Source organism: Paenibacillus sp. ATY16, assembly GCF_003399985.2.
Taxonomy (GTDB): Bacteria; Bacillota; Bacilli; order Paenibacillales; family Paenibacillaceae; genus Pristimantibacillus; species Pristimantibacillus glycanilyticus.
Map to the genome: position 1 here is coordinate 1 of NZ_NMOK02000046.1, position 115,343 is coordinate 115,343.

The 115,343-nt window shown below is 49.9% G+C and carries 98 protein-coding genes and 4 pseudogenes (1 of these 102 running past the window's edge); 76 read left to right on the forward strand and 26 right to left on the reverse strand.

From position 1 onward, the window contains the following. Positions 1–46 precede the first annotated feature (46 nt). Complete coding sequence (locus CFI03_RS24305) at positions 47–6,130, reverse strand: S-layer homology domain-containing protein (RefSeq protein WP_116394278.1); 6,084 nt, start codon at positions 6,128–6,130, stop codon at positions 47–49. Between the two features lie 451 nt (positions 6,131–6,581). On the opposite strand from CFI03_RS24305, the gene CFI03_RS24310 reads away from it, so the two are divergent. The 4 genes from CFI03_RS24310 (at position 6,582) to CFI03_RS24325 (ending at position 15,102) form a co-directional block, all read left to right on the forward strand. Further along, positions 6,582–7,217, forward strand: a complete 636-nt coding sequence (locus tag CFI03_RS24310) for a glycoside hydrolase family 11 protein (RefSeq protein WP_116394279.1) — start codon at positions 6,582–6,584, stop codon at positions 7,215–7,217. Positions 7,218–7,335: 118 nt separating this feature from the next. Then, positions 7,336–8,244: a formylglycine-generating enzyme family protein gene (locus CFI03_RS24315; protein ID WP_116394280.1), complete on the forward strand. Its 909-nt coding sequence runs from the start codon at positions 7,336–7,338 to the stop codon at positions 8,242–8,244. Between the two features lie 133 nt (positions 8,245–8,377). Further along, entirely contained in the window at positions 8,378–9,034 is a 657-nt protein-coding gene (locus CFI03_RS24320; RefSeq protein WP_116394281.1) for a M48 family metallopeptidase, read from the forward strand. A 191-nt stretch (positions 9,035–9,225) separates the two neighbouring features. Then, the gene (locus CFI03_RS24325) at positions 9,226–15,102 is read left to right on the forward strand and encodes a DUF3320 domain-containing protein (RefSeq protein WP_162862782.1); all 5,877 of its coding nucleotides are present in this window, start codon (positions 9,226–9,228) and stop codon (positions 15,100–15,102) included. 483 nt (positions 15,103–15,585) lie between these two features. Here the strand turns inward: CFI03_RS24325 and CFI03_RS24330 are convergent, their stop codons facing one another. Further along, complete coding sequence (locus tag CFI03_RS24330; RefSeq protein ID WP_116394283.1) at positions 15,586–16,227, reverse strand: hypothetical protein; 642 nt, start codon at positions 16,225–16,227, stop codon at positions 15,586–15,588. A gap of 174 nt (positions 16,228–16,401) precedes the next feature. On the opposite strand from CFI03_RS24330, the gene CFI03_RS24335 reads away from it, so the two are divergent. The 3 genes from CFI03_RS24335 to CFI03_RS31375 all read left to right on the forward strand — a co-directional run bounded on the left by CFI03_RS24335 (position 16,402) and on the right by CFI03_RS31375 (position 19,824). Next, a complete protein-coding gene (locus CFI03_RS24335; RefSeq protein WP_116394284.1) occupies positions 16,402–17,172 on the forward strand; it encodes an NUDIX domain-containing protein in 771 nt (256 codons plus the stop codon). Between the two features lie 86 nt (positions 17,173–17,258). Then, positions 17,259–17,933 (forward strand): nicotinamide riboside transporter PnuC, encoded by a 675-nt coding sequence (gene pnuC, locus CFI03_RS24340; protein ID WP_116394285.1) that lies wholly within the window; start codon positions 17,259–17,261, stop codon positions 17,931–17,933. Further along, positions 17,923–19,824, forward strand: a complete 1,902-nt coding sequence (locus CFI03_RS31375; protein WP_116394286.1) for an ADP-ribosylglycohydrolase family protein — start codon at positions 17,923–17,925, stop codon at positions 19,822–19,824. The genes pnuC and CFI03_RS31375 overlap by 11 nt, the downstream gene beginning before the upstream one ends. An 814-nt stretch (positions 19,825–20,638) precedes the next feature. Here CFI03_RS31375 and CFI03_RS24355 read toward each other — a convergent pair. Beyond that, a complete protein-coding gene (locus CFI03_RS24355; protein WP_116394287.1) occupies positions 20,639–21,364 on the reverse strand; it encodes a TylF/MycF family methyltransferase in 726 nt (241 codons plus the stop codon). Positions 21,365–21,552: 188 nt separating this feature from the next. Here CFI03_RS24355 and CFI03_RS24360 point away from each other — a divergent pair, with 188 nt between their 5' ends. The 15 genes from CFI03_RS24360 to CFI03_RS24430 all read left to right on the forward strand — a co-directional run bounded on the left by CFI03_RS24360 (position 21,553) and on the right by CFI03_RS24430 (position 44,456). Next, entirely contained in the window at positions 21,553–23,592 is a 2,040-nt protein-coding gene (locus CFI03_RS24360) for a glutaminase family protein (protein WP_116394288.1), read from the forward strand. 162 nt (positions 23,593–23,754) lie between these two features. Continuing rightward, a complete protein-coding gene (locus CFI03_RS24365) occupies positions 23,755–24,888 on the forward strand; it encodes a substrate-binding domain-containing protein (protein ID WP_116394289.1) in 1,134 nt (377 codons plus the stop codon). Between the two features lie 166 nt (positions 24,889–25,054). Next, the gene (locus CFI03_RS24370; RefSeq protein ID WP_116394290.1) at positions 25,055–26,053 is read left to right on the forward strand and encodes a carbohydrate ABC transporter permease; all 999 of its coding nucleotides are present in this window, start codon (positions 25,055–25,057) and stop codon (positions 26,051–26,053) included. Further along, entirely contained in the window at positions 26,050–26,973 is a 924-nt protein-coding gene (locus CFI03_RS24375) for a carbohydrate ABC transporter permease (protein ID WP_116394291.1), read from the forward strand. Before CFI03_RS24370 ends, CFI03_RS24375 begins: the two co-directional genes overlap by 4 nt. Before the next feature lie 93 nt (positions 26,974–27,066). After that, positions 27,067–28,530, forward strand: coding sequence for an extracellular solute-binding protein (locus CFI03_RS24380; RefSeq protein WP_116394292.1), 1,464 nt, complete (start codon positions 27,067–27,069; stop codon positions 28,528–28,530). Positions 28,531–28,795: 265 nt separating this feature from the next. Further along, complete coding sequence (locus CFI03_RS24385; protein WP_116394293.1) at positions 28,796–31,795, forward strand: alpha-mannosidase; 3,000 nt, start codon at positions 28,796–28,798, stop codon at positions 31,793–31,795. Between the two features lie 94 nt (positions 31,796–31,889). Next, positions 31,890–34,070, forward strand: coding sequence for a hypothetical protein (locus tag CFI03_RS24390; protein WP_205411934.1), 2,181 nt, complete (start codon positions 31,890–31,892; stop codon positions 34,068–34,070). Positions 34,071–34,100: 30 nt separating this feature from the next. After that, the gene (locus CFI03_RS24395) at positions 34,101–36,110 is read left to right on the forward strand and encodes a GxGYxYP domain-containing protein (protein WP_116394294.1); all 2,010 of its coding nucleotides are present in this window, start codon (positions 34,101–34,103) and stop codon (positions 36,108–36,110) included. A gap of 177 nt (positions 36,111–36,287) precedes the next feature. Further along, complete coding sequence (locus CFI03_RS24400; RefSeq protein ID WP_116394295.1) at positions 36,288–37,994, forward strand: sensor histidine kinase; 1,707 nt, start codon at positions 36,288–36,290, stop codon at positions 37,992–37,994. Between the two features lie 2 nt (positions 37,995–37,996). Beyond that, positions 37,997–39,601 carry a response regulator transcription factor gene (locus CFI03_RS24405; RefSeq protein WP_116394296.1) on the forward strand — a complete coding sequence of 535 codons (1,605 nt, stop codon included), beginning with the start codon at positions 37,997–37,999 and terminating at the stop codon, positions 39,599–39,601. A gap of 101 nt (positions 39,602–39,702) precedes the next feature. Next, on the forward strand, positions 39,703–40,683 hold the full coding sequence (locus tag CFI03_RS24410) for an ABC transporter permease (protein WP_116394297.1): 981 nt from the start codon (positions 39,703–39,705) through the stop codon (positions 40,681–40,683). Between the two features lie 11 nt (positions 40,684–40,694). Continuing rightward, complete coding sequence (locus tag CFI03_RS24415) at positions 40,695–41,630, forward strand: carbohydrate ABC transporter permease (RefSeq protein WP_116394298.1); 936 nt, start codon at positions 40,695–40,697, stop codon at positions 41,628–41,630. Between the two features lie 333 nt (positions 41,631–41,963). Then, positions 41,964–43,280: an ABC transporter substrate-binding protein gene (locus tag CFI03_RS24420; protein ID WP_248760568.1), complete on the forward strand. Its 1,317-nt coding sequence runs from the start codon at positions 41,964–41,966 to the stop codon at positions 43,278–43,280. A 183-nt stretch (positions 43,281–43,463) separates the two neighbouring features. After that, a complete protein-coding gene (locus CFI03_RS24425) occupies positions 43,464–44,012 on the forward strand; it encodes a TetR/AcrR family transcriptional regulator (RefSeq protein WP_116394424.1) in 549 nt (182 codons plus the stop codon). A gap of 18 nt (positions 44,013–44,030) precedes the next feature. Beyond that, entirely contained in the window at positions 44,031–44,456 is a 426-nt protein-coding gene (locus CFI03_RS24430; protein WP_116394300.1) for an SRPBCC domain-containing protein, read from the forward strand. A 43-nt stretch (positions 44,457–44,499) separates the two neighbouring features. On the opposite strand, the gene CFI03_RS24435 is transcribed toward CFI03_RS24430, so the two are convergent. Further along, positions 44,500–45,417, reverse strand: coding sequence for an AraC family transcriptional regulator (locus CFI03_RS24435; protein WP_116394301.1), 918 nt, complete (start codon positions 45,415–45,417; stop codon positions 44,500–44,502). A gap of 210 nt (positions 45,418–45,627) precedes the next feature. Here CFI03_RS24435 and CFI03_RS24440 point away from each other — a divergent pair, with 210 nt between their 5' ends. Next, the gene (locus CFI03_RS24440) at positions 45,628–46,365 is read left to right on the forward strand and encodes an SDR family oxidoreductase (RefSeq protein ID WP_116394302.1); all 738 of its coding nucleotides are present in this window, start codon (positions 45,628–45,630) and stop codon (positions 46,363–46,365) included. Positions 46,366–46,411: 46 nt separating this feature from the next. Here CFI03_RS24440 and CFI03_RS24445 read toward each other — a convergent pair whose 3' ends face one another. After that, entirely contained in the window at positions 46,412–47,164 is a 753-nt protein-coding gene (locus tag CFI03_RS24445; protein ID WP_116394303.1) for a DeoR/GlpR family DNA-binding transcription regulator, read from the reverse strand. A gap of 181 nt (positions 47,165–47,345) precedes the next feature. Here CFI03_RS24445 and CFI03_RS24450 point away from each other — a divergent pair, with 181 nt between their 5' ends. Next, on the forward strand, positions 47,346–48,974 hold the full coding sequence (locus tag CFI03_RS24450) for a hypothetical protein (RefSeq protein ID WP_116394304.1): 1,629 nt from the start codon (positions 47,346–47,348) through the stop codon (positions 48,972–48,974). A 51-nt stretch (positions 48,975–49,025) separates the two neighbouring features. On the opposite strand, the gene CFI03_RS24455 is transcribed toward CFI03_RS24450, so the two are convergent. Both CFI03_RS24455 and CFI03_RS24460 read right to left on the reverse strand, forming a co-directional pair. Further along, complete coding sequence (locus tag CFI03_RS24455; RefSeq protein ID WP_116394305.1) at positions 49,026–49,937, reverse strand: sugar phosphate isomerase/epimerase; 912 nt, start codon at positions 49,935–49,937, stop codon at positions 49,026–49,028. Positions 49,938–50,128: 191 nt separating this feature from the next. Beyond that, the gene (locus CFI03_RS24460; protein WP_116394307.1) at positions 50,129–50,866 is read right to left on the reverse strand and encodes an MBL fold metallo-hydrolase; all 738 of its coding nucleotides are present in this window, start codon (positions 50,864–50,866) and stop codon (positions 50,129–50,131) included. 635 nt (positions 50,867–51,501) lie between these two features. Between CFI03_RS24460 and CFI03_RS24465 the strand changes: the two genes are divergently transcribed. Both CFI03_RS24465 and CFI03_RS24470 read left to right on the forward strand, forming a co-directional pair. Beyond that, the gene (locus tag CFI03_RS24465; RefSeq protein WP_116394308.1) at positions 51,502–51,936 is read left to right on the forward strand and encodes an Rrf2 family transcriptional regulator; all 435 of its coding nucleotides are present in this window, start codon (positions 51,502–51,504) and stop codon (positions 51,934–51,936) included. Between the two features lie 27 nt (positions 51,937–51,963). After that, positions 51,964–52,599 carry an NAD(P)-dependent oxidoreductase gene (locus CFI03_RS24470; protein ID WP_116394309.1) on the forward strand — a complete coding sequence of 212 codons (636 nt, stop codon included), beginning with the start codon at positions 51,964–51,966 and terminating at the stop codon, positions 52,597–52,599. Between the two features lie 92 nt (positions 52,600–52,691). Here the strand turns inward: CFI03_RS24470 and CFI03_RS24475 are convergent, their stop codons facing one another. Beyond that, on the reverse strand, positions 52,692–53,957 hold the full coding sequence (locus CFI03_RS24475) for an MFS transporter (RefSeq protein WP_116394310.1): 1,266 nt from the start codon (positions 53,955–53,957) through the stop codon (positions 52,692–52,694). A gap of 188 nt (positions 53,958–54,145) precedes the next feature. On the opposite strand from CFI03_RS24475, the gene CFI03_RS24480 reads away from it, so the two are divergent. From CFI03_RS24480 to CFI03_RS24490, 3 genes are all read left to right on the forward strand, one after another. Next, complete coding sequence (locus CFI03_RS24480) at positions 54,146–55,315, forward strand: exonuclease SbcCD subunit D C-terminal domain-containing protein (RefSeq protein WP_116394311.1); 1,170 nt, start codon at positions 54,146–54,148, stop codon at positions 55,313–55,315. Then, positions 55,312–58,404, forward strand: a complete 3,093-nt coding sequence (locus CFI03_RS24485; protein WP_116394312.1) for an AAA family ATPase — start codon at positions 55,312–55,314, stop codon at positions 58,402–58,404. The genes CFI03_RS24480 and CFI03_RS24485 overlap by 4 nt, the downstream gene beginning before the upstream one ends. 198 nt (positions 58,405–58,602) lie before the next feature. After that, complete coding sequence (locus tag CFI03_RS24490) at positions 58,603–59,418, forward strand: hypothetical protein (RefSeq protein ID WP_116394313.1); 816 nt, start codon at positions 58,603–58,605, stop codon at positions 59,416–59,418. 68 nt (positions 59,419–59,486) lie between these two features. On the opposite strand, the gene CFI03_RS24495 is transcribed toward CFI03_RS24490, so the two are convergent. After that, on the reverse strand, positions 59,487–60,005 hold the full coding sequence (locus CFI03_RS24495) for a hypothetical protein (protein ID WP_116394314.1): 519 nt from the start codon (positions 60,003–60,005) through the stop codon (positions 59,487–59,489). A 74-nt stretch (positions 60,006–60,079) separates the two neighbouring features. On the opposite strand from CFI03_RS24495, the gene CFI03_RS24500 reads away from it, so the two are divergent. After that, on the forward strand, positions 60,080–60,463 hold the full coding sequence (locus CFI03_RS24500; protein WP_116394315.1) for a DUF423 domain-containing protein: 384 nt from the start codon (positions 60,080–60,082) through the stop codon (positions 60,461–60,463). A 310-nt stretch (positions 60,464–60,773) separates the two neighbouring features. Then, positions 60,774–62,675, forward strand: a complete 1,902-nt coding sequence (locus CFI03_RS24505) for an EAL domain-containing protein (protein ID WP_116394316.1) — start codon at positions 60,774–60,776, stop codon at positions 62,673–62,675. Positions 62,676–62,736: 61 nt separating this feature from the next. On the opposite strand, the gene CFI03_RS24510 is transcribed toward CFI03_RS24505, so the two are convergent. Further along, positions 62,737–63,249 (reverse strand): hypothetical protein, encoded by a 513-nt coding sequence (locus tag CFI03_RS24510; RefSeq protein ID WP_116394317.1) that lies wholly within the window; start codon positions 63,247–63,249, stop codon positions 62,737–62,739. 171 nt (positions 63,250–63,420) lie between these two features. Here CFI03_RS24510 and CFI03_RS24515 point away from each other — a divergent pair, with 171 nt between their 5' ends. Beyond that, on the forward strand, positions 63,421–63,726 hold the full coding sequence (locus CFI03_RS24515; protein WP_116394318.1) for a YunC family protein: 306 nt from the start codon (positions 63,421–63,423) through the stop codon (positions 63,724–63,726). Between the two features lie 59 nt (positions 63,727–63,785). Here CFI03_RS24515 and mtnA read toward each other — a convergent pair whose 3' ends face one another. Both mtnA and mtnK read right to left on the reverse strand, forming a co-directional pair. After that, positions 63,786–64,844: an S-methyl-5-thioribose-1-phosphate isomerase gene (gene mtnA / locus CFI03_RS24520; RefSeq protein ID WP_116394319.1), complete on the reverse strand. Its 1,059-nt coding sequence runs from the start codon at positions 64,842–64,844 to the stop codon at positions 63,786–63,788. Between the two features lie 32 nt (positions 64,845–64,876). Next, complete coding sequence (mtnK, locus tag CFI03_RS24525) at positions 64,877–66,091, reverse strand: S-methyl-5-thioribose kinase (protein ID WP_116394320.1); 1,215 nt, start codon at positions 66,089–66,091, stop codon at positions 64,877–64,879. A 197-nt stretch (positions 66,092–66,288) separates the two neighbouring features. On the opposite strand from mtnK, the gene CFI03_RS24530 reads away from it, so the two are divergent. The 6 genes from CFI03_RS24530 (at position 66,289) to sufB (ending at position 72,229) form a co-directional block, all read left to right on the forward strand. Next, a complete protein-coding gene (locus tag CFI03_RS24530) occupies positions 66,289–66,891 on the forward strand; it encodes a DUF1802 family protein (protein ID WP_116394321.1) in 603 nt (200 codons plus the stop codon). A gap of 159 nt (positions 66,892–67,050) precedes the next feature. Beyond that, positions 67,051–67,830, forward strand: coding sequence for a Fe-S cluster assembly ATPase SufC (gene sufC / locus CFI03_RS24535; RefSeq protein ID WP_116394322.1), 780 nt, complete (start codon positions 67,051–67,053; stop codon positions 67,828–67,830). A gap of 25 nt (positions 67,831–67,855) precedes the next feature. Continuing rightward, entirely contained in the window at positions 67,856–69,163 is a 1,308-nt protein-coding gene (sufD, locus tag CFI03_RS24540; RefSeq protein WP_116394323.1) for a Fe-S cluster assembly protein SufD, read from the forward strand. Further along, positions 69,160–70,386 (forward strand): cysteine desulfurase, encoded by a 1,227-nt coding sequence (locus tag CFI03_RS24545; protein WP_116394324.1) that lies wholly within the window; start codon positions 69,160–69,162, stop codon positions 70,384–70,386. The genes sufD and CFI03_RS24545 overlap by 4 nt, the downstream gene beginning before the upstream one ends. Continuing rightward, positions 70,373–70,798 (forward strand): Fe-S cluster assembly sulfur transfer protein SufU, encoded by a 426-nt coding sequence (sufU, locus tag CFI03_RS24550; protein ID WP_116394325.1) that lies wholly within the window; start codon positions 70,373–70,375, stop codon positions 70,796–70,798. The genes CFI03_RS24545 and sufU overlap by 14 nt, the downstream gene beginning before the upstream one ends. Positions 70,799–70,831: 33 nt before the next feature. Next, a complete protein-coding gene (gene sufB, locus CFI03_RS24555; protein WP_116394326.1) occupies positions 70,832–72,229 on the forward strand; it encodes a Fe-S cluster assembly protein SufB in 1,398 nt (465 codons plus the stop codon). Positions 72,230–72,379: 150 nt separating this feature from the next. On the opposite strand, the gene CFI03_RS24560 is transcribed toward sufB, so the two are convergent. Both CFI03_RS24560 and CFI03_RS24565 read right to left on the reverse strand, forming a co-directional pair. Beyond that, complete coding sequence (locus tag CFI03_RS24560; protein WP_116394327.1) at positions 72,380–73,444, reverse strand: HD-GYP domain-containing protein; 1,065 nt, start codon at positions 73,442–73,444, stop codon at positions 72,380–72,382. Between the two features lie 138 nt (positions 73,445–73,582). Next, on the reverse strand, positions 73,583–74,332 hold the full coding sequence (locus CFI03_RS24565) for a molybdenum cofactor biosynthesis protein (RefSeq protein ID WP_116394328.1): 750 nt from the start codon (positions 74,330–74,332) through the stop codon (positions 73,583–73,585). Between the two features lie 99 nt (positions 74,333–74,431). Between CFI03_RS24565 and moaA the strand changes: the two genes are divergently transcribed. From moaA to ytvI, 5 genes are all read left to right on the forward strand, one after another. Next, positions 74,432–75,433, forward strand: coding sequence for a GTP 3',8-cyclase MoaA (gene moaA, locus CFI03_RS24570; protein WP_116394329.1), 1,002 nt, complete (start codon positions 74,432–74,434; stop codon positions 75,431–75,433). A gap of 19 nt (positions 75,434–75,452) precedes the next feature. Beyond that, positions 75,453–76,892, forward strand: a complete 1,440-nt coding sequence (locus CFI03_RS24575; protein WP_116394330.1) for a bifunctional metallophosphatase/5'-nucleotidase — start codon at positions 75,453–75,455, stop codon at positions 76,890–76,892. Positions 76,893–77,022: 130 nt separating this feature from the next. After that, positions 77,023–78,141 (forward strand): HD-GYP domain-containing protein, encoded by a 1,119-nt coding sequence (locus tag CFI03_RS24580; RefSeq protein ID WP_116394331.1) that lies wholly within the window; start codon positions 77,023–77,025, stop codon positions 78,139–78,141. Positions 78,142–78,273: 132 nt separating this feature from the next. Beyond that, entirely contained in the window at positions 78,274–79,410 is a 1,137-nt protein-coding gene (gene yfkAB / locus CFI03_RS24585; protein WP_116394332.1) for a radical SAM/CxCxxxxC motif protein YfkAB, read from the forward strand. A gap of 136 nt (positions 79,411–79,546) precedes the next feature. Beyond that, positions 79,547–80,578, forward strand: a complete 1,032-nt coding sequence (gene ytvI, locus CFI03_RS24590) for a sporulation integral membrane protein YtvI (RefSeq protein WP_116394333.1) — start codon at positions 79,547–79,549, stop codon at positions 80,576–80,578. 39 nt (positions 80,579–80,617) lie between these two features. Here the strand turns inward: ytvI and CFI03_RS24595 are convergent, their stop codons facing one another. Continuing rightward, a complete protein-coding gene (locus CFI03_RS24595; RefSeq protein WP_116394334.1) occupies positions 80,618–81,493 on the reverse strand; it encodes a helix-turn-helix transcriptional regulator in 876 nt (291 codons plus the stop codon). A 143-nt stretch (positions 81,494–81,636) separates the two neighbouring features. Between CFI03_RS24595 and CFI03_RS24600 the strand changes: the two genes are divergently transcribed. From CFI03_RS24600 to CFI03_RS24615, 4 genes are all read left to right on the forward strand, one after another. Further along, entirely contained in the window at positions 81,637–82,632 is a 996-nt protein-coding gene (locus CFI03_RS24600; protein ID WP_116394335.1) for an alpha-L-fucosidase, read from the forward strand. 442 nt (positions 82,633–83,074) lie between these two features. Further along, entirely contained in the window at positions 83,075–83,224 is a 150-nt protein-coding gene (locus CFI03_RS24605; RefSeq protein ID WP_248760604.1) for a spore coat associated protein CotJA, read from the forward strand. 132 nt (positions 83,225–83,356) lie between these two features. Continuing rightward, positions 83,357–83,620, forward strand: coding sequence for a spore coat protein CotJB (locus tag CFI03_RS24610; RefSeq protein ID WP_116394336.1), 264 nt, complete (start codon positions 83,357–83,359; stop codon positions 83,618–83,620). A 51-nt stretch (positions 83,621–83,671) separates the two neighbouring features. Then, positions 83,672–84,247, forward strand: a complete 576-nt coding sequence (locus tag CFI03_RS24615) for a manganese catalase family protein (protein WP_116394337.1) — start codon at positions 83,672–83,674, stop codon at positions 84,245–84,247. A 134-nt stretch (positions 84,248–84,381) separates the two neighbouring features. On the opposite strand, the gene CFI03_RS31460 is transcribed toward CFI03_RS24615, so the two are convergent. Both CFI03_RS31460 and CFI03_RS31465 read right to left on the reverse strand, forming a co-directional pair. Further along, entirely contained in the window at positions 84,382–84,738 is a 357-nt protein-coding gene (locus tag CFI03_RS31460) for a Ger(x)C family spore germination C-terminal domain-containing protein (protein ID WP_116394338.1), read from the reverse strand. After that, positions 84,717–84,962, reverse strand: coding sequence for a spore germination protein (locus tag CFI03_RS31465; RefSeq protein ID WP_481857711.1), 246 nt, complete (start codon positions 84,960–84,962; stop codon positions 84,717–84,719). Before CFI03_RS31465 ends, CFI03_RS31460 begins: the two co-directional genes overlap by 22 nt. Between CFI03_RS31465 and CFI03_RS24620 the strand changes: the two genes are divergently transcribed. Both CFI03_RS24620 and CFI03_RS24625 read left to right on the forward strand, forming a co-directional pair. Continuing rightward, complete coding sequence (locus CFI03_RS24620; protein WP_162862784.1) at positions 84,951–85,337, forward strand: dimerization/docking domain-containing protein; 387 nt, start codon at positions 84,951–84,953, stop codon at positions 85,335–85,337. The two genes, CFI03_RS31465 and CFI03_RS24620, sit on opposite strands and share 12 nt — an antisense overlap. Positions 85,338–85,569: 232 nt before the next feature. Then, positions 85,570–86,043 (forward strand): GNAT family N-acetyltransferase, encoded by a 474-nt coding sequence (locus CFI03_RS24625; RefSeq protein WP_116394341.1) that lies wholly within the window; start codon positions 85,570–85,572, stop codon positions 86,041–86,043. A 339-nt stretch (positions 86,044–86,382) separates the two neighbouring features. Here CFI03_RS24625 and CFI03_RS24630 read toward each other — a convergent pair whose 3' ends face one another. After that, positions 86,383–87,318, reverse strand: a complete 936-nt coding sequence (locus CFI03_RS24630) for a ketopantoate reductase family protein (protein ID WP_116394342.1) — start codon at positions 87,316–87,318, stop codon at positions 86,383–86,385. Positions 87,319–87,508: 190 nt separating this feature from the next. Here CFI03_RS24630 and CFI03_RS24635 point away from each other — a divergent pair, with 190 nt between their 5' ends. The 3 genes from CFI03_RS24635 (at position 87,509) to CFI03_RS31470 (ending at position 89,844) form a co-directional block, all read left to right on the forward strand. Beyond that, positions 87,509–88,081, forward strand: a complete 573-nt coding sequence (locus CFI03_RS24635; RefSeq protein ID WP_116394343.1) for a TetR/AcrR family transcriptional regulator — start codon at positions 87,509–87,511, stop codon at positions 88,079–88,081. A 598-nt stretch (positions 88,082–88,679) separates the two neighbouring features. After that, positions 88,680–89,525, forward strand: a complete 846-nt coding sequence (gene mle, locus CFI03_RS24640) for an alpha/beta fold macrolide esterase (RefSeq protein ID WP_116394344.1) — start codon at positions 88,680–88,682, stop codon at positions 89,523–89,525. A gap of 139 nt (positions 89,526–89,664) precedes the next feature. Continuing rightward, entirely contained in the window at positions 89,665–89,844 is a 180-nt protein-coding gene (locus CFI03_RS31470) for a DUF3231 family protein (RefSeq protein WP_116394345.1), read from the forward strand. A 142-nt stretch (positions 89,845–89,986) separates the two neighbouring features. On the opposite strand, the pseudogene CFI03_RS24645 reads toward CFI03_RS31470, so the two are convergent. Beyond that, positions 89,987–90,115, reverse strand: a pseudogene (locus tag CFI03_RS24645) (IS110 family RNA-guided transposase); the annotation flags it as partial. A gap of 392 nt (positions 90,116–90,507) precedes the next feature. Between CFI03_RS24645 and CFI03_RS24650 the strand changes: the two are divergent. Together CFI03_RS24650 and CFI03_RS24655 are read left to right on the forward strand one after the other, a co-directional pair. Further along, entirely contained in the window at positions 90,508–91,038 is a 531-nt protein-coding gene (locus CFI03_RS24650) for a GNAT family N-acetyltransferase (RefSeq protein ID WP_116394346.1), read from the forward strand. A gap of 239 nt (positions 91,039–91,277) precedes the next feature. After that, positions 91,278–91,691: a hypothetical protein gene (locus CFI03_RS24655; RefSeq protein ID WP_248760571.1), complete on the forward strand. Its 414-nt coding sequence runs from the start codon at positions 91,278–91,280 to the stop codon at positions 91,689–91,691. A 435-nt stretch (positions 91,692–92,126) separates the two neighbouring features. On the opposite strand, the gene CFI03_RS24660 is transcribed toward CFI03_RS24655, so the two are convergent. Then, positions 92,127–92,987, reverse strand: coding sequence for a LysR family transcriptional regulator (locus CFI03_RS24660; protein ID WP_162862786.1), 861 nt, complete (start codon positions 92,985–92,987; stop codon positions 92,127–92,129). Between the two features lie 123 nt (positions 92,988–93,110). Here CFI03_RS24660 and CFI03_RS24665 point away from each other — a divergent pair, with 123 nt between their 5' ends. Together CFI03_RS24665 and CFI03_RS24670 are read left to right on the forward strand one after the other, a co-directional pair. Beyond that, the gene (locus CFI03_RS24665) at positions 93,111–93,761 is read left to right on the forward strand and encodes an NADPH-dependent F420 reductase (RefSeq protein WP_205411935.1); all 651 of its coding nucleotides are present in this window, start codon (positions 93,111–93,113) and stop codon (positions 93,759–93,761) included. Between the two features lie 76 nt (positions 93,762–93,837). Then, complete coding sequence (locus CFI03_RS24670; RefSeq protein ID WP_116394349.1) at positions 93,838–94,143, forward strand: DUF1330 domain-containing protein; 306 nt, start codon at positions 93,838–93,840, stop codon at positions 94,141–94,143. Between the two features lie 313 nt (positions 94,144–94,456). Here CFI03_RS24670 and CFI03_RS24675 read toward each other — a convergent pair whose 3' ends face one another. Beyond that, the gene (locus CFI03_RS24675; RefSeq protein ID WP_116394350.1) at positions 94,457–94,990 is read right to left on the reverse strand and encodes a TetR/AcrR family transcriptional regulator; all 534 of its coding nucleotides are present in this window, start codon (positions 94,988–94,990) and stop codon (positions 94,457–94,459) included. A gap of 115 nt (positions 94,991–95,105) precedes the next feature. On the opposite strand from CFI03_RS24675, the gene CFI03_RS24680 reads away from it, so the two are divergent. Continuing rightward, positions 95,106–96,152 carry an SDR family oxidoreductase gene (locus CFI03_RS24680; RefSeq protein ID WP_116394351.1) on the forward strand — a complete coding sequence of 349 codons (1,047 nt, stop codon included), beginning with the start codon at positions 95,106–95,108 and terminating at the stop codon, positions 96,150–96,152. Positions 96,153–96,259: 107 nt separating this feature from the next. On the opposite strand, the gene CFI03_RS24685 is transcribed toward CFI03_RS24680, so the two are convergent. Further along, a complete protein-coding gene (locus CFI03_RS24685; RefSeq protein WP_116394352.1) occupies positions 96,260–97,354 on the reverse strand; it encodes a Gfo/Idh/MocA family protein in 1,095 nt (364 codons plus the stop codon). A gap of 138 nt (positions 97,355–97,492) precedes the next feature. Here CFI03_RS24685 and CFI03_RS24690 point away from each other — a divergent pair, with 138 nt between their 5' ends. Next, positions 97,493–98,338, forward strand: coding sequence for a LysR family transcriptional regulator (locus tag CFI03_RS24690; RefSeq protein ID WP_116394353.1), 846 nt, complete (start codon positions 97,493–97,495; stop codon positions 98,336–98,338). A gap of 73 nt (positions 98,339–98,411) precedes the next feature. Here CFI03_RS24690 and CFI03_RS24695 read toward each other — a convergent pair whose 3' ends face one another. Further along, positions 98,412–98,945, reverse strand: coding sequence for a PadR family transcriptional regulator (locus tag CFI03_RS24695; RefSeq protein ID WP_116394354.1), 534 nt, complete (start codon positions 98,943–98,945; stop codon positions 98,412–98,414). Further along, a complete protein-coding gene (locus CFI03_RS24700) occupies positions 98,942–99,784 on the reverse strand; it encodes a sialate O-acetylesterase (protein WP_116394355.1) in 843 nt (280 codons plus the stop codon). The genes CFI03_RS24695 and CFI03_RS24700 overlap by 4 nt, the downstream gene beginning before the upstream one ends. Positions 99,785–100,020: 236 nt before the next feature. On the opposite strand from CFI03_RS24700, the gene CFI03_RS24705 reads away from it, so the two are divergent. The 14 genes and pseudogenes from CFI03_RS24705 (at position 100,021) to CFI03_RS24770 (ending at position 110,421) form a co-directional block, all read left to right on the forward strand. After that, positions 100,021–101,013, forward strand: coding sequence for a DUF3231 family protein (locus CFI03_RS24705; protein WP_349292496.1), 993 nt, complete (start codon positions 100,021–100,023; stop codon positions 101,011–101,013). Positions 101,014–101,016: 3 nt separating this feature from the next. After that, a complete protein-coding gene (locus CFI03_RS24710; RefSeq protein ID WP_116394357.1) occupies positions 101,017–101,463 on the forward strand; it encodes a hypothetical protein in 447 nt (148 codons plus the stop codon). A 255-nt stretch (positions 101,464–101,718) separates the two neighbouring features. Continuing rightward, on the forward strand, positions 101,719–102,384 hold the full coding sequence (locus CFI03_RS24715; RefSeq protein WP_116394358.1) for a TetR/AcrR family transcriptional regulator: 666 nt from the start codon (positions 101,719–101,721) through the stop codon (positions 102,382–102,384). Between the two features lie 137 nt (positions 102,385–102,521). Then, positions 102,522–103,163 (forward strand): annotated as a pseudogene (locus tag CFI03_RS24720) (pentapeptide repeat-containing protein); the annotation flags it as partial. A 68-nt stretch (positions 103,164–103,231) separates the two neighbouring features. Beyond that, positions 103,232–104,386 (forward strand): serine hydrolase domain-containing protein, encoded by a 1,155-nt coding sequence (locus CFI03_RS24725; protein WP_116394360.1) that lies wholly within the window; start codon positions 103,232–103,234, stop codon positions 104,384–104,386. A gap of 168 nt (positions 104,387–104,554) precedes the next feature. Then, positions 104,555–105,337, forward strand: coding sequence for a hypothetical protein (locus CFI03_RS24730; protein ID WP_116394361.1), 783 nt, complete (start codon positions 104,555–104,557; stop codon positions 105,335–105,337). A 2-nt stretch (positions 105,338–105,339) separates the two neighbouring features. Then, positions 105,340–105,795, forward strand: a complete 456-nt coding sequence (locus CFI03_RS24735; protein WP_116394362.1) for a hypothetical protein — start codon at positions 105,340–105,342, stop codon at positions 105,793–105,795. 78 nt (positions 105,796–105,873) lie between these two features. Further along, positions 105,874–106,014 (forward strand): hypothetical protein, encoded by a 141-nt coding sequence (locus tag CFI03_RS24740; RefSeq protein ID WP_248760582.1) that lies wholly within the window; start codon positions 105,874–105,876, stop codon positions 106,012–106,014. Positions 106,015–106,409: 395 nt separating this feature from the next. Then, positions 106,410–106,583, forward strand: a pseudogene (locus CFI03_RS24745) (cation transporter); the annotation flags it as partial. After that, a pseudogene (locus tag CFI03_RS24750) lies at positions 106,581–106,967 on the forward strand (YdhK family protein); the annotation flags it as partial. The pseudogenes CFI03_RS24745 and CFI03_RS24750, both read left to right, overlap by 3 nt. Before the next feature lie 249 nt (positions 106,968–107,216). Beyond that, a complete protein-coding gene (locus CFI03_RS24755; RefSeq protein WP_116394363.1) occupies positions 107,217–108,062 on the forward strand; it encodes an ornithine carbamoyltransferase in 846 nt (281 codons plus the stop codon). A gap of 152 nt (positions 108,063–108,214) precedes the next feature. Continuing rightward, positions 108,215–109,189, forward strand: coding sequence for a hypothetical protein (locus CFI03_RS24760; RefSeq protein ID WP_116394364.1), 975 nt, complete (start codon positions 108,215–108,217; stop codon positions 109,187–109,189). Between the two features lie 62 nt (positions 109,190–109,251). Continuing rightward, complete coding sequence (locus tag CFI03_RS24765; protein WP_116394365.1) at positions 109,252–110,007, forward strand: hypothetical protein; 756 nt, start codon at positions 109,252–109,254, stop codon at positions 110,005–110,007. Positions 110,008–110,163: 156 nt separating this feature from the next. After that, positions 110,164–110,421, forward strand: a complete 258-nt coding sequence (locus CFI03_RS24770; RefSeq protein WP_116394366.1) for a hypothetical protein — start codon at positions 110,164–110,166, stop codon at positions 110,419–110,421. Between the two features lie 457 nt (positions 110,422–110,878). Here the strand turns inward: CFI03_RS24770 and CFI03_RS24775 are convergent, their stop codons facing one another. Next, positions 110,879–111,463: a TetR/AcrR family transcriptional regulator gene (locus tag CFI03_RS24775; RefSeq protein WP_116394367.1), complete on the reverse strand. Its 585-nt coding sequence runs from the start codon at positions 111,461–111,463 to the stop codon at positions 110,879–110,881. 257 nt (positions 111,464–111,720) lie between these two features. On the opposite strand from CFI03_RS24775, the gene CFI03_RS24780 reads away from it, so the two are divergent. The 3 genes from CFI03_RS24780 to CFI03_RS24790 all read left to right on the forward strand — a co-directional run bounded on the left by CFI03_RS24780 (position 111,721) and on the right by CFI03_RS24790 (position 114,311). Further along, positions 111,721–112,479, forward strand: coding sequence for an SDR family oxidoreductase (locus CFI03_RS24780; RefSeq protein ID WP_116394368.1), 759 nt, complete (start codon positions 111,721–111,723; stop codon positions 112,477–112,479). A 64-nt stretch (positions 112,480–112,543) separates the two neighbouring features. Then, positions 112,544–113,443: an oxidoreductase gene (locus tag CFI03_RS24785; RefSeq protein ID WP_116394369.1), complete on the forward strand. Its 900-nt coding sequence runs from the start codon at positions 112,544–112,546 to the stop codon at positions 113,441–113,443. Positions 113,444–113,954: 511 nt separating this feature from the next. Beyond that, complete coding sequence (locus CFI03_RS24790) at positions 113,955–114,311, forward strand: hypothetical protein (protein ID WP_116394370.1); 357 nt, start codon at positions 113,955–113,957, stop codon at positions 114,309–114,311. A gap of 147 nt (positions 114,312–114,458) precedes the next feature. Here CFI03_RS24790 and CFI03_RS24795 read toward each other — a convergent pair whose 3' ends face one another. Beyond that, a complete protein-coding gene (locus CFI03_RS24795) occupies positions 114,459–114,881 on the reverse strand; it encodes a DUF4275 family protein (RefSeq protein WP_116394371.1) in 423 nt (140 codons plus the stop codon). A 354-nt stretch (positions 114,882–115,235) separates the two neighbouring features. Between CFI03_RS24795 and CFI03_RS24800 the strand changes: the two genes are divergently transcribed. Further along, positions 115,236–115,343: the 5' end (the start) of a helix-turn-helix domain-containing protein gene (locus CFI03_RS24800; protein ID WP_116394372.1), read on the forward strand. 711 nt of this gene lie beyond the right edge of the window; the window shows 108 of its 819 coding nt (coding positions 1–108); the start codon lies at positions 115,236–115,238; its stop codon lies off the right edge, out of view.

The window sequence follows — 115,343 nt, forward strand, 5'->3', positions numbered from 1 at the left end:
TACATTGAGCGATCACCTTTTGAGACGGCCCCATCTTGTTTTAGTTTTATAAATGATTAATCAAATTCCCCATAACCTGCACACCTTCAGCGCGGGTCATAAGCGCTAACGGAGCAAACAAATTATTGTCTCGGCCCTTAATCAGACTGAGTTTCTGCGCGAGCCCAACAGCATCTTGTGCCCAAGCACTGATGTTGTGGCTATCTGTGAATGAAGCAGCATCTTTCAGAGCATCCGCCGCCCCCCCATTCACATACTCATAAGCCCGAACGGCCATGACGGCCATTTCTTCGCGGGTAATGGCATCGTTAGGTGCAAACGTAGTGGAGCTTCGACCCATTACGATCCCCGCCTTGCTTACCGCTCCAATGTAACCAGCGTGCCAGGCGTCAGCTTTCACATCGAGGAAAGTTGCCGATCCATCAACAGCTTCAAGACCTAATGCCCGAGCAATCATAGCGGCAAATTCGGCACGAGTGACATTGCCTTCCGGATTAAATAAGGTGTCGCTGATCCCGGTGACAATGTGCTTGGCAGCCATTTGTTGAATAACATCATGTGCCCAGAAGGCTGGGCTAACATCGGTGAACGACTTGCCGTAATCAAGCACGGCATATTGCGAGAAATGCTTAACATAAGCTGTCATCACACCGTCTGCTAACGTTCCGCCAACATATTGTAAAGCTCCGTCTGCAGCGATGTAGTACACGCCAAGCAGATCCGGATTCGCGTTAGGATCAACGTTGAACGTCAGCTTCAATGGCTCATCAAAAGTTGAGACTGGTACAGCCGTGCCATCTGCTCCGATAACCGACAAGCTGAAGTCATAGACAGTACTTGCTGTTGTCAGATTCACAGTACCATTAACAGCCTGATTGTTAATCAGACTATTCACCTCACTGTTCGGCACCTTAACAGCAGTGAAGCTGATTTTTGCCCCAGAAGCTTGAGCACCTGTTACAGCTCCCATGATCCCAGCTAGATCATCCTTCGTAAACGATACGGTCATGCCATCCATAACAAGCTTCAGGGTGTTGTCTCCCACAAGCTGTACTACATTGCTAGGGAACTGAACTGTATTCTTACCGTTAGCTACAGTGACGGTAATCGTTCCGGATACCGCATTATGCAGGTCTGCAATCGTCAGAACCTGTGTAGTTGCAGGAACTGTTGGTTCAGATGGCGTTGGATTCGTTACGACTGGCGGCTGTACCCGCTCCGCTACAACAACTGTTCTTGTTACTTCATCTGCAGCGTTACCAGCGGCATCAGATACGTTGTAGTGGAAGGTGTACGTGCCAGCGACGGAAGTATCCAGCGTTGTTCCGTTATTGACGTTATTAGTAATGGTCCTCACAATTTGGCCGGTAATATCTCCATCCCGGTCATCAGATGCGGTAGCCCCAGCATCGGTGTAGCTTACTCCATTCGCCAGATTAACTGTGGCATCGCCAAGTAAAGTGATGACCGGCTTCACCGTATCTGGATCTTCGCTCACAACAACGTATCTAGTCACTTCATCCGCTGCATTGCCTGCAGCATCACTCACATTGTAGTGGAAGATGTAAGTGCCGGCTACGGAAGTATCCAGCGTGGTTCCGTCAATCAAGTTGTTCGTAATCGTCGTAACGATACTTCCAGTAAGATCGCCGTCCCAATCATCCAGCGCGGTAGCGCCCGCATCGGTATATTCGGCGCCGATTGGCAGGTTAACGATTGCATCCCCGTTCAAGGAGATGACTGGTTTAACGGTATCTTTTGCTGCAATAACTCCCTCAGAAGCTGCCGTCTCCTTCGCAAGCCCTTTCGATAATTGAACGGTAAAGCTGAAGCTGCCGTTGATATCTTCTCTTGCAGCCTGGAAGGCATCCAGCGTAATGCTATCAACGGAAGCGCCAGTTGAGCTTAACCCATCCAAGCCTTGGATCGCATCCTCCGCAAGCCATGCCTTCACTTCATCCTCCGAGTTTGCCATCACTTTCTTGACTGTATAATTACCCGCTTCAATAATGCTCTTAGCAGTCTCAAGAGCCTGCACATCCGCAGGGTCCGCAACCCGCTTCGCAACACCAAGATAACTGATTAGCGCCGCCTGGTTGCCGGTATACGTGTTGTTGATGGAATATGTGACCGTGCTGTCGATAGGCAGGGTAAAATCATAGGTCACCGTTGTGCCGTCAGGTCCAGCGATAAGACCAGTACGTACAGGCAGCGTGACGACATTGTTGTCGGCATCCTTGTAGCTCAGGGTAATATCCATTGTCCGGTTCGTGTTGTTCCACCAGTCGCGATGGAAGGAAGTAATGGTATAGTCGCCCGCGGTTAATGGAAGGACGTAGCCGATCGGGTTGTTCAAGGTGTCGGAGCCGTAGACCCCGGTCTGGCTTTTATCCGTTGCAACAACTGCACCCGTAAGGACTTTATACTTGTAGTTCGCATCGGTTGGCGTATGGCCCCAGACAGTATCGCCGGTGGAAGGCTGGTCGGCTGCATTATTAAGCAGGGCATCGCCTACTAAAGCTTTGACCGCATTATAAGGTGGCGTTGTTGTGCTGTCCGATACTCCTGGATCAAGGAAATAGACCAGGTTGTCAGGAACAACTTCGACCTGCACGTTAATGGATAGATTGTTGCCGCCGACAATTTCGCCGGTCACTTGTACGCTGGAGTATGGCGTGCCGAAGCGCTCCGGCGTGTTGTTCAGCCAACGAACCGCTGCGTCCGCATCCGTTGTTCCGTCCGCAAGCGTGACTTTTACGGTGTCCGGAAGTCCCGTAACGGCTTGGCCGGATCGGGTTGCGATAATGGTTGGATACGTTCCCGTGACGGCAACCGGTTGTGTTCGCAGCTTGAGGGCACTGGATGCATCCTTCAAATTGTTCAAGGCAAGGTCTACTTTATATTGCGTAGCCGCTTCGTCGGCCAGAACCGCTTGCGCAGCTTCCAATGCCGCCTTGAAAGCTCCCCATTCCGTTGGCATGTAATCCGCTTCCGCGTATCCGCTAACCTCGGTAATGAAGTCGGCGAGAGCAGCCTTGGATACCGTTCCGTACACCTCTCCCAAAATATCGATCGCATCGATGGAGAAGCTGCCGTCCTTCACGGCGACCTTCAGCCTATGAGGACCGTAGCTTAAGCCTTCATAGGAATAAGAATCCGTCCGGTTGACCGTAGCGGCAGGAATAGCAACGTTCGTTCCTACAAGCTTGTCGTCTACCGCAACATCTATGGTTGCCGCTCCTGTATCGCCTACGAGACGGAAGCCGCTGCCCGTAAACGGCAGTTCAAATGATGTCGGATCCGTTGCATCGGCGGTTACGACTGCTTTCTCGATGGAAAGGTAGTTGCCGCTGCCGGATGCCGCGGCGGTTTTGACGATTTTGACATTATGCACGCCTGGCGCAAGTCCGCTGATCTGGTAGATAAGCTGGCTGCTGCTGTTGTTGGCGTAGGCTTTGCTTGTAACGACTCGCTTGGAAGCGTCATGATTATAGCCCGTTCCAAAATCGTCCAAGTACACGTCCATCCGGACAACCGCGTTGGTGCCTTGTCCTTGGCCGTATACGGAAACGCCGGTTCCGTTAAAGGTGAGGGAGGCATAGCTGCCCGTCTCGCCTGCCCATGCATTGGTGCTGTTCGAGCTCCAGGCTGCGGTATTGCCTTCGTTCTTCACCATGTACCAACGGTTCAACGTACCTTCGGTCTTGGAGGCGCTGCTGAACATAATGCTTGTTCCGCTGGTAGATATCGTTCGGTTCAACCGGCCTGCGCCGCCGGATAAGCTATGCGACCACGGGAAGCTGCCTTCATGGTAGGTAACGCGGGAATCCAGATCATCGACCCGCTCCGTTGCGTAAGGTACATAACCGTTAACGGCTTCCACCTTCAGGTTGTCGAAAACGGATTGCTGCAGGCTCGTTTGAATCATCACCTGACCGGAGAGCGGAGCCCCGCTGGCCGTGTCGTTGTAGGTTGTTACAACATTGCCGTCAAGGGATGCGGTAATGAATTGGCTGGCTCCCTTAATGGAGATACGATGCCATTTGGAAGCATCGAACCCTGTTAAAGTGCCGCTTGCAACCGTTGCGGTCAAGCGGATCAGACGCCATGTGCCATCCGCATAAACCCGGAATTTATAGCCGGATTCCGAATCGGAGGTGGTACCGTTCAGCTTGTGTCGCATGCCGATCGCGACATAGTTATCTCCGGTATGCGTAGGGTCCTGATCCATCTTGAAATCGATGGAGGTCTCATAGTTCGCCCAGCGTTCATCGCCAAGCACCGTATACGAGAATGGCGTCGTTGCCCAAGTACCCGGTTTGTTGCCGGAGTAAATCATCTGCTTCATGCCATTAGAACCGTTCTGGCCGATGCCCGGATACACCTCGAAGGCACCGCCTTGGTCGGCCGTATAGCGAGGCGTGCCTCCGCGACGCTCGATATAGCTGAGGCCATTGCTGTCTGCCGGATAATTTGCATATTCGAAATCGTCCTCGTACAGGACGGCCGGATTGCTTCCGTCAACATCCAACACGGACTGCTCCGGAATATCGTTATTGCGCGTGTATGGCGTGCGCGGATTGCCTGTATTCGGGTTTACCGTCGTGCTGGTCACGCTGACCATGGAATGCGGTTTGACCGTGAGGGTATACGAATACACGTCTCCATTGTCGGTCGAGGCAAGGTTATCAAGCTGCTTGTACCAGTTGGCGTCATAAGCCTGCCCGGCGTCGGCTCCGCGTGTTTCCCAAACCTGAAGCGGGTTGCCGGCGTTTGCGATATTTTTCTTCACGTCGAATTGGTACTCGGCCACCCGGTCGCTGTCATTCACCATGACGACGGAGAAGTCCTTCTTATCCGGGCTGACAAAAGCAAGGCGGTTATATTCCGCTCCGGCCGCGTTGCCGTCCATCTCGCTGTTGCCGCGGCTGCCGATTACGCCAAGGCTTGCGTCAGGAATGTACATCCAGTCATTGGCGGCGAATTGCGTAAATTGCATGACCGTCTGAATACCCACGTCTGGCACGTAGTAGCCGGACCATGGATCTCTGGCGCCGATCAGCTCCTTGCTGCTGTACGGAGCGCCGCTGTAGAACGCGCCAATCGCGGGCTGGAACATGTAATGCGTCCGTTTGCCTTGCGTGTACATGCCGATGAAGCGGCCGGCCACGTCCAGCGCGCTGGCGACGCCGCCGAATTTTTCATCCGAGTTGGCACGGTACTTGGCGAATGTCTGAGGTGCAACGCCTTCGCTGTACCAGACTTCCTTCTGATTCTGCTCGTTGACCTTCAGGTAGTCGGCGCTGGTCGCCATGTTATAGTGATAAGCCATCACGTCCACGGCATTCATCAGATCCGGATCTGCGAGCATCCGGGTCGGAATGTTGAGGGAAGTATTTTCGTCGGAAGCGATAATCTTGATCTTGTCGTGGTTAGGGAATTCCGCGTCGCTGCGCATGCGGTTTGCGAACCACTTGATGAAGTTGACGTTGGGAGTGCCGGTCTCGTTGCGGTCCGGGTTAATGTAGTCGAGGTCGTAGCCGTAGGTGTCATGAATGGCAATGGCGGTATCTTTGTACCATTTATACATTCTTTCATAGGCGGCTAATGTAGCGGGCTGGGAAGGGTCGGTATTGCCGTCGCTCCAGGGCTGTACCCAGCCTGGCTGCGTCCAGCGGAGGATGCTGACTTTGATGTCGGGATTAATCGTCTTGGCATCGGCTGCGAATAGATAGCCGGCACCGCGGCGGACATTGGCTTCTTCGTCAGCCGACCGCTTGGTAGCGGGCTCGGTGCCGGAGGAGGTATTGGAGTCGTTGCCCATCTCGATCTTAATATCGTTGATGCCAGCGCCGGAGTCTTGATTGAATAACAGATTCATCATTTCCCAGTACTGCTCGGGATGCTCTTCCTTATAATCCAGCAGCAGGCGGGATGTATTATTGGCGGACACAAGGCCGTAGCCTTTGAACGTATTGGCAGGGTTCGTATCGGCGGCGTCGCCGTCGATGGTAACCACGGTTGGCGCCGATTCGGCGGCAGCAGCCGGGGCAGGGGAGATCAGTGGTATAGCAAGAACAAGCGCTAGAACAAATGAAAGGCTTTTTTGAAGCGGATTGCTTATCTTCATTACCTGCTCACTCCTTAATGGACGATGGTCATGCTGCAAGGTGTCTCGTCTAAGATGTGATGGTGAATGCGTCTGCCAAGCAATGGCTCGCGGATGTTCCCCCTTTCCGTATTCAATTACGCCGCTTTATTATAAAAAACTTTGGAAGCGTATTCATTCAATTAATTTTACATGTAATGGAACTATCTTTACCTTTTGCAAAGATGCTCCAAAAATAAAAATACTTGCATACAAGTTAAATTCAAGGGGGATAACCCTTTAATTTGATCCTTATTATGAAAGCGTTTTCCTTCTATAATTTTCTTCAGAAGGAGGTGGCTGCCAAGCTTAGCAGAGAGGGTCAGACACAATAACAATCTACTTCATAGAGAATCAGCGCGCAGAGATGATTCACGTTAAGTCGTAGGTACAATGTTGTGACAAGCCATATCAAAATCCCAGGAGGTAGATTATGTTTAAGTTGAAAAAGAAGGTTATGACAGCAGTACTGGCAGCATCCATGAGTATCGGTTTATTCGCGGCAACGGCAAATGCGGCAACAGACTACTGGCAGAACTGGACGGATGGCGGCGGAACGGTGAACGCGGTTAACGGCTCCGGCGGCAACTATAGCGTGAATTGGTCGAATACCGGCAACTTCGTTGTAGGTAAAGGCTGGACTACCGGCTCTGCTTCCCGTGTTATTAACTACAACGCGGGCGTATGGGCGCCAAGCGGCAATGGCTATCTGACTCTTTACGGCTGGACAAGAAACTCCCTGATCGAATATTACGTGGTAGACAGCTGGGGTACATACCGGCCTACCGGTACTTATAAAGGGACGGTGAGCAGCGACGGCGGCACTTACGACATCTACACGGCTCAACGCGTCAACGCGCCATCCATCGATGGAACGGCTACCTTCACGCAGTATTGGAGCGTCCGTCAATCGAAGAGAGCAACCGGCAGCAACGTTGCCATTACGTTTGCCAACCATGTTAACGCTTGGAAAAGCAAAGGCATGAACCTGGGCAGCAGCTGGTCCTACCAGGTCCTCGCGACAGAAGGCTATCAAAGTAGCGGCAGCTCGAACGTAACGGTGTGGTAATCTGCTAAGTTACTAAGAGTGCCTGATTGCTTCTTACCATAGGAAAAAAAGAGCCAAGGCCGGCCGGTCTCCCTGACGGCGGCCTTCTCTATTTCGAATGCTCAAAGGAGAATAACCGATGAGAAAGCTTTTAACCTGCTCTCTATTAGCGGCATTAGTTATGGTCAGCGCTTGCTCGGAGGAGCCGCAGACGGACAAGAAAGCACAGAATCAGCCTGCTCAATCGGACGCCGTCGTTCAGTCCGCCAAGGCGGAGAACAACAAGGATGACGGCTTTGTGCTGGTGAAAGGCGGAATTTTCGCGAATAAGAAGTCGAGCTATTACGGGAAAGACACAAAGCTCCCGGACTTCTATATCGGCAAATACGAGGTTACGCAGGAAGAGTGGGTTAACGTCATGGGCAGCAACCCATCCCAGTTCAGCGGAGCCAAGCTGCCAGTCGAGATGGTCAGCTGGTACGACGTGATTGAATATTGCAATGCAAGAAGCGTGAAGGAAGGGCTTAAGCCCTATTACAGCATCGATAAGAACACGAAGGACCCGAATAACAAGAGCGAGCATGACCAGCTCAAATGGACGGTTACGATTAACGAAGGCGCTAACGGGTACCGGCTGCCGACGGAGGCGGAATGGGAATATGCCGCAAGCGGAGGGCAGAAGAGCGAAAGCTTCACCTACAGCGGAAGCAATAACGTGAACGAAGTCGCTTGGTATTGGAGAAACGCGGGGGACAAGTATTTAGAAGGAGACTGGACCTGGCCTGCGATAGAGAACAACCACGATGCGACCAAAACGATCGGCATCAAGAAGCCTAACGAGTTAGGCTTATACGATATGACGGGGAATGTACGGGAATGGTGCTGGGATTGGTACGTGGGGCAGGATGTACCGCAAGGCGCGATGCGGGTCGTCAAAGGCGGCGGCTGGATTGGAGATATCGGCAGCGCCGAATCGGCCTTCCGGGGCAAGTTCGAGCCTAACGGCTTTGGGCCGGATCAAGGCTTCCGACTGGTTCGCGGGGAGTAGACGGTGGCCACGCACACAGGCATTATTGTAAAAAGCACACCCTATCGGGAGCGAAGTTCGGGAAGAACAAGCGGCTGATAGGGTGTCTTTGTGTTATTGTATACCTATACAATGACTAGGAACGATGGTGACTATGAAGGTTCAGTTAGAAAATCACACAATAGACGTGAACGTCCTCTATGGCGTCAGGAAGAAGCTGTATCTCCAGATGGATTCCATGGGGCACATTACGGTGAAGGCTCCTAACGATACAAGCGATGAAGTGATTCAGCAGGCCGTAAAGCAGCATGAAAAAGAAATCGTAAGCCGGCTGCAGGCCATTGCGAAGGCGCAAGCTGCAGTGCCGAAGACCAGGGAGTATGAGGACGAAGGAAGATTCCTCCATCTCGGCAAATACTATTCTCTCCATGAATTGATCGAGACGGAAGGCTTAACGGAGGAGGAGCTGAGGCTGAATCTCCGGAAGTTTTATTTTGCTAGCTGCAAGAAGGTTGTAGCGGAGCGGATTAAGCCGTACCAAGAGAAGCTAAAGGTAAAGCCCAAGTCGATTGACATTGTCGAATCGGCGACCAAGTGGGGGAGCTGCAGCTCCAGCAAAAAGCTGACCTTCAACTATCGCCTCGCGATGGCGCCGGTTGAAGTGATCGATTATGTCATTATCCATGAGCTCTGCCATCTTACGCACATGAACCATGACCGTTCCTTCTGGCGTCTGGTCGGAAGCATCATGCCCGATTACAAGGACAAGGAAGCGTATCTGGCCCGTTACGGGCAGGCGATGACGCTGTAGTTGCCAGTTTTTATCTATAGACATGAATGTAGGGATGTAACAGTATAATAGTGGAGCGATCTGTTTAAAAAAGAGAGAGAGGAATCTCTCTCTTTTTTCATGTCGAAATTAGCAGAAATAATAATCCTTTAGTGCTATAGTAAAACTATTGACATCATTTGAGAGAAATGGAGCAAGGAGGTTTAAAACTTTTGGATAATAAACGTATATCCTGCGACTGGTCCTTCAGCGAGATTGTCAATTACGGCATCCAGCAAAATCACGTGCCGGTCGTAAGAAGTATAGAGCTACATAATCATACGGAAGAAGATCTTTCTAACTTTACGGTCCGAATTACATCCGAGCCCGATTTCGCTTATGAGTGGAGTAAAAACTTCACTCTCCTACCAGCCGGCCAATCGCTTAATCTCGGAACGGTTAACCTGCAGATGTCGGCATCTTTTCTGGCGAATCTGTCGGAACGGTTGACCGGGACGCTTACTTTGCAAGTGCTCCAAGGGGATTCTGAAGTCTACCGCGAACGCGGGACGATTGCCGTATTAGCCTTCGATGAGTGGAGCGGGCTTGCCGTGTTGCCGGAGCTGACGGCGGCTTTTGTGATGCCGAATCATCATCATATTGCGCAGGTCGTCCGGGAAGCCGCGGATATTTTGGCCAAATGGACCGGAAGCTCTTCGTTCACTGCTTATCAGAGCAAGGACCCGAACAAGGTGCGCACGCAAGCGGCAGCAATCTATGCGGCTTTGCAGAACCGGAAAATCGCTTATAACGTGGCACCCCCAAGCTTTGAGGTTATTGGGCAGCGCGTACGTCTGCCGGAGACGATCTTTACGCATCGCATGGGCAATTGTCTGGACCTGTCTCTTCTCTACACGGCTTGTCTGGAGGCGGTTGGGCTGCATCCGCTGCTCGTCTTCACGAAAGGGCATGCGTTCTCCGGCTTATGGCTGGAGGAGGAGACCTTTGCGGAAAGCGTGCAGGATGATATCTCCGTCCTAACGAAGCGGATCGCTTCGGGAATGAACCAGATTTGCGTGGTGGAAGCGACGGCTTTCGTGGAAGGCGAGACGGCAAGCTTTGATCAAGCGGTTGGATTAGCCGAAAAACACCTCCAGGATCCCGACCAATTCGACTGCGTGCTGGATATTCGAAGAGCCCGCGCTGCGGCGGTACGCCCGCTGCCGATTCGTACGGCTACGCCGGAAGGCTGGATTGTAGAGCCTCAAGCGGTGACACCCGGCGAGACGGATGCGGCGGCGCCTGGGCTGGTTGATGTTTTTGAAAAACCGCTGGAAGTGGATGCTTTGTCGCAATCCCCACGCCAGAAGTTATGGGAACGCAGGCTGCTCGATCTGACGCTTAGGAACTCGCTTCTTAACTTCCGTTTGTCCAAGTCGAGTATTCCGGTCATTACGGCTCAGTTAGGAGATTTGGAGGACGCGCTGGCAGACGGCGAGGAATTCCAACTGCTTGCGAAGCCTAATGACTGGCAGAATAACGGCCGGAATGCGGATTTGTACCAAAGCATTAATAACGACCACCCGCTCGCTCAGCTTCTGAGAGAGGAGTTCAACCGGAAGCGTCTGCGCGTCGATCTGGATGCGGTGGAGCTGGAGAGAAGAATGGTGCATCTGTACCGTTCAGCCCGAGTTTCCCTTGAGGAAAATGGGGCCAACACCCTGTATCTGGCGCTGGGCCTTCTGAAATGGTATGAGACTCCGGTCAGCGAGCTGCCTCGTTATGCTCCAATTGCTTTGATTCCGGTTGATATTATCCGGAAGTCCTCGCGGCAAGGTTATGTCCTCCGGGCAAGAGACGAAGAGCCGCAGATGAACATTACGCTGCTGGAGATGCTGAAGCAGGATTACGGCATCGGCATTGACGGGCTAGACCCTTTGCCTAGAGACGAGAAGGGGATTGCCCTGAAGCAGGTATTCCATGTGTTCCGCCATGCGCTGATTCAGGTGCCAAGGTGGGATGTGGAGGAGACCGCCTACCTGGGCCTGTTCTCCTTCGGCCAATTCGTCATGTGGAATGATATCCGCACGCATGCGGATAAGCTTGCCCGCAACAAAATCGTAGCCAGCCTGATGGAGGGCCAGTTGAAAGGGGAGGAGCAGCCGGAGGAGACAACTCCGCTGGATCTCGATCACCCAACCCGGTTATCCATCCCGATCAGCGCGGATTCGTCGCAGTTAGCGGCGGTTCGCGCGGCGGCAGGCGGCCAAAGCTTTGTGCTTCACGGTCCTCCGGGCACGGGCAAATCGCAGACGATTACGAACATGATTGCCAATGCGCTGGCGCAAGGGAAGCGGGTCTTGTTCGTTGCGGAGAAAATGGCGGCCTTATCCGTCGTGCAGCGCCGGTTGGAGCAGATTGGGCTTGGTCCATTTTGCCTGGAATTGCATTCGAATAAAAGCACGAAAAAATCCGTTCTGGATCAATTAGCTGCCGCTATTGAGGCGAAAAAGATTCCGGCACCCGATTCCTGGAGCAGCCAGGCGGACCGTCTGTTCCAGCTCAGGAATGAGCTGAACGGTTATGTATCGGCTCTTCACCATAAGTATCCCTTCGGCCTGACTTTATTCGAAGCGATAGCCGGGTACGAGCAGGCGGGAGAAGCTCCTGCCGTCGTCTATTTTGACGATGCGTCCATTGATGCCTTAACGCCGGAAAAGCTGATCTTCTGGAAGGATCTCGCGGCACGTCTGCAAATTGCGGGAGCGGATTGCGGAGAGCCGCATCTTCATCCTTTGAGCGACGCCGAGCTAACTACGTATTCGCAAGCGATCAAATCGGAAGCGGATCAGGTGCTGAAGCGATATATCCCGATGCTGGCCGAGCTACGTGAAACCGTAAGCCAGGCTGCGGGACGCCTGAAGCTGAATGGGGATGCGGAAAATCTCAACTATCAGCGTCTTCAGGTGCTGGTGCAGCTCTGCGAGCTGGCGAGCCGAGTTCCCGAGATCAAGCCGGCCTTCCATCAGGCTGCCGATGTCGAAGAGGCAGTGGCACAAGTGAGGGCAACGGCCGAGCAAGGCAAGCGCAGAGATCAGCTCCGGGCGAAGGTTTTCGCTAGATTCACCACGGAAGTCACCACGCTGGACTCAAAGTCGGTACTGGCGGAATGGGATCGGACGGAGCTGCAATGGTTCCTGCCGAAGTGGTCGGGGCAAAAGCGTATTTTTAAACGACTAAAAGGTCTGGCAGTTAACGCCTCTTCCTTCTCTAAAGATCAGGTCAAGCCCGCTCTCGTGGAACTAACCGCCTGGCAGGAAGAAGAGTTGAAGCTGAAGACGATGAAAACAGCTGCTGCGCCTTATCTTGGTCAGGCATGGGCGGATGCGGAGGATGGCAAATGGGAGGAGCTTGCTGCAGCCTGCGATTGGGTAGAAAAGCTGCAAGCAACGCTTGTTCAATGGTCCGGCAGCCGGACTGCTGCGAATTCCTTGAGACAGCAAATAACGGATGTCCTTCTAGATGGCCGTTATGACCAGGCTCAGATTACCCTCCTGCAAGGAGCAGGAAGTCTTGAACAACGGATTAAGGCGGATGAGTTAGAGCTAGCCAGACTGCTCAGCATTCCATTCGAGAAGCTGCGGACATCGGAGCATGCAGGGGAGTGGCTTGTATATATCGCAGACAAAGCGAAGCAATGGTCCACGCATATCGAGCGACTGCGCGAATGGACGACTTGGCGCAGGGTCCGCACGGAAGCGGTAGAAGCAGGTTTGATGTCTCTGATTGCCCCGTATGAAGAAGGCCAGGTCGCTAATGCCCAACTGATTGCCGCCTATGAGAGAGGGCTGTACAAATCCATTGCCAACTATATGATTGCAAGGGATCAAAGCCTGCAGGCCTTCTCGGGCAAATTATTCGAGGATACGATCGAGCGGTTCAGAGCCGCGGACCAGCAGTATTTGAGCTTAACCCAGCAGGAGATTGCGGCACGTTTATCGGCCAAAATCCCGCAAATGACGGTGGAAGCCGCGCAAAGCTCCGAGGCGGGTATTTTGCAGAGAGGAATTCGCAGCGGCGGACGGAATCTCTCCATTCGCAAGCTATTCGAACAGATCCCGAATCTTCTTCCAAGGCTGACGCCATGCATGCTGATGAGTCCGATTTCGGTCGCGCAGTATTTGGATCCGAATGGCGCCAAGTTTGATCTGGTTATTTTTGACGAAGCGTCTCAGGTCCCTACGGCTCAGGCGGTTGGAGCGCTCGCGAGGGGGCATCAAGCCGTTATCGTAGGCGATCCGAAGCAGCTGCCGCCAACTAGCTTCTTCTCGAAAAATTCGAGCGAGACGGACGAAGAAGAAGCGCTGCAGGACATGGAAAGCATCCTGGATGACTGTCTGGCGCTTGGCATGCCGGAGCGGCATCTCACCTGGCATTACCGAAGTCGGCATGAAAGCCTGATTGCCTTCAGCAACGCTCATTATTACGAGAACAAGCTGATGACCTTCCCGTCCCCGGATGAACCGGTTTCCAGCGTGACTCTTATACCAGTCGAAGGCTATTATGACCGCGGACGTTCGAAGCAGAACCGGGCGGAGGGCGAAGCGGTTGTGGCGGAAATGATCCGCAGAGTGAAGGATCCGGTATTGCGTCAGCGCAGTATTGGGGTGGTAACGTTCAGCTCCGTGCAGCAGACCTTGATCGAGGATCTGCTCGAGGAAACGATGAAGTTGGATCAGGAGCTGGATCTTTTATTTGCGAAGCTTCCGGAGCCCATCTTTGTGAAAAACCTGGAGAACGTGCAGGGCGATGAGCGGGATGTGATCCTGTTCTCCGTAGGTTACGGACCGGATGCAGCCGGCAAGGTGAATCTGAACTTCGGTCCGCTGAACCGGCAGGGCGGCTGGCGCCGTCTGAACGTTGCCGTATCCCGTGCGAGATACGAGATGCTGGTTTACTCGACGTTAATGTCGCATCATTTGAACGCGAGCCGGATCAGCTCGCCAGGCGTTTTGGGCCTCAAAGCCTTCCTGGATTACGCGGAAAAAGGCCAGCGCGCGCTGCCGGCGAGTTCAGCTTCCGAGCAAATTGCGCTTGTATCCAATCTTCACCGCAGCTTGGCTGACGAGCTGAAGTCTCTTGGTTATGAAACGGAGCAGCATGTAGGCGCGTCGGGCTACCGCATTGATCTCGGGGTACTTGATCCGGTGAATAAAGGGCAATACGTGCTTGGGATATTGCTTGACGGACCGATGTACCGGGATGCGGAAGCTGCCCGCGACAGGGATATTTTACGCGAGCAGGTGCTGGAGCAGCTTGGCTGGAAGCTTGTGCGTGTATGGAGTCCGGAATGGTGGGAGAACAAGGACAATGTGATTCGGCAGGTGGTCGAGGCGATTGAGCAAGCCAAGGAAAAGCCGCCTGTCGCAGAGCCGGCTGCTCCTCCTGAACCGGTTGTAACGATTCATTCGGTGACCGCTCCTTCTACTGCTGCGGATGTTGTGGAAGCTACGGAAGAACCTGCAGTGGTTGACTCGACGGGTAAGCAGGATACGTTAAATGCGTATAAACCTTGTCAGCTTGAACCGGTCTCGCTGGGAACAGACCTCTTCTATTCTCCCTCATCGACGGAGCTGATCCTTGGACAAATCAGGCAGGTCATCCGCGAGGAAGGTCCAATCAGCCGCAGTCTGCTGGCGAAGCGGGTGTTACAGGCATGGGGAATTACCCGTCTTGGGGCTAAGCTTGACCAACGTCTCACCGACCTGATTGTACGGCTTAAGCCTGTAGAGACGGTTTCGGATGGAGTTGTATTCTACTGGCCGGAGGGCAGCGAACCGTCAGGTTACGACCGGTACAGGGTTGCAACCGAAGAAGCAAGGCGGGCGGCTGAGGAGCTGCCTGCGGAGGAGGTTGCGGCAGCGGTGAAGGCTGTGCTTGCTGCGCAGATCAGCCTGCCGCAAGAGGATTTAATCAAGCAGATTGTAAAATTGCTCGGCTATGCACGATCAGGCAATGCGCTTGACCGGGTTATCCGTAATGGCATTCAGAAAGCCATTGAGCTGGATTACGTGCAATCCGATGAGCAGGAACGGATTGTTTTGAAATAAGGAAAAAGGGAATGACCGCCCAGATTCAGCAGCCCCCGCGCAGCCTCAAGCCCTAGCAGGCCGCCGCCGATGACGGCTGCTTACTGAAGTGCACCTCTTAGAATAGACATTGGAAAAACCCCTTAGGTTTATTCGATGAAATTCTAGGAGGTGTCTTTTTTATGGCTAAAAAAGGTCAACATCCTAAGAAAAATCGATATAGTTCGTTTGTTTGCATATAGAGGAAGAATAGAATTACAAAATGCTCTTTTTAATACCCTTAATAGAGTTTCAGAATTAAGAGCTTGTTCAAAGATAAGTAGGAGTGGCTACTACGCCTTCTGAACGATATGCCAACGAGCCCTACAGGAACTAACCGGGCTCAACGTAAATAATTTAAGCTGACGGTAGAATGCCGAAACCAGCTCGTAACCAAGTTTTTATGATGTCCTCTAGAAGAGGATTAACATGTCGTGAAGGGGACATGTTTTTAAATTTTTTTATTTATAGAGTCGAGTTGCTGTTATTTTCTTTAATCATGGAGTTATCAATATTAAGAATCTTTTTAGCGTTATCTACAAGATTATTTAGAAATCCAATAACAATTTCGGTGCTAAATCCTCCAGCGAACATTACGCTAAACGTAGAGATTTCTAATATTTTATCTTCATTGTATAGAAATAAACTTACGAATACAGTTGGGAAGATAATTGACATAATTAATCTGGATAAAATGTCCTCATCCCCACCTACACCTTTTGAATACTGCCTGGCCAAGAAGCCTAGTATCGAAATTAAAATAAATCTTGTGTAGGTGATAATATCGTGACTTACAAAGTCTAAATTCCATTGAAGAAGTGATTTTGAAAATATTGATAGAAAACCATATAGTAGTACAGTGAATCCTGCATAATAAAGGTGAGCAGTCTTCTTATCGTTAGCTGTATTATTAATCCTTTTGTTCAAACGGATTATTTGATACTTAATTTCAATTAACTTGTTATGGTTAAAATCTTTTTTAGATAGACTTGTCTCTATTTTTTTACATGATCTAACGCATTTCGTTAGGTAAGTATCATGACTTTCAATTAATTTTCTTAGTGCTGCTATTTCTTTAACTAATTCTTCTTTAGTAATGTTCGACAAATATCACACCTACCATTTCTGTTTATCTTTACATAATTTTAATCGGATATACTGTTTGGAATCATGAGGTAATTTAAATTAACTTTTATTGAAATGCTTATTGACTCCAGATATCCATTATGTCATATTGATATTATCAAAGTGATAATATGATTTACGGGGGAGGCCAGTACCTTGAACCTGAACGAAAACGAAACGACTTATTCCGCCAGTAACTACCGGACTCCCGATGGTGCGCCTACGGATATTGTTATTTTTACGATTACCTCCCAGGAGAAGGAGTCGGCAAAGAAAGCTCTTCCGAACAGGGAGCTTCAGGTGCTGCTGATTCGGCGGAAAGTATGGCCTTTTGCACGTCAATGGGCTTTGCCTGGCGGGTTTACCCGGGAGACGGAGACGGTGGAGGAATGCGCAATCCGGGAGTTGAAGGAGGAAGCCGGTGTCCAGCGGGTGCACATGGAGTTTCTGAAGGTGTACAGCAAGCCGGGACGCGACCCGCGGGGCTGGATGATCAGCCATGCGTTCTGCGCGCTGGTGAACGAGCGATACCTACGAGACAGGCGGGCATCGGACGATGCGGAAGACGTGCAGCTTTTTCCGCTAAGCGAAGCGCTCGAGATGGAGCTGGCTTTTGACCATCATGACATTATCCGTGACGCTTACCGGCGGATTCAGCAGCAGATGGTGACTGAGCCAATTGCCAAGGAGTTTTTACCGGAGGAATTTACGATTGGGGAGCTGTATCAAATCATTCAGACGGTTGTGCCGGCGTTTGAGGAGAAGAACTTTATCCGCAAAGTGACCTCCACGCAAAGCCGCAAAGGACTAATTGAAGAAGTCCGCCACGCGGACGGAAGCTTGAAGCAATCCAATCAGTATTCGCAGCGTGCGGCGCAGCTGTACCGTTTTACAGGCTTTGTGCCGGAGCTTTCGATTTATAGTTAATGAGCGAATGCTTACGAGGTATGAATCATCACTATAGGCCAGAAAACGGCCATTTCGGTGATCATTCATTTTAGGAGGAGATTCTAATGAAACAAAATCTATCGATGCTGGGACTGCTTGCGGCGATCCTGGCGGTCGCTTATTTTACATCGTCGAGCGCCATCGAGATTGCGGCTACAACAACCGGGCTGGCGGCCGTATGGCTGACCGCGAAGGAGAAAATGTGGACCTGGCCGATTAGCTTGGTCAACGTAGCCTGCTTTTTCTATATGTTTCTGGAAGTAAAGCTGTATGCGGATATGACGCTGCAGGTATTCTTTTTCGTGCTTAGCATCTATGGCTGGGCTGTATGGATGACCAAACGAGAAGGTGCGGCTGTTCGGCCAACAAGAACCTGGACTCCGCGAATGGCTGCGCTGCTACTTGCGTTCCTGGTTGTTTTCACAGTGGCGTGGGGTTACATTCTTGAGCGTTATACCGATGCGTCTATTCCTTATCTGGATGCTTTTATCGCTACACTAAGCCTGGTCGCCCAGTTCCTGCTCTCGTACAAAATCCTGCAAAGCTGGTATTTCTGGATCGTTGTGGACGTTCTTTCGATTGGGATGTATGACTACAAGGAGCTTTACGCGACTTCGTTCTTATATGTTATTTTTCTCGGAATTGCGGTTATGGGGCTTGTGGAGTGGAAGCGGGAATATGCGCGAAGAGCTTCAGTTATGCAGGCGCAGCAGGATGAGGTGAACACGTATGCCGGTTAAAAAAGTAGGAATGACGCTGGGCAAATTTGCTCCGTTTCATCGCGGACACCAACATGTGGTGGAGACGGCGCTGCGCGAGGTTGACCATCTGATTGTCGTTATTTACGACAGTCCGGAGGTGACTCCTGTGCCGTTATCGGTTCGGGCTCGCTGGATTCGCAAGCTGTATCCAACTGTGGAAGTGCTGGAAGCTTGGGATGGTCCGTCGGACAGCGGGGATACGCCAGAGATCAAGCGTGTACAGGAGAATTATATCCTGGGTTTGCTTGGAGGTAGGCAGATTACTCATTTCTACTCTAGCGAATTCTACGGCGAGCATATGAGCGAAGCACTTGGGGCGGTTAATCGTCAGGTCGATCCGCTTCGAGAGACGTTTCCCGTATCCGGCACGAAGGTGAGAGAGGGTTTGTTTGAAAATAAAAGCTTGGTGGATCCGGTCGTTTACCGGGATCTTATTACGAATGCCGTATTCCTCGGAGCTCCTTCTACCGGCAAAACAACGCTTGCCGCCCGTATGGCCGAAGAGCTGCAGACGGTCTGGATGCCGGAGTATGGCCGGGAATATTGGGAGGTTCATCAGAGCGAACGCCGCTTGACGCTGGAGCAGCTGGTCGAGATTGCGGAGGGCCATCTGGAGCGGGAGGAGCGTTTGCTGCTTGAAGCAAGAAATGTGCTGTTTGTCGATACGAATGCGATTACGACTTATATGTTTTCGCTCTACTATCATGGTGAAGCTCATCCCAAGCTAGAGGAGCTGGCGGTCCGCTGCGCTTCGCGATATGACCTCGTCTTCTTATGCGAGGACGATATTCCGTACGATGATACGCCGGACCGCTCGGGTGAGGTCAACCGATCTATTTTCCAGAAACAGATTGTGGCGGATCTGATTGAGCGCAAGATTCCTTTTATTCCGCTTCGCGGCAGCCTAGAGGAGAGGGTGCAGCAGGTCAAAGCCGTTCTCGGGAGATACAAAAAATACAGAAATCCATATGAATGCGGTGTTACGTTGATGAGAAACCGAATTCTTGGAGGCTTGTTTGGGGTTGCGGTTGGCGATGCGCTGGGCGGAACAACGGAGTTTATGAGCGAAGCGGAAATCTGGCGCAAGCACGGCTGGCTGGAGGAGATCGTTGGCGGAGGCGTCTGGCAGCTTGAAGCCGGAGAGATTACGGATGATACGGCGATGACAATAGCGGTAGCAAGGGGGATTTTGCGCAATCCGCAGGATCCGATCGAGGCGATCGGTGAGTATTTTATGGCGTGGAAGGCTACCCATCCGAAGGATATCGGCAACATCATCCGGACGGTAATTGGCCTCTATGACGGAAGCTGGACGGGTGCGGCGAGAAAGGCTGGTATGTTGCTCGGCGGAAAAACAGCGGGGAACGGAACGTTGATGCGTTGTTTGCCAGTTGCTCTTGCTTATGGGGATGCGGCTTTGATGGAAGAGGTAACGAAACGTCAATCGGAGATGACGCATGAGGATCCGCTGGCGGCGGAAGCTTGCCTCATCTATAACCGGATTGCCGCTCGACTGCTGGAAGGGGAACAGCTGGCTGCTGCTATCCGAGCCGAAATAACCGGAACCCGTTATGAACAGCTGCTGAACGGTGCCGCGCCGGCATCTCCGCCGGATGGCTTTGTTGTTCACACGATGGAATGGGTTGTCCATCATCTGCTTGCGGCTGAGAGCTTCGGGGATGTGGTGCAGCGAGCCGCAAACAAAGGCGGTGACTCGGATACGATAGGCGCAATTGCTGGCGGACTGGCCGGTATTTACTGGGGATACGGCGGGATTCCATCCAAGTATACGGATAAAATCCTGCTCAGACAGGAGCTTGTTGAGCTGGGAGACGCACTTCTCTCATTGCGAGAAAGTGAGAGGCTGTAGACGATAGATAGCGATAGGATAAAGGGGCTGCCCGAAGTCATCCTGGATGACCTTGGGAGCCTCTTTTTATTTGAAAAGGTCAGCTGTTTGCAGCAGGTAGTAAGGGGGACTCTCGATAGATTGGATATCCTCCAGTAAATTTACTCTTTTTTGTTGCTGCGTCTCTCTACGTTGGATTCGGTCCACTAAATTTATGCTTTGGAGGTTAGTAAGGTGGATTTCAGCCCGTTTTTGCTGTACGCAATCCAACGTAGGAATGCGAACCCGGGTAGAATGTACCTTCACGCTGGAGTGAATCCAACGTGAGCGGTAATCACTCTTCGGCAAGCGCGAAATCGGCGAACTCTGCTGGCCTTAACGATGTGCGACATCGTCAAGCCGGCGTCTTGAGCCCAAATCAGAGATCTTAACGATACGCCGTATCGTTAAGGAATCCCGCTGAGCGTGAAAAGCGCGAAATCGGCCAAATTCGCCAACCTTAACGATGTGGGACATCGTCAAGCCGGCGTCTTGAGCCCAAACCAGAGATCTTAACGATATGCCATATCGTTAAGGAGTCTCGCTGAGCATAAAAAAGCGCGAAATCGGCCAATTCCGTTGGTCTTAACGATGTGCGACATCGTTAAGCCACCGTCAACGGCCCGATTCCAGCAGCTTAACGATACGGCGTATCGTTAAGGAATCCCGCTATGGGGGAAGCTGGGGGAGTTCAGCCAGATCCGGCCAGTTGGCTGCCAAATCAGGCCAGATCTGGCAGCCAACTGGCCGCAGCGAAAAGGAGCAACCACCGGTTGCTCCTTCTACCCCCTCAAGCTTACTTCGTCTTTTTCCAATACACGCCGGTAATATCGATTGTTACGAGCGGGTCCGTGATGTTATGGGCAGCGCGGAAATCATGCACGGCTGCGGCGCAGTAGCCGATGGAGTAGTCGTCAATGATGACATAGCCGCCGACGGATACTTTCGGATAGAGGTTGTTCAGCGCGTCCATGGTGGAGGAGTACATGTCGCCGTCGAGGCGGGCAATGGCGATTCTCTCCGTTGGCGCCGTAGGCAGCGTATCCTTGAACCAGCCCTTCAGGAAGACAACGCTGTCGTCCAACAAGTCATATTTCTTAAAGTTGCTCTGAACCTCGGGCAAGGAAACGCGCAAAAAGTCCTGCTCGTGGAATTTGGAGGTTGCGTCGATCGGATATTGCGGGTCAGGCTTTGGCAGTCCTTCGAAGGAATCGGCCACAAGCACCTTGCGGTTCCTTACGCCATGCGCTTTTAAATAACCCGCCATAAAGATGCATGCTCCGCCGCGCCATACGCCGGTTTCAATAAAGTCTCCCTGAACGTTGTTGGCGATGACGTCATTCATCAGCATATGGAGGTTGTTCATCCGGATCCGACCGATCATGCTATGCGCAATAATGGGCCAATCGAGGCCTTGAAGGCGGTTCTCCTTCGTGGCGCCGGGCTCATGCTCCAGCCAGATTTCAAATAGAATCGTTTTTTTCAATAATTCCAAATACATCTCTGCTGCTAGATTGGGCATAATCACAGTCCTTTTCATTCTTAGTGTTAAGGTATGAATATGAACCAAGCTTGGAATTGGATTGTGTGTAAGACTACTAGGGAGAAAAACCTGTACATCGCCCGTTTTTGCTCATTGACATAAAATTTAATATAGCATTATAATATATCCATTATAACAAATGTTAATATGATAAAGGAGTTGTTTTCATGAGCGCAATTCGTCCTCCTGCAGTCCCTCTCGTAACGGTAGATCCCTATTTCAGTGTATGGTCCCAAGCGGACCGTCTTACGGATGACTTTACCCGCCATTGGACGGGACAACGGCATGCCATGACCGGCCTGATCCGAATTGACGGAATGGTCGAGCGGTTTGCGGGGCTGGTAGAGCCTAACGCGGAGCGCTATTACACGGAACCGCAGGCGATGGAGCAGAAGAGCGTATCCGTATCTCCGCTCAGCACGGTTTATACGTTCCAATCGGCAGGAATCGAATTGACGGTCCGCTTTACGTCTCCACTGCTTCTGAATGACCTGGACGTGCTGTCGAGACCGGCTTCTTACGTAGCCTTCGAAGTACGCTCGACCGACGGCGAGGAGCATGAGGTACAGATCTACTTCGACGTTACCGGCGAATGGTGCGTGGATCAATCCAAGCAAGCCGTTATCAGTAAGAAGCAGGAAACGGATGGACTGATCTCTCTGCAGATCGCTCATGAGACGCAAGAGCCCGTGAACGGTTCCGGCGACGACCACCGCATTGACTGGGGTTACTTCTACCTGAACGCGGAGAAATCCGATCAAGTGAGCAGCTACATAGCGCCTGCGCATATCCGCAAAAACTTTGTTCGCAACGAGAAATTGGCCGAATCTCCGGCACAGACGGAAGCTCAGGTTGTTTCGGACGTACAGCCGGTAATGGCGCTTGTCTACAACATCGGCAGCGTAGGCTCCGTAACGGAAAAACGCTTGGCCGTGCTCGCTTACGACGATGTGATCGCGATTGAATATTTCGGCGAGAAGCTGCAAGCTTATTGGAAACGAAACGGACAAAGCACGCAGGAAATGATTGCGGCCGCATTCTCGGAATATGAGAGCCTGCTCGAGCGCTGCGCTGCTTTCGATAAACAAATCATTGCCGAAGGCGAACAATCCGGCGGAAGCCGTTATGCGGATCTTCTCGCGTTATCCTACCGTCAGGCCATCGCCGCGCATAAGCTCGTATTGGATACGGAAGGCGAGATTCTGTTCCTGTCCAAGGAATGCTACAGCAACGGCTGTATGGCTACGGTTGACGTCAGCTATCCATCCGTGCCGATGTTCCTGCTGTACGCACCGGAGCTGGTGGAAGGGATGATTCGTCCGATTCTGAAATACGCGGAGAGCGATGCTTGGACCTTCGAATTCGCGCCGCATGATATCGGCCAATACCCGATCGGCAACGGCCAGGTATACAGCGAGAACCAGCGCGAGGGACAAATGCCGGTTGAGGAATGCGGCAACATGCTTTGCATGGCGGCTTCCGTCGCTCTTGCCGGCGGCAACCGCGACTACCTGTTCAGCCATATCGATATTTTGGGCGAGTGGGCGGACTACTTGACCGAGTTCGGCCTGGATCCTGAAAACCAGCTGTGCACGGATGACTTTGCCGGCCATCTTGCGCGCAACGCGAACCTGTCCGTGAAGGCGGTTATGGGCGTAGCGAGCTATTCGATCCTGAAGAAGCTGCAAGGCGATGAAGAAACGGCAAGCCGTTACATGGCCAAGGCGAAGGAAATGGCCGTGCAATGGGAGCAGCTTGCGGCGGATGGCGACCATACGAAGCTGGCTTTTGGCTCGGAAGGCACGTGGAGCCTCAAGTACAACCTGATCTGGGATGTGCTGTTCGGCACGGAGCTGTTCTCCAAAGAGATGATTGACAATGAGATCAGCTGGTATAAAAAAATGAGCAACGATTACGGCACGCCGCTCGACAACCGCGCCAACTATACGAAGAACGACTGGCTTGTCTGGTCGGCCGCGCTGTCGGATAACCGGAACGACTTCGAAGAGCTGGTCAGCCCGATCTGGGATATGCTGAACGAGACGGAAGACCGCGTACAGTTCTCCGACTGGACGGATACGGTTACCGCGCGTCAAATCGGCTTCCAGCACCGGACGGTCGTTGGCGGCATCTTTATGAAGGTGCTGAAGGACAAAGGCGTTATGAAGGCATTCCAAGCGGTTTCTTCCGTCAACGGAGGAAAGTAAATCTAAGATCCTGTGACGGACAGGGGCGCATGTGAAGTGCGCCCTTGTTTTTGCTCTACAAAAGAAAATAGACAATTGTTTAAATAACTATTTTGTTAATAAACCCGAATATGGTATATTTGTTATAACCTATGAATTGCGGTCCGGATAGGAGGATTACGCGTGAGTCAAGATAGAGAGCCTCTGTATATTAAAATACAGAATCATTTCAAAGATCTGATCATCTCCAGGGAGCTCGTAGAAGACGATAAAATCCCGACGGAAAAAGATCTGATGGACGAATTCGACGTCAGTCGGATTACGGTTGTGAATGCACTTGCCGAACTAGCGAAGGATGGTTGGATCTACAGGATTCCGGGAAGAGGCAGCTTCGTCAAAGGCATTCCGGAAAAGCAGATGGCAGTCAGCCCGGTCAGCGAAGCGCGCGGAGAGCAGTCGGAACCTAAAGTGAAAATTGGTCTCGTGTTCCCGGTGCTTGCCGACTATTTTGCCATTCGCTTAATAGCGGGGATAACGGACGGCCTTAAAGCCAAAGGTTATTCGCTTGTTATTATGCTGACCAACAACTCCAAGGAGAAAGAGAAGGAAGTTATCCGGGAGATGAAGAACACCGTTGACGGGCTTATTATTTTCCCTGTCGACGCCGAGGTCTATAACGAAGAGATTATCGCGCTCAAAATGCAGAATTACCCGTTTGTCCTGATTGACCGGTACCTGCCGGGCGTGGAGACAAACGTTGTTGCTTCGGACAGCGCGCTGGCCACGATGCTGGCGGTTGATCATTTGTGGGAGCTGGGACACCGCAATATTGCGATCTGCTCCGACTCGCCGCTTATGACGGTATCCGTAGACGAACGGATCCAAGGCTACCAGGAAGCCATGAAACAGAAGGAAGCACTCATTAACCCGTCGCTCATTCTGAATGATATTCATATTAATGGCGGCGGCATGAGTCCCGAGCATCCGTTCTACCGCTTCGTGAAAAATCAGATGGCGACCGCTTATATCGCGCTTAACTGCTCGCTTGGCGTTCAGATCTTATCGATTGCCAAGGAGGTTGGCCTTCGCGTTCCGGAGGATATCTCCATCGTGACGTTTGATAACCCGACACCGCTGCTCGAGGAGTTCAGCCTGCTGACGCATATCGACCAGTCGGAATATCAAATGGGGGCCGAAGCGGTACAGCTGCTGCTTCAAGTCATCGAGAATAAAGGCAAGCAGCCGATCAAATTCGAGAAGAAAATCTTGAAGCCAACCCTGATTGAACGCAAAACTACGGCAAAAGCGAAAGCATAAGCCGTTGTACATGCAAAACATACGAGAAAACCCGTTTCCCTTGCACTTCAAGGGGGGCGGGTTTTCTTTTTTTTATTTGACTAATTTGATATAACAAATATAATTAATTGTATAGGGGTTTTATAGCATTTGAGTAAGTCTAAAACAAGCAAGGAGGAAGATGATTATGAACGACAGGAAAGTTGTAGAAACCGCATCTTTGCATCTGCCAGTCCAAAACGCATCAACAAAGTCCTCTCTCAAAAAGTTTGCGGTCAGACACAAAGATGCTTTAATCGCGACGGCTATCTTGAGTCCAATGATTCTGTGGTGGCTTGTCTTGTCGGGGTTCCCGACGCTATTTGGCTTTTTCCTTGGATTTTTCGACTGGATCGGCATTGCGGCCAATCCGAAGTTTGTCTGGTTTGACAACTACGTTCGATTTTTCCACGATCCGCTTTACTACGAAGCCTTATGGAGATCGATCTGGCTTGGGGGACTTGTTACCGCGATTACCCTGATTGCCGGCTTTGGAGCAGCCTTGCTGATGAATATGCCGCTGTTCGGCAAAGGGATCTACCGGTCCATCTGGTACATTCCGGCGGTTACGTCAACGGTTGCGACTACGCAGATTTTCAATCTCCTCCTCGATACCAACAATGGCGTTATTAATAACTTTCTAAAATCAATCGGCAAGGAACCCATCGTATGGCAATATTCCGTTTTCTGGGGCGTGTTCTGGATCGTCGTCTACTCCGTATGGAAGGGCGTAGGGGGCGCGGCGCTGATCTGGCTTGCGGGTCTGCAGTCCGTTGACGTCTCCTTGTACGAAGCGGCGGAGATCGACGGAGCGGGACGCTGGGGCAAGCTTTGGAACGTGACGCTGCCGGGTTTGAAGCCGATTGCAACTTACATTGTCATTACAAGCTTGATTGGCGCGATTCAGATATATGAGCAGGTGCTGTTCATGACGGGCGGCGGTCCTTACGGTAAAACGGAAGTGCTTGTATTCCGCATCTACCGCGACGCGTTCTGGGACTTCAACCTTGGCATGGCGGGGGCCTCCTCGCTTATTATGGCGGTTATCGTCTTCTTGGTTACCATCGCTTATTACCGCTGGTCGACGAATTCGGACAGAAGCACAACGATCAAGATTAAAGGTGTTAAAGGAGGTCCTAAAGCATGAGAGAATCCATATCCAAAAAACTGGCGTTTCAATTGAAGCCGGGCAATCTGTTTGCCCATCTGGTTCTGCTTGGTATCGGACTTGTCCTATTATACCCTTTGGTCTTTATGATTCTGGCCGGCTTCTTCACGAAAGATGAGTTCACAAGCTCCATCATCGGACTGTTCCCGATTGCGAAAGCACCAACCCTTCAGAACTTTTTAGTTCTGTTCTACGGCTCTGCCGACGCAGGCATACAGAAATATTTCATTAACTCCGGCTACCGCACGATTTACAACACCTTCTGGGCGCTTCTGACTTCTTTGCTGGCCGGGTATGTGTTCGCAAGGCTGCGTTTCAAAGGGAAGGATCAGCTGTTCCTTGTCCTGCTGGGGACGCAAATGATTCCGGGAACGATCGCCCTCATTCCGACTTATCTGGAATTTGCGCGCTTTCCGTTTGCCGGGGGCAACCATATTTTCACCGGGGGCTCCGGGATTCTCGACACGTGGTGGGTATACTTCATCGGCGGACCAAGCTTGAATATCATGGGGGCATTCCTCGTTAAGCAGTCCATTGAGAAAATTCCGTTCGAGCTCGATGAAGCTGCTAAGGTGGACGGTGCGGGGACCATGCGCATAATCTTTCAAATCATGCTGCCGCTGCAGCTGCCGATTATGGCGTTTATTGCGATCACAACGGCGCTTGGGACATGGAATGACTTTGCAACGCCGTTCTTCTATACCTCTTCGGATAAGCTTCAGACGCTGCCTGCCGCGATAACAAGGCTGTCCTCGGCTGCCGTAAGTCCGGGGGCGATTCCGAACTGGCCGCTTATTATTACGCTTGGTCTCGGCATGACGGTTCCCGCGCTGCTTATTTTCTTCTTCTTCCAGAAGTACATTGTGCAGGGTCTCGCCAATACAGGCATAAAAGGTTAAGGGAAAATATTTGTTATAACATATTGAATATAACAAATAGTCATGATATATTAATGCCAAGAAGTCAGTTATCCTAATCTGGAGGGGTTCCATGTGAAAAGGACAAAGATCACATCCTTGCTTGTAACTGCACTATTAACGGTTTCATTATCAGCTTGCGGCGGCAACAATAACGGCAATAATTCGGCAGCTACCAATTCGCCGCAAAACTCGGCGACACCGGCTGAATCCGCTTCAGCCTCACCGTCTCCGTCGGAGAGCACGGACACGGGAGCGGGCAATCCGGTAACGATTACGGTTCTGAACGAAGGAGCTGTTGGAATCGGGGTTGGCAAGCTGGACGATCTGTTCGCGCCAAAAGAGAAGGAATTGAAAGGCAAAGGCATTGACGTTACTTATACGCCGGGCAACCCGGTAGCGGCATTCCCGCTTCATTACCAGAAAATTATCGCAGGCAAACTGCATGAGAAAAATATTAGCGTGAAAACCGAAGACTGGGGCTGGGGAGAGCCGCTGATCCAGAAAGAAACGGCAGGCTTCCTCGCTAAAAACGTTCCAGATATTATCGTAGGCGAAACGCAAATGCCAGGCTTTGCGCAGCAAGGGCTGCTTGAGCCGTTCCCGGACGATATGGCTGCGGAAATCCGTGAGAATGTATCGCCTGCGGCATGGAAGCCAATGGAATACGACGGCAAAATTTACGGTCTTGCTTCGCAGCCTGGCGTAAGCAGCCTGTATTGGAATAAGAAGCTGGTGAAAGAAGCCGGCATCGACCCGGAGAAGCCGATTACTTCCTGGCAAGAGCTGGCTGACAATGCGAAGAAAGTAACGGAAGCGGGCAAAGGCAAGTTCTATGGCGGCGGCGTTTACGCCGGTCCTAACTTCGGCGGATACCTGCGCTACGGCGCACTGATCGGAATTAACGGCGGTTCTTATGCCGATGCGAACGGTCAGCCGACCTTCAACTCCGATGCAAACGTAGAGACGGTTAATTTGCTCCGCGAGCTGAATGCGGATCATCCGGCCGGTCTGATGGTCAACAATACGGAAGGCACGTATTTCGATGCATGGAACAAAGGCCAGATTGCTTATCTGATCGACGGTCCTTGGCAAGTACAGCAGTGTAAAGACAATAAGCTGGAGTGCGGCATGTCGCCGATTCCTCTGTCGCCTAACGGAGCGGCTGCCAACGTAACGATTGGCGCGGCTTTCCACTCGGTACCGAAGGACGCGAAGAACAAAGACGCGGCTTTCGAGTATATCAAAGCGATGTACAGCAAGGAAATTCAGCAGCTGATTGCGGACTCCAACGTTCGTTCCCCGATTCTGAAGGAAATCGCTGAGGCGCATGATTACCAGCAAAAGCATCCGGAAATGTACCTGCATTACCAAGCGATGAACGGCAATGTCCAAGGTCTTCCTACCTTTGCGAAAGACAACTCCAAGGTATGGCAAGTATGGGGCGACGCGGTGGTGAAATCGCTGATGACCAAAGGCGACGTAAAAGCTATTCTCGACGACGCCCAAAAGAAAGCGGAACAAATTACCAAACAATAAAAATCAAAAAAGAGGACTTTCTTAACGCGTCCTGCACGGCCAGAAAGAATTATCGTTGAGCAGAAAAGGAGTAGTGGTATCTCTTTTAAGAGCGGAGCGCCCGCCTTTGCCTGAGGGAAATTTCCACTTAATAATCTAATCAGAATTTCCAGAGGGCAACAGCGGCGTAAAGAGATACCACTCTCCCGAAAATGCTCAATAACGCTAATTGTTTTCCGGCCACAGGACTGTTAATCAGTCCTCTTTTTTTCACAGGAGTGACTTTATGCCATACGAAACGACACGAATTAAGCTGCAGAAAGCGAAGGATCTCCTTCCGCGCATACGCGAAGCGATCTACCAACCCGTCTCCTCGCTGAAAGTAACCGCCTGGGTAACGAAGGAGCCGGTGCCATACGCGGAGCGGACCTCCGGAGAGCTTGTCGAGCTTACGCCCGGCGCGAAATGGGGCAACCTGTGGGATTGCGCCTGGTTCCGGTTTGAAGGGATTGTACCTGAAGTCGTTAGCGGGAAAAAAGCCGTCATGCTGATTGACGTCAACGGTGAGTTGTGCCTCGTCGATAAAGAAGGCTCGCCGATGCAGGGTCTTACCAATATCAACTCCGAATTTGATTTCAGCCTTGGCCTGCCTGGCAAACGCGTCGTTGATCTTGGTTATGAAGCCGCAGGCCAGCAGATTGATCTGTGGGCGGATGCCGGCTGTAACGACCTGTTCGGCAGATACCGCAGCGGCACCTTGAAGGAAGCCGATATCGCGATCTGTTACGAGGAAATCCGGCAGCTGTATTACGATTACGAGGTGCTTATCGAGCTTGCCGAGCATACGCCGGAGAACGGTGCGAGAAGAGAACGCTTGATTCAAAGCCTCTATGACGCGGCTCATAAGCTGCAAGTGATTGATGAAGAGACTGCTCGGCAGGCGAGAGAAATTCTGGCCAAGGAGCTTGCCAAAAAAGGCGGCGATCCCGTTGTGACGGTCAGCGCAATCGGCCATGCGCATATCGACCTTGCGTGGCTGTGGCCCATCCGCGAGACGATCCGGAAAGGCGCACGAACTTTCTCTACCGTGCTTACGAACATGGAGAAATATCCGGATTACGTATTTGGCGCAAGCCAGCCGCAGCTCTATCAATGGATGAAAGAGTATTATCCGAAGCTGTACGACCGGATTAAGGAGCGTATTCAGGAAGGGCGCTGGGAAGTACAAGGCGCGATGTGGGTGGAGCCGGATACGAATATTTCCGGCGGCGAAGCATTGGTTCGCCAGATCCTGTACGGCAAACGGTTCTTCCAGCAGGAATTCGGCCAGGAGATGAAGGTGCTGTGGCTGCCGGACGTATTTGGCTATGCGGCCAGCTTGCCTCAGCTGCTCAGAAAGTCGGGCGTCGATTATATGATGACCCAGAAACTGTCGTGGAACGTGTACAACACGCATCCGCATCACAGCTTTGAATGGGAGGGTATTGACGGAAGCAAGGTGCTGGCGCATCTTCCGCCGGAGGATACGTACAACAGCCCGGGCGCGCCAAGATCGCTCGCCAAGATTGAGAACAGCTATCTCGACCGCAACGTATCCGAGCATGCCTTGATGCTGTTCGGGATCGGCGACGGCGGCGGGGGACCGGGCGAGGAGCATCTGGAACGGCTGTCGCGCGAACATAATCTTCTTGGACTGCCGCCGGTTGTTCAAGAGTCTTCCTTGTCTTTCTTCCATAAGCTTGAGGAAGAGAGAGCGCGCTTCCAGACGTACCGCGGAGAGCTGTACCTGGAGAAGCATCAAGGTACGCTGACCTCGCAGGCCCGGAACAAATGGTATAACCGCAAGATGGAGAAATCGCTCCGCGAGCTTGAATTTGCGGCCTCCCTATTGCTTGCCATGGGAGAGAATGCGTACCCGTCCGAGGAGCTTGAAGGGATCTGGAAGGAAACGCTGCTCTATCAGTTCCATGATATTTTGCCGGGCTCTTCGATTACTCGCGTCTTTGAAGAATCGCTGGAGCGTTATGCCGCAATGCATGGCCGCACGCGGGAGCTGATTGCGCAAACCTATTCAAAAGTCGCGGAGCTCGCCGGAGCACGTGAAGGTCAGGCGCTTGTCTTTAACTCTTTGCCGTGGGAACGCGAGGAGGTTGTCGAGCATAAGGGCAGCCGTTATGCCGTGAAAGTGCCGGCAATGGGCTTTGCGTCTCTTGCGGAGGCGGAGCTTCGCCGGGAGCGGACGGAACAATCCGGGCTTCTCGCAGGCGAGCAGCTTCTTGAGAACAAGAATCTGCGCATTCGCTTTGGACAGGACGGAAGTATCGAGTCGTTGTACGACAAAGCCGCAGGCCGGGAAGCGATTATGCCTGGCCAGAAAGCCAACGTGCTGACCGTCTATCACGACAAAGGCGATGCCTGGGATTTCCCTCGGGATTACCGGGAGACGGTGGCTGGCCGCATGAAGCTTGAAGAAAGCTCCTTCTCGGTTGAGCAAGGCAAGGCGGTGCTAGAGCAGCATTACCGGTTCGGCGAATCCACGCTGGTACAGCGGATTGTGCTGGATGAAGAAGCAACAACCGTAAGGTTTGAATCCAAGGCGGATTGGAAGGAATCGGAGAAGATGCTGCGTGTCTCCTTCCCTGTTCAGGTCATGTCCGACCATGTGAACTGCGAGATTCAATTTGGTTATTTGAAGCGTCCGACAACTAGGAACACGATGATCGAATTTGTCCGCGATGAAATATGCGCGCATCAATATATCGACCTGTCGCAGCCGGACTACGGCGTTGCTCTGCTCAGCGACAGCAAATACGGCTACAGCGCGGAACGGAACGTGCTGGACATCAATCTGCTCCGCAGTCCAGGCTATCCGGATCCGGTTGCCGACCGCGCGGAACATCAATTCGTCTATGTGGTTTATCCGCATCGCGGAGACTTCATCCAAGCGGAGGTATACCGCAAAGGGTATGAGCTGAATACGCCGCTGACGGTGGCCGAGCCTTCTCGGGCGTCTTCGGCCGCAGGACGCACGGCTTCCTTTGCCTCTCTTGTTCAAGTGAATCATCCGCATGTCATGATTGAAGCGGTGAAAAAAGCCGAGGATTCGGATGATCTCATTATCCGTCTGTACGAGGTGTCCGGAACGTTTGCCGAAACATCGGTTAGTTTCGGGATTCCGGTCTCGCTCGTCGAGGAAGTGGATCTTATGGAAAATACGATCGGAGAGGCTGGGACGAAGCTGTCGTTCCAACCGTTCGAGATCAAGTCGCTTCGCGTGAAGCTCTAGTCACGGTTAGGTCAATCAGGAGGGAAGGCGTAACGGCTCCCTCCTGTTTTATTTTCGGCTAATAGGCGAATGGATAGAGGAGGATGTTGCAGTCATGATCAGAAAGAATCGGCAGGAAGAGTTAACGGGCTTTCAGGAGGGTGGACCCTACCATCCGTCCTATGATTTGCAGACAGACTTCGTTATGGTCTATGGCATCCACGGCGATTTTCAGGAACGGATCCGGACATGGAAGGAAAAGGGCTATGTGGTTCATCTTATGACGGGCGTGTCCTGGGGCGGTTATCAGGACTATCTGAACGGTAAGGTCGACGGCCGGCAACATTGGGATGAAGCGCAGAAAAACCGAAAATACGAAAATATCATTCACGGCACCTCCGTGGATATTCCTTATATGGTTCCTACGATCGCTTACGCCGATTTTCTGACCGAACGGATCCGCATCGCCGTAGACGCCGGCGTAGAAGCCATTCACTTGGAGGAGCCGGAATTCTGGGTGGAGGGCGGTTATTCGGATACGTTCAAGCGCGAATGGGAGATCTATTACCGCGAGCCTTGGCAGGCTCCGCATGCTTCGGTAGACGCGCAGTACCGCGCTTCGAAGCTGAAGGCTTACCTGTATACCCGCACGCTTGACCGGATTTGCAGTACCCTCAAGGAATATGCGATGCAGAAGTACGGCCGCCGGATCCGCTTTTACGTGCCGACGCATAGCCTTATCAACTATACGCAATGGCGGATCGTCAGCCCGGAATCGAAGCTGCTTGAGCTGCCGGGGGTAGACGGCTATATCGCGCAGGTATGGACGGGAACGGCGCAAACGCCAAATGTGTACAACGGCGTCCGCAAGGAGCGTACCTTTGAGACGGCCTATCTGGAATACGGCATTATGCAGGAGCTTGTCCGCGGCACCGACCGCAGAATGTGGTTCCTGCATGACCCGATTGCCGACGATCCGAAGCATACGTGGAAGGACTACCGCAGCAATTATATCCGCACGCTGGTCGCATCCCTGTTGCATCCGCATGTAAGCCGTTACGAAGTATGCCCTTGGCCAAGAAGGATCTATCAGGGACAGTACCCAAGAGAAGGCGGGAATGGCAAAGAGAGAATTCCGGCCGCATACGCAACGGAGCTGCAAACGGTATTAAACGTGCTTGGCACCATGGATGGGCTCGATGCGGAATGGCTGACGGACAGCTTACAGGTAGGTCTGCTGCTCGCCGATTCGGCGATGTATCAGCGTAACCATCCGGATTGGAGCGAAGAAGCTACTTCCTTCAAATACGATGGCACGGAGGTTGCGTCGGCGCTTGGCAGCGAGTTTATGGAGCTGCTAGACTGGTCGCCGTTTTACGGCCTTGCGCTGCCGCTCCTCAAGCATGGCGCAGCCGTCCGTCCGGTTCAGCTCGACAATGCGGGAAGATTCCCGGGGTATCTGGACGATTACCGCGTCCTGGTGCTCAGCTATGAATATATGAAGCCGGAATCGTCCGGTCTGCATAATGTTCTGGCGGAATGGGTGAAGGAAGGCGGCACGCTGATCTACGTCGGAGACGGCAGCGACGACTTCCATACCGTTCGCGAATGGTGGAATCAGGGCAGCAAGAAATTTGCTTCGCCAATGGAGCATTTATTCGCAAGTCTTGGTCTGGAGACGTCGCTGGCTCCGGGAGAATATGCCGTGGGCAAAGGCTGTCTGGCTTACCTGCCTCTGCATCCGTCGCAATGCGCAGTCCTGCCGGAAGCTGGCGAGCAGCTGAGACACACGGTAGCCTCCGCTATTACAAAAGTAGAGAACTCTCTTCGCTGGGAGAAAAAGAACGGCATGGCGTTGCGCAGAGGCCCTTACATTATTGCTGCCGTGCTGGATGAGTCCGTGAGCGAAGAGCCTTATAAAATTTACGGCAAGCTGGTCGATTTGCTGAATGCCAACCTCCCCGTTGTGGATGAGGTTACGGTTAACGAAGGCGAGCAAGCGCTGCTCTATGACCTGAGCAAAGCGGGGTGCGGCGTACAGCTGATCGCTGCTGCTTCCCGTATCGATCGTGTGGAAGAGAATGATGACGGCTTTAGCTTTAAGGCTTACGGTCCTGAAGGCATTCAGGCAGCCGCCAGATTCCAATGCCCGCGCAAGCCCAGAACCGTGGCTTTTAGCGCAGCAGCGACCTCCATTCGGATGCCGCTGGAGTTCAAGTGGGACGAAGGCAGCTCGACGGTGCTTTTCCGTTACGAGAATGACCCGGCCGGCGTGTCGGTAAAGGTGATTTGGTAACGGACTATTATCAAGGGGGAGGAAGACCGAGTGAAGGGCAAAGGTAAAATCATTAGCATTTCTCTGGCCGTTATCCTCGTTGCTGCCGTATCCTCGTATCTGGCATGGCCGGAGAAGAAGGAAGGGGTCAGCTGGCCAAGCAAGCAGGCTTTGCCGACGTTTCAAGCCCCGGCCGAAACACTTGATCTCATTTATACGACAGATAGCTATTACTATCAGGCCGAGAACGAAGCGTTTGGGCATGACACGGGCAAAGCGGACGGAGACGGCTGGTTGGCGGAAGCGGGAAGCGATGCTGCCGGCAAGGCAATTTTGGACGTAACGGGGCGCAAGGAAATACCGGCGGGAGAAATAAAAGCCGCGTTTAATATGCAGGTCGATAACTTTGCGGATGAGGACGGCGTTGTCGCCACGCTCGAGGTGCGGGACCAGACGGCGGATGCCGTTCTTGCTTCGATGGAAGTCCGCAACTGGGATTTCCGGCTGCCGAATGCGTCGCAAAGCTTTGAGCTTTCGTTTAACGCGCCGGGAGAAGGGCATGAGTTGGAATTCAAGGTGTTATGGACCGGCAAATCCACGATGAAGCTGTTTGATGCTGGCGTATTCTGGCCGCTCCGCAAAGACGAGAACTTATTGTTCACCTCTTTGAAAGGCGTCGTGAATCAGACGAAACCGCGCATTTATTCGTATACGGACAATGTCCGGGGCTCTACCGGTACCGCCCTGCTGGATGACTTGGGGCTGAAATATGCCGAGGTGAAGGATAACTGGCAGCTGCTGAACAAATACCGGTCCGAGCTGAAGGGGCTCATCGTCTACGATGATCAGCAGCCGGATACGATTAATCTGGCAACTACGATTGCGGGATTAAAAAACGCCATTGTCGCTCCGCCATCCCTCGTGGATAAGCTGACAAGCGCGCCGTATAATTTGCCAATCCTGGAGGACCTGCGCGGCAAATTCGGCTCCAAGCTGGAGGTATACGGTTATCTGTACGACCGCTATTGGAAGCAGACAACGCATAAAGCGATTGTTGGCCTTGACCCGGGCATCCAATCCTATCTTCGCGATTATGCAATGGGAATGGACGCCGCGGTGGTCTGGCTGAATCCGGCGGATGAGGGTGAGTCGGCGCTGCTGGATAAGTTCCTGCAGGATATGCCTTACGGGACGGGACTCTATCTCGGCTGGTGGCCGGATGAAGGGATGGGCGTCAAGAAGACGTCGGATTACGGGCTTGCGACGGTTGCCAGCGACTTCTCCTCGAACCTTAGCGTGCTCAGCGGCACCTCGAGGTCGATTGCGAAGCCGAAGGCGCCGGAGAAACCGAAGCTCGAGAATAAAGTGTATGTCTCGTTTATTTTGAGTGACGGCGACAACCTGCAGTACATGGAGCATGCCTTCTGGAACGTATGGAATACGCCGAACCGCGGAGAGGTGCCGCTTGGCTGGACGATCTCGCCGCTGATGGTCGATACGATGCCGGGCCTGCTGAATTATTTGTACAAAAACGCTACGCCTAACGATGCTTTTGTTTCCGGTCCGTCCGGCGTGGGTTACACGTACCCGAACTTCTGGGAGAAGGAAGACGGACTTGACCGCTTTATCGAGCGTACGAACGATTATATGAAGCAGGCGGGTCTAAACGTACTGACGGTGTGGAATTACGTGAAGGGCGAGATTAAGCCGGAGGTAGCCGAAAAGCTTGCCAAGCATGCCCCGTCGCTGCTCGGTTTCACTTCGCAGTTCGGTACCGGTTCCATCGGAGTCTACGGCAACTCGATGCCGGGGCAGGAGCTGAACGTCGCGTACGGCAGCGCGGAGAGTGACCTGACAAACGGCATTGCCGACGGTCTCGAGAGATGGGACGGCAAGTCGCCATCTTTTGTCTCCATACAGGCCAACCCTTGGCAGGTCAGCTATCAGAACTTTATCAACGCTATGAATCTATACAAAGATAACGCTGACGTTGTATTTGTCCGTCCGGATGTCTACTTCCAGCTGATGAGGGAGAGCAAGGGCCTTCCGGTGACGCCTTGAAAAAATCCATAGAGACAGCCATGCATCTGTTGAATGCATGGCTGTTTTTTTAGGTCTAATGCTACCCTTGCTGAAAACGCTTTCGCTTGATAGACTGAACATATCTTTCCGGGCAGGAGGAGAGGCTTACTGAAGCTATCGATTAAGACCCAGCTGATCATCAGCTTTTTCGTCGTTATGATCCCCGGCGTGCTGTTCTTCATCGGCAATAACCTATACGCCAAAAACGTCGTCCGGGACAAGGTAACCGAGACCTACCGGAATACGCTGGATATCTTCGCCGACCATACGGACCGGACGCTGAACGACATTACGAACTATTTAAACAAGCTTGGCGTCTACGATACCGACGTCGGCGTGCTCAATTCCTTCCCTCCGGGCAGCGACAACTACGTCCTGACCAAGGTTCGCATCCAGCTTAAAATCAACCGCGACATTGGCTTATACAATGTGATCGACACCATTTTTCTCTTTAACTCCAACGAACTCATCCTGAGCACCAGCTCCCAGAATCAGTACGGCATCCTCAAGAACGTCTTAAATGATAACGTCCGGCGCATCGTGGACGAGAGCACGCCGGGCCGCTGGCTGCTGTGGTACGACCGGAGAATCGAGGGCGGCAATTTTCTCGTGCAGGTAAGCGAGGTCCCTGATACCGGACTGTACGTCGGCGCGATTATCCGCATGTCGGAGATTGCCAATCAGCTGTCGATTAAATGGTCGCACGGCGATATCGGAGAAGCCGCCATCTACCGCTCGGACGGCACCCGTCTAGGCGTGCAGGGAACGGACAGCCATGTGCAATTGAATCGGACAGACCTGATCCGCGAAAACGCGCCGTACCGGTTCGTGAAAGACGGGGAGACCGGCAAACGGTACCTCATGATGAACCGGCCCAGCGAGGTGGCCGATATGACGACCAGCATCCTTATTCCCGAGAGTTATATTTTGCAAGGCCTTCCCTATTTCCAATTGCTGACGTATGCGATGGCGGTTGGAGTCATCTTCATCTTCTCCCTCTACCTCTTCTTCATAAGGCGTACGCTGTTCAAGCCGCTGCAGCAGCTGATCAGCGGCATGAAGAAAATTTCGCTCGGTATGCTCAACGTTCGGCTTCAGACGAACAACACGCTGGAGTTCGTCTTCCTCGCGAACACCTTCAACAATATGGCGGAGCAGATCAAGAGCCTTCGAATCGGGGTGTACGAGGAGCAGCTAAAGGCTCAGAAGATCGAGCTGAAGCAGCTGCAGGCGCAGATCAACCCTCATTTCTATATGAACAGCCTGAACATCATCTATAACTTCGCGGCATTGAAGGATACCGATTCGGTGAAAAAGATGGCGCTCCATCTGGGCGATTATTTCCGCTTTATCATGCGGGCCAACCGGGAGCTGATCACTCTTGAGGAGGAGCTGAAGCATATCGCGAACTATCTCGAGATCCAGAAGTTCCGTTTCCCGCACAAGCTTGGCAGCGTATTCGACATTCCGGGCCGCATGAAGGGCAGTCTGATGCCTGCCCTGTCGATCCAGCCGTTCGTGGAAAATGCGATCATCCACGGCTTCGTCAATCATCGCAAGCCTTTTGAGATCAGGATCCGCGGCGAGCTGCTCGAGGAGGAGGGGGCGTTTATGCAGATTACCGTGGAGGATAACGGCGACGGCTTTCCCGAGGAGGTGCTGCGGCGGCTGAACGAGGGACAGGGTCTCCCTTCCGCGGATTCGAGCAGGCTCGGCATTGCCAACGTCATCCAGCGGCTCAAGCTGCGGTACGACGGTGCCGCGCGTGTCGATTTCCGAAATACGGACGATGGCGGAGCGGCCGTCACGATCAGGCTGCCGGTATCGACAGAACCCGAGCTTCCGGAACCGAAAGGAGAATGACGATGTACAACCTGCTTGTAGTGGACGACGAGGATATAGCCATCCGCGGTATTGTCGAGGGGATCGATTGGTCATCCCTCCCGTTGGCGAATATTTTTACCGCATACGATGCCGAGGAGGCGCGGCAGGTGTTCAGGGCGCACCCCATTCACGTCCTGATCTCCGACATCGACATCCCGCAGGAGAACGGCATCACTCTGCTCGCCTGGGTCAACGAGACTTCGCCTCAAACGGAAACCATTTTCCTGACCGGCCACGCCAATTTCAATTTCGCTCAGCAGGCCGTCCAGCTCGGCAGCTTCGACTATCTGCTCAAGCCGGTCGATCATGACGTGCTGAAGAGCTGCGTGGAGAAAGCCGTCGAAGCGGTTCGCAGGCGCGAGCAGGAGGAGGCGTATCTCAAGACGTATGCCTACTATTTCGACCAATGGAACCGCCAGCTTCCGCTGCTCGTCGAGCGCCTGTGGCAGGACGTTCTGGGACTGCGCATCCCAGCCTCGGCGGACAAGCTAGAGCCGCTGTTCGAGCTGTACGGCATTCCGCTTGACATCGGCAAGCGCGTACAGCCGCTCCTGATCAGCGTGGAGCAGTGGACGCAGGATTGGAACGCGCGCGACGAAGAAATTATGACCTACGCGCTGAAGAACGCCGCGGCGGACATTATACTGAGAGACCGCTCCGGCCACGTTATTCAAGACGCAGGCGGCATCCTCTTCGCCCTCCTCTACGAGCCGTCGGGGGAAGACGAGAGTACACTTGAGGAGCGGTGCGCGGAATATATCCGCAAATGCTCGGAATACCTGTACGCCGTCGTCTCCTGCTACATTGGCGAGGCAGCTCCCGTCGCCTCGCTGCGGTTCGGGGCTCAGAGCCTCGGCGAGCTGGAACGCTCCAACGTCTGCCAGACCGGCCGGGTATTCCGTCTATCCGACTATAAGCGGGAGAAGAAATCCATTACCGCCCAGCCGAATTTTCAGGAATGGTCGGCGCTCATCGAGCAGGGCAAGACATGCGAGCTGAAGCGCCACATTGAGGATTTGTTCGACCGACTCCAGTTCGGTCAGGTCGACCATGCCTATATGGTCAGCTACTATTTCGGGCTTGTCCACACCGTCTTTCAGGTGCTGCAGCGGCGCTCCGTACCCGTTGAAACGGTGTATGCGGAAGAGGAATGGCACAGCGGCGAGCATGCGATGAAGTCGCTCGGAGCGATGAAGGCATGGACGATCCAGTTTGCCGCCAAAGCATCGGACTGCCTGGTTAAACAGGGAAAGGACGTGTCCAATACGATCGCCAAGGTACAGACGTACATCGAGGAGAACCTGCAGCATGACCTGAACCGGGAGGAGATCGCGAGGCATGTCTATTTGAACCCCGCCTATCTGTCGCGGCTTTTCCGCAAGGAGACGGGAAAGTCGCTTACCGACTACATGGTTGATCGGCGCATGCTAAGATCCATATCCGAGCTCAAGCTGACGAACCATAAAATCAGCGATATCGCGATATCCGTCGGATATGCGAGCTTCTCCCACTTCTCCAAGCAGTTCAAACGTTCAACGGGAATGACGCCGCAAGATTACCGCAAGAAATACCAGGATTTTCGGTAAAAATGTCACCGGAGCAATAAGGTGGTAACGACGCCGCTAGAGTGCGGTGTCTTTTTTTGTGTACGATTATAGCTATAGTCGATAGACAAGGAGGACCTAACATGGCCAATGCGGAAGCGGCCCCGCTGCAAGCGACGGGAGCCAAGACGCGGAAAGGGACGCGGAAAAGGACGCTCACCTACCTGATCCGAAACTATTGGATGTTCTATTTGATGCTGCTTCCCGGGGTGCTGCTGCTCATTTTCAACAATTATATCCCTATGCTCGGTATTGTAATCGCATTCAAGTCGGTCCGGTTCGATATCGGTATTCTGAACAGCCCCTGGGCGGGCCTTACCAACTTCAAATTTCTGTTTCAATCCAGCGATTCGTACATCATCATCCGCAACACGCTGCTGTACAATTCAGCGTTCATCGTGCTTAATCTGATTTTCCCGCTGGCTTTCGCCCTTATGTTGAACGAGATGAAGAACCGTTTCCTGTCCAAGCTGCATCAGACAATCATGTTCCTTCCGTACTTCCTCTCGATGACGGTTATCGCTTACCTGGTATACGGCTTCATGAGCGATGAGCACGGCTATCTGAACGGCACGCTTCTGCCCGCACTCGGTCTCGACTCGGTCCGCTGGTACTTCACGAAGGAGGTATGGCCGTTCGTCCTGCCGCTCATCAATACATGGAAGAGCATGGGCTACTATACGGTCGTTTACATGGCGGCGATTATCGGCATCGACGACGAATATTACGAGGCGGCGACGATCGACGGAGCAAGCAAATGGCAGCAGATGACGAGTATCACGATCCCTCTCATTATGCCGGTTATCACCATCATGACCCTGCTGCAAATCGGCCGGATATTCAACGCCGACTTCGGACTGTTCTTCCAGGTTCCGCGTGAATCCGGCACGTTGTTCCCCGTGACGAACGTCATAGACACCTACGTCTACCGTACGTTCCTCACCGTCGGCGACATCGGCCTCTCGTCTGCCGCCGGGCTGTTCCAATCCGTTGTAGGCTTCACGCTCGTTTTTCTATCCAACTGGGTCGTTCGCCGGATCAACAGCGACAACGCCTTATTCTAGGAGGGAACCGGATGGCTGCCATCTCCGACAAAAACACTGCGGGCTCGAATCCGAAAAACCGGTTGTCCGCCGCAGCTTCAAGCGGCATCAATATCTTCTTCATCCTCTATTCCGCCCTATGCGTCATCCCGCTATTGCTGCTGCTCTCCGTATCGTTCTCGGACGAGAAATCCGTCCTGACGCACGGCTACCGATTCATCCCGGAGAAGTTCAATCTGGCCGCCTATGCCTTCCTTTACAAGGACATCGGACAGATCGCGTATTCCTACGGAATCTCTATTACGGTTACGGTCGTCGGCACGGTGCTCAGCATGCTGATCATCGCGCTTTACGCCTACCCGATATCGCGCAGCCAATTTCCGCACGCCCGATTCTTCACCTTCTTCGTCTTCTTTACGATGCTCTTCTCCGGGGGGCTTGTTCCCTGGTATCTCGTTTACGTGCAGATGCTGAATCTGAAGGATACGCTCTGGGCGCTCATTATGCCGCTTCTGGTGTCTTCCTTCTGGGTTCTGATCGTAAGGACTTTTTTCAAGGAGACCATACCCGCAGCGGTATTGGAGTCGGCGAAGATCGACGGAGCCGGCGAGCTGCGGATCTTCATCCGCATCGTTCTTCCGCTATCCATGCCGGTACTGGCGACGGTGGCGCTCTTCCAGACGCTGACGTATTGGAACGACTGGTTTCTAAGCCTCGTCTTCATCACCAACGATCACAACATCTCGGTTCAATACCTGCTCTATAAAATGCTTGCGAATATTCAGTATCTCTCCAGCAATCCGACGGCTGCGGCCGAGATTGCCAGGGCGGGCGGCATGTTCAACTTTCCCAGCGAAACCGTGCGGATGGCGCTCGTCGTGGTTGGTATCGGCCCGATCGTGTTCGCCTACCCGTTCTTCCAGAAATATTTCGTCCGCGGCCTGACGGTTGGCGCGGTGAAGGGCTAATTCCTTTCCCGGCTATCGCGCCGGAACGATCTGCCTTGCATTTGGCTGTAGCCGGCAATCCGGTTAAGCATACAAATCAACTATTGGGAGGTCCATCTCTTTATGAAGCAGACGAAAAAAACAATTTCGCTGATTGGCCTGCTCCTGCTCGTTATCGCCCTCTTCATGTCCGCATGCAGCAAAAACCAGCCATCCGCTTCCGGCGGCAATGATGCGTCTGCCAGCAATGCCGGAGCCAGCATGGCGGCGAATGACGGCGGGGACGCGCCGGCCGATCTCAAGCCCTACAAGCTGAAGCTCGTGTACGAAGGGCCGCCGCAGGCGGACGAGGCGATGGTGGAGGAAGCTCTGAACAAAATTTTGACGGAGAAAATCAACGCCACCATCGACATCTCTCCGATCGACTGGGGGGCGTGGGACGACAAGGTGAACCTGATGATTGCCTCCCGCGAGCCGGTAGACATTCTATTCACGGCGCAGTGGAACGGCTATTCGAAGAATGTCGCCAAGGGCGCCTATAAGGAGCTCGGCGATCTGCTGAGCAAATACGGCCAAGGGATTACCGGCTCGCTTGATCCATCATTCCTCGAGGGCTCCAAAATCAACGGTAAAAACTATGGCATACCGACGAACAAGGAGCTCGCGTTCGCAGGCGGAGTCGTCTACCGCAAGGATATTGCCGATGAGCTGGGCCTTGACATGAGCACGGTGAAGACGGCGGAGGATCTGGACGCCATCTACAAGGTGGTGAAGGAGAAGAAGCCGGATATGACTCCTCTCTATATGCAAGGCGGGTCGTTCGGGCAACTGACCGAATTCGACTCCTTGGGCGACGGCACAATTCCCGGAGTCATCTCTAAGGAAGACAGCGACACGACGGTCAAGATGATGGAGGACTTCGATATTTACAAGCGTTATCTGAAGCTCGCCCGCGACTTCTTCCAGAAAGGCTATATCAACAAGGACGCCGCGACCACGCAGCTCTCGAGCGGCGACGCCTATAAGGGCGGCAACGTCTTCTCGACGATCGAGCCGCTCAAGCCCGGCAAGGCGGCGGAAATCGCCAATGCGGCCGGCATCGGAGGGAAGCTGGACCAAATCTATCTGACCGGCAAAACGGTCTCTACTTCCGAGACGGCGGGTGCCATGCTGGCGATCTCGACGACGTCCAAGAACCCTGAGCGGGCCATGATGTTCATTAACCTGCTTCACACCGACAAGGATATCGTCAACCTGCTGAACTTCGGCATCGAAGGCGTGCATTATACGCTCAGCGGCGACGTCATGACGCCTACCGATAAATCCGGCCAATACGCCCCCGGCGTCGCTTGGGAACTCGGCAACCAGTTCCTCAACCATGTGTGGAACACCGAGGCGCCAGACAAGTGGGAGCAGTTCAAGGCGTTTAACGAGGGAGCCAAGCCGTCGCCTGGTCTCGGTTTTGTCTTCAACAGCGATTCCGTGAAAGCGGAGGTCGGAGCGCTCGCGAACGTCATCAAGCAGTACCAGAAGGCGCTGGAGACCGGCTCGGTCGACACCGACAAGGTCTTGCCGGAATATGTCGCGGCGCTGAAATCCGCCGGCGTCGAGAAGGTCATCGCCGAGAAGCAGAAGCAGTTCGACGCCTTCCTGGCTGCGAAGGGCAAATAAGAACAGCACAAAAAGCCGTTGCTCCAGCTGCCACGGGCGGAGGAGCAACGGCTTTTTTTCCAGCGATTTCCGGTCCAATGGTTGACATCTCTTTCCAAAGAGACTATTCTTAAAACAAATGTTAGTGAGTACTAACATACAGACAGATAAGGGTGAGCCGTTTTGGATAATAAGGTAAAACTCATGCAGGCCGCGATTGATTTGATGGCGGAGAAGGGTTATAAAGGCGTATCCACCAAAGAGATTGCCGCGGTGGCAGGGGTAAGCGAAATGACGTTATTCCGGAACTTCGCCAATAAGCTGAATTTGCTCGACAAGGCCGTTGACTATTTCCATTATTCCATGGAAATGACCCGGATTTTTCAAGAAGAAGTGGTATGGGATATGCGAGCAGACCTGCTGCTTGTAAGCGAAATGTATCATGAGGTGATGGAGCGCAACCGCAAGTTGTTTCTTATCGTTCTGGCGGACAATGATTTGGCCGGCATCAGGCAGAAAGCGCAGAAGCATCCCCGGATTATGCTCGAGCTTCTGATGGATTACTTTAAGGAAATGCAAAGACGAGACAAAATGATCGACACGGATGCGGAGACGCAGGCCATCACGTTTATGTGGATGAATTACGGGGCTTTTATCTCTCGCCTGTATACGGCCGAGGCGGTTACAAAGGTTACGAGAGAGAGGTTTGCGGAATCCAGCGTTGATTTGTTCGTGCGAGCTTTAAGCCGTTAAATTCGAGGAGGATGAAGAATGGGATTTTCCGAAAAAATCGTTGGTAAAACGGCCTCGGCCGGTTTTCAGATCGGGGTTCGCAGGACCTTGCCCGTTTCCCCCGAAAAAGCTTGGGCATTCCTCACTTCGGCCGAAGGCTTGAGGTTATGGATCGGCAATGTCAAGAACTTAGCGATTGAAGCCGGCGAGACGTTTGAGAGTGCCGAAGGGATAGCGGGAGAATTGAGGATTGTTAAGCCTCGGCAGCAGCTGCGCCTGAAGTGGACTAAGCCCGGCTGGGAGAAGCCCTCGACCTTGCAAATCCGGCTCATCTCCAGCCATCCGGAGAAAACAACGGTCAGCTTCCATCAGGAAAACCTGGACCATGCGGCTACGAGGGAGCAGATGAAGCTGCATTGGGAAGATGTATTGAACGAGATGCTGCAGAAAACGAACGCAAACTAGATACTATTATCCCCAAATACAGCAGGGCCATGACGATCGATTGTCATGGCCCTGTTATTGCTGAAGCGCGTTGCTCTTGAATATCGAGCATCGGCGGCCGTCCGTACATTCGGGCGTATTCGCGGCTGAACTGGGACGGGCTTTCGTATCCAACTAGGAAGGCGGCTTCCGAAGCATGCACCGTTTCCGTCAGCATTAAGCGTCTTGCTTCCTGCAGGCGCAGCGTTTTCTGATATTGCAGTGGGCTCATCGACGTTACGCGTTTGAAATGTTTATGAAAAGCCGAGGTGCTGAGGCTTGCTTCCTTGGCCAGCTGCTCAATGACAAGCGGCTCCGCGTATTGCCGGTTAATCATCCGAATCGCTTGCGCAATGTTATGCGAATGGCTGCCAACCATAGCGAAGGAGCGTATCAGCGAGCCATGCTCGCTTTGCAGCACGCGGTACAGGATCTCGCGGACAATAAGCGGTGCGAGAACCGGAATGTCCCCCGGCGTATCCAGCAGCTGAACAAGCCTGACGGCGGCTTCGAGCAAGCCCGGAGACGTGCGGTTCATCGTTATGCCCGGTGAGGCATCAACTGGTGAGGTTGAGGCGCTGCTGCTTTCTTTTACAATATCGAGTATGACATCGGGGTCGAAGCTCAGCTTTAAGCTTAAATACGGGACCTCGGGCGAAGCCTCCACGATTTTGCTTATAATCGGCAGTTCCGCGGCAATAACGACAAAAGTCATCGGGTCGTACCGGTAAGTTTCATCTCCGAGAGTAGCCGTCTTTGCCCCTTGCGCCACAAGACAAAGGGATGGCTTATATACGGATTCAAGCGGCTCCGACAGATGGTCGGCATTCATCAATGACAGATTGGGAACAGAAGTAGGAAACGTGCCGCTTGACGGAGCATGGCGCAGGATCAAGTCCGCTAAGTGCCGCAAAGCCTGCTCCATTCGCAAGGATTCGTCCATGGCTTATGACTTCCTTTCCGAAGAGGGGATTGCTTTTATTTTAAAATAGAAATGCGCGAGTTTCACTATACTAAGCTTATCTTTCATCCGCGAAGAGAAATAGGCAAGGATTGAACGGTTCTGTTCTAACGGTATTCCCCTTGCATTCCCTATAATCAATGTTGTAGCCACGCCAATTAAATATCCGAAACATAAAGGAGCGAATGAATAATGAGTTTACAAGGAAAAGTCGCAATTGTCACCGGTGCTTCAAGAGGGATTGGACGTCAAATCGCCATTCAGCTGGGCGAAGCGGGCGCGAAAGTTGTTGTCAATTATTCCTCCAACGAAGAGAAAGCAAACGAGGTTGTTCAATTCATCGAGCAAGCGGGTGGCGAAGCTGCTGCCATCCGCGGAGATATCAGGAAGGTCGGCGATGTGGAGGGATTGTTCTCGGAGACGCTTGAACGGTTCGGACGCGTGGATATTCTCGTGAATAACGGGGGGATTATGGACCTGGCCCCGATTGCGAGCGTAACGGAGGAAATGTTCGACCGGCAGTTCATGATTAATGTAAAAGGGACGTATTTCGCCTGCCAGCAAGCGATGAAGCATATGGCAAGCGGCGGGACGATTATTAATTTCTCGACCTCCGTATCCGGCGCAATGCTTCCGACATACAGCGTTTACGCGGCAACCAAAGGAGCTGTCGAGCAGTTAACCCGTCAGCTGGCGAAGGAATTCGGGCCGAAAGATATTATTATCAACTGCATCGCACCCGGTCAAGTATCGACGGAGCTGTTCCTGAACGGCAAATCCGAGGAGCTAGTGGATTCGTTCCGCCGCATGAACGCGTTCGGGCGTCTTGGTGAGCCTAACGATATCGCCAATGCCGTGGAACTTCTCGTCAGCGATAAAGCCCGCTGGATTACCGGTCAGACGCTTCGCGTGAACGGCGGCTTCAACTAATAAAAAATCGCCAGCCTGCTGCTGTTTAGCATTCGGCTGGCGATTTTTATTTTTCCACTCGCACACCTGCTGCCCGGAATGCGGCAGCCGTGTCTTCCGGTAGGCCCTTATCGGTAAGAAGAGCCGTCAGCTCGGATAATCTCGCGAACGTACGAAGCGCGCTGTGGCCAAACTTATGATGGTCGGCAACCCCGTAGCATTCGCGGGCTGTCGTCATCAAAGCCTGCTTGAAATCGATCAAGTCGCCGGTATAGACCGACAAGCCATGCTCGAGATGTACGCCGGTAGCGGAAATAAACGCTTTATTAATGTTCAGGTTGCGCACGTAAGCGACCGCTTCCGGACCCGCAAGAACGTTGCGGACGCGGTACCCGCCGGGGACGACGAGCCGGACGTTTTCTTTTCCCGCCAGCTCGCTGATGATGTATACATCGTTGGTAATGACGGTCACCGGCAAATCGTTCAGCCGCCTTGCGATCTCAAGGGTTGTGCTGCCGCCGTCCAGCGCAATAATGTCATTGCTGGAGATAAACCTCATCGCGGTTTCCGCAATGCCGGTTTTCTCGTCGGCATGCTTCGCGAGCGGCTCCTTCACCGGAAGAATGCCGAATTGATCGCTGTTTGCCAGCACGGCGCCGCCATGAACCCGTTTTACGAGGCCTTGTTCCTCCAGCTTCGTCAGATCCTCCCGGATCGTCTTGCCCGTTACGTTCAGCCGCTCGCTGAGCTCCGCAACCGTCACTTCCTTCTGCGTCAGCAGAACCTCCATAATACTCTCGTATCGGCGTAAATGGTTCATTTCATGCTCATCCGTTCTCATTGGTATTGCCATTATTTTAAACTTAGCTTGTCGTCTCGTCCATAGTTACTGGATGTGTAGTTAGGTTCAAATACAATTTTATTAATGATTATTTCTATTAAATGAACTAAAATAAACATAAATGAACTTTTTGCGGGATAGAGAGGAGTAAACGATACTCATGAACGGACAACAGCAGCGTCAAATAGAGATCATTCAGGCGGCAGCCTTATCGGCACAGAGCTTGCCTATGCTCGCCAGCGGATTATGGTTCCATCACGATATTCGGGATAACTTCTATTATGCCTCCTACTTATTTGCGGCAGCGGTGGACGAAGAAATTCAATCCCTATTGAACAATCCGGCAGACTCGAAAAAGAAAGCGGAAGGCGTGCTTGCACGGGTCCTGCAGCTTCAGCAAAAGGATCCGGATCAGCCGCTGTATGGCCATTTTCCGCTGAATTTGAATCCTTCGCCTGAGCTTGCGAAAGCCCATGAGCTCCCGGTCGAGCTAATGGGCAGCCTAATGGTTTATTTCTATGCGCGTTATGGACAACATCTGGGTCCGGAATTGCAGGAGGCCTTCGAGCGTGCGCTCCATCGTATTTATGAAGGAGGCTTTTACAGAAAGCCGCTGCAGCTGTTTCATCACCATGAGGCCAAATATACCGCGGCCAAGATTATATTCGGACAGTTCTATGAAGACCAGGAACTGCTCGAAGACGGTACCGCTTCACTGAAGCGCACCATGGAGCGGGTATCGGCCCAAGGAATGCCGGAGTATGGGGCGTTACCATGGTTCTGGCATTGGGTTCAGGCGTTTACTTGCGCGTGGGAGCTGACGGCGGAGCCGGCGTTAAAGCAGCAGCTTGCCGGGATGCTCGATTATCTGTGGCGGGAGAGAGCGCTCTTTTACCTGAAGGGCGCTTGGGTTGGTGCCCATTCCCGGGGCTGGCCGCATGATGCGCCTGCTGACCGCAACGTCTTGCATGATTATGTGCAATTTGGAGATTTTCCGTTGGGAGATCGTATGCCTCGTACGGAGTACGCGGGCTTCCTCTGCTATCCCGCCCCGGAGGATGCTCTCCGGAGAGCGCTGGAGCGCAACCAGCCCGAGGTGATCACAAAACAAATGATCAAAATTGATACCGGGGAAGAAATTCCGCTTCATTCGTATGCATATGTGACGAAGGACTATGCGGCCGGCGGCATTTGGGAGCGGGTAAAAGAGTTTGATAACGAGCAAATCCGGTGGATGGTCTCGTTCCCGGTTACGGAAGAGACTGGCGTCAATCAGCTGTACTTCTTCCATCCGGGGGAGGGCTGGAGAGAAGGGGATCCGCGGCATCAAAGCGAGTACGCGGAGGTGCTGTACGACAAAAACCGGATACTGACGTTGTTCCCTGTCCCGGAGCATGCCGAGCAGCAAGAGATTATCGGCGTTCTTCCGAAAGGGACTTGGATTAGGCGGGCAGCGGGCCTGTATGGTCAGGTGCAAAACGCTTTTGTTTCTATTCTGCTGCATGGGCATTATACCTTCGAGGAGCTTGAGGACTATAATTTGGTTCGTTTGCAAGGAAAGCCTGCCGCGGCAGCGGTGGAAATATTGGGGCGGGATGAAGCGGAAAAGCTTGCAATCGACAGCCTGGCTGCATTTGCCGAGCGGATGGGCGGGGTAGAATTCACCTTGCAGCAAGCATCAAGACTTGGCGGCAAGCTAATCTATACCGGCATCAGCCATCAGGATCTGCTTGAGCTGATTGTCGCAAGTCCGGGGCAATCGGTCGCGAGAATAACGGGGAAGAGATGAATTATTTCCGTTATTAAATACAAGAGGTGAATGAAGGTCCCTGACGGAGCTTCATTCACCTCTTTTTTGGATCAGCTGGCTAGCCCAACGGTAACACTCCTCAAGCTGTTCATCGGATGCATGCTCCGTGCGATGCTCGAACATGATTTTTACATCCGAATTCTTACTGGAAATTATCCGCAAATACCGTTCAATGGGAGCCCAGCCTTCGCTTGGCTGCTGACCGGGAAGGACGGGAATCCGGCTCTGCCTTATTTGTCCGTCAACAATCTGCACATTGGACAAATGAACGGTTGCGGCATACCTGGCGTATCGTCGAAGAATGGTCTCGGCATGGAAACAAGGATCAATCCGGTCCTGGATGTACAGCCTTGCGGTATCGAGACAAAGCTTGATGCTGCTATATTCCTCCAGCTTGCGCTGCAAATAGTCGTCCTCATAGACATAGCGGTTCAGGGCATCAAATTCCAAGACAGGCGTAAATCCGTATCTGGCGCCCATAAGGGACAACCATTCAAATAAAGCATCGCTGTACGTCCGAAATTCATCTAAGGAATATTCGCTTTCGAATTCGTATTCCATGCGGCTATCGAATCGCCAGTTAGACCAATCCGCGCGGTCATCCAGAATTACGGGCTTTGGATAATGAAAAAGCACATAGTCCGGCTGCATTCGCGAATGGATGTAAGCAAGCTCTTGCTCCGCTATGGAGTAGGCATCCGATCTTACGTTATCCTCCTTGGCGATAACGAGTGGATCCCTAAGCGGGGAAATCCCCGCCCGCAACGGGAAATGAATGCCGATCCGAAAGCCTGCAATATGTGATTCCCGGATCAAATTCTCAATATCCTGCTCGCTCCGGAATAGACAAGCTTCAATGCCGTAAAAATCGTGTTTATAATCCCTGTTATATTTGTTGTAGTCGAAATGTCCATACTGTCCGATAAGGAAATGATGATTCATGAGTGTGATTGTCCCTTATCTGCCGAAACCCAGTATGAGAAGGAGGAGCGACAAAAGCATCTCCAGAAATGAAGGTTTGTATGACATCCTGGAACATCCTTTCTATTTGTTTCTGGAAGTATTCTCCATTATAAAGCCTAGATCCTTTTGCACAGTAAAAAAGGCTGACCCGATGGTCAGCCATTAACTTCTTATTTTTGCGCCGCAAGCTCGGCGAGTCGCTCCATAACCTGCCGGTTATATAGTCCGCCATGGTAACAGACGATGGTCTGAATATCAAAATCCAGCAGTCCGGCGATGGAAGCATGGGCAGTTAACGGGTCTAATGTGGTAGCGGGATCAGCTCCATATAGCTCCCCGTCTCTCACCATCAGGGCATCTCCGGCAATCAGCGTACGGGAAGGCTTGTGGTAAAGACTGATATGTCCCGGCGTATGGCCCGGGGTATCAATGACGGTAATTCCTCCGCCTAGCGGAAGAAGCTCGCCGCCACTTACTTCCCGGTCAACATTGGCCTTGGGCGGATTCAGCATCATCCGTTTTAGACCGTTGCGGAACGATTCGGGCACGGACTCCGGCATCCTGTCGATGCTTGCAATAGCTTCATCCGTGAAACGGATAAGCCTTTTGTCGCCTTGGATGTACGGTTTCTCGAGCGGGTGCGCCCATACTTCGATTCCTGCACCGGAGGCTAATTCCGGCAAATTCCCGATATGATCGATATCTTGATGGGTAAGAATAATATGAGTAAGCCTGTCTGGACTGCCGCCCGCGGCTTCAATCGCGGCTTGGAGCTGGGAAAGCTGGGCGGGATAACCCGTATCCAGCAAAATTTGATGCTGATCGTCCCGGATAAGAACCGGATGAACGGTATCGATTGTGCCCATCACAGGGGCGCTTATGGACAGTATGGCAAGTTGGGCTTGCATAAAGGTCACACTCCTCGTACAAAATGAAGGGGACCCGGCCGAGGTCATGTGACTATATTACAGACTCTCGGGAAATGTGTAAATAACAAAATTATATATTATATCATATAAAAATATTTTTGTCAATGATCTAATTTTGGTTACGTGGGATGGGCTTAAAGTAGCCTGCCGTTAGAGTAAGCGACTTGACTTTTCATTTTGTTGTAACTACAATTGTTACAACGACCTGTCAATCAGATCCGGCCAGCGGAGTGTTGTTTCGAGCCTAAGTGCGACTTTGTACGTTTGTTCCAACCATTGAAAATTTAATTCAAGGAACAAACTACATGGAGCAATCAACCGAAACAACGCGGAGCGTCCTTGACTTCTACCCCAGTTGTAACTACAATTGTCACAACAATTATGCCGTTGTGTTTCGGTTATGTCTCGGCTTTATGCTTGGTTTAGTGCTCGCTCTTGTGTTGGGTCTTATGCACTTAAACGGCCAGCGGAGGTTGTTTCGAGCCTAAGTGCGACTTTGTACGTTTTGTTCCAACCATTGAAAGTTTAATTCGAGGAACAAACTACATGGAGCAATCAACCGAAACAACCGTAGCCCAATCAACCGAAACATTCGGAGCGTGGAGGTGACAATCATGAAAATCAGCAGCCGCTTCTCCATAGCGGTCCATATTTTATCGCTGCTGGAGATTTCCAAGGACGCTCATAACACTTCCGAATGGATTGCCGGCAGCGTCAACACGAACCCGGTTATTATCCGCCGGCTGTTGGGACAGTTGAAAAAGGCTGGCCTCGTTCAAGTCCGGGCCGGAACAGGCGGTGCGTATCTGACCAAGGAAATGAGCGAGATTACCTTGCTGGATATTTTCCGGGCGGTAGATGTCGTCGAGGAGGGACAGCTTTTTCATATTCACGAAGGGCCGAATCCCGACTGTCCGGTTGGAGCAAGCATTCAGGTTGTGCTGGAGCTCGTGCTGAAGAAGTCGCAGGATGCGATGGAGAGTGTTCTCGCGCAGATCACGCTGGAGGAACTGGTCGCGGATCTGATCAGGACGAATCAGAACAAATAATTTATTTCTTATCAGGAGGTTATTCATATGAAAATTGCAGTTGTAGGTGCTACAGGCAAAGCAGGTCAGTTTATTGTGAAAGAGGCGCTTAGCCGCGGACATGAAGTTACGGCGGTTGTTCGGAACCGTGCCAAGGTAACGGAGGAAGGCGTTCAAGTGATCGAGAAGGAAGTTTTCGATCTGACAACAGCCGACCTGCAAGGCTTTGACGTCGTCGTGAACGCTTTTGGCGCTCCGCTTGGCCAGGAACATCTGCATGTAACAGCCGGCAAAGCTTTGATCGATGCCTTGTCCGGAACGGATACGCGCTTGATCGTAATTGGCGGAGCAGGCAGCTTGTACGTGGACGAAGCCAAGACGGTTCAGCTCTTTAACACGCCTGATTTCCCCGAGATGTTCCTCGCTACGGCGAAGAACCAAGGTCAAAACCTCGAGGATCTGAAGCAATCGGCAGGTCTGAAATGGACCTTTGTCAGCCCATCCGCTTTCTTTGATCCGGCAGGAGCGCGTACGGGTTCCTATACGTCAGGCAAAGACCATCTGCTTGTGAATTCGAAAGGCCACAGCTATGTCAGCTACGCGGATTTTGCGATCGCCATTGTGGATGAAGCCGAGAATGCCGCGCATGTAAACGAACGTTTTACCGTGTCTTCCGAAAACTAAGCAAACAGAAGAGGCTGCTCCCGCGAAGGGGCAGCCTCTTCCTGCCTATAGACGCGTTCGCTCATCGTCGAGAGGTCTCGATAGAGGCTTTCTCATAGCAGGGCACCGCGTTTTTTTAGATGACGGTACAGCGCGATGGACATAACCGAGCACAACAGGGCGCATGTCCCGATGAAAATATAACCCGCTTGCAGGCCGGCAATGAGACCCGCCTTCGGATGAGCCTCTTCCGCAAAGCCGTCCTTGAACAGCTCGATAATAAGCCCGATCAGATAGTTCCCCGCAACCGTCGCAATCCCCATCAAAGTCACAGTAAATGTAATAGCCGTATCGCTTTCCTTTGAATAACGTCTGGCAATCAAGGCCATAACCGTCGGATAGATCGGCGCGATGCCGATGCCGGCTGCCGCAAAGAGGAAGGCCCCAGGCTCCCCAAGAATAACAGCCGCAATCGAGCAAAGACCGGAGAAGGCCGACAGCACAATGAGCGACATCGTATAACCGATTTTATCGGTGACCGGACCTAACACAAGTCTCGCAAATGTAAAACAGAGGAAAAAGGCGGACAGCATAGCCGCGGACGTATCGCTGCTCCAGTCATAGGCCTTCTCCAGAAAGTTGACGAGCCAGCTCCCGATTGACATCTCGGAGACAACGCCAAGGGAGAGAACGCCTACAAGCAGCCACGCCGCTTTATCCCGTACATATTCCCGCAGAGACAGACGCTCTCCTTGCTTCTCTTCCTGCTTCGGCGCTTTGGCGAAGATGGTAGGAATCATCGGCAGCAAAGTCAGCGAAAGCATCAAACAGTACATGCCCCGCCAGCCAAGCTCGGAGCTTGCTCCGAGCAGATGAATTCCCATCAGATTAGCGGCCAGAAGAGGGGCGACAATCGAGCTGAGCCCATAGAAGAAATGAGCCAGATTCATCATCGTGCCGGTATTCCGGGTGAAGATCTGCGCGGCCAGAATCGCAAGGGCGATCTCTAGAAGTCCGTTGCCGATATACATAAAGAAGTAGGACAATACCATCGTGGAATAGCTGATAGAGAAGTACAGGCAGAAGCCGGATACGACCATCGAGCCAAAGGCGATAAGGGTCGTCAGCTTGATGCCGATTTTTTTGACCAGCCACCCCGTAAAGCTGCAAGCGATTAGATAGCCGAGAGAATTAAGGGCAAGCAGCATGCCGATCTGCGCTTCATTCAGCGAGAAATCGGCCTGCATGCGCGGGATGGCGGGACCTTTTATATTTTCCGAAAAGCCAAATATGAGAAAGCCGCCAAATACAACGGCCAAGAGCAGCGTATAGTTGCTGAACAAGGACCGTTTTGACCGTGCTTCTAGTTCGGTTTGCATGTTATCCTCCTGTTTGGCGTCTATTTGAGTCTATGAACAATCTATGAAGTCCGTCTATTAATGTACCATTGATAGGGCCTGGGGGAAATATTTTCAGGAAGGAAATCGGGAGAAAAAAGCGAATATATGTACGGTTACGGGTATCGAAAAAGATAGGTACATGAGTAGCGGAAGGGAATGTTCATAGAGTGAAATTTTTTCATACTGCAGACTGGCATTTAGGCAAGCTTGTGCAGGGTGTATATATGACGGAAGACCAGCGGCATGTGCTGGAGCAATTTGTAAGCGCGGTAGAGCTGGAACGGCCGGATGCCGTTATTATCGCAGGCGATCTGTACGACAGGGCAATCCCGCCGACGGAAGCGGTGGATCTGCTTGACGAGCTGCTGGAGAGGATTGTTGTTGGGCTGGATACGCCTGTGCTGGCGATCTCGGGCAACCATGACAGTCCGGACCGGATTGACTTCGGAACGGCCATGATGGAAAGCCGCGGGCTTCATATCGCCGGAAGATTGAGAACGGAACATAAGCCGGTTGTGCTGAAGGACGCGTTTGGCGAGGTGCATGTGCATCTGGTGCCTTATGCCGACCCGGCCCAAGTACGGATTACTTACGAAGACGAGAATATCCGGACGCATGATGAAGCCATGCGCGCGATCACGGAGCGGATTGCCAAGCAAATGGACCCGGCTGCGAGACATATCGTTGTGGGACATGCTTTCGTCACGGCAACGGGCGCGGCGGAGCCTAATACAAGCGACTCGGAACGCCCGCTTTCGATTGGCGGAGCCGAGCATGTGCGGGCGGATTATTTTTCACCGTTCCATTATACCGCTCTTGGGCATCTGCATCAGGCGCATTTTGTCGGCAGCGAAAAAATCCGTTACGCGGGTTCTCCGCTCAAGTATTCGATCTCCGAGGAGCATCACAATAAAGGCTATCTCGTTGTGGAGATGGACGCGGACGGGAACGTGGCGATTGAGAAAAGAGAGCTGAAGCCGCTGCGCGATATGCGGCGGATTGCCGGTCCGATTGAAGAGATCGAGACCCATCCGGTGAACGAGGATTACGTCTTTGTTACGCTGCTGAACGACAACCCCGTCCTGTTCCCGATGGAGAAGGTTCGGGCGGTTTACCCGAATGCCCTCCATGTGGAGCGCAGGGTAACGGCCGTTCGCGGCATTGGCGAGGATGCCGATACCCCGGAGACGGCGGTGCGGAGGAGCGAAGCCGATCCGGTAAGCCTGTTCGAATCCTTTTATCTCGAAGTGAAGGGTGTAGCGCTTGATGAGCCGAAAAAACGGCTGTTCGCCGATACGTTTGGCGGATTGCTGCGAGAGGAGGGGGAAGCAGGGTGAGACCTCTCAAAATTACGATGACGGCCTTTGGCCCGTACCGCGATGCGGAGACCGTTGATTTCAGCGAGCTGGGGGAGCATCGCCTGTTTGTTATTTCGGGCAGTACCGGCGCAGGCAAAACAACGATTTTTGACGCGATCTGCTTTGCCTTATACGGAACCGCAAGCGGCGAGGACCGCTCGGAGCCCCGTATGCTGCGGAGCCATTTCGCCGATGACGAGAAGCATACCGCCGTTGAGCTGGATTTTGCCGTGGGACGCCGGATGTACCGGGTATTTCGTCAGCTTCCCCACCGGAAGGGCACGAACAAAAGCGAGACGGGCGGCAAAGCAGAGCTGTACGAGCTGACGGGCGGCGAAGCCGTACCGGCGGTGGACCGGTTTATGGTCGGCGACGTCAACGCCAAGCTGGAGACGATTATCGGCCTGACGAAGGAGCAGTTCAATCAGATCGTGATGCTGCCGCAGGGCGAATTCCGCAAGCTGCTCACTTCGGATACGGATAATAAAGAAGAGATTTTGCGCCGGATATTCCGGACGGAGCTGTATCAGCGGCTCGAGACGCGCTTCCAGCAGCAGAACCGGGAGCTTGGGGACCAGCTGAAGGAAGCGAAGATCCGCTTGGACCACTTCATGAAGCAGGCGGCGGATAACTTGCCGCGCAGGGAAGACAGCCAGCTTGCGTTGACGCTGGCGCAGGAGCTGTACAATGCGGCGCAGCTGTCCGAAGCGCTGGAGCAGGAGATTGGCTATTACCGCCAGCTCATGGCGGAAGGCGAATCGGGCAAGCGCGAGCTGCAGCGGCAGCTTGGCGAGCAGGAGCAAGCGCTGCAAGGCGAGCTGGCGCTGCACGCGCGCTTCGCGGAGCTGGCAAGCGAGCGGGCGAAGCGGGAGCGGCTCGCGGCGCAAAGCGCTGAACATGCGGAGCGCGAACGCCGGCTGCTGCTCGCGGAACGCGCGGCGCAGCTGGCGCCGTACGCGGAGCAGGCGGTCCGCGCCGAGCGGGATGCCGCGGCGAAGCAGCAGGCCCGCGACATGCGGCGCCAGGCGGCGGAGGCCGCGAAGGAGGCGCTCGCGGCAGCCGAGGAGCGGCATCGCCGCGAGGAGGAGCGCGGCGCGGCGCGGCAGGCGGCGGAGCGCGAGCTGCACCGCCTCGCGGAGCTGGCGCCGGCGGTGCAGACGCTGGAGGCGCAGCGCGTAGCGGTTGAGCAGCTGGCGGCCGCGGAGAAGAGCGGAGCGGCGAAGCTTGCTTCGGCGGAGGCGCTCATCGCCGAAGCGAAGGAAGCCAAGCTGACGCTGGCATCGCAGCTTAAGGCGATCGAGGGCGCGGTTGAGGCGCTGCCGGGCGTTGTTGAACAAAGAAATCAGGTCCTTCAGACTGGCAAATATATTTCCAAGTTAATTGAACTGGAGAAGGAGCTTGTCTCCCATGCATCCGTGATTGATGAGCGGGCATTATCGCTTGCTCAAATCCGCGAGGAGCATGACCGGCTGGAACGCAGTTGGATTGAAGGGCAAGCAAGCCTGCTGGCCGCCCATCTTTATGACGGCCAGCCTTGCCCGGTCTGCGGCAGCCAGGAGCATCCGGGCAAAGCCGTTGCGGCGGAAGCCGTGCCGTCCAGGGAGCAGCTCCAGCAGGCGAAGGAGCAGCTGTCCCGTTACGAACGCGAGCTGAACGAAGCGAAGCTGCAGGCGGCGGCAACGCGTTCGAGCTGGGAAGGAAGCGCGGCGGAGCTTGCGGAGTACGGGGCGGAAGCTTCCGGGCTAGCCGAGCAGCAGGCCGAGCTTCGTAAACGCTGGAAGCAGCTGAATGAGGAAGCGGAACGGCTAGGTGCGCAGGCCGAGCAAGGCAAGCAGATGAAGCAGCGGGCGGAAGAGATCGAGCAGAAGCTGGAGCAGCTTCAGCAGGCGAAGGATAAGCTGCAGGCCGAACAGCAGCGGATTGCGGTCGAGCGCGGCGCCAAGCAGTCGGCGCTCGAAAAGGAGCTTGAGCGCATTCCGGAGGAGCTCCGTTCTCCGAAGGAGATGGAGATGCGGCTTAAGCAGCAGCGCAGTCTTGCGGAGTCTCTTGCCGCAGCTTGGAAAGAGGCGCAGGATGGACTGCTGCGGATGCGCGCGAAGTTTGCCGAAGAGCAGGCACATGCGGAGCAGACCGAGCAGCAGCATGCCGAAGCCCGGGACAATGCGGCGCTCGCAGCCGCACGGTTCGAGGAGGAGCTTGCGAAGGCGGAGTTTAGCTCCGCGGAAGCATTCCGCGAGGCTCATCTGCCGGATCAGGAGAGACGGGCGCTGAAGGAGCAGCTCGAGGCGTATAAGACGGCCGTAGCAGCCGCCGGCAAGCGGATTGAAGAGCTGGAGCAGGAGTTAGCTGGCAAGGAGCAGGCGGACATTGAAGCGCTGAAGACGGCAATTGCCGAGCTGAAAGCGCGGATTGAGGCAGCGGCGAACGCGCTGCAGATTGCTTCCCGGTTCGCCGAGGATGCAGACAAGCTGAAGACGGCTATTGACCAAGCTTCGGCTAAGGTTAAGGAGCTGGAAGCAAAGCTTGAGCAGGTCCTGGATCTGTACCAGATGCTTAAAGGCGACAACGCACTCAAAATATCATTCGAACGTTATATTCTTATCGAATATCTGGAACAGATTTTGCATGCCGCAAACGTCCGGCTCCGCCATTTGTCCGGCGGCCAGTTCGTTCTGCAGCGCAGCGACCGGCTTGAGACGCGAGGCAAACAAAGCGGGCTTGGCCTTGATGTCTACGATGCTTATACCGGCCAGAACCGGGATGTGAAGACGATGTCGGGCGGCGAGAAGTTTAATGCCTCGTTATGCCTTGCGCTTGGCATGACTGATATCATTCAAGCATTCCAAGGCGGCGTCTCCATCGAGATGATGTTTATTGACGAAGGCTTTGGCTCGCTGGACGAGGATTCGCTTAACAAAGCGATTGAGGCGCTTGTGGACCTGCAGCGTTCAGGCCGGATGATTGGCGTTATTTCCCACGTGCAGGAGCTTAAAGCAGCCTTCCCGGCTACTCTCGAAGTGTACAAGACGAAGGAAGGCTACAGCCGGACATCCATTGCCGTAAGGTGAGTTGGTTTTCTGGTTATTGTAAAATAATGGGTTGACACTTTTGCCGGTCAAGCCGTATATTGAAAAGACATATGCGGCAACGCCATTTCTATTCGAACGGGAAGCACCCTTCGAACCAGCCTTTGGGCTTGGTTTGAGGGGTGCTTTTTTTTGTTGTCGGCTGCCGCTATGAATATTGTATAAGGAGGATTTACACGCATGACATTTCGAATGCCGGCTACTGCCTTGCTGTTAGCTCTTCTGCTGTCTGCCATTTTCCCGGCGGCGGTTGCGGAAGCGGCCGTTTATTCCTTATCCGCAACGGCGCAGAAGCAGTTCGACAAAACCAAGGCCGGGCTGCCGTCTACTGACGCGGCGAAGCTCCAGTCGCTGTATCTAAGCTTTGTCCAGCAGCAGAACGTTATTGGAGAGAAGGATACGCGGATCAAAGCAACTGCCAAAACAAACGACGACAAGGAGTCTGAGATCCGGCAGAAAATCCGGCTGATCGACAAGGCGAAGCTGGATGCGCTGGACAAGAAGGTTACGCAATTAAAGAACGATTATCAGCCTTTGTTTAATCAATACGAAGCTGCCCAAGCGGAGCTGAAGGCGGCGCGGAAGTTCGGCATCAAGGAGCTGACCGCGGCCGTACAGCTGAAGGTGGACCTGCTGGAGATATCGGTAAAAAGCGCCAAAGAGGAGATACGCGCCGCGCAAAGCGCGTTAAGCTCGGCCAAAACATCCGCAAACGACAAAATGAAGCGGCTTCGCGGGCAGCTTGAAGCCATTACCGAAGAGGAGCGGAAAATCGCCGTAGCAAAGTCCGCGATCAGTCAGCTGAACAAGCAAAAATCGGCGGAGTGGAGCGATTTGCTGTACGCGCTGCGAGGCTATGACGGCAAAACCTCCATTCGTTCGCTTACTACGCTGACCACGGTCGTGAAGCAAATAACGGATCAACAGGCGAGGATAGAGGGCTATGAGAAGAAGATTGCGGATATTAACAAGACCGTTGCTGCCCAGCTGAATTAGGGTGGATATACGAGAAGAGGCTGTTCCCAGGGGAACAGCCTCTTTTGCTGAAGGTAGATTATTTGTTGCTAAATTGTCGATTGCGCGGCAGCGGAGACAAGGCCTATAATGACAAGGCCGGCTGTCCCAAGCACAATCAGGCCGTTCAGCACGATGCCGATAATGGCGAATACTTTGCGGCGGTTTTTCTGAACGGCGCCAACAATGCCGAGGATCAGGCCGATAATGGCTATGCCGATGGATGCGATAATGCATAATCCGGCGATCATAATCGGTACCAAGTCAGACGGAAGCGTGCCCTCGCTTTCCATATTCTCGACTTCATTCAGGAACCCTTGGGCGTCGCCGGTTACGTTGCTCACAAACACGGTAGCGCTGATCACGCATCCAACGACAAGCAATAAAGTAACGAGTGCCAATATGAAGGAAGCGATGCCAAGTCCCGATTGCTTCACCGGTCCATTCTCCCTAACCGGAGCAAATGGATGGGAAGGCCTTGATGCGTACGGATTATCATAAGGCTGCTCGGGATTTGCGGATGAGCCGGTTTGCGGTTCTGGCTGCGAAGGATTGCGCGGTTCTTCCAAGAATGATCGACTCCTTTGTAATAAGTGGATTTCCTTGTAAGATTATACACAAACATGAAAGGGATGAAAACAAGATGTCTAATAAATATTTCGCTTACGGCGCGATAGGCGCTGCATTGGCGGTAGCTCTCGGGGCGTTTGGCGCTCACGGCCTGAAGGATACCTTGTCCGAGGATATGCTGGAGGTCTATGAAACCGGCGTCCGCTATCACATGTATCACGCGATTGGCTTAATGCTGGTGGCTTTGCTGGCAGACCGGATTGGCGACGTTAAGCTTGTGAGAGTGGGAGCGCGCCTGCTTATCGCAGGCATTATTTTGTTCAGCGGCAGCCTGTACGTCCTCGCGTTAAGCGACGTTAAAATATTGGGCGCCATCACCCCTCTTGGCGGTGTTGCCTTCTTGGCCGGCTGGGGCTGCATAGCGGCCGCGGCGCTGCGTGCCGGAAAAAAAGCATAACAAAATAGAATAGGCAAGGCCGCTCCCGGATGACTTGGAGCGGCTTTTTTATTGAAATTGTCCGCTCTGCCAAGGACGGCGAAAGCTGGTTGATCATGTGCCGAAGTATGACTGCTACTTGTCAAATATAGGTCTGTTATACTGCAAGATTCATGCCATAAATGGCGAAATGCTTTGTTTTTCGACATAAAACGCCTTTATTCTACAAGAATTATTTATTGTTTTAGTAAATATTTCTATACCGCACAGACCATATCGTTTATAATGAATCTAACCTTGCTTGACCTGACAAGAGGAAGGAAGTTGGTGCGTGACGAAACGGATGGACGGTTCGCCTAATAGACGGTATCGGGCTTCGCAGCCACAAGTCATGCTGCGGACAGCCGCTCTTGCGATAGCTATTGTGGCTGTGCTTTTCTGTGCAGCAGCCTTGTATAGGAATGCCGACCCCGTGTTGGAATGGACTTCGTCAATATTTGCCGTATTGGCGATTGCGATAACGGCAATCTTGTTTGCCAGGAACGGGCAAATGATCGGATTCCGGAATTTCCATACGCCAATCGTAGAGACACTGCTTCAGTCGGAAGCTGTTCCCTTGGCGATTTTGGATCGGGACGGCGTCATCATGGAGATGAACGTCGCCTCCAGCAATACGTTGGGCTACTTACGCCAGGACCTGCTTGGCAAGCCGCTTGCTCCGCTGCTGGAGCCGGGCAGCCGGAGCAGCCTGCAGGAGATGCTGGAGCATGCGCTTCAAGGAAAATCGGAGCAGCGCAATATTAATATTACGCATCGTTCGGGTTTTCCGCTGGAGCTGCAAATCATCAGTTCTCCCATGCTGAGAGACGACGAGGTGATCGGAACCGTCATCGTCAGCCAGGATTTGAGCGACCGGAAGCGGAATATCGAGCGGATTCGTTACATGGCCTATTACGACGATATGACGGGCCTGCCTAACCGCACCTTATTCCATATTCGGTTGAATGAAAGCCTTGCTTTTGCCAGAGAGCATGACCGGATGATTGGCCTTTGTTATTTGGATCTAGACCGGTTTAAGCTGGTTAACGCCTCGTTTGGACGCGAATTTGGCGACATGCTGCTCTTGCAGGTAGCGGAGCGTCTTACGAGTGCGATTGGCGAGCAGGGAATCGTAGCCCGGATGGAGGGCGATGAATTCGCCTTGCTGCTCCATGATATCGAATCGGAAGAGCAGCTGATCGAATTGTCGCGCGGCTTGCTGCACGCCATTGACGAGCCGTTTGAGCTGAAGGGCTTCCCGCTTCATATAACCGGTAGTCTTGGGGCGGTAACCAGCCTTGTCAAAGAGGATGAAGGCTATTCGCTTCTAAAGAAAGCCGATATTGCCCTGGTAAAGGTGAAGGAGAGCGGCAAAAACGACTGCATGCTCTATTCAGAGAGCTGGAGTAACTCCTCCTTCGAGCGGCTGACGCTTCAGCACGAGATGTACCGCGCCATCCAGCGCAAAGAATTTATTCTGCTCTATCAGCCGCAATACGATCTGGTATCGGGCATGATGGTAGGCGTCGAAGCGCTGGTCCGCTGGAGACATCCGGCGAAAGGGATGATTCCGCCGGGTGAATTTATTCCAATCGCGGAAGAGAGCGGAATGATTGTCCAGATTGGCGACTGGGTGCTGGAGGAGGCCTGCCGGCAAAACAAAGAGTGGCAGGATGCCGGCCTTCCGCCGATGCCGGTATCGGTGAATCTCTCGATCCGTCAGTTCGTGCAGCAGGATCTGGCGACGAAAGTAGCTTCGGTGCTGGAGAAGACCGGGTTAAAGCCGGAATATCTCGATCTGGAAATCACCGAATCGATGACGATGGATACCGGCCACGTATCCCGCTGCCTGCTCGAGCTTACGGATATGGGAGTCGGCATTAGCGTGGACGATTTCGGAACGGGCTACAGCTCTTTTCATTACTTAAAGAACTTCCCGATTGACCGTTTGAAGATCGACCGCTCCTTCGTAAGGGATATTCAGCAAGACCCTAGCGACGCGGAGATTGTTGCGGCCATTATCGCAATGGCGCATAACCTGAACATACAGGTTATTGCCGAGGGCGTCGAGAACGAGGAACAGATGGAGTTTTTACGGAAGCATAACTGCGATGAGATGCAGGGCTATTTCTGGAGTCCTCCGGTGTCAAGCGCTGACATCGAGCAAATGCTTGGAGCGGCCTATATTCAATAATTTGTTCTAACGAACAAAGAAGCTGTCCTTTCGTCGAATACGAGAGGGCAGCTTCTTTTCTTTAATCTTGGAAATCCTCGATCTCATTAAGCCTGAACGTATAGACCTGCTTCTCGTCCACGTGATAGACCGTAATTAGATTACCTTCCTCATCTATGTTTAGAATGCGGCAAGGGATGCTGAGCTTAATTCCAAGTCCTTTGTTCACAATGAGGCGAATCAATTTATTGCTTTTCATAAAAGCCCGGATCGAATCGAGTCCGTTGCCGGATGCGGGAACGGCAGGAGCGACGGAAGCGGCAGAAGCAACGGGAGGTACGGGAGACGGGGCTGCTTGGGCAGCTGACTTCGCGGCCAGAGGCACGGGAACCGGCTGGCTGCCGGGCAGTTCCGTTTTTCGTTGATCGATAAGCTGTCCGAGCTGAATTCCGTTAAGTATGCGATAGTCGGCGTAAGCACCTTGGTTAAGCGATTTCAAAAGCTTCTCCAAGGCCGCAGCGTTGCTGTCCCCTTCAACGAGTAATTCAACCTGGAATACGTATGAGTTTGTGCGGGCCGGTTGTGTTGGTTTCATAGTTCCTCCGGACTAATAATTAATATGATCTTTATAAATATATCATCAAAAAGGTTGGACACATAGTCCTAAAAATAAGCAAGTAACCAACACTGCTTTGCAGCTTCTGCATATAATGTTGTTGCGGTTCGAACTGACCTGTCATGGCCTGTAGTAAAGGAGGTGTCCAAAATGATGAGAATGGTTCCTATACCTCTCGGGGACGGTATTACCGCGCTTGGCGTTGAGGTGAAGCTGCCGAAAACAACCCTGCTCTCCATCTCCACGGATAGAGGATATATCATGTGCGGAGCGCTTGATGTGGGGCTGCTTAACGATCGGCTGAAAGATAGAGAAATAATCGCGGGTAGAGCAGTTGGCGTAAAAACATTGGAGGAACTGCTTGCGGCGCCTCTTGAATCCGTAACAACTACTGCGGAATCGCTTGGCATCACTGTCGGGATGAATGGCGCAGATGCGCTCCGCTTAATGATATAGCACTCGAGTGCATGAACGAAGAGGCAGCCTCCCGCCAAAGGAGACTGCCTCTTATTGTCTTATTGCTCGAACAGCTTTTTGAGATTGACGTCAAATGGCGCTTCGATGATGCCCTTCTCCGTAATAATAGCCGTTACGTATTCGTTAGGCGTAATATCGAAGGCAGGATTGTAGACCTTCACGCCTTGCGGAGCGGTACGTTTGCCGAAACCTTCCGTAATCTCCTCCGCATTTCGTTCTTCGATCGGAATCTCGGCCCCGGTAGGGGTATTCAAATCGATGGTCGACAGCGGGCAGGCTACATAGAACGGAATGCCATGAGCCTTCGCCAGTACCGCAACGCTGTACGTACCGATTTTGTTCGCCACGTCCCCGTTGGCGGCAACGCGGTCCGTGCCTACGATGACGGCGTTTACCCAGCCCTTGGACATGACATGACCGGCCATGTTGTCGCAAATGAGAGTAACGTCAACGCCAGCTTGCTGCAGCTCGAACGCCGTGAGGCGCGCGCCTTGCAGAACCGGACGAGTCTCGTCGGCAAATACCCGGATGTTCATGCCGCGTTCCTTGGCCAGATAGAATGGGGCAAGCGCAGTGCCGTATTTCGCCGTAGCGAGTCCGCCCGCGTTGCAATGCGTAAGCACGCCGATATCGTCCTGGAACAGGGACAACGCATGCTCGCCGATGAGGCGGTTTGTTTCTTCGTCTTCGCTTTGAATGGCAATGGCTTCGATTAGCAGCGCCTCTTTCAAAGCTTCAAGCGAATGGCCTTCGGAAGCGAGAGCTTCCGCTCGGGCTTTCATCCGGTCCAGCGCCCAGAACAGATTAACGGCCGTTGGACGGGAAGTAGCCAGATACTGCGCAGCTTTGCGCACATCCGCAAGCCAATCCTCGGCGGAACCCGCGTCGCGGCTTCCCAGCACTACGCCGTAAGCCGCGGAAATACCGATAGCAGGCGCGCCTCTGACCTTCAAATGGCGAATGGCTTCCCATACGTCTTCTTGCGTTACAAGCGGCAAATAAACGATTTCTTCCGGCAGCAGCCGTTGGTCGAGCAGATCCAGCTTATCGTCATGCCAGATGACGGATTGCAGGCCCGCATAGTTTTCTGTAGTCATCTTGTAAATCCTCTCTTGATTCCGTATTTCCGTTACTGCTTAGCTTCGGCAGTCAGAACAACATCAATGGCTTGTTCAATGGATACCGCGCGGCGGTTCAAATGAATGAGGGAGGTGCCGATTTCCAGAGCAAGGCGCTGCGCGCGTTCGCGTGCGGCCGCATCCGGAATGGTATCGATATCGGCAACATGAGCCAGGCCGACGATGCGGCGCACAACCTTGCAGCCGGCATAACCGATTGCATCTTGAAGCAGACGGCTCATGTACAGATCCTGATAGCCCGGCGTTTCGTTAGCCATGCGGTCCACGCCATGCTCGTTCCACAAAGCGCGGAATTTCCGGTCGAACTTCGTCCACGTATCGCGGATCGTCTCGAGCAGGTAGCCGCGGAAACCGGCAAGCTCTTTCTCATCCTTGATCCAATGGCCTTGTCCCGCATAGTTCAGCAGAAGGTTGGCGATAACCGCGCCGATATCGAAGCCGATTGGGCCGTAATAAGCAAATTCAGGGTCGATTACTTTTGTTGATTCCGGCGTAGCGAAGACGCTTCCGGTATGCAGGTCACCATGCAGCAAGGCTTGCGCGCTTGTCAGGAACTTCTCGCGGAGCAGAGCAACTTCGAGATGAAGGGCTTTATCCTCGCGGAGCGCCGCGGCGGCATCCTCAATGGCGGGTTCGATATTATTGTTGGAAGATACCGTATACGGATCGTCGAAAATGAGATCTTCCGTTATTTTGCACAGGTCCGGATTGATGAACTCTTTAACGCGCTGTTTTTTGTCCTGCTGGTTCATGCCGAGATCCGAAGTGAAGAACAGCGTATTTGCCATAAAGGTCGAAATATCTTCCGCGAATTTCGGATAACGGATGCCTTTAATAAGCCCTTGGCGCATAATCAGGTGATCGCTCAGATCCTCCATGACCGTAAGCGCAAGCTCGGCGTCGTACCGGTATACAACGGGCACAAGTCCGGGAGCAAGCTTGTTCTGGAGAATCAGGGACTCGCTCTCGATCCGGGCGCGGTCGAGCGACAACGGCCAGGATTCGCCGACAACCTTCGCGTAAGGAAGGGCCTGCTTCATAATGAGGCTTTTGCCGCTTGCCGGATCGGTAATGTGGAAGACGAGATTCAAGTTTCCGTCGCCGATTTCACGGCAGTTAAGCTGAGCACCTGCAGGGAAAAAACCTTCGATGCCGCCTGCGATTTCAATCGCTTCTTGTTCGGTTAATGCATGATAAGCAGACATGGTTCGTCCACCTCCGATTTCGTATTTGAAAAGGCGTCTTAATGCCTAGTAAACTCCTCAACATAGTATAGCGGATATTATTTCGCCTTGGAATACCTCCAAATGATATAATGTTACATGATTAAGGACAAGCGGGCAATGCGTGGAAGCTCCATGGAGCAAGAGTAATCACATTTTTATACGAAGGAGGTCCTTTAATGTCGAATAACGAACGGGAGCCGGTTGCGCTCAAGGAATGGGCCGTGACGGTAAAAGCGCTGCGGGAAGGGCATCTTATCCTTGTTATGCGCAAAGGCGGGATTGTCGAGGAGACGCGGGATTTTCAGCTGGTGAGCAAAGGCTTCTATTTAATGCCCGCATACGAGCATCAGAAGGAGCATTTGCTGAAGGATGCTTATCAAGGGCAGATCCAGGGTATTATGCAGGGCTGGTCGCCCGACATGCCGTCCATGGAGCTGAACGCTTACGCGGAAGCGGTAGAGGATATCGAGATTACGGACCAGGAGACTTTGGACCGGATCCGAGATTTCCACATTTGGACGGATACGTTCGCCGAGGAGCGGCTCAAATGGAAGCGCACGAAGCCGCTGCATTTGCTTTTGCTGAGAGTATACCGTCTGGAGAAACCGGTAGAGCTGCCGATGCAGCCTGCTTATAGCGGATGCAAATCTTGGGTAAAACTGGATGAGGGGGTGCTTCGGCCTGCCATGACTCCCGTAATACCGGATGAACAATTCCGGCAGCAGGTTGAATTAATCAAACAAGCATTAATAGGAAGAGATATTACGGAGGGCTCCTAATTCGAGCTGCCGGACGTTCCCGCATTGATTAATAACAAAACTTATAATAAAATAATTATTGAGAATCAATGAGAATCACTCTATAATATTCCCATTTGGAAAGCTTTTATAGGGATGAGCCTAAAAACCGATTACCAACCTTGGAGGGATAAGTATATTATGGCAACGCATTTTGTCATCGATGGCCTGAAAGCAGAGATCGAAGGAAAAGAGATTTTGAAAGGCATTAACCTTGAAATCAAAGGCGGAGAAATCCATGCGATCATGGGTCCTAACGGTACGGGTAAAAGTACTCTCGCATCCGCACTGATGGGTCACCCGAAATACGAAGTAACGGAAGGCTCCGCTACGATTGACGGCGAAGACCTGCTGGAAATGAGCGTTGACGAGAGAGCACGCGCCGGCCTGTTCCTTGCTATGCAATATCCTAGCGAGATTCCCGGCGTTACGAACTCCGACTTCCTCCGCAGCGCAATCAACGCGCGCCGCGAAGAAGGCAGCGAAATTTCGCTGATCAAATTCATCCGCCAAATGGAAAAGAAAATGAAGGATCTTGAGATGAACCCTGAGTTCGCTCACCGTTACCTGAACGAAGGCTTCTCCGGCGGCGAGAAAAAACGTAACGAAATTTTGCAAATGGCTATGCTTGAGCCGAAAATCGTCGTTCTTGACGAGATTGACTCCGGCCTCGACATTGACGCCCTGAAAATCGTATCCAACGGCGTGAACGCTATGCGTTCCGAAGACCGCGGATTCCTGATCATTACTCACTACCAACGTTTGCTGAACTATATCACGCCTGACTTCGTACACGTTATGATGCAAGGCCGTATCGTGAAATCCGGCGGTCCGGAGCTTGCGGAGCGTCTTGAAAACGAAGGCTATGATTGGGTTAAAGAAGAACTCGGCATTGTTGACGAAACAGTAGGCCAAGCTTAATCGGCGGGGAAGGGAGCATAACGGGATGAGTACACAATTAACGACTCCGACGGACCGTCAATCGGCCGAAGCGCTTGCACGCAGCAAAGGCGAACCGCAATGGCTCGTCGATCTTCGCGGTGAAGCGGCTGAGCTGGCTGGTACATTGGAATGGCCGAAGCCGGAGAAAATGCGTATCGACCGCTGGAATTTGACTGCTGTCGGCGCTTACGAGCAAGGCAAAGCGGTAGGTTCGGTTGCCGAACTGCCGGAAGTAGTCCGCGAGCTGGTCGCTGAAGGCACGGAGAATATCGTTGTTCAGCACAACTCGAGCGCGGTTCTGAAGCAATTGTCTGCAGAGCTTGCCGCTAAAGGCGTTATTTTCACAGATCTCGAGACAGCATGCAAAGAGCATGCGGATCTCGTTAAACCATATTTGTTCCAAGCGGTATCCGCTGGCGAGAACAAGCTGACCGCGATGCACGCGGCACTGTGGAACGGCGGCGTATTCGTATACGTGCCTAAAAACGTTGAAGTCGAGCTTCCGCTTCAAGCGGTGCTGTTCAACAACAAAGCAGGCGCCGCATTTGCTCCGCACATTCTGATCGTTGCGGAAAGCAACAGCTCGGTTACTTACGTGGATTATGTCGTATCCGAACCGGGTTCGATCGATGCGGCGTTCGTCCATCACTCGGTTGTTGAAGTATTCGTGAAGCCGGGCGCGCATGTTCGTTTCGGTTCCATTCACCATATGGCCGAGAATGGCGTTGATATGACGCTCCGCCGCTCCGTTATCGAGAATGACGGACAAATGGAGTGGGTTGTCGGCGACTTGAACGACGGCTACACGGTTTCCGATACGGTATCCTTGCTGAAAGGCAATGGCTCGAACTCCGATGCGAAAGTCATCAGCATCGGCGGCAACGAGATGAAGATGAGCCTTACGACGCAAGCGACGCATTTCGGCCGCAGCTCGGAGTCCAACATGGTAACCCGTGCGGTTATGAGAGATAACGCTACGGCTATCATCAACGGCATCACTAAGATCGAGAAGGGCGCTACGAAAGCTAACGGCGTGCAAACGGAAAAAGTTCTGATGCTCAGCCCGAAAGCGCGCGGTGACGCCAATCCGATCCTTCTGATCGACGAGGACGATGTTAAAGCGGGCCACGCGGCAAGCGTAGGCCAGGTTAACCCGGAGCAGGTTTATTACCTGATGTCCCGCGGAATCAGCAAGCAAGACGCTGAACGTTTAATTATTTACGGATTCTTGGCGCCTGTCGTATCGGAAATTCCGATTGATGCGGTACGCGAGCAGCTTCAGCGTTTGCTCGAAAGGAAGCTTGAAGGATGAATATAGAAGCGGTAAGGGAGCAATTCCCGATACTGCATCAGCAGGTAAACGGGCATCCGCTCGTTTACCTCGACAGCGCGGCGTCTTCCCAGAAGCCGCGTTCCGTCATTGATGCGGTTAGTCGTTATTACGAACTGGATCACTCCAATGTGCACCGCGGAGTCCACACGCTTGGTTCCCGGGCGACGGATGCTTACGAAGGTGCACGGGAGAAGGTAGCCAAGTTTCTGAATGCGAAGTCGGCGGAAGAAATCGTATTCACGCGCGGTACGACGACGGCGCTTAACCTAGTCGCATCGAGCTATGCCCGCACCGTGTGCAAGGAAGGCGACGAGATCGTCATTACGCCGATGGAGCATCATGCCAACCTTATTCCGTGGCAGCAGGCAGCGAAAGCGACGGGAGCGACGCTGAAGTATATTCCTCTTCAGCCGGACGGCACGATTTCGTTGGCGGACGTGGAACAGACGGTTACGCCAAAAACAAAAGTCGTTGCGATGACTCACGTATCGAACGTGCTTGGCGTTGTGAATCCTATCAAGGAAGTTACGGCTATCGCGCACAAGAACGGTGCGGTAATGGTCGTTGACGGAGCGCAAAGCACGCCGCATATGAAGGTTGACGTACAGGATTTAGATTGCGATTTCTACGCTTTCTCTGGTCATAAAATGTGCGGGCCTACCGGTATCGGCGCGTTGTACGGCAAGAAGGAGCTCTTGTCGAACATGGAGCCGATCGAATACGGCGGCGAGATGATCGACTTTGTTGATTTGTATGAATCAACCTGGAAGGAATCCCCGTATCGCTTCGAAGGCGGTACGCCGATTATCGCGGGAGCCGTAGGACTTGGCGCCGCGATTGACTTCCTGGAGCAGATCGGACTTGACGAGATCGATAAGCATGAGAAGAAGCTGGCTGCCTACGCCTACGATAAACTGTCCACGATTGAAGACGTTACGATCTACGGACCAAAAACGAACCGCGTTGGTCTTGTCACGTTCAATCTGGGCGATATCCATCCTCATGACGTATCGACCGTGCTTGATTCTTACGGCATTGCGATTCGCGCAGGCCATCATTGCGCCCAGCCGCTGATGCGCTGGCTGAATGTATCGGCTACGGCGAGAGCAAGCTTTTATCTATACAATAACGAGGAAGAGATCGACCGCTTGGTGGACGGCCTCATCCGGACAAAGGAGTTCTTCGGTCATGCAATTGGATGATTTATATCGTCGAGTCATCATGGATCATTATAAAAATCCACGCAACCGCGGAACATTGGATACTGATGCCGTCACCATCAACTTGAACAACCCGACTTGCGGCGACCGCATCTCGCTTCAGCTTCAAGTAGAGGATGGCAAAGTAATCGATGCGAAATTCAGCGGAGAAGGCTGCTCCATCAGTTTAAGCTCCGCCTCTATGATGACGGAAGCAGTTAAAGGCAAAACTTACGATGAAGCTATGGAGCTTGCCGAACGATTCTCCGGATTGATGAAAGGCGAAGACGTCGAGTTCGAGGAGAACGAAGACATCGAAGCCTTGTCCGGGGTTAACAAGTTCCCTGCACGGATCAAATGCGCAACACTGGCGTGGAACGCATTGCGCAAAGGAATCGAGCAGAAGCACGTATAGAACGAATCGAATACTTGAAGGAGTGTGAATACCATGCCAGGAACAATGCCTGAAATGGAAGATTATAAGTATGGTTTCCGTGACGAGCATAAAGCGGTCTTCCAATCCGGTAAGGGATTGACGGAGGAAATCGTACGCACGATTTCCGAGATGAAAGGCGAGCCGGACTGGATGCTCGAATTCCGTCTGAAATCGCTGGAGCAATTCAACAAAATGCCAATGCCTAACTGGGGCGGCGACATGGCTGATCTTGATTTCAGCGACATTCAATACTATGTTAAGCCATCCGAGAAGCAAGGCAAGACATGGGAAGAAGTACCGCAAGAAATTAAAGAAACCTTCGATAAGCTGGGTATTCCCGAAGCGGAACAGAAGTTCCTTGCGGGCGTATCGGCTCAATACGAGTCCGAGGTCGTATACCACAGCATGCAGGAAGACCTGGAGAAGCAAGGCGTTATCTTCACCGATATGGACACAGCGCTTCGCGAATATCCGGACCTTGTAAAAGAATATTTCAGCACGATCATTCCTCGTACGGACAACAAATTCGCCGCTCTGAACAGCGCGGTATGGTCCGGCGGCAGCTTTATCTATGTTCCAAAAGGCGTGAAATGCGAAGTTCCGCTGCAAGCTTACTTCCGTATCAACTCCGAGAACATGGGCCAATTCGAACGTACGCTGATCATCGCCGACGAAGACAGCTTCGTACACTACGTAGAAGGCTGTACAGCTCCGATCTACAGCACGAACTCGCTGCATAGCGCGGTTGTAGAGATTCTCGTTAAGAAGAACGCTCGCTGCCGTTACACGACGATCCAGAACTGGGCGCCAAACATCTACAACCTCGTTACCAAACGCGCGGTTGCGGAAGAAAACGCGACGATGGAATGGGTTGACGGCAACATCGGCTCCAAGCTGACAATGAAATATCCTGCGGTAATCCTGAAAGGACGCGGCGCAAAAGGCATGGTGCTTTCCATCGCCGTTGCGGGCAAAGGCCAGCATCAGGATGCAGGCGCGAAAATGCTTCACCTGGCTCCTGACACAACGTCGACGATCGTATCGAAGTCGATCAGTAAGCATGGCGGTAAAGTAACTTATCGCGGTCTCGCATCGTTCGGACGCAATTCCGAAGGTTCGAAATCCAACATCAAATGCGATACGCTCATTCTCGATAACGAATCGACATCCGATACGATTCCTTACAACGAGATTATGAACGACAACATTACGCTCGAGCACGAAGCAACCGTATCGAAGGTATCCGAGGATCAGCTGTTCTACCTGATGAGCCGCGGATTGTCCGAAGCGGAAGCGACGCAAATGATCGTAATGGGCTTCATCGAGCCGTTTACGAAAGAGCTTCCGATGGAATACGCGGTTGAGATGAACCGTCTCATCAAGTTTGAGATGGAAGGCTCGATCGGTTAATAAATGGTTAGGATACGTGTCCGAGATTCCCGGGCACGTATTTTTTTGAGGGAAGGCGGGAGTGTTAGTAATCTTGCCTTGTGTGAAAATATGCAAAAAAGAAAACGCCTGTCCAATCTGGACGGGCGTTTTCAACTTACAGTTAATCCTTTAGAAAATAATTTCCTTGATTTCATACTCGCGGTCAACGGTAAGATCGATAAACCGTTCCCCCGTTTGAATAAGCGGGCGGAAAAATTCGGTTGGATGGGTCATGACGATGGTTCCCACTTCGCCGGATTCGAGTACGGCTTTTTTGCCGATAAAGTTAGGGATCATATGCTTGATAAACGTATGGGTCGTATGCGCATCCAGCTCGTTGAAGCTCATCTTGTACAGCTCCTTCAATACGTAGAACAGATCGCGCTTTTTCTTGTAGACGCGTTCGGAGATCATCGCGCTGTAAATATCAACGACGGCAATAAGCTTGGCTACCGGATGTATCTCGTCGCCACGCAGGCCATGCGGATAACCGCTGCCGTCATTGCGTTCATGATGTTGAAGAGCGCTTAGCGCCATTATTTCCGATTCGTTCTCAAACGATTGTTTGATAATATCATAGCCGTAAAGCGTATGCTTCTTTACTTCCTCAAATTCCTCGTCGGTCAGCTTGGCTGGCTTGTTCAGTATGCTGGAAGGAATTCTGCTCTTGCCGATATCATGGAGATAGCCGGATTTCGAAATTTCAAGCGCTTCCAATTCCGTATAGCCAAGCCATGAGGCCAAGTAATAAGATAACATGCCCACTTGCACGGAATGCTGATACGTATAATCATCAGCCGTATTTAACAGAAGAAGCATGGAGACAACATCGCGCTCCATTTGGAAATTTTTAAGAAGAGGCTGGAAGGCGGCTGCGACTTCGTCCTGCTTGACAACCCCGCCGTCCGTTGCTTTCTGGAACAAATCCTGAAAGCCTTTGACGGCATTCTCATAATCGGGACGCACATTGGGCAGCCATTTGGGATTTACGGTAGTCTCAAGCGTACGATGAACCGGTTGCTCTGTTGTCCGCCGTTCCTCAATGTCAACATAGTCAACTTGATGCTGAAACAGCTTCGCAATATCCTTTTGCGCTAGGACGGTACCCTTGGACAAAACGTGCAGGCCGTATCCGTTAAAGGTGTCCTTAAGCAGGATATCTCCCTCTTTTAAATCTGATATATGCAGCCTCATCGTTGCACCTCTATAGTAAATTATGTACAGAATATATGAAATAATAGTAACAATGAATGAATGTTATGGCAATAAGAGGGATGCGAAAACATGACTATTGTCCTATACGTTTAGCACCACTTCGCGAATTTCCATCCATTAATTGGATAAGGGCTCGATGGGATTCCAAGGGCTGCCCTGCTGATGCCCTTTCCATTCGGAACCGTCCTCCCAAATTTCCTTTTTCCAAATCGGAACGATCTGCTTCAGTCTTTCGATGGCATACCGGCTTGCTTCATAGCAGGCATCCCTATGGGGGGAAGAGACAGCGATAACGACGCTTGTCTCCGCCAGGTCAACAACGCCGATCCGGTGGGAAATCGCCGTTAACGTGCCCGGCCAGCGTTCATTAAGCTCCGCGCCAACCTGTTCCATCGTACGTACGGCCATAGGCGCATACGCTTCGTATTCCAGACGGACCGTGCGCTGCCCATTGGTCCATTCTCGCGTCGTTCCCACAAACGCAATCGCCGCGCCATGTTCGGGCACAATGACTTTAGCTAGCACTTCATCCGAAGTCAGCGGCTGCTTCGTAATCACGTAACGGCCGTCCGCGGATGAGCATTCCGATCCGTCTGCTTCATTCTGCTCCGGCTCTCCGCCCGAGACGGGAGGGAGGACCGCAAGCTCGTCCGATGCTTGAATAACGGCATCGTCGGAAGCATAAGTCTGATTGCAAGCCACAAACGAAATACGCACAAGATCTGCCTGCTCCGGAAAACGGCCGGCGAGCTCCTGCTTGAGGGCTTCTACCGTCATCGAGGGAGTGTCTGTCTCTATTTGAATAACCGGGCTGCCGAATCGGTCGGAAAGCCCGGCGAACAACTGGATTTTCCAAGTATACGCCATGTTATATAACCTCTCATCGCTAAAGGGTGAACTCCGTATTAGCATACCATAATCATGTGAAAAATGTTATTCTAGTAGAAGAGAAAAGGAGTGAGAGGCATGCCCCCATTGTTGGACCGTTTCGGGAGAGAACACGATTATTTGCGTATTTCGGTTACGGATAGATGCAATTTGCGTTGTTTATACTGCATGCCCGAGGAAGGCATGGAATTCGCTGATGCCAGTCATCTGCTCAGCTATGATCATATTGTGGAGGTCGTTCAGACGGCTGCGGAGCTTGGTATTACCAAGCTGCGAATTACTGGCGGCGAACCGCTTGTCCGCCCGGATCTGGCTACTCTGATCCGCAGGTTGAAGGCGATCCCGGGCATTGAGGACATTGCCTTGACGACAAACGGCATGCTGCTCGGCAAATACGCCGAGGCTTTAAAGGCTGCGGGTTTGAACCGCGTCAATATAAGCCTGGATACGCTTGATCCCGCGAGGTTCAAGTTTATTGCCCGCCGCGGCGAGCTGAAACGGGTCATTGAGGGGATTGAGGCAGCCGGCAGGGCTGGCCTTGCTCCGATTAAGCTGAATTGCGTATTGCTCAAAGGAATTAACGAGGACGAAATCGCTTCGTTCCTGAAGCTGGCATACGAGCAGCCGATGCATGTCCGATTTATTGAATATATGCCGATTGGCCATGCGGACGATAATTGGCGCAACCATTATTTGCCGTTGTCGCATGTGCTGGATACGGCACAGCGCGAAGGCTACTCGATTGCAAGACGTACGAACGTAAAAGGAAACGGCCCGTCCGATGATTGGCAGATGGAGGGCGGCAAGGGCTCCTTTGGCCTTATTCATCCGGTCAGCGATCATTTCTGCAAGAGCTGCAACCGGCTTCGCCTGACGGCAGACGGTTCGATGAAACCATGCCTGTATTGGGTGGATGAGCTGAATGTGAAAGCGGCGCTTGGCGATTCTGAAGCGATGCGCGACATTTTCTACAAGGCGATGGATCTGAAGCCTGAAAATCATGAAATGGCGGCTAAGCTGGCGAATGAGGCGTTGTCCCATACGCCAACCGACCGCCGAATGTCTCAAATTGGCGGGTAACGAACCGGAGGAGGCAGGCATGACATTCTCAAATCGATCAATTCTAATTCTGCATAGCAACGATATTCATAGCCGTCTCGAGAATGCAGCAAAAATAATGACTTATATGGAGGAACAGCGTGCCGCCTATGGCAGCGAACGTATTCTCTGCCTGGATATCGGCGATCATATGGACCGCATCCGGCTGGAAACCGAGGGCAGCGACGGCATGGTGAATGTCGAGCTGCTGAATGCGGCCGGCTATGATGCGGTGACGCTTGGCAATAACGAAGGCTTAACGTATTCGAAGGATACTCTTGAGCGTGTATACCGCGAGGCGAAGTTTACGATTCTTGGCGCCAATATGCGCGAGCTTGCTACCGGAAAGCTGCCGGAATGGCTGCTGCCCGGCACGGTTATGGAGAAGAACGGCATCCGGATTGGTCTCATCGCCGCTACGGCCCGTTACACGGACTTCTACGAGCTGCTTGGCTGGGATCTGACTGATCCTCTTGAAGCCATTGGAGGAGAAGTGAGGAGGCTTAGAGAGCAGGTTGACGTGATAGCCGTGATGTCTCACCTTGGGATTAACGTCGATAAGCAGATGGCGGAAAAAATACCGGGCATCGATCTGATCATGGGCGGACATACGCATCATTTGCTCGAGGAGCCGCTTGTTATCGGCGGCACCTCAATCTGCGCCGCCGGGAAATACGGCGAGCAGATCGGACGCGTCGAGCTCGAGCTTGACGAGAGCGCGAAGCGCCCCATTATCCGCGCAGCATGCGTGCCGATGGCCGCCTATGCAGAGCATCCCGCAGCCGCCGCGATTATCGGCGGCTACCGCGAGGCGGGCGAGCGGCGCCTCAGCCGGGTTATCGCCCGGCTGGATGCGCCGCTGCCCGCCCTCCCCGAGCGGGAATCGCCGCTCGGGAACCTGCTGGCCGCCGGCCTGCGCCGCCATGCCGATGCCGAGATCGGCATCGTGAACACGGGGCAGCTGCTAGGCGGCCTGCAGCAGGGCGACGTGACGGAGGGGCAGCTGCATGCCCTCTGTCCGTCGCCGATTAATCCATGCCGCATGCTGCTCAGCGGCGAGAATATCCGGGCAGCGCTGGAAGAGGCGCTGCTGCCTTCCTTCACGGGCATGCCGATCAAAGGCTACGGCTTCCGCGGCGAGGTGCTCGGGACGCTTGCGATTGACGGTATGGAGGTCGAATATGATCCGTCCCTTCCGGAGCTGCATCGAATCGTGTCGATTCATGTTAACGGCGAGCCGCTCTCCGACGAGCGGGAATACGTGGTTGGCTGCATCGATATGTTTACGTTCCATATCGGTTATTTGCCGCTTGGACGGGCGACGGAGGTATCCTACTATCTGCCCGAATTTATCCGGGATCTTCTTGCTGAAGAACTGATGAAAGGGCATGGAATTAGGGCTTGCCACCAAGAAAGATGGAGAATATTGTCGAATTTTTAGTATAAAATGGTTGCCAAGCGCGAATTTATACCTTACATTAACAATACGGCTAGTTTTGACCGAATATAAGAATGTATAAGTCTTTTCTGTTAGTATAGACACCGTTTTGTTAAGGGGAAGGATCAGGAACATGCGCTTGGTACCCATATCGCAATGCCAGCCTGGCATGAGACTTGCCAAAAAGATTTTCTCTGGTGACGGATTAGTCCTCTTGGGAGAAAACATGGAATTAACGAGTCGCCACATTTTCCGTCTGGAACAATATGGTATTCATTATGTGTTTATTAAGGATCCGAAGACGGATGATATCGTTGTTCCGGAAATTATAAGCGAAAATACGATCAGTCTCGCCTTAAAGGAGATCAAGACGAATTTTCGCGCGATGATGGAGCTGCCGAAGCAGAAAAAAGGCGCTACTTACCCGTACATCGCGCAGCCTTTTAAACAGATCATGAATATGATTATCGATGATTTGTCCAATCATAAGGACGCCATGATCATGCTGATGAATATGGGGATTGTCGACGAATATCTCTATCAGCATTCGCTGAATGTCTGCGTATATACGACATTGCTTGGCTCTGCCCACGGATATGCAAGGGATGAATTGATGAAGCTCGGAATGGGCGCATTGCTTCATGATATAGGGAAGACGCAAATTCCGATGGGCGTGCTGAAGAAGCCGGGCTCTTTGACCGATCATGAATTCCAGATGATGCGCAATCACGCCAAAATCGGCTTCGAGCTTCTGAAGGATGAGCCCAATATGCCGCTAATTGTCGCGCATTGCGCTTTCCAGCACCATGAACGGGTTGACGGCAGCGGTTATCCGCGCGGGATTAAAGGGGACGAAATCCATGATTTTGCCAAGTGGATCGGCCTGGTTGATTCCTATGACGCCATGACGACAAACCGCGTATACCGTGCGCCTATGCTGCCTCATCAAGCAATCGAATTGCTGTATGCCGGCACCGGCACCTTATACGAACAGCATATGGTGCAGCTCTTCAGAGACAAGGTGGCTATTTATCCGATTGGGATAACGGTCAAGATCCATACGGGCGAGACCGGAGTTGTCGTCGATTTCAACCATTCGTATCCGCACCGGCCTATTATCCGGCTGCTCTATAACGAAGCGGGGGAAGAGCTGGCTGTGCCTTACGAGGTCGATTTATCGAAGCAACTCAGCACGATGATTGTCAGCGTAAACGGCGAGCAGTCGAATGTAGGTTTAGCCTCGGGAATATAATAGAAGAAAAGGAGGCTGCTCGGCCTCCTTTTTCGTTTTTTATACCTATTTCCATTTGCTTCATTCCCCTTCGAACATTACAATAGTATAAGCTATACCCAATTTAACCATGTAAGTCAGGTGCTGATATTAATGAATACGATAGATTACGCTTTGAAAAACAATACCCTCACGCCATTATCTCCCCTAAATGATCCTTGGGACCCGATCCGATCCTTGCAGCAGCACGGACGCCATACCTTGACCAGTGTCGAGATGACCGTATCCAACCTTTGTAATATGCGCTGCGAGCATTGCGCCGTAGGCGATACGCTTGTGATGTCGGAGCCGGCTAAGCTTCCTCTGGAGCTGATGATCAAACGTCTGGATGAAGTGAAGCATTTGGAGACCATAAGCATTACGGGCGGTGAGCCGTCTTTCTCGGATCGTACCGTGAAGGAGTACATGGTTCCGCTTCTTCAATATGCGAGAAGCCGCGGCATTCATTCGCAGATTAACTCGAATGTCACGTTGCCTTATAGCCGCTATGAGCAGCTCGCTCCTTATCTGGACGTGATGCATATTTCTTTTAACTATACGAATGCGGACGACTTTCACCAGATTGGCTTCGCGAAGGCCGGCCATGCGGTATCCCGCGAAGCCGCTGCCAAGCTGTATGACCGGATGATCGATAATGCCAAGCGGTTAAGCGATGCTGGCGTGCTTGTATCCGCCGAATCGATGATTAACTACCGAACTCATCATCAGATTGAAGAGATTCACCGGTTAATTATCGAGATGGGCTGTCAGCGCCATGAGGTGCATCCGATGTATCCTAGCTCGTTCGCGAAGGATCTTCCGGTCTTATCCAAGGAAGATATGCAACGGGCGATCAGCAGACTGCTCGATACTAGGGACAAGAACGTGTGGATGCTGTTCGGGACCCTGCCGTTCTATCAGTGCAGCGACAATCCGGAGGAGCGGAAGCTCTTGTCGAGACTGGCTGCGGAGCCGAATGTGACGGTGCGCAATGATCCGGACGGCCGTAACCGTCTGAACGTGAATCTTTTTACCGGTGAAGTATTTGTAACCGACTTCTCGGATGTGCCTGCGTTTGGCAACATTAATGATGAGCAGCTGGACCAATTGTTTGATCGCTGGCTTGACCATAAGCTCGCAAAAAGCGTGAACTGCCATTGTCCGGCGGCCGCTTGCTGCGGTCCAAACCTGCTGGTGAAGGACATGTATTACAAGGATGAGGATTTCCACCAGAAGAAAGCCATTCTTTAAGCTTCCGCGCGGAAAAGGGGACATTACTTTCGGAAATGGGCGTATGCTGATAGTGGACGAAGCTCATACGAAAGTCAAAGCCCCGCTTACATAACGGTTCGTAAACTTTTCCAGAGGAAAGGAGGGTATCGTTAAAGTGTCGATTAAAACGTTAGTCATGGTTGCGTTTGGGCTGTTCCTGTTATATCTACTGTTTACGGTTGGGGCGCCGTTCCTGCTTGCGCTGGTTGTCGCTATTTTTCTGGAGCCGCTGACTCAGTTTCTGATTCGCCGGCTTAAAACCAACCGTCTCGTAGCCTCTACGATTTCAAGCAGCTTGTTTACGATTATCCTGATCGGACTTATGGCGCTATTGGGTGTCAAGGTGGTCGCGGAGCTTATCGCTTTTGCGCAGAAAGTACCCAACTATGTTGGGGATGCCAGTACATACGTAACCGATCTGGTCGAGAATGCAAGATCGCTTTATGCGAACTTCTCGCCGGATACCGTAGGTCAAATCGAGAATTGGCTGACCGATATGAGCAAGTCGCTCACAGGTATGGTAGGCTCATTGTCTTCCTCCGTTATTTCTTTTGCTTCCGGGATTCCGAGCATGTTCATTTTCTTTATCGTCTTTCTGGTTGCGGTATACATGTTCGGCTTTAGCCTCAATACGATGAAAGATACGTTCCTGACGCTGTTTGAGGAGAAATCAAGGCCTCAAGTCAATGAAGTACTGGAAAATTTGAAAAAGTCGATCTTTGGCTTCCTTCGCTCGCAAATTATTCTGAGTGCTCTAACTTACATCCTCTCGTTAATCGGTCTGATTATCCTGGATATCAAGTATCCGCTTGCGATTGCCCTTCTTATCGTAATCGTGGATATTATGCCAATCTTGGGTACGGGTACGGTGCTTGTCCCATGGGGCACTTATCTGGTAATCACCGGGGACTTGTATGCCGGGATTGGACTTTACGTTCTGTTCCTGTTCATGACGGTATTCCGCCGCATTGTAGAGCCGAAAATTCTGGGCGATTCGGTAGGCATCGGCTCCTTGTCCGCTTTGATCAGCTTGTACGTTGGTTTTAAGCTGGTTGGCGTAATCGGGGTTTTCCTTGGACCGCTGGTTGTCATTATCTATATGGCAATCCGCAAAGCAGGTTTGTTCAAAATAAATATTAAGCTATAACGCGATCCGGCAGATACTGCCGGATTTTTTTATTTGCGATTACGTATGGAATATTTGATGTTTTTTTCGGTATTCTCCTGGGGTATACGAGGTGTGGCGCTTGAGCAGGCGCGAAAAGTAATTTATATCCTGAAAGCCGCATTGTTCCCCGACTTTAACCAGAGGAAGCTTGGTATGCGCGAGGAGTTTTTTTGCCCGATCGACCTGCAAGTGATGCCTGTACTGCATGGGGCTCATGCCGGAATATTCCTTTAGACAGCGTGCCAAATAGTCGAAATGATAATTTAAATCCAGTTCAATCCGTTTGGAATCGAAAGGAAGTTCGAGCTGGTCTGCCAGGTAGGAAGCCATCATCTCGCCAATTTCGTATGTTCGGGCATTTGGGCTGTTCTCCTGTAGTCCATTCTGTAAGAGAATCAGAAGCTGGCCGAAGAGGATCTCTAATTCGAAAGAGCGCGAAAGAGTCAGCTTGCTGTGCAATTTGATCATTTCTTGCAACAAGGGAACGATTGCCCGCACATTGATGGCTGCAAACTTGGGAATATCGATGATGGCGGGGGGAGGGACGATATCCTGGTCCGTTACCTGCAGCAGGGGCTGCGGGGAGATGGACTTCTCTTTCAGTAGCAAAAGCTCGGGCGACGGGTATTGAAAATGGATCCAATACACTTCCGTTTCCGATTCCGTGGGACGATAGCCGCCGTGTATTTTCCCGGGTTCCAGAAGAAGCATCATCCCTTGTTCAAGCATGTACGGGGTATCGTTCTCTTCCATATATAACGTACCTTTGGTGCAGATAATCAGGTCGTATACCTCGAATTGGCGGCGAGCATGCACAACTCCGCTTTGCCACAGCGTATGCCCGACAGTAGTCAGCAAAGGAAATGGCGGGACGGGCAGTTCAACGACCAGCATGGCATCATCTCCTTCTATTCCATGTAGATATTGTATGATTATTAGTCGTCATTGTCTGATTAATTCAATAAATAAATGAGATACATTAGTAGATATCATACGATATCGAGTGGTTGCTCGCAATAATAAGGAGGATCAAAAAAATGATAAACCCCGAGCTGGTGCAGAGGCAGAAATGGTTTGTTAATCAACGATTCGGCATGTTTATTCACTTCAATAGCGCTACTTTTCAGTTTGCCGATACGGAAATAGAGGATTGGGAATATGCGCACGAGAATCACGACGAGCCTCGCAGATTCCCTTTTGACCCGAAGAGCTGGAATCCGTCAGAATTGGATTGCGCGCAGTGGGCTAAGGCAGCTCAATCAGCAGGTATGAAGTTTGCCGCATTGACAGCGAAGCATCACGAAGGGTTCAGCTTATGGCCGACCCGTTATACGGAGCACAGCGTGAAAAACGCAGCCATTCAGCGTGATGTCGTCAAGGAGTACCTGGATGCTTTCAGGCAGGAAGGCATTGAGGCGGGGCTTTATTTCTATATGCTGGACTTGCACCATCAAATCGGCAGTAAGAAGTGTACGCCAGAGGATAAGCATTTTATCAAAAATCAACTGGAGGAGCTGCTGACAAGCTATGGAGAGATTCCGTTCATCATCATCGATGGGTGGAACGCGCATTGGGGTGGTCCGAATTACGAGGAGCTTCCGTTCGAAGAGATAGATGAATGGGTAAAAGGATTCCAACCGCAATGCTTGCTGATGAATATCAGCTGCGAATCGACATTGGAGCATACGGATATCGTCTTTTACGAGAATGCCGCCGGTCAGGAAATAGAAGATTCCTTCGGCGGGCCGGGTGCAAGCTGCAACATTCTGACCAAAACCTGGTTCTGGAGAAAAACCGATTCCACTATGGAAATGAAAAGTACGGATTGGGTATTGCAAAAGGTTGAGGATGCGAATCGTCACAACGTCACGTTCTTATTAAACGGGGCGCCTAACCAAAAGGGACTCCTCGACAAAAATATTGAAGAGCGTTTTGCAGAAATCGGGATGCGTTTCGTGCAGCTCAAAGAGCTTGATGACGTACCAGCGAACTGGCTGTATCGTGCTGAGACGTCCCCTCGACACTATGGTTGAAATTAGGTGATATTGAGCTGTTTCTTTAATGTATGAAGAGGAACGATAAGGATCCGGCAGCTGCTGCCGGATTTTTTTTTATTGTGATAATGGGGAAAAGCCCTGCCGGCATACAGTTATTAGGAGATGTCTAATTGTCGGGAGGGATATCCGGATGACCACCGAGAGCAATGACCGCGTGGAAAGCAACGCTAGTATGGCTGCTCAAGCTATGAACAGTGTTCCGAATGCAACAAACGTAGCTCATGCAGAGGCAAATGCAGCTAACGCAGAAAATGTTGCGGCTGCAGCAAATAATGCCCCTATGCCAAATATGGCGCCAGTAGAGAACATGGCAATAGGCAAGGAAAATACGGGGTACAAGACCGCGAATAACACAAACCCGCTTAATCAGGTCCATGTGTATGAGCCTTTTATCGGTCCATGCGATCCATGTCCGCCGATGAAACTAAAAACTTATGTCTTACCGCCTAACCTGTTTATTCCGTATCAGCCGCAGGGGCTGCCCCAGTATCCTATCCATGAGGCATTAAGGCGGGGAACGCTCTGGCCGGCATTGTTCAGCTCCTATCAGTCCAGGTATTACTTGTAAAGTAAGAAGTAAGAAGTAAGAAGTATGAATTATCACAAATGGCCTGAGAATGGCCAAATAGGTGACAATTCTTAAGGTTTATGCTTTCGAAGTAAGAATTGCTTCGCAATTCTTTTGAGGAGGTTGATATTCTTGAGCATTGTTCTGGACGAACAATACTACAGCAAGCTGGAAGAGCTTCAGGCGATAAGTTTTGCCTTGGTGGAATTGACCTTATATTTGGATACCCATCCGCATGACGCGCAGGCGATCCAGCAGTTCAATCAGCTTGCGATGCAGCAGCATCAATGCCGGCAGGCGTTCGAAAGCCTATACGGGCCAATGCTTCAATTCGGGAACAGCTTCTCGAATTATCCTTGGCAGTGGTCCCAAAGTCCATGGCCGTGGCAAGTGTAATACCGGATTGAACCTGTATTTTTCACTTGAGAAAGGGGACGTGTCAGACGGATGTGGTTATACGAGAAGAAGCTGCAATACCCCGTAAGGGTAAGCAAATGTGATCCTAGGATGGCCAGATACTTAATTGAGCAATACGGTGGGGCAGATGGCGAATTATCCGCTGCGCTGCGATATTTGAATCAACGGTATTCGATTCCGGATAAAGTCATAGGGCTATTAACGGATATAGGCACGGAAGAGTTTGCCCATTTGGAAATGATTGCTACGATGGTGTATAAATTAACAAAAGATGCAACGCCAAGACAATTGGATGAAGCGGGGCTAGGAGAGAACTTTGTCAACCATGATAATGGAATGATGTATGTGAATGCTTCGGGTGTTCCGTGGACCGCAGCTTATATCCAGGCGAAAGGAGATCCAATCGCAGATCTGTATGAGGATATTGCCGCCGAGGAGAAGGCACGCGCCACCTACCAATGGCTGATCGATATGACCGATGATGTGGATTTACAGGATGGCTTAAAGTTTCTTCGTGAACGAGAGATTGTCCATTCGTTGAGGTTTAGAGAAGCGGTTGAGATGATTAAGTCTGATTGGGGCACGAAGAAAGTTTTTAAGGTATAAGGTTGGAAATTAACCAAGGATTTGTTTAAAAGCAGCCGATATCGGCTGCTTTTTTGTTACGCTATTCCAGCTAATAGCACTTATGTATATGCTAGAACCATACACCAAGCACCTTGTTGAAAACACATTAAAAGCTATTCCATCGTAGCATGGACCCGAAAATTTACGATTAACTTAGGATAATATTTGTCTCTCCAGTTGTGCAGATCATCATATGGAATCCGCGTACGAAAGAGTTGGCCGAAGCCGAAAATATCCGTCTTGTTTATCTGGGTTTGTTTGAACATTTCATTAAAACGCTTCTCGATTCGTTTTTCAAGCTCATCTTTTACTCGGCTATTCGATACCCCTTCATCTCTTTCTAAAATGCTTATTTTTATAAATAAATCGCTTGTCACCTGGGGAATATGATTTGTTATTGAAGGTTTGTTTTTTAAGTAGCTGTTTACAACAAGGATGGTGGCAAATCCTAGGCTTTCGGTATTCCTAATGGATCAATATCTTCTCCAAAAGCATCCAACGGTCCCTGAATGGGGCTTTCATTTCGAGGCTCGTCTATGTTTCTTCTGAGACTTTGAGGAAATGGTTGCATAATCGCATTTCGTTCGTTCTCCGATATAACGACGAGCTTACCGTCCAAAACAGCTTTTATTAGTTCGCCTGCATCCACGTCAAGCTGTTCACCGAGGTTTTGCAACAGTTCTTGGATGAACATAAAGTATTGCAAGGGATTTATGATGAAGTGCCAAAGGAATTATTATCTTTACTTGAAGACGATGCAATTGAAAAAGACAATGTGACTTTTTGTATTTGGCGTAAAAACAGTGATACTAACTGGCACAAGGGAAACGTTGAGATTCCAAAAGGTGAAAGTGATGGTTCTGATTTTTTAGTGGGTTGTATATTCCATACTCCAGAGGATTTTATAGAATTTGCAATAGATTATTTTGAATTATCGCCATCAATAGATGTTGTTTCAAAAATTTACGATGATTTCCCCATAACGGAAGAGATGATCAATATCTTAAATCCCGACTGTGATGTAATGGAGGTTCTTCAAGAATTAGAGTTATTACGCTTAAGGAGTTAGTGAAGATAAAATGATCGAACTCCTAACGGAGAACTATAGTTCAAAACAATTAAGCTGCAGAAGATCTGAGGATCCGCTGCAGCTTTTTCGAAGAAAAGGATTGCTGGTTAATTTATATGGTTTACTCCATACAATTAAAACTATTTACGGATATTTTGAAACCATATTGTGTTAAAATAATTGGAAATTCAAATGTTAAAATTAGTGAAGTTTTGATGGAGGGAAAAGTCCGATGGAAACACTAATTAAACAAGCCAGTTTAGAAGAAATTCAAATCGTTCACGATGTAATGGGAAAAGCATTTGAGGAGTATCGGGGGATGTTAACCCCTCCATCTGGAGCACTTTCAGAAACTATTAATGACATTGTTAAGAAAATATCTAATAACGGGGGAGCAATTATTGCCCAAGTAGAAGGGATTCCCGTCGGGTCAGCACAGTATTTATTTCAAGATAATTATGTATACATAGGGAGGGTTTCTGTTCTCCCCTCTCACCGTGGATTGGGCATTGGGAAAATGATGGTAAGGTACATTGAAACTCACGCTAGGAATGAGGGTGTGAATGAATCTAGATTGGAAGTACGTTTATCTATACCGAGTAATGTAGCTTTTTACAAGAAATTAAATTATGAAATTATAGAGAAGCATGCGTATCCAGCTGAGACAGATTATTGGTACGTAATGAAAAACTCATTTGTATGTTAGTTCATTCGTTAAGCTATCGGGATATGTTGGAATATATATAGCTTATTGAGCTCCCTCGGGAGACGATAGTTCGATCAAAAAGAGCTGCAGTAGATCTGAAGATCTGCTGCAGCTTTTTGTTGAAGTAAAGGGCAGCATTATTTAAGATTAATCGCGCTGAGCCGTACCATACTCCAGCTAGTGGGTCATTATATTCAAGTAGAATTACAGTCTGCTGAATGCAATGGTCACCCCATATCTGACTTAGAACAATCGGATTTCTAGTAATGAATGTAGCTCTTGTTCTGGGAAAAGGACAAGTGCTACATCCATTATCGATTAGAGACAAGATTATTTCCATTATTGTAAAGGGATGTAATTGTAAAGCTTGTCCCAACTTGGTGTGGCCATGTTCGCTCTATTCTTTAAATCGGAAAAAGCCTGGTACAACATATCCATTTCGTTGGAAGACACTGCCTTATCGCTTAGCGTGGTTCTGCCGATGGGGGTTGCTAATATAATCTTCAACACGAAAAAAAACAACTTGCGATATTTTCGGACTAAATGATGTTGATTCGCGGGCGTAATTGTGTAACCGTTTTTTCTCAACACTTGATGGCCTTCATCTATTGCGTCAATGACGTAGTTAAGCAGCCGTTTGTCCTTGGCGGCTTTGCGCAGATTCCCATTATACGAGACGGCAATGCGATTCAAAGGCAAAATCATAACAAAGTGGCTTTTCAGCCATTCATCCATATTTGTAAAGGTGATTGTTTTATACCTTGTGTTCTTTAAAGCTTGGTCAATGACCGATCGCCAATTAAGTTGCTCTCCCAAGCCACCGAAAGCCAAAGTTACCTTTGGGCCGCGCAAGCAGGTTACCCGACCGTTCTCTCTCCATCCGGCAAGCGACTGAAAAGCAAAGACAACCTTTTTCTCTACAGGGCTATTGGATTGCAAATAATGCCTCATTTCAATGGGACTTGCATTATTACCCATAATAACAATGTGTTTGCTTCGATTCGCTGCAAGGGCTGGAAGGACTGCCTCGAAATCCGGATATTTCATCACTACGAAGATTAGATCATAAACATCCTCCGGCTGTAATTCACGAATCACGTTTACTTTATCGACTGTTGTTCGGAGCTGTAAATAATGGCGGATCACATTGCCGTTCTGCTGCAACTCATCCGCGCGCCGCCCTCTTGCTAACATTGTGACTTCGTTTCCATTGTGAACTAATTCGTGAGCTAAATAACTTCCCAATACACCTGCTCCGTAGACCAGTATTCTCATGGTATACCTCCATATTGATTGTTTCGGAAATAAAAAATTTTTAAATATGTGATGGTTGTATTAAAAAACTTTTGAATTGATTTTATCTCCGACCAGAATGTTTCGTCAATGTTTTTTAATTTAAATCCTTTGAATTTAAAAACCTTTCAAAATGTGCTACATTGATTTATGCGGGATGGAGGAATGTTTAATGAATAAATTCGAAATAAGGACTCAAAAAAAGAAGACGGCAGTTGTTCATGCCGCGTTAAAGCTTTTTAAAGAAAAAGGATTCGTTCAAGTAAGCATAAAGGATATTGCCGCTGAGTCCGGCGTGTCATCTGTATCGCTATATAACTATTTCGAAAACAAAGAAGGGATTGTCAAGGAATGCGCGAACGTTTTGATGCAAAATACCCTTCATATGGCCGAAGAGATCATGAATCAAGACATCGATTTCAAGGATAAAATCATTCAAGTCATGGATGTTTGCGCCGATCAGGACTATCAATTGCTTGGTTCGCCTGGCGCCGTAGAGGACCATGTGTTATCGAGTCTATATAGTGAAAATACGAATAAAATTAGAATTCAAATGCTTCAAGAGCTTATTGAACTTGCGAAAGAGGAAGGAGCTATTCACTCTTCCGTTTCTCTGGAGACTGTTCTTGAATTGTTAAACGCGATTGGGATCATTCAATTATCTTGGGCAAAATCAGGAAACTATAAAGAAAAGATGGCTGAGATGAACCGTCTGTTGTTATTCGGGTTGATTGGTAATGGTTAATGTTCGATTAAATATAAAGTGCCTGGCCGATTGCGTTCAGTGGGTATGTGTTGGATTTGTGGGAGTGCAACGTCATGGAAAAGACGGAGTGCAATTCGATTTCGCTCTATAGATGATATGCTGAACCGTATCACAGTTAATCATTACGCTAGACGGGGAACATTAGTTGAATTAAATCGTTTACCTTGTTCACTCTAAGGGGAGTTAACTATAAGTAGTTGTACAAACTGGAAGGATTTACAATTAACAAGAAACTGTGCTAAAATACATTTAATTCATTTTGAACGGAGGGTTGCGTGTGGCAAACTAATTTTTCGATCTAACATCGCACAAGAAGAAGGGTACTTTAGTACTTTGGGTTATTTTGTGTGCATTAGTAATCGAAGAATGGTCTGCCTACATGGCTCCCAATTTAAATGATCGTTAATATTCCTATTTGATGATCCATTTCGTCAATATCATTTATCAGTATTTTGACGTGTATTTGGTTAGTCAAAAAGGTATATATTTCGCGATCAAACCATTCTTTGTCGATTACTTGAACACATGTCCCCGGCATGTGTTTTTTTATTTTACACAATGAGGAGTGATGCTCGAAATGAGCGAACAACTTTTTAAGGTAAACGGAATCGAACTTTGCGCTGAAAGCTTTGGTAACTCAGAACACCCAGTCATATTACTGAGCATGGGTGCTCAAGCTTCCATGGTTTGGTGGGAAAAAGACTTCTGCCAGCGTTTAGCCGACAAAGGACACTTTATCATTCGATACGATAATCGTGATGTCGGTCGGTCTGCCATCTACGAACCCGGAAATCCCCAATACACCTTTGAAGATATGGCTGATGATGCAATCCATATCCTCAATCATTTTGGAATAGAAAAAGCTCATATGGTAGGTATGTCCATGGGTGGCATGCTAACCCAGATTCTCGCGTTGCGACATCCGGAAAGAGTGCTGACCGTTTCTCTTTTCTCTACATCAAATTTCGCCCCAGACCTTCCACCGATGGAAGAGAAGGTGTTGGATTACTTCTCTAATGCGGCAGCGACGGATTGGACGAATGAAGCATCAGTCATTGCTTTTACGGTTGGAAAATGGAAGGTTCTCGCAGGCTCGAAGCATCCGTTTAATGAGAAGAGAGTCTATGATCTGGCTGAAGAAGAGATCAGAAGAAGCCGTAATATGGCTAGCATGAACAATCACGGATTGGTGACGGGGGGAGAATCCTATTTGGCACGAACAGGCGATATTGATGTCCCCGCTCTGGTTATTCACGGTACAGAGGATCCTATAATACCTTATGAGCACGGAGTCGCTCTTGCCCGCACTATTCCCGGGTCGGTATTGCTAACCTTAGAGGGGACAGGACATGAACTTCAACATGCAGACTGGGATACCATCATAGACGCGATTTCTAACCATACCACTAGTCGTACCCGTTAATGAAGGAAGAAACATTACCCTACAAACACCTGCTGGTGAAAAGTAAAAAACCATCATAGTAACTACCATACAGTGTGAACCGGCTTATTGGCCGGCTGAATGAAAGGTTGGACTTTTTTAAATTGGTCAACTTATATTAATGATAGTATTTCGATATGCTTCACAAAGCATTCTCGATCTCGTGCAAGAGTATTCCAAAACTATTCACAAGATAGTGGCATATGGTAAAGAGAGGCTTGACCTCATGATTAAAAATGAATGGCTAGAAGAAGTTCCTCATACGCCTGATCGCAAAGGACTAGCAAGCATAGGAACTTAATTATACGGGCGAACTATAGTTCAACAACAAAAAGCAACCGGCGCATTACGTATTGCTTTTTTTGTTAAGACAAAGGGCAGGAAAGAAAACACGAAGGCAGCTGACATGAGGCCAGCTGCCATTTTCATGAAAGAGTAACGGTATTCACGACTAGAAATTTAATGTCTTCCGATTCTAAGAGGTTAACAATTGGTTTCCAAAATACACCGCTACTTTCCATCGCTACATGCGTGCAGCCATGGTCTTTAATCCAGTCTATTAATTGCAATAAAAAGACCAGAAGGCATTGAATTTTGATACATATACATATATAGATTTTTTAGTATTGCTTATTAAGTATTTCTATCGATTGAGGTATTGTGATATAACTTATGGAATGCTAGCATAAGCTTAATAACATATAATTCCTATGAAAAAAGTGTGCTTTTCGAAGTGGCGCGAAGTTGTTCGGCGGTTGAATGAGGAGGACTTGGCCAAGACGGAGTCAACTTAAAGGACGTGACGGTCTCGAACCCGCTGATCGCCCGCGGGTTCGCCGCCCATGTGCAACATCACCTCGGCCAAATCGCTCGTATACCGAGGCGGGGCAAGGCTCGAGTTGCTCCGTTTAACTTATCCATCCCGATCAATAGCCGACTATTCAATAGAAAGCAGGTGGATCTCATGGCACAAAAACAAGTGCTCGTTCGCGAAGCGACGGCGGAAGACCTCGACGCGGTCCGGGACGTGCTGCTGGACGCCTACGGGCAATACGCGAATACGTTATCCGAAGAACGCTGGGAGCAATATAAAGAAAACATCGTCGCCGCCGCGAGCGCCGGGGCAACAAAAAACCGGCTCGTCGCAGAATTAGACGGCCGTATCGTCGGCAGTGTGTTCCTGTTCGAATCGTCGGAGCAAGCGTACGGTTACGTCGGCATCCACACGCCGATTATCCGTCTGCTCGCCGTCTCACAGGAAGCCCGCGGCCATGGCGTCGCGACGCAGCTCATCCGCGAGAGCGCCGTAATCGCGCTCGCGTCCGGCGCCGAGCTTCTTCATTTGCACACGTCCGACATGATGGATTCTGCGGTTCGTCTATACGAGCGTCTCGGCTTCGAACGGGCGAAGGAGTTCGACGTGAATAACGGGGAGACGCTCGTCAAAAGCTATCGGCTTCGCCTACGGGAATCAGCGATATTGAACGCACGCTAAACAAGCGAGGATACGAGGAGGAGAGTTCCGCGTCCCGACAAAAAACAACTCAAGTTCGTGGAGCGTGTGGGCATGCAGAAAAGCAAAAATCATTACGAGGAACATTAGTTGAACTATCCAGGGAGCAGACTGCCGGCGCAGCTGCTTCCTTTTTTTATTAAGCGAAAGGGCAGATTTGCACAACAATTGATTGTATTTTTCGTCCTTATTTATGGGAGATGTATGAAGGGGGGGTATGCGTGAGAATTGTAATGTTTGTTGTTTTGTTAATTTGCTTCATTATGACAGGATGCAAGAAAGAAGATTTAAAAATTACGTCAGAGCAGATTAAAGCTTCTTTCGAGTCGAAAAATATTCAGTTATCAGAACCACAAGAATTAAGTCCAGAGAATGTATTTATTCGGACTTTGAATAATGTTACACCTGAATTTTTTGCAATAAATGTAAATCAGCTAATTAGCTTTTATGTCTATTCTTCCCACCAAGAAGCTGAAAAAGGGCTAAAGGATTTCGAAGAGAGTGCAGCAGCAACTGATATGGTAAGGCATAGCGAATACCAAGTAGCGAATGTTATATTATTTTACGAATACGCAGGTTCTGCAAAGGATGAACGGGTTGAAGGAATAATGAAGGGATTGCAGGTTACGAAGTAATCTACATTCACTCCTTGTCATTATCTATCGGGGAACGTTTGTTCATAACACAGCGCAGGGAGGCTGCCGGCAATTTCGGCAGCCTTTCGCTCTCCTACGGGCAGCAGAATAGTTGAAGATTATTCGCGGTGAACCGTATCACAAGTGACGACGAAAAATTTTTGTGAGTATGTCTGCATTTTATGAAATCTAGTCATGGTAACTAAGTATCCTTGGAAATAGAGGCTTACCGTACCGAGGGAGTTTAATCACCGCTTCTTATGAGAGGCGGTTTTCTTTTGCTCGAAAATCAACAATTACAATAACAGAGCCATCGAAAGAAACGCAAGCATTCACCATCCGGAATGGTGGCTACTAGACTATCGGACGACCGCAAATAGCTTAATCTTCTATACTTTATCGGGGATTAGGTTTTTAATGTATGCTCTTAAAGTGTTAGCTCTCTTTATAAACATTGGGATCGAAATAGCGATAAAGCAGTTTGCCCAGCTTTTCTGAGCGGGCAATAATGGAAATGGTTCGGGTAGTGTCAAAATCAATGATAGGTACGGCTGTCAAGGACACATCCGACAGATGGTCAGTGACTATCTTAGGAAGTATTGTAATGCCTGCCCCTGCCGCGACATACCCCAAAATAAAATCTCCAAAGGATACCTCAGTAGAAACCTTTGGTTCTATACCTAACATAAGAAGCCTTTGCGTAATGCATTGACGAACGTCACACGACTCTGGGTAGAAAACAAAAGGCTCATCTTTTATATCGGCTATGCTGACACATTGCCGTTCGCCGAGAGGATGGGATTTGGAGAAGACAGCCAAGTATGGTTCGGAAAATAAATCCTTACTCCAGAGGTGGGTATCTGCAGACCTTTTATCAATCAAGGCTGCGTCAAGCTTTCCAGCCTTCAGCCAAGACAATAGCTCCGCTGAAGTATTACAAACCATTACATCCGTATTGATCTCCAGGGTCGGTATTATTCTCCGAAGAAAGTAAGTGGCTATACTTGGCAAGGCTCCAAGCCAAATTTTTTGAGTTGATTTGAAATCCTGCAACTCTTTATAAATCAGTTCCAAATCCATAAGTACTGGTTGAATGCGTTCCAATAGCATAGCCCCAGCCTTAGTCAGCTCAACCCCCTGGGTTGAGCGATAAAACAAAGCAACCCCATACGTCTCTTCAAGTTTTCGGATTTGTTTGCTGATCGCCGGTTGGGAAAGATTCAACAATTCACTCGTTTTTGAAAGGCTCTTGTATTGTGCGGTCATTACAAAGCTTTTAAGCCATTGAGTATCCAAAGCATCACACCCTAGTTCAAACTTTTTGTTATATCCATCTAGCATAATGGAAATTCCGTACTTATTCAAATAGTGGTAAATTGTTGATGTGATTCTATAACTTTTAGTAAGGAGAGGGATATTATGAAAGTGAGCATTATAGGAACCGGACGTATGGGTAAGGCTTTGATTGAGGCCGCAGCACCTCAAATCCAAAATGTAATATGGGGATCGCGTTCTATTGAGAAGGTCGATGGCTTGATTAAGGAGCTCAGATCTGAGGCTCTTCCTGGATCTTATGACCAGGCACTTGCCGCTGATGTAATTTTTCACACGCTTTGGTTTCGTGATCTACTGCCATGGGCAAAACATAACGAAGAAGCATTGAAAGGTAAAATACTGGTGGATATTTGCGTTCCGTTCACTTCGGATTTTTCCGATCTCACTATAGAATGGGGAACTTCTGCCGCAGAGGAAATTCAACAAGCTTTACCGGATACCAAGGTCGTGGGAGCTTTTAAAAATACTTTCTGGAAGGTTTTTAATCAACCTGTCCATCAAGGCATCAAAAGCGATGTATTTGTTACTTCAGATGATGAAGGGGCTAAAGAGATAGTCATGAAGCTTCTGCAGCCCCTTCCATTTCGATTTTTGGACGCAGGAACGCTTAAAAACAACCGAACCATTGAACGTATGACTCTATTTTCAAGAGAGCTATCTCAACGCTACGGCCACTATCCCTATGTATCCTGGGGGCTATGGGGGAGCGATTATAAAGGGCATTTTTCGGAGTAACGGGCAGTTTTGATTAATGATTTTCACAATATTTTTTTGGTTATATTGAAATTCACTAAATGGAAAAGAAAGAAAAATGGTTAAAGGTTATTGGATCTTAGGCATTGATGTCCACGACCAAGAAAAATTTCAAGTATACATGGCAACTACCTCTGAGATTCATAAGAAGTATGGTGCTCGATTTCTAGTTCGTGGGGGCAATCACTTGGTACCAGAAGGAAGTGCCCGATCCCGGAATACGATTGTTGAGTTTCCTTCCTATCAATCTGAACTTGACTGTTGGCATTCAACGGAGTATCAGCAGGCAATTAAACTCAGACTTCCTGCGTCAAAAAATGATCTTGTTATTATTGAGGGATATGAGGGACCGCAACCTTCATAGTCCCCAATTCAATTAACGAGGAACGAAAGTTGAATAAAGCGAGATAATGAAGGGCCATCCTGCAAAGGATGGCCCAATAACTTACCGTCACCAATAGTTGGGAGAGATGTAAAACAAGTAACAGAGAAATTTCAAGTACCACCGCTTATTTTTCGCCGATAGAAGCGATAATGTGAACCTTATCACAAGTAACGGCGAAAATAGGAGTGACAAGAAGGGGGAGGCCTTCTTCATAAGTTCACGATCCGATTCCGCTAAAACAAAACATTGCCAGGTTAACCGAGCGTAGTTGCGACTAAGATTGCTGAAACATTTATTTATGAAATAACCGAATAAGCGTCGAGATTTCTTCAATGGATTCTTTTCGACCATTTTTAATCCACATCACCCAAATTTCAAAAACGCCTGCACTCATAAAGTCGATCCAGTAGTTTCGTTTCGCTCCCGTCCAGTCCGGAAAGGGGATAATCTCATCGTAAAGTTGAGCAACGTGAGATTTGAAAAGTTGATAAAACAGCCCGATATAATCGCCTTCGATCGCCATGTGAAAATCATTGGATAGGTCAAGAAAAAAGCTCGTTAGATCGGCTATTTTCTGTTCATGGTTTTTTTTATTGGCGATTTTATTAAAAATATCCGCGAATTTAGGTTCGTAGTATTCCTTCAATACTTGTTCAAGGTTTTCATAATTTCTATAGAATCCCATTCGACTGACGCCGGCTTTTTTGACGACCTCTGAAACGGTTAGTTTTGAAAGCCGATTGGTCTTTAAAAGCTCCAGCAACGCAAGAGCAATCCATTCTTTAGTGTCTTTTTTTATGTTTTGGGCGTGTTCCGTCGCTGCCATTACACTTCCTCCATTTTGTCACAGATGTTTGTCGTCCACTTGTTTTACATAATATTCAGCTTTAAAATAGTGTACAACTGTTACAAGTGTAACGTCAATGAGAGGAGCATTCACGATGACGGAGAGTAACAAGCCCTTAGTTCTTGTGACTGGCGGTTCAGGATTTATCGCGGTTCATATTATGTTGAAATTACTCGAGCAAGGCTACAGTGTCCGAGCAACGCTTCGTACCATGAGTAGACAAGATGAAGTAAGAGATATGCTAAGATCAGGCGGAGTTTCCTGCTTTGAAGGCCTTTCGTTTATTCAAGCGGATTTATCTCATGATCAGAACTGGGGCGATGCGGTTAAAGGAGCGGAATATGTCATTCATGTTGCTTCCCCGACGCCTAATAAAGTGTATAAAGACGAGAATGAAATGATTCAACCCGCACGCGATGGCGTATTGCGTGTGCTAAGAGCCGCGCGTGACGCGGGAGTCAAACGAGTTGTTTTAACCTCCGCTTTCGGAGCGATCGGTGTGGGCCACAAGAATCATAAAGGACCTTTCACCGAAAAAGATTGGTCGAATACGGACGCGAATATTCATCCCTATCAAAAATCCAAAACCATTGCCGAAAAGGCGGCCTGGGAATTTATTCGCCAAGAAGGAAACGGTTTAGAACTGGCAACGGTAAATCCCGTTGGAGTGATGGGGCCGATCTTAGGCAATGATTATTCTCATTCAAACAATAGCATTCGACAGATGCTGGAAAGTAATCAAAAGTATGTCCCTAAAATTTATTCCGATTATGTAGATGTTCGTGATGTTGCCGATTTGCATCTATTGGCCATGTTGCGTCCCGAGGCAAATGGAGAGCGTTTTATCGCCTCTAGCGCAGAGACGTTGTCAATGTTGGATATTGCGAATATTTTAAGAAAACATTTGGGCGAAGACGCTAAAAACGCGCCAAAAGGTGAACTTCCAAATATCGTGGTTCGTGCGATCGCAATCTTTAAACCACAATTAAGAATGATAGCAACGCTCCTCGGAAAAGATATGTCAACTAGCAATCAAAAGGCAAAACGTTTACTTGGATGGACACCGCGTTCGGCGGAAGAAGCCATATCTGCAACGGGGAAGAGCATGATAAAGCTCATTAAAGAGCAGAAGAAGTCGTAAAAAAAATAATGAATAAAGCTTCTCGAAGCTTAGGGGAAGGTGATATTGCTTCTTCCCCTAGTCTTCCTTTTCGGATGGCTTCCTTAATGGCCAGCCGTTTCGAAAGCTTATAGCTTCTGTCTAATGCCTGTAGCAGCCGCGAGCTTGATGGTCTCCAGCAGCCTATGCAAGCGGGCCGCGTCGTGGAAGCTGGGCAAAAGAAAAGTACCGCCAAGAATATCCTCGGCAAAACGCTCTTGCGCCTTCGAAACAAGAACCTTCATTGATTCTTCCTCTGCAGGAAGTGCCGTGAAGTACTTGTCGTCATGCGCTGCCGGGATGCCAGAAGCATACAATGTTTGGTACACCTGCAGGTTGCCAAACTGTACATGGCCGACAGAATGCTGCTGCTTCAATTGAAGCATCCCTTTTTCTCCGTAAATATCCAGTTGAAATCCGGGATAAGTTCCGCCCTGAATATGGACTGACGCGGAGGCACCGCTGCTTAACAGCCCCTCAACCATGATTTGGTCGGCTGCGTCTTTGGCAACCTTTTCACCTGTTTCCAACACCTCAGCCTCATTATAATTGCAGATCATGGTAGCCGACAGCTCCTTAAAGTCCCCAAGCAGGAGGCAAAGCACATCCAGCGAGTGTCCGCCGTTGATGGCTAGAAGCGTGGCGCCGTTTTCCTCCTTTAACAGATAGGCACTGTCACGGCTCGTAACACTCCCCCTGGTGGTCGATAAGCGCATATTGCAGGACAAAACCCGGCCAAGCTCACCGGATTCGATCCGATGCTTGATGTCTTGGATGACAGCGGATTGTCTGGCCTGAAGACCGACGGCATGATGAATGCCGGCTTGATCGGCAAGCACCGCCAATTCTTCGGCTTGAGCCGCAGTTACTGTCAGCGGCCATTCGCAGTAAATGTGTTTGCCTGCTCCAATGGCTGCTTTGACAGCTTCATAATGAAATGGCACCTTGATACTGACGACAACCAGGTCCACCTCCGGGCTTTCGCATAATTCGCTTAGGTTTGTAAAAGCTTGAACCCCACCCAAAGCAGAGGCACTTTCCAGAGCACTTTCCATTTTGGATGTGGCAACCGCCGTTATGCGGTGCTTGTTGCTCATCTGAAGTGCTGGAACGTGCGTTTGGCTTGCCCAGTGATTATTAAGCGACGCTCCGATAATTCCAGTCTTAATAATGGAACCGTTCATCTTGTATGCCTCCTGTTCGGATCTACTTAAAAGCGGCAAAGCAATCCGTCCGCATATCCATAATATAGGGTAGATACTCCATCATGAATAATGTATATTTGAGATAGACATATCATTTTTTTTGATAGAGGGATGACTATGGATATTGAAAATATGATGGCATTCGTTACTGTTGCCGAGCTGAAAAGTGTTTCTGCAGCAGCTTCGAACATGAATCATTTGCAGTCCAACATGACGGCAAAAATAAAAAAGATCGAAAACCATTACCGGCAGCAACTGTTTTTCCGGAGCTCACGCGGAATGGAATTGACACCTGAGGGAGAAAAGCTGTATCGGCAGTATAAAAAACTGCTGCTGCTGTGGGAAGAGACCGAGCAGGAAATGAATCGCCGGGAGTTAAAGCTGCGTTTAGGTATCATGCAATCCGTGATCAGCGAAAATATCACAAAAGCATTCTCCGATTTATACGAAAAGTACCCCAACATGTCGGTTACGCTCATAACCGGTTCCACTGAAAAGATGGAGGAAGAGTTGATCGAAGGCAATATTGATCTGGCCTATACCTTTGGCAAATCGGACTTGCAGCAGCTCCATTACTGGCCAATCGGCAGTGAAGAACTGGTTCTGGTCGGCAAAAGAGTCAAGACTGCAGCAAGTCTGGCCCAATGTTTGCAAAGCGAAACCATGCTTATCCTGTCCAAAAATTGCTTGTACGCCTCTATTCTGCAGCGTATTTATTCGGCTCACGGCAGTCATCCGGCTTCTAAAACAGAGGTCGGCGTATTGGAAACGCTGCTTCGTCTTGCAAGCCTAGGCATGGGCGTCGCTCTTGTTTCCAAGACCACTGTCAGAGAGTTCGGAGTTACCGATTTCATGGAGCTTCCGCAGGAATATCGGTACATTGATAAATTTTTAGTTACTCGAACAAATTACGAGTTGTCGCCTTTGGAACGGCAGTTTTTCAAAATTAGCCAGAGCTTATAGTTCATATCCGCAGACAGCTGAGGAATTAACGCAATAAGAAAACCGCCTTTTCAAAAAGGCGGTTTTCTTATTGCTAAAAAGGAGACATTTCTGCTTTCAATTGCTCAAACCATTCTAAGTTAACCAAGTGATGGGAACGGGAATTTTCGTTCATGCGGCGGTAGTAATCGATTGTGCCAGGAAGCTCTTGTGTGTTGGACAGGTATTCATCAAGGAGGGCGATTCGGGTTTTAGTCTGGTCTATTTGCGATTGGATCAGTTCCAGTAATTTGTTTTTGTCGTATTCATCGGCAAAGAGCAGCGCCCCATAAAATTGCAGGTTCACATATTCAGATTTGGTGCCGTATTTGACCATTAATTTTTCAAATTCAACCATTCCCGATCTGGTGATTTTAAAGTTCCGAATTTCGCGCCCACTGGTTGAAGGATTCTGCTGAATCTGTTCAATCCAGCCTTTCTCTTCAAGCTGCTGCAGATTGTAATAAAACGAGCCTTTCGTGAAGTTTACAATGTATTTGTAATGGCGTTTTTCCATTAAGGCCAGTAGTTCGTAGCCGTGAGCGCCGGGATTTTGGATGAGCAAGCCAAGGATGAGTAAGGGGATCAAGGCTGCATCACCTTCACCATCTGCGCCTCGAATTCCGCGTACGTCATTTTACCCAAAGCTAAGTCCATGCTATGAATGTAAATCTGTTCTGTTTTCGAATAGTCGCGCTTCACTTTCAGTGACTGCTCCTCTCCCGGGATGGGTTCCATGACATGACATTTTTTCGAAAAAGCCTCGAAATAGCGGTAGCCGAATTTGCGTTGCGAAACCGCGTCTAAATGAATGCCATCAGGATTCGCGGTCAAATCTGCCGCTGTTACAAAATAACAATTTTGCTGTTCGTTAGCGAAGTTCTGCAATTGTTCATTGACTTGTAGATACTCTGTTGCGTGCTGTCCAAAACCAGTCTTCCCAAGGAAATCACCAAGTCCGCCAATGATCAAAGGCACTTCATCAAGATTCAATTCGTTTCTTAGGGTCTCGATGATAAGGGTTAATTTCTCGTAATAAGTTTCATGCAGCGAACGATAGCTGTCGCTCTCACCCTGGTGCCAAAGGATTCCGCAGATTTGACTGGAACGCTGGGCGAAGCGGGCTTCGGACAAAGCATGTTGGAAAAGAATGCCTTCCGGATGCCAGTCATTCAAGGAACTGCCACCTTCCGCACAAGGAATCAAACCAATTTCTTCATCGGGATTGGCTTTTGACCAGGCATCGGCAAAAGACGCCGCCAGACTTACACCGGAAACCGGACGGTCGTAATTAATCGGCTCCGTCATGATCTGCCACTGTCCATTGCGCAGCATTTTTATCTTTTCATGATAGATAGGATCGACTTCATGTAAAAATCCACGGCCGGCCATATTAGACTGGCCCAACATTAGAAATGACTTTATCATATAATCTTTACTCCTTTGCACCACTGTTATAGTCTAATTAGACTAAAAATATTATATAGTCTGATTAGACTATGGTCAATTGGACGATGTTTGCATTGTCTAAGTATTTATTGTGGCTCAAAATCAAATAATAACGTGGTTACCTACAAAAAAAGGATGTTGTTACAACTTAAATACATAAGAGGTGGCCCATGCAAAAACTACAAGACGAAAACAAGATCCAAACAGAAGGAGATATGTCTAATACATTAACGTCAGCTGAAATCGGAAAACTATGGATAACTTATATGGGAAACAGTATGGCACGGTGCGTGCTGCGCTATTTTCTACAAAATGTGGACGATGCAAATATTCGAGATGTTCTGAATGAAGCACTTCAGTTAGCCGACCGATTCACGAGAACGGTAGCTAATATTTTCACCCAAGAGGGTCATCCGGTACCGATCGGCTATACGGAAGAAGACGTAAATTTAGAAGCTCCCCGGTTGTATGCCGATGAATTTTATTTGCATTACTTAAAGTATACAAGCAAAGCGGGGATCAGTGTCTACGGAATCGCTGTACCTTTAATGAGCCGGCCGGATGTCCGTGAATTTTTTACCGATTGCCTCGTATCAACAATTAAATTAATCAATGACGTAAACGATTTGCTGGATGCAAAAGGACTTTTGGTCAAACCGCCTTATATTCCCGTTCCGGACAGAATCGATTTCGTCAAAAAACAGCGGTATTTAGACGGTTTCTTTGGTGATGTGCGTCCGCTTCAATCGCTGGAAATCACTCATATTTACGATAACATTCAAAATAACGCCACAAGCTGCGCCGTATTGGTAGGCTTCTGCCAAGCGGCGGAGCGGGAGCAAGTTAGGAATTACTTTAAGAGAGGGAAGGAAATCGCACTGAAGCAGTACGATATTTTGTCGAGACTGCTGCACAAAAACGATTTGCCTACTCATCCTCTCTTGAATCATCTCGTAACCGATTCAACCGTATCGCCATTTTCGGATAAAATAATGCTTACCCACAAAATGGACATGTTCGCCATGCGGGTCCGAACCTATGGCAATGCGTTGGCCTTTAGCGCAAGACATGACGTGGCGGCTACATTCGCAAGATTCATCGTCGAAGTAGGAAATTACGTTGAGGATGGAGCCAACACCATGATCGATTTGGGCTGGATGGAACAGCCCCCGCAAGCGGCGGATCGTAATGCGCTAGCAAAGGGGTAGGAAATGGCCAAAGCGTCCCGCACCGAGGCGTTATTGTGGAGTGTCGCTTTGCCAGGATTCGGTCAGCTCCTTAACGGTAAATATATAAAGGGCATCCTGCTGATCACTTTGGAATTTCTTATTAACTTGAAGTCTCATTTGAATTGGGTTATTATCACGAGCTTTCATGGGGATCTCCCACTAATCGAGCAAACAAATATGGAATGGCTAATGTTCTACCCTTGTGTCTATATGTTCGGAATTTGGGACGCCTACAAGGATGCAGGTGAGGAGCTAAAAGTGAATGCTTCACTCCCTTTTGCTTTCGGTGCCTTCTTTGGGACGATTGGTGTTGTTTATTCAAAGGATTTTTTGGGAGCGGTCTGGCTTGGGTTATTAGGTATCGGTGCTGGTGTTATTGTCGGAATAGGCCTTCAATCTTTCTTTCGGAACCGTGTAAAAGACACATAAACGCACCGAGTAACTCAATGGAAAACTAAAAACCTGTCGATGCAGAGGGCAAAGCTGCAGCGGATCAAAGGAACCGATGCAGCTTTTGTTGTAATAAAGGCAGTTTATAATAATACATAATGGATTCAAGATCAAAATCTAAAACCGCGAAGAATGTATCCGTCTCGGTAAATTCTTGTTTCAGGGTGTTGACATTTAAAGGGAAGTGGCATATATTGTTTACATACCAACCGAATGTATGTAAGGAGAGAGCAAATGGCAAGAAATAAATATCCGGAGGAAACGACCAACCAAATCCTAACGGTGGCGCTTGATCTCTTTATTGAAAAAGGATACGAGCAAACCTCGATTCAGGATATCATCAACGGACTGGGGGGGCTGACAAAAGGGGCCATCTATCATCACTTCAAGTCGAAGGAAGAGATCATGCAGGCCGTAATCAATCATCTGTACAAAGATGTTGACGAGATGTTGTCCGGCGTCCGGGACGACAAGGAGTTAAATGGTCTGGAAAAGCTTCGCAAGATTTCCAGCGTCTCGCTCAGCAATCCCGCTCAGAGCGAAATGGCAGCTGTGGCACCAAACCTTTTGCGCAATCCGAAGCTGCTGGCAGCCCAGATCGAGCACATGATTGAAAAAGCGATACCCGTCTATATCCAGCCCATCATCGAACAAGGCGTGCGAGACGGCTCGATCCGAACCGAGTATCCGAAGGAGCTTAGCGAAGTGTTGCTTGTTCTCACCAATCTATGGCTTAACCCGTCGGTTATCCCGGCTTCGCCCGAGATGATGTTAAACAAGGTAAAGCTATTCGATGAAATCTTGAAAGGCCTGGGACTTGACCTGTTCGATGAGCAAATGCTTCAAAGATACGAGGAACTGTTCCGTATTTCAGCTAGAGAAGTCAGCACAGAGAAGTAAGAAGTAAACTGCCTAAGGGCAGCTTTATTTTTACAGCTATACATACCATCGGTTGGTATGTATAGCTAACCTGAGTTCAAAACTAAAAACTATTCTAAGGAGATGTGAATGATATGAATCAAAAATTGACAATGAAAGAACGGAATGTAGTGACCAACTTTAACGGAAGCAACCTGGTAAAAAGCGATTTTGCGGGCGTTACGGCCCCTAAAGGACAGTTTAAAGGCAGTGCGATCTCGGGTTCCGACTTTTCTGGCGCCAATTTGACCGGCAGCACGTTCAAGAGCAGCGAGATGCGCGGAAGCGATTTTGACGGCGCGGATCTGACGGACTGCAAACTTACCGCGCTTGACCTGACAAATTCGAGCTTCAATAAGACGATCCTTGTACGAACTAATTTCACCAGCTCCGTGCTGGATGGAGCCAAATTCCGAGGAGTGAGAATGACGGATGTCACGTTAGCGAAAACCGATCTTAGAAAAACGATTTTTGAAGATTGCTTATTTGACGGGGTGGACTTCAAGGACGCGGATTTGAGCGGAAAATGTTTGGACGGACAGACGTTTGTTGGCGTCAAGTTCGAGAAAACCGCGTTAACCGACGTTTCGTTCAAGGGCGCTACATTTAAGAATGTTTCTTTCCATCCGGGCTTTACTTTGACTAAAAAGTACTACCGTATGATCAAAACCATCTGCTTTGACGGTGCAACGATGGATAAATTGACCTTTGCTGCTCTCAAAGGCATGGATGCCAATTTGTCTAAGGTTACAGTCGTTTAAAGAGAAACAAAAGCGGATTCTTTGATAGAGGATAGTTTAAACCAAATAAATAAAGCGAGGGATACGAAATGGAAAAGATAACTACTTCGTCAGAAAATAGGAAGGAAAGAAAATTCACTAATGACCAGGATCGCCCGGAGCTACAGAAGGCCATTGAGGAGATAGTCGATTCCGGTTTTCTCGGGGTGCAGCTGCGCGTGCACGATGAGAAGGGCGAGTGGATCGGCAGCGCCGGGGTTAGCAGGTTGGGCGAGACCGCGAAGCCGCCTGTAAACGGACACTTCCGGATAGGCAGCAACACCAAGACCTTCACCGCGACCGTGGTGCTGCAATTGGTCGCCGAGGGCAGGATCGGGCTGGACGATCCGGTGGTTGACTATCTGCCCGAGTTCGGGCTGGACCGGCGGATCACGGTGCGGATGTTGCTGCAACACACCAGCGGGGTGTTCAACTTCACCGGCGAGTACTATGAAGACGGAACGGTCGTGCCGGGAATCCCATGGCAAGGCCAGGAGTGGGTAGACAACCGATTCAAGACCTATCGGCCGGAGGAGCTGGTACGGTTGGCATTGTCCAGGCCGTTACGATTCGATCCGGGAACGGACTGGAGCTATTCCAACACCAACTACGTGCTGGCCAGGCTGCTAATCGAGAAGGTCACCGGCTGCTCGCTCGCCAAGGAGATGCAGCGACTGATTTTGGGCCCGCTTGGGCTGTCGGGTACACGGGTACCAGATACTCAGCTGGAGATCCCCGAGCCGCACGCCCACGCCTACTATCGATACGAGGACGCCGGCGAGCAGAAGACGGTTGACATTACCCGCCAGAACCCCTCCTGGATTTCCACCGGCGGTGACATGCTCTCGACCACCCAGGATCTCCACACTTTCATCTCCGCGCTGATGGGCGGCAAGCTCCTCCCGGCCCCGCTGCTGGCCGAGATGATCAAGCCGCATCCCAAAGTCGGTTATGGCTTGGGAGTGTTCGTGCAGGACGCCGGCCCGAACGGCGACGGTACCATCATCACCCACAACGGCGGCATTTCGGGCTACGCGGCACTAATGTACAGCACGCCCGACGGCAGCAAGACCTTGACCGCCTCCATAAACTATGTGGACGACGCCGCAATGTCCCTGGCAGTGGCGTTCCAGAAGGTAATGCAGAGGCTCGTCGAGGAGGTGTTCGGCGGCGGGCATGCCGAGTCGGCTGACGGAGAAATTTAGTTGAACTAACAAAGAGCAGATTGCCACGGCAGTCCGCTCTTTGTTTTTATTAAGCGATTGGGCAGGTACCATTATTCACAAGAGCAGACAAGAGTATAGCTAAATGTATATTCCCTCTAATTGGAAGGTAATATAATCTTGTTGGTAAAGTTAGGGGGAGGACTAATTGTGGAAAATTTCAGGGATAAGTATCGCAACAGGCGGTACATTGCACACGCCAGCATATTGGGAACAACACAATTACATAAGCGTAATCCGATCAGTATAGCTTGTTGGTCAATGGCTTTTCCCGGTTTTGGACATTTACTCTTAAATAAATATTTACGCGGATATGCTCTAATTTTATGGGAGTTTTATATTAATCAGAAAATACATTTGAATTTAGCTATCGTTCATACATTTAACGGTCAATTCCAAGCAGCTAGAGAGGTATTGGACCCTAAATTTTTGTTGCTTTATATCCCTGTTTATTTGTTTGCGATTTATGATAGTTATCGAACGGCTGTTGATTTGAATAAAGTCTATCTTCTGGCGAAGAGGGAAAAGGGCCGCTTTAATGAATTTAGCATCGGAGCACTGGAGATTAATTATCTCGATAAACGCAAACCATGGGTAGCTCTTGTTTGGTCCATGGGAATCCCCAGCCTTGGTCAACTGTACTTACATCGCATTGTTTTAGCCACATTTATTTTGGTCAGTACGATTTTTATCGCATGGTATTCCAACATAATGCTAGCCATTCACGATCTAATTTTAGGTGATGTGAGAAGTTCCTCGTCGGTTCTCGATAAACAATGGTTATTGTATTTCCCTTCTTTTTATTTCTTTACCCTATATGATGCCTATACGAACACCATTGAAAATAACAAACTGTTTGATGATGCTCAAAAACAATTTCTTTTGGAAAATTACCAGCCGGCAGGGCATCTCATCACAATTGGAGAGAAGTAACGATGCAAGTCTTGGCCACATTCGAGCATTCAACCTTTGTTGAAATAGCCATTTCTGAACTTGAGGAAAAGGGGATAACAGCTATTTACGCTGTACCGCTTGATTTGCGTAAAAAAGAACCGAGGCTTCTGGACAGCATTCACCGGGCAGATGGGATTTCCTTTATCGATAAAGGTATGATTTTTGCCTTTATGTTTGGAACCATTGGCACAAGCAAAGGGTTCGTATGGCAAGGGGGACCAATTATTTGGGGAATTACTGGTTCAGTTATAGGCTTTCTTATAGGAGTTGCCCTGAATTGGTTTCTTTACCTTTCAAAGCGGAACAAAAATCAGCTTCAACTTAGAAAAGGGAAAAAAGGCGATATCATACTCATTGTGACGTGTGAGGCCAATCAGGTATCCGTTGTGGAGGATATACTATGGGATCATAAAGCTCTAGGCTTGGCTATAACGTAACTATTGGCTAATTAGACTAATGCATAGTCCGATTATTTTTTTGGTCATAAAGTGTATTATTATTTTTCGGGAGGCTTTATGATGAAAAGGAAATTAAAGAAAATAAAATATTTCGGCGAAAGAATAGATAGTTCTTATAATGAGCTGGAATATTTTGATGCTCAAGTTAATAAAAAAGCCGGCTTCTTACCGCCGAAATTAAAAAAGAAAAAGGTTTGATATACGAACTTCAGAAACCAGAAGAATATAAAACTTTAACAACAAGCCGGCAGAAGATCAGAGATCCCCAGTCGGAACGATACCTCAACAGCAAGGCAGCAGCCGGCGTATACGCCGGCTGCGTTTTTTGTTAAGCGCTTGGCCAGGATAGTTTATACAATAAGCCTATTTTTTACTTAAATAAAATTGCCTCATTGACATACCCTAGGGGGGGTATTGTATAGTTCGGATGTGAGGTGATCATTGTGGCAAACCAAAAGGAAGTTGTTCAGATTTCAGCCATTCAGTCGGTGCTAAACGGTGTAGGGAAACTCAACTTGGCCACAGCCGGTGGCCCTTCTTTTTACAAATTTATATACCCTATGGGGGTATATAATGCATGAGGTGAGGAATCCATGGAGAGTACAGAAGCAAAGCAAAACAAGCAGACGACATTGCAAATATCGGGCATGACATGCGCCGCATGTGCAAATCGAATAGAAAAAGGTTTAAGCAAAATGTAAGGCATTGCTGAAACCAACGTGAACTTCGCGCTTGAGAAAGCGTCCATAACCTACAATCCGGATAAAGAGGAGCCAAACCCTACCTATAAGCCTGGAAGTCAAGCTGTTATACAAGAGGGGCATATGCCTGGGATGAAAGGTGCGGTTGCAACGATTGTTGGAGCTTATAAGACAACAGCTTATGTAGTGGATTACACACCTACAAATGGCGGGGAAAAAGTAAGGGGCCATAAATGGGTCATTCAACAAGAAATGAAAGACGCCGGGGAAAAAGAACTGCAACCGGGTGCTCAAGTCGTACTGAATGCTGATCATATGCCTGGCATGATGGGGGCAACAGCTGAGATTGTGTCTGCTGAGCAAACGACTGTATACATGGTTGATTACACCCCAACAAATGGCGGAGCACCGGTGAAAAATCATATGTGGGTAACCGAAAGCGAATTGTCGCCTGCAGAATCAAAGTCAACTAGCGGTAATAGCGAGAATAATACGGATGGGATGCAGGGTATGAACCACTAATTTAGCGATAAGTTAATCGCAGCAGAATTAACCAAAGAATCGTTTGGAAGCAGCCGATATAGGCTGCTTTTTTGTTACGCTATTCCAGAATAGTTCCAATGACTAATGTTGGACAATGTAACCCTATTATTGTATAAATATACTATAAAGTGAATTTATATGCGATTGGGTGATTGAATGAACCTACTAGACATTAATGGATTGTCGTACGGTGACATCTTTAACATCTTCCGCTTAACAGATGAACTAAAAACGGGCATGCATAAAAATTTTTTGATCGGAAAAACATTTATCTTATTCTTCCCTGAATCAAGCCTAAGGACAAGAATCTCTTTTGAGAGAGGAATTAAAGATCTGGGAGGAGAATGCATAATATTCCCGCCAGAGGCCTTGGACAAAAAGGAGCAATTAAAAGATGTGATTAAATACATCGAAAATTGGGCTCACGGGGTGATTGTAAGGCATGCTGATTTTTTAAAAATAACTGAATTAGCTCGCCACTCCAATATTCCTGTAATTAATGCAATGACGGCTGTTAATCATCCATGTGAGATCATATCTGACTTATACGCTATACATAAAAGAAGGGAACAATTTCAGAATCTCACTTACACTTTTGTCGGACCTGGTGGAAATATTTGCAGGTCATGGTTAACAGCAGCAGAAGTAATGGATTTAAAGTTTAATCACGTTTTTTTGAAGGGCCACGAAATGAGATGCGATTCAAAAAATTATAAGTTTTATACTGACCTCAACGAAGTCATTAGGTTTAGCGATGTTGTTTTAACGGATTCATTACCTGATCAACTTAGAAATGAACAGTACATAGCAAAGTACCAGATCACTCTCGAGAGAATGAAACTGGCTCCAAATGGAGCGATGTTGAATCCGTGTCCACCTTTTTTTCGGGAGGAGGAAGTAAGTGAGGAAGCCATATCCTCAGAATACTTCGTTGGTTATACATTCAAAGAGGATTTACTTTTCGTACAACAAGCGGTTATTATGCAATGCTTATTAACCTAACAGAGAACGATAGCTCAAGACAACACGATGGCAGCTGACATAATGGTCAGCTGCCTTTGTAAAATCAAAAAATGATTCGACTAGTGAGGGCAGTATAAGGGTAATTGGAGAATCAGTTCTTATGACGAGTAGAGTAATGAGGTGGTGGTGTGTTGCTTAAAACAGATTGGTCATTTAAAACAAATGAAGCATTGGACATGATCCTTTTATTAAACGCAGTCTCGAATGACCCATTTTATAACCAACATTATTCAGATGTAAGGGAAAAGTGGATGGAAAAACTCGGTGAAAGAGGATTATCTCTAATTGCCCGAATTAGAAGCGTTATATCAATGTCGAAGCTGTGCTCCGAGTTATATCGAATAAACATCATGACACTAGATGAAGTGATCAGTTTCTTTGAGGATGCTACCAACCTCCGCAAATCAAGCCTACAAATATTGCTTCCCTATCGGGAGGTATTTCATGAATGCTTCAAAATGTTAAAGGACTTGGGGCTAGACGAAACATGGGAAAGCAGAGCTAAGCCATATTTGGAAGGGCTAGCCAAACAATATGGCTATGTGATGAACAAGTCTTATCCCCTTGATGATATACGAAGAGAAATCAACAAGTTTCTAGGAGCTTCCCAACCAATCTGTTCAATAGTATATCTTGCTACATATATTAAACCAATCGCCTTCCAGTTGCCTGGCGGAGGAATGGCGATACATCCTGGTCCTCATGGGTACATGCATCTTCCAAAACAATTGGCCTGCCTCTGTATACACGAGTCATTGCATGGGTTCCCTGACTCGGCAAATGCCCAGCAATGCCAAGATGAGCTCCGGAAGAAAAATAATGAATTTGAAAAGCAGTATCAAGAATTAGTTACTAATTACAATAGTAGTCCAGAAGAATATTTTGTAGTTGGAGCAGATGCGTATCTTAGCCTAAAACTTAATATAAGAACTCATGAAGAGTGTGTCGAGTACCTTAAAACACAAAATGGCGGGATGTCCTTATCACTTGCCATTTATGAGGAATTACGAAATACTAATCCAGATCAGGAAGACAATTGGACCGGATACGGGAAATGGCTGCATAATCAACTTTTAACCATTAATCACGTCAGTTCGAGGCGGTAAGTAAGTTCAGCAATTAACCTGAATTCATTTCAAGAAAATAATTTAATTGTGAGGTTAAAGTAATGACCATTGAGTATCGGACCCCCATGCTGCTTCAACAAATATTGCTTTGGGAGAAAGAGTTTTCCCGAGAAGTAGAGTATTTAGATACTCCTATGGGGCTTTTCCTAGGAATTGATTTTAATGAGAAGGCAGGGTATTTCTGTACGCCTGTGGATTCTTTTCCGTTTGCACGTACTGGAGTAGATGGTATACACTACGCCTTGTTAACTAATTTTGGGCTTGTCAAAGACTTGGATGAAGCACCAGTGATACAGGTCTCACCAATGGATTCAGATCGCATACAGCTTGTTGCTCGAAATCTGCACGACTTTTTTTCGATACACTTATTTGACGAACTGGCATTGCTTAACGATTATCCGAGTGAAGAAGCGTATCTTGAGAGTGTTCGCAAGGAAGAGGCTAAAGATCTGAATTCAAAATGGTTTGATCATCATCGATGGAAACGAGAGAAAGAGAAGGTCTTGAACGAAGTTCAAGAAAGATTTAACCTGAAACCAATTCCGTGCCCTGTCCAATACCTGCAAGAGATTCGGTTTGAACGGAGTCAACAGATAACAACTTTAACGGAAGATTCTCTGGGCATATTGACTCCGCCTTTAGGAGCAAAGGAGAAAGAAGCATTTTTTGCTTCAATTCGGAACTTGCAGCATACATTCTCTTCTGACAGGATAATAATTGAACGTCATGCGAATGAACTTCTTAAAATGGGAAGGACTCATGAGGCAGAGTCGTTACTCGCTCGATTGCTAAGCTAACGGAGAACGTTTGTTTCGATAAGAAAATCACACAGGGATGCCGATAATTTGGCAGCCTTTTTTTCTTGGTTATAACTACCTCTTAAGTTTTCTTGATTCCTTAGATAAAATACAAAATGTACTATATAAATAGTGAGCATGCTCAGAGGATGAAACATGGAAAACTTGACCGCTAATCTTTCATTGGAGTACATTGAAGACCCATTTGAACATTCCCCAAGAACTATTACTATCTATTGTGATGAGAATATCATTGTAGACAAAAAGGATTTATCAGAAAAAATGGATTTTTGTTTAACTGCTTCAACGATTAAAATTGTTATTGAGAGCATAAAAAATAAAAGCTCATTGTACAAATTCTATTTTTATCTTTTAGTAATTTTTGAAGGTATATTTAACAGTTTTGGTCTCTAGAGCATAACTAATGCAAGGATTAAATATGTGCTAAATTTAAAAATTACAGGCAAAGATGCGTACCTATCTGCTCAGTTTGATGCTTATCAGAAGATCCATTCTCAATTTTGAAGTCGAATTACGTTGAAGTAGTCAGCTGTGAAAAAAATAAAACAAGAGATAAGGTATGTCAAAGTTCCAACAATTTTTTATTACACTCTAACGGGAAATGTTAGTTCAATGACAACGGCGGCAGTCTAGACTTTTTTATAAAGTCTTGGACTGCCGCTGTTTTTATTAATGGTCAGTCACCAACAAAATTTAACGTTCGTGGATTGACACTTATTCGATATGAGAGAAATGCTTGATAAATCTACGGTTCTATCAAAGGTTACAGACCGACTCTCAAGTCGCCCCGCATCTTGACGAATATTTGCTCAGGCACTTTTTTTACCGAGCTGCCAGTACGCGGCACTAATTATTCCCCTATTACGGGTGCTATACCAGCAGCAATGACCACTAAAACTTCCCGCGCCATGTCTTCTGCCGATAAATATTCCGGATGTCTGCTCCACTCCAGGGCTGATCCAAATATGCCCCAGCTAGCAATCCGGGCGGCAGTCTCCACCGTCTCTCGTGAAACGGATGATTCTGATTGTTCACTTAACCAGGTAAATAATAGGTTATACAGTTCCTTTTGCATCGCGACTTCAAATAACGGTTCATACTGACGATCAGCTAAAGTCATATACGGACGAGTACAGAAAAGAAAATCGAAAACGATTAAAATAAGCGTTCGCAGGCTACCTACATCGGATAAAGCAGCATTAGGCAGCTCTTCCTTCAGCTTCTCTAGAAATTTTTCCCGCATCCAGCTCTCAAGAAATGCGAATTTGTCTTCAAAATGCGCATAGAACGTGGAGCGATTTACGGTCGCGTAAGCCGTAATATCTTGTACAGTAATAGAAGAGACATTCCTCTTCTTCTCAAGCAATTCCATAAAAGCGTCCATCAATAGTTGACGCGTCCGTCTCACACGGGGATCGTTTGTGTTAGTCAGCATGTTATGCTCCACCCTCTCAGTCAGGATATATTGGTTATCATGCGTTTAGAAAAGCTAAAGGACAATTAAGTAAGTGTGTTGGATAACCCACAAAAACGGTTTTTTACTGGTTGTATAACCCAAACCGTATAGATAAGATTAGCACAGACAGTGTTGTTTTTACTACACTGTTGGGTCAATCGTTGGTTCAAAGTAAAGGCCTCAATCCCAACATTTGACCGTTAGTTTAGCACATAAACCAAGGGAGGACGATGGAGATGGAAAACAATACTGGAAGTAAATACGCAGGCAAGAATGTAGTGATCACGGGAGGCAGCAGCGGGATCGGGCTCGTGACAGCGAAGTTGCTGGCGGATGAAGGAGCGCGCGTTATGATCACCGGGCGTACCCAGGCTAAGCTTGATACAGCCCGTGAAAATATTGGCAGCAATACGGTCGCAGTGCTGAGCGACGCCGCATCGTTAACGGATATCGACGAGTTGGCCGACCGGGTAAAGGCTGAGTTTGGAACGATCGATGCCCTGTTCATAAACGCCGGCATCACGCGCTTTATCCCCTTCGAGTCGATGACCGAGGAAGTGTATGACGAGTTGCTTACAATCAACACCAAAGGTCCGTACTTCACCGTGCAGAGACTGACCCCTTTGCTAAACGCAGGAAGCAGCGTGGTGTTCACCACCTCGATTGCGAATACAGTGGGGATCCCGATGCTCAATGCGTATGCGGCCAGTAAAGCAGCGCTGCGCTCCATGACGCGCAGTTTGGCCCGTGAGTTGTTGCCGAAGAAGATTCGCGTCAACGCGGTCAGCCCCGGCCCCATAGACACCGGTATCATGGACAGATCAATGCCAGCCGAAGCTGCAGCACAGACCAAAGCGCAGATGAGTCAGCAGATCCCCATGCTGCGTTTCGGTGACCCCCTCGAGGTTGCCAAAGCAGCCGCATTCCTTGCGTTTGACGCGACTTACACAACCGGAGCTGAAATCCCAGTGGACGGAGGCGGCTCTCAGATCTAAGTTCGTGTCCAAGCTCGAAGTTGACCACCAGTTTTTGGATTGAACAGAGGAAGGAAGAAACCACATGACAACACTATGGACAGAAGATCATATGCCAGATCAGACCGGACGAGTGGCCATTGTAACCGGATCAAACAGCGGCATTGGTTGGGAAGCGGCACGGGTGTTAGCCACCAAAGGGGCAACTGTCATTATGGCCTGCCGCAGTATCGCTAACGCTAAAACTGCCGCTGATCAGATTAAAGCACTTAAGCCGTCGGGCAAGGTCGTAGTTATGAAGCTCGATTTGGGTGATCTGGAGTCCGTTCACGCTTTTGCGACGGCCTTTCGCCAGGACTACCATCGGCTAGATCTCCTGATCAACAACGCCGGCGTGGCGAAGCCGCCTTACAGGAAGACAGTGCAGGGCTTCGAGCAGCAATTTGGGATCAATCACCTGGGGCACTTTGCGCTGACCGGTTTGATGCTGGATAGGCTCGACGCGACGCCGGGCGCACGCATTGTGACCGTAAGCAGTTTGTCGCATCGGTCGGGAGTTATTCGCTTTGATGATCTGAACTGGGAGCGGAATTACCATCCAGCGCGCGCCTATGCTCAGAGCAAGCTGGCGAATCTGCTGTTCACCTATGAGTTGCAGCGCCGGCTTGTTTTAGCGGGCCAATCAACGCTAGCGGTAGCTGCGCATCCGGGCTGGTCAGCGACCAATGCGCTGCGGCATTCCAACATGATGCGACGCCTGAATCCGATTTTCGCGCAGACCCCGAAAATGGGTGTTTTGCCGACCCTGTATGCAGCCACTGCGCCAGACGTCCGAGGTGGAGATTACATTGGGCCAACGATTCTCGAATTGCGCGGTTACCCCAAGAAGGTCGTTTCGAGTGCGAGCTCGCATGACGAAGCAGTTGCGCGGCGGTTGTGGACGGTTTCCGAGGAACTGACTCAAGTGAAGTATGGGCTTCTCTGATCCCGGAGATAGGAGGGGGATGTTTCCCGAAACAAGCAACTTCTCGATAGTGGACCTTTCTACTTTAAATGGGACAACTACAAGTCAGAAATAGAGAATGCTTATGAAATTGGTAGATTCAAGTAACGGGAAACTATAGCTCAATTATTACAAAAAGGCAGCGGGTCTAATTGACCGGCTGCCTTCGTTGCGATAGGGCATGAATTATCGATAGACTAATTAAAAGCTTGATAGTAATGTTCAAAAAAACAAAGTATTAAGAGGAGAATTGAATGAAAAAATTTGCGAGTCTTACATTCGCTTTGGCAATTTTATCACTAACGGGAGGCGATAGTTGCATAGCATACGAATAAAGCTGTCGGTATGTAATCGGCAGCTTTATTGCGTTACCGGGCAGTTTTTGCTTAACCGCAACGAAGAAAATCAACCATTAATTACCAAAAGCTTGAAAGTAACAATTGTCATAAATAGAACGTCATATGAAGTATCTACGAAATAAGGGGAATATGAAATGAAATTTCAAGCGGTAATCTTCATCTTTGCTATTGTTTTAGTGTTATCTGGTTGCTCAAATGGGGGGAAAGCCGTAAGCAAGTTGACATTGGATGACGTCATAACAGCAATTCGAACCGAAGGTCCTTCGGTGGTTCCTTTATCACGTGATGGTAAGTCCTACGCTCTTAACAATGTGAAGCCATCTTTTTTCACCATAGCAAATGCAAATGAAGATGTAGGCAAACCTGAAGAAATTAAAGTTTATATTTTTGAATCTGAGACGGCTATGAATGGAGCAACAGAGAACTTTGTCTTCGCAGAAGAAACTACTCCTCGTGAAACTTGCAAGCAAAAAAATGCGTTTGTTGTTTAATACGCCTACGGCGGCAAGATTGAAAAGTTTGGCGATACAATTGATTCCGCAATGAAAAAGTTGTAAGGTCTTAAATGATTGAGCTATGGGAAACGTTTGTTGAAGAAAAACTCAGCCGCTCATAATGATCGGCTGAGTTTTCTTATGTTAACTGGTGAGGCGGCTAAAGTAGGGTCCAATCCAGTCTTTTTCATGCGTCACAACATATGTCCAACTAAAATCCACCGATACGATATAAACATCTGATTGGTCATGTAAATCCTGAATGGTCAACTTGTCTGCGTTTTCAAGTCGTAAAGCATAGTTCGAATGTTGATAAAATAGAAAACAAGAACCTTTAGGCTGTTTAATGAATGCTTGTATTGCCGCACTCTTTTCGAGATGTTCTTTCCTGTTATAACTGAATAAATGCCATAGATAGCCACCTTCGTCATTAAGAAAGATATCCTCTTTATCTTTTTCACTAAGGTGTGAAGCGAAATGTGTTTCCCATTGTGAGCGTAGATAGCCACCCCAAATTGGAATCTCCAACACGCTCATTTTTTTCTTGAGACGTTCAGACATCACCATTATTAATCCCCCAGAAATTAATCCTAAATGGAATTATAACATGAACGGTAATGATGCCTAGGAGTTTCAACTATCGAGGAACGATAGTTCAAAAAAAGAAAGCTACCTACCTGCAATAACCGACGATATCGATGTAAATAAGTAGATTCTAATCCGTCTTAGTTTATTCTAATTGGCATAACGCGCCCGAATTGTCTACCATAGGTACATAACCTTTTTTTCTGCTCCTCTAAGGCTGCCGGGTAACCGCTCTTGAGGAGCTTTTAACGTGTCGGACGACTTAGTATCAAAGTTAGATGGTAAAAAGCCACCAAGGTGTCAAGATTTTTCACGTAATAGGAGGAAGAATCGCAGATGAGCCATCCTTACCGACCCTTGCATGCCCCGCAATTGCAGCCGCAGTTGCATTTCCACTCCCACAACTTCCGGGAGTTTGCGCCGAGCCGTCGCCTGGCGTCGCAT

What these genes read in the sequence shown, in the direction of transcription:
- CFI03_RS24500 (WP_116394315.1), top strand. Translation starts at nt 60,080, where the DNA reads ATGTCTAATAAATATTTCGCTTACGGCGCGATAGGCGCTGCATTGGCG.
- CFI03_RS24710 (WP_116394357.1), top strand. Translation starts at nt 101,017, where the DNA reads ATGGCCAAAGCGTCCCGCACCGAGGCGTTATTGTGGAGTGTCGCTTTG.
- CFI03_RS24420 (WP_248760568.1), top strand. Translation starts at nt 41,964, where the DNA reads ATGGTGGAGGAAGCTCTGAACAAAATTTTGACGGAGAAAATCAACGCC.
- CFI03_RS24780 (WP_116394368.1), top strand. Translation starts at nt 111,721, where the DNA reads ATGGAAAACAATACTGGAAGTAAATACGCAGGCAAGAATGTAGTGATC.
- CFI03_RS24665 (WP_205411935.1), top strand. Translation starts at nt 93,111, where the DNA reads ATGAAAGTGAGCATTATAGGAACCGGACGTATGGGTAAGGCTTTGATT.
- yfkAB (WP_116394332.1), top strand. Translation starts at nt 78,274, where the DNA reads ATGAATACGATAGATTACGCTTTGAAAAACAATACCCTCACGCCATTA.
- CFI03_RS24755 (WP_116394363.1), top strand. Translation starts at nt 107,217, where the DNA reads ATGAACCTACTAGACATTAATGGATTGTCGTACGGTGACATCTTTAAC.
- CFI03_RS24705 (WP_349292496.1), top strand. Translation starts at nt 100,021, where the DNA reads ATGTCTAATACATTAACGTCAGCTGAAATCGGAAAACTATGGATAACT.
- CFI03_RS24530 (WP_116394321.1), top strand. Translation starts at nt 66,289, where the DNA reads ATGTCGAATAACGAACGGGAGCCGGTTGCGCTCAAGGAATGGGCCGTG.
- moaA (WP_116394329.1), top strand. Translation starts at nt 74,432, where the DNA reads ATGCCCCCATTGTTGGACCGTTTCGGGAGAGAACACGATTATTTGCGT.
- CFI03_RS24460 (WP_116394307.1), bottom strand. Translation starts at nt 50,866, where the DNA reads ATGCAAGCCCAACTTGCCATACTGTCCATAAGCGCCCCTGTGATGGGC.
- CFI03_RS24700 (WP_116394355.1), bottom strand. Translation starts at nt 99,784, where the DNA reads ATGATAAAGTCATTTCTAATGTTGGGCCAGTCTAATATGGCCGGCCGT.
- CFI03_RS24630 (WP_116394342.1), bottom strand. Translation starts at nt 87,318, where the DNA reads ATGAGAATACTGGTCTACGGAGCAGGTGTATTGGGAAGTTATTTAGCT.
- CFI03_RS24375 (WP_116394291.1), top strand. Translation starts at nt 26,050, where the DNA reads ATGAGAGAATCCATATCCAAAAAACTGGCGTTTCAATTGAAGCCGGGC.
- CFI03_RS24575 (WP_116394330.1), top strand. Translation starts at nt 75,453, where the DNA reads ATGACATTCTCAAATCGATCAATTCTAATTCTGCATAGCAACGATATT.
- CFI03_RS24405 (WP_116394296.1), top strand. Translation starts at nt 37,997, where the DNA reads ATGTACAACCTGCTTGTAGTGGACGACGAGGATATAGCCATCCGCGGT.
- CFI03_RS24515 (WP_116394318.1), top strand. Translation starts at nt 63,421, where the DNA reads ATGATGAGAATGGTTCCTATACCTCTCGGGGACGGTATTACCGCGCTT.
- CFI03_RS24740 (WP_248760582.1), top strand. Translation starts at nt 105,874, where the DNA reads ATGATGAAAAGGAAATTAAAGAAAATAAAATATTTCGGCGAAAGAATA.
- CFI03_RS24510 (WP_116394317.1), bottom strand. Translation starts at nt 63,249, where the DNA reads ATGAAACCAACACAACCGGCCCGCACAAACTCATACGTATTCCAGGTT.
- CFI03_RS24400 (WP_116394295.1), top strand. Translation starts at nt 36,288, where the DNA reads ATGATCCCCGGCGTGCTGTTCTTCATCGGCAATAACCTATACGCCAAA.
- CFI03_RS24775 (WP_116394367.1), bottom strand. Translation starts at nt 111,463, where the DNA reads ATGCTGACTAACACAAACGATCCCCGTGTGAGACGGACGCGTCAACTA.
- CFI03_RS24490 (WP_116394313.1), top strand. Translation starts at nt 58,603, where the DNA reads ATGACATTTCGAATGCCGGCTACTGCCTTGCTGTTAGCTCTTCTGCTG.
- CFI03_RS24305 (WP_116394278.1), bottom strand. Translation starts at nt 6,130, where the DNA reads ATGAAGATAAGCAATCCGCTTCAAAAAAGCCTTTCATTTGTTCTAGCG.
- CFI03_RS24565 (WP_116394328.1), bottom strand. Translation starts at nt 74,332, where the DNA reads ATGGCGTATACTTGGAAAATCCAGTTGTTCGCCGGGCTTTCCGACCGA.
- CFI03_RS24595 (WP_116394334.1), bottom strand. Translation starts at nt 81,493, where the DNA reads ATGCTGGTCGTTGAACTGCCCGTCCCGCCATTTCCTTTGCTGACTACT.
- CFI03_RS24445 (WP_116394303.1), bottom strand. Translation starts at nt 47,164, where the DNA reads ATGAACCATTTACGCCGATACGAGAGTATTATGGAGGTTCTGCTGACG.
- CFI03_RS24690 (WP_116394353.1), top strand. Translation starts at nt 97,493, where the DNA reads ATGGATATTGAAAATATGATGGCATTCGTTACTGTTGCCGAGCTGAAA.
- CFI03_RS24385 (WP_116394293.1), top strand. Translation starts at nt 28,796, where the DNA reads ATGCCATACGAAACGACACGAATTAAGCTGCAGAAAGCGAAGGATCTC.
- CFI03_RS24600 (WP_116394335.1), top strand. Translation starts at nt 81,637, where the DNA reads ATGATAAACCCCGAGCTGGTGCAGAGGCAGAAATGGTTTGTTAATCAA.
- CFI03_RS24790 (WP_116394370.1), top strand. Translation starts at nt 113,955, where the DNA reads ATGAAATTTCAAGCGGTAATCTTCATCTTTGCTATTGTTTTAGTGTTA.
- CFI03_RS24470 (WP_116394309.1), top strand. Translation starts at nt 51,964, where the DNA reads ATGAAAATTGCAGTTGTAGGTGCTACAGGCAAAGCAGGTCAGTTTATT.
- CFI03_RS24650 (WP_116394346.1), top strand. Translation starts at nt 90,508, where the DNA reads ATGGCACAAAAACAAGTGCTCGTTCGCGAAGCGACGGCGGAAGACCTC.
- CFI03_RS24475 (WP_116394310.1), bottom strand. Translation starts at nt 53,957, where the DNA reads ATGCAAACCGAACTAGAAGCACGGTCAAAACGGTCCTTGTTCAGCAAC.
- CFI03_RS24390 (WP_205411934.1), top strand. Translation starts at nt 31,890, where the DNA reads ATGATCAGAAAGAATCGGCAGGAAGAGTTAACGGGCTTTCAGGAGGGT.
- sufB (WP_116394326.1), top strand. Translation starts at nt 70,832, where the DNA reads ATGCCAGGAACAATGCCTGAAATGGAAGATTATAAGTATGGTTTCCGT.
- CFI03_RS24765 (WP_116394365.1), top strand. Translation starts at nt 109,252, where the DNA reads ATGACCATTGAGTATCGGACCCCCATGCTGCTTCAACAAATATTGCTT.
- CFI03_RS24315 (WP_116394280.1), top strand. Translation starts at nt 7,336, where the DNA reads ATGAGAAAGCTTTTAACCTGCTCTCTATTAGCGGCATTAGTTATGGTC.
- mle (WP_116394344.1), top strand. Translation starts at nt 88,680, where the DNA reads ATGAGCGAACAACTTTTTAAGGTAAACGGAATCGAACTTTGCGCTGAA.
- CFI03_RS24465 (WP_116394308.1), top strand. Translation starts at nt 51,502, where the DNA reads ATGAAAATCAGCAGCCGCTTCTCCATAGCGGTCCATATTTTATCGCTG.
- CFI03_RS24415 (WP_116394298.1), top strand. Translation starts at nt 40,695, where the DNA reads ATGGCTGCCATCTCCGACAAAAACACTGCGGGCTCGAATCCGAAAAAC.
- CFI03_RS24795 (WP_116394371.1), bottom strand. Translation starts at nt 114,881, where the DNA reads ATGGTGATGTCTGAACGTCTCAAGAAAAAAATGAGCGTGTTGGAGATT.
- CFI03_RS24430 (WP_116394300.1), top strand. Translation starts at nt 44,031, where the DNA reads ATGGGATTTTCCGAAAAAATCGTTGGTAAAACGGCCTCGGCCGGTTTT.
- CFI03_RS24370 (WP_116394290.1), top strand. Translation starts at nt 25,055, where the DNA reads ATGAACGACAGGAAAGTTGTAGAAACCGCATCTTTGCATCTGCCAGTC.
- CFI03_RS24545 (WP_116394324.1), top strand. Translation starts at nt 69,160, where the DNA reads ATGAATATAGAAGCGGTAAGGGAGCAATTCCCGATACTGCATCAGCAG.
- CFI03_RS24425 (WP_116394424.1), top strand. Translation starts at nt 43,464, where the DNA reads ATGCAGGCCGCGATTGATTTGATGGCGGAGAAGGGTTATAAAGGCGTA.
- CFI03_RS24455 (WP_116394305.1), bottom strand. Translation starts at nt 49,937, where the DNA reads ATGAATCATCATTTCCTTATCGGACAGTATGGACATTTCGACTACAAC.
- pnuC (WP_116394285.1), top strand. Translation starts at nt 17,259, where the DNA reads ATGAAACAAAATCTATCGATGCTGGGACTGCTTGCGGCGATCCTGGCG.
- mtnA (WP_116394319.1), bottom strand. Translation starts at nt 64,844, where the DNA reads ATGACTACAGAAAACTATGCGGGCCTGCAATCCGTCATCTGGCATGAC.
- CFI03_RS24580 (WP_116394331.1), top strand. Translation starts at nt 77,023, where the DNA reads ATGCGCTTGGTACCCATATCGCAATGCCAGCCTGGCATGAGACTTGCC.
- CFI03_RS24785 (WP_116394369.1), top strand. Translation starts at nt 112,544, where the DNA reads ATGACAACACTATGGACAGAAGATCATATGCCAGATCAGACCGGACGA.
- CFI03_RS24725 (WP_116394360.1), top strand. Translation starts at nt 103,232, where the DNA reads ATGGAAAAGATAACTACTTCGTCAGAAAATAGGAAGGAAAGAAAATTC.
- mtnK (WP_116394320.1), bottom strand. Translation starts at nt 66,091, where the DNA reads ATGTCTGCTTATCATGCATTAACCGAACAAGAAGCGATTGAAATCGCA.
- CFI03_RS24625 (WP_116394341.1), top strand. Translation starts at nt 85,570, where the DNA reads ATGGAAACACTAATTAAACAAGCCAGTTTAGAAGAAATTCAAATCGTT.
- CFI03_RS24675 (WP_116394350.1), bottom strand. Translation starts at nt 94,990, where the DNA reads ATGGCAGCGACGGAACACGCCCAAAACATAAAAAAAGACACTAAAGAA.
- CFI03_RS24435 (WP_116394301.1), bottom strand. Translation starts at nt 45,417, where the DNA reads ATGGACGAATCCTTGCGAATGGAGCAGGCTTTGCGGCACTTAGCGGAC.
- CFI03_RS24615 (WP_116394337.1), top strand. Translation starts at nt 83,672, where the DNA reads ATGTGGTTATACGAGAAGAAGCTGCAATACCCCGTAAGGGTAAGCAAA.
- CFI03_RS24355 (WP_116394287.1), bottom strand. Translation starts at nt 21,364, where the DNA reads ATGCCCAATCTAGCAGCAGAGATGTATTTGGAATTATTGAAAAAAACG.
- CFI03_RS24770 (WP_116394366.1), top strand. Translation starts at nt 110,164, where the DNA reads ATGGAAAACTTGACCGCTAATCTTTCATTGGAGTACATTGAAGACCCA.
- CFI03_RS24605 (WP_248760604.1), top strand. Translation starts at nt 83,075, where the DNA reads ATGAAACTAAAAACTTATGTCTTACCGCCTAACCTGTTTATTCCGTAT.
- CFI03_RS24560 (WP_116394327.1), bottom strand. Translation starts at nt 73,444, where the DNA reads ATGAGGCTGCATATATCAGATTTAAAAGAGGGAGATATCCTGCTTAAG.
- sufC (WP_116394322.1), top strand. Translation starts at nt 67,051, where the DNA reads ATGGCAACGCATTTTGTCATCGATGGCCTGAAAGCAGAGATCGAAGGA.
- CFI03_RS24735 (WP_116394362.1), top strand. Translation starts at nt 105,340, where the DNA reads ATGCAAGTCTTGGCCACATTCGAGCATTCAACCTTTGTTGAAATAGCC.
- sufD (WP_116394323.1), top strand. Translation starts at nt 67,856, where the DNA reads ATGAGTACACAATTAACGACTCCGACGGACCGTCAATCGGCCGAAGCG.
- CFI03_RS24635 (WP_116394343.1), top strand. Translation starts at nt 87,509, where the DNA reads ATGAATAAATTCGAAATAAGGACTCAAAAAAAGAAGACGGCAGTTGTT.
- sufU (WP_116394325.1), top strand. Translation starts at nt 70,373, where the DNA reads ATGCAATTGGATGATTTATATCGTCGAGTCATCATGGATCATTATAAA.
- CFI03_RS31465 (WP_481857711.1), bottom strand. Translation starts at nt 84,962, where the DNA reads ATGTTCATCCAAGAACTGTTGCAAAACCTCGGTGAACAGCTTGACGTG.
- CFI03_RS24680 (WP_116394351.1), top strand. Translation starts at nt 95,106, where the DNA reads ATGACGGAGAGTAACAAGCCCTTAGTTCTTGTGACTGGCGGTTCAGGA.
- CFI03_RS24440 (WP_116394302.1), top strand. Translation starts at nt 45,628, where the DNA reads ATGAGTTTACAAGGAAAAGTCGCAATTGTCACCGGTGCTTCAAGAGGG.
- CFI03_RS24320 (WP_116394281.1), top strand. Translation starts at nt 8,378, where the DNA reads ATGAAGGTTCAGTTAGAAAATCACACAATAGACGTGAACGTCCTCTAT.
- CFI03_RS24685 (WP_116394352.1), bottom strand. Translation starts at nt 97,354, where the DNA reads ATGAACGGTTCCATTATTAAGACTGGAATTATCGGAGCGTCGCTTAAT.
- CFI03_RS24310 (WP_116394279.1), top strand. Translation starts at nt 6,582, where the DNA reads ATGTTTAAGTTGAAAAAGAAGGTTATGACAGCAGTACTGGCAGCATCC.
- CFI03_RS24670 (WP_116394349.1), top strand. Translation starts at nt 93,838, where the DNA reads ATGGTTAAAGGTTATTGGATCTTAGGCATTGATGTCCACGACCAAGAA.
- CFI03_RS31470 (WP_116394345.1), top strand. Translation starts at nt 89,665, where the DNA reads ATGATAGTATTTCGATATGCTTCACAAAGCATTCTCGATCTCGTGCAA.
- CFI03_RS24715 (WP_116394358.1), top strand. Translation starts at nt 101,719, where the DNA reads ATGGCAAGAAATAAATATCCGGAGGAAACGACCAACCAAATCCTAACG.
- CFI03_RS24360 (WP_116394288.1), top strand. Translation starts at nt 21,553, where the DNA reads ATGAGCGCAATTCGTCCTCCTGCAGTCCCTCTCGTAACGGTAGATCCC.
- CFI03_RS24410 (WP_116394297.1), top strand. Translation starts at nt 39,703, where the DNA reads ATGGCCAATGCGGAAGCGGCCCCGCTGCAAGCGACGGGAGCCAAGACG.
- CFI03_RS24450 (WP_116394304.1), top strand. Translation starts at nt 47,346, where the DNA reads ATGAACGGACAACAGCAGCGTCAAATAGAGATCATTCAGGCGGCAGCC.
- CFI03_RS31375 (WP_116394286.1), top strand. Translation starts at nt 17,923, where the DNA reads ATGCCGGTTAAAAAAGTAGGAATGACGCTGGGCAAATTTGCTCCGTTT.